This window comes from Lactococcus sp. KTH0-1S (genome assembly GCF_052544945.1).
Genome location: NZ_CP195165.1, coordinates 230,686 through 346,028 on the forward strand (window position 1 = coordinate 230,686; position 115,343 = coordinate 346,028).

Here is a 115,343-nt window from a genome sequence, read left to right on the forward strand (position 1 = left end):
ACAAAAAATATTCACTAAAAGGAGGTTTTACATTGGAAAATCAGAAAAAGCACTTTCAAATGAAGTCATCAAGTAAATTTTGGTTACTTAGCACTGGGATTCTTTTGAGTTTGTTAGTGACTAGTCAGCCTTTAGCAGTAAAGGCTGATGAAAATTCGGCTGTTACCCCACCAAGCCAAACTGAAGCTGTCACCAATCCAACTGTAAATTCTTCTCTTGCCGTGTCTGATTTGACAACCGAAGGAAATACAGAAAGTTCACAGGCAGAAATGCAAACTAAAGCGGCAACCTTAATAGTTTCACAGGCAAGCACCGCTCCAAATGCCAGTTCAGTTTCATCATCTTCAACCAGTTCGGCTCAGACTTCAAATGTAGAAACAAGCTCTAATTCTTCAGATATTTCAGCTTCATTGAGCTCAAAGACCTCAACTTCAAAAGCCCCAAGTGTTCCCCTTGATTCATCAAAAGCAAACGTCACAATGGCTTCAAGTCTTTCGACAAGTGGGATAGTTACCAATGCTACCCTAACAAATGGTTCAATTGCCAGCCAAGCCAATGGTCAAGACCCTGTAATCAGCACTATTGAAGCAACCGGTTCAGTCGCCAATGACATTACAGGACCAGCCACGCTAGATGGTATCAATATTACAATCAAGGCTAACAACCTTGTGCCCAATAACTTTTTAACGCCTGATGGTCTTCATTGGTCGGCAAATACGCAGGTTATTCCAATCACAGGTCAAACAACAGGTCAAATCAGTACTGAAAACTTTGGACAAACGGATGGCCCGACCATACCTGCGACCACTTATACTATGAATGCAGGAGATTCTGGACGAATTACTAATGTTGGAAGGACCCTAGCCGGAACCAATCTAGATTTGATCTACAAAGTCATTTCAACAGATGAATCAAACTGGCAAGCCCCCGCAGAAAGTACGTCTGACTGTCCGATTGGATTGGCTTTTACAGGCGAGCAAAACATCGCTAACTCCGACGGAAACTCGATTGTCACCCTCTACTACGGGGCAAATAATGTCACCCTCAATTATCAAATTGTCGCCCATAACACGAATTTTCAAATCCCTGTTCTTGCCTCATTTATCACAACGGATATTGATATGGCACAAGGAGTCAAAACCAATCTTGCCAACCTTTTAACGGTCATTCCAAAGACCACTAACCTTGCGACCAATTCAAGTGGTGTTATTTATGATACGACAAGCCCTGATACCGACTTGAACGGTCAAGCTAGTCTCCCTTATGGCGGTTATCTGGGTGTTGGTTTTCTGTCAAATTTTGACTATGATTTTTACAGCCCAGCACCAGCTCGTAGTGAAAATTCTTATCAATATTCGCAAGGGGTTCGCTATGACCTCTTTGGTTCAGCGCTTCAAGCGCATTTAACCACCCAAGTCAGAGATATTGTTTATCTTAACTACTATGATGCGGACGAAAACAATCAGCTTATCGTTCCCCAACATCAATTTATCTGGTTTCCAAATGTTTCTTGGAATGTTCCAGCCAGTAAATTCCCACATTATGCTTATGGACAAGAAAGTCAGCACAGAAATGGGAACACAATAATAGTTGGTGATTATTATCATATCCAAAGTACCGTCACTTATGATTATTATGGTACGGACGGTATTTATCTAGGACAACAATCAATCACGGGGCTTTATAACAAGCCATATTCGGTCAATGTCCCTTATAACTTTGGTAATTACTACATCGAAGGAAGCACCACAGAGTCAGGACTTTATCCGAAAACTGATGAAACGTTAGATGTTTACTACAAATATGTTCCACCGATTGTTTATTACAACACGAGCAATCCCTATGCGACGACTTATTATGCCAATGGTTATGAATATGTACCGAATTATATTCCGCCTGTGGTTTATTATGTGCCAACTTATGATAGTTATGGTTATGGTGGAGGCTACTATTACTCTGGAGGTTATGCTTATTCATCAGGTGGATATAGTAGTTCTAGCGGAGCCTACTATCCAAATTATGTCCCACAATCTGCTTATTATTCTAAAGAAGCTCAACTTGTATCAGAAGAAAATTATTATAGTGGAGCCAGTACATACTCACTGCCAAAAACCGGGAATAAGGGTGCAGCTTGGGCACCAGCACTAGGTTTTGGACTATTTACAGCCGAAGATGCGGGAGAAAGTATAGAAGTGCCACCTGTAGCGATTGGACTTGGAGTCGTTGCTCTGGTATCTTTGGTAGTTGCAGGAGGAATTTGGTTATTTAGTGAGCATACTAAGAATGCTCGACCATCAACAAAAAATAAACATGAAAATCCAAGACCAGGGCGAGATAGCACGAAAAATCGCTCGAAGAAGGATTTTAAATCTCGATCTAATAAGAGGAGAAAATAAAATGAATAATAGACTTGAAGAAATATATACGCAAAGTAACAGTAACGATAAATCTTTTTATGTTGGAAAATTCTTAAAAGAAAATTCAATGTTTTCTATTTTTGAATTAGTTGATTCACAGGGACGTTATGAAAGTATCACATTTATAAAAACAACTTCAATTATTAAAAGAATACCAAGTTCAGATTACTTAGATTATATTAGTAGTTTTAGCAATCTTTTGGGGAATAATTATGATTCATTTCATCTTTCTAAGCTTCAAGATATGAAAGAATGGGGAGGGAAATTGACAGTATTACAGTTTTCGGATAGTGATTTTTTAGATTTATATGAAATTTTAAGCGTAAATTCTGAAACTATAAAATTAAAAGGGCTTAAGACTCCACTCTTCTCCACAAATGATGGTGTAATAGAAACCTCAATAAAAAAAATATTAGCTATGGAATTTAATTCATTGGAATTGAAATTGTTGAAAGAAAAATTAGACAAGGAAAGTAATAATTCATAATTAACTGTCCGTTAGTTGTTTGCATTTTATATAATGAGAAATACAATTAAAGTTAGTGATTATTATCATATCCAAAGTACCGTCACTTATGATTACTATGGTACGGACGGTACCTATCTAGGACAACAATCAACCACGGGGCTTTATAACAAGCCATATTCGGTCAATGCCCCTTATAACTTTGGTAATTACTACATCGAAGGAAGCACAACGCAGTCAGGGCCTTATCCAAAACATGATGAAATACTTGATGTGTACTACAAATACGTTCCACCGATTGTTTATTACAACACGAGCAATCCCTATGCGACGACTTATTATGCCAATGGTTATGAATATGTGCCAAATTATATTCCACCTGTGGTTTATTATGTGCCAACTTATGATAGTTATGGTTATGGTGGAGGCTACTCTTACTCTGGTGGTTATGGTTATTCATCAGGAGGAGGATATAGTAATTCTAACGGAACTTGCCATCCAAATTATGTACCACAATCTGCTTATTATACAAAAGAAGCTCAACTTGTGGCGGAGGAAAGAGGAGATGGCGGAGAACTTCCAGGCGGAGAAGATAGTGACAATTGGCTAGAAGGTGAGCTAGGGAGCCAATCAATCGGGATTAGCGGAGCTATCGGCTGGGCTAAATATGGTCCTGAATTAGCAGGAGCCTCTGATTTCGCCGGAGGTATCGGAGGAGGATTTTTAACCGCAGGAGTAGAACTAGCGACTGGGCATGATGCGAATGATGCTATGGCGAAAGGTTTTGCCAATGCGGGAATCACTTTGGCCGTTGGCACATTAATTACTGGGGGACTTCTTGCAGTAGCTGCACCTGCATTAGTAGCCATTGGAGTGGGACTTGTGATTTCTTCAGCTCTATCTTTTGGTTATGATTGGCTATACGACCATAGAAAGGGTAAAAAATGAGAACAATACACTCCGATGAAGTGATAGTTGATATTGGTGGAAACATGGATAACAGATATGGCTATAACTTTAAAAACAAAGAGCTGTTTATAAAGAGTAATAAAAAAACGACAGGCATGAGTATGATACCTGTTCTGGTAATAGCAGTAGCATTTCCAGCATCTGCGATGAATTTTGCAGAGCAGCATTCTATCACTATTTCTCCTGTAAGATGGATGATTTTGACAACAGTTGCCTGTTTGCTTTTATCTTTTGTAGTAGCGATAATTTTATTATTTCTTTCGGAAAACTTTTTTAATTACAGAAACTTTGAAAAATTAGAAGATAGTAAAAAGGTAGAAAAACTGTATCAAATGCAGGATAGTAAAACAGGGGGAATCATTCTGATAGTTTTTGTTGTGATTTGTGGAAGTGTGGGGATAACGTTAGCCGGTCTTTACATCAACTCAGGTGATGTAGGGATTTGGTTAATCTATATTACTGATTTAATTCTTGTGAATTTACTTGTGTATATCTACTGGATTTACATCAAAAGGGCACGAAAATTTAGAACTTTAGCTCTCATGGAATTAAAAAAAGAACAGGAAATTGAAAAATGAAAGAAGAGATTGACGAAAATAAAGAAAAAGAAGTGATTCAAAAAGCTTATAAATACAATGGATTGTTAGGAATCTGGATTATCGCTGTATTCATCATTTTTTTGCTACAAATAACAAAAATTATTACAGACCAATATTTAACTTTAGGTTTTGGTTTAATTATTTTAATTTATGCGATTGCTCTTCATACCCAAAATCATAAATTAAAAATAAAAAGTATTGCTTCGATTTTAGTATATAGTCTTAATGTTTTGAGCGTGATTGGTGTTGTTTTGATTATTTTAGCAAATCAGGCGCATAATCTTTTGGAGTTAGCGGTAGGGGTCTTATTGGGATTGGTGACGCTTATCTTACAAGTTTTAGCTGCTATTTTTGCACTATTGTCAGCGAGAAAATTGCGAAAACTCTATCCTGATATTATTGATAACAGAAAAAAGAAAATATAATAATTTTTTCCTCTTTATAAATTTCGTCTTTAAAAGTTACTTTATCTGTCAGTAAATTTTGTTAAAATAGAGGATAGAGGGGGATAAGATGACTAAGATTAAACATATTTTTTCTGACCTAGACGGGACTTTACTTGATGACCAAGGTAAAATTTCCAAAAAGACTCAAGAAGTGATTGAAAACTCTAATCTTCCGTTTTCTTTGGTTTCAGCAAGAGCGCCTCAAGCGATGGAGAGACTAATTAATCAATTGAATTTAAAAAGCTCACAAGTTGCATTTAATGGTGGGCTTATTTTTGCTAAAAAAGAAGTCATTAAAGCAAATCCAATGGTTCATGCTAGCGCTCAAGAATTGATTAAGACAATCAAAAAAGATTATCCTGAAATAAATCTATCCCTGTACAGTTTAAGCGATTGGTACGTTGAAAAGATTGATAAAGACATCGAACAAGAAATGCAATTTACTCCACAGGTTCCTAAGTTAGTAGATTTGGAAGCATTGATAACTGAGCGACCAAGACTAGAAATATTTAAAATTCTTTTGATTACACCAAATGAAAGTAAGTTAGAAGAAATTAAAAAACATTTAGAAAAGCTAAATTTTCCTGATATAATCATTCAAAAAACTTGGGAAACGTATCTTGAGATTACACATCTTGAAGCTCAAAAAGCTAAAGCAGTCCAATTTATTGCCCAAAGAGAACAGTTAGAGCAAAGCGAACTTGCAGCATTTGGCGATAATGAAAATGATTTAAGTATGTTAAAAGCTGTTGGGTTACCAATTGTCATGGCAAATGCTTCTGATGACTTAAAAAAAATAGGAAAAGTGATTACGAAAAGCAATACAGAAGATGGTGTCGCTTATGGAATTCAAAAATATATTACTGACAGCCCTTTTTAAATTCATTTTAAAAAAATAAAAAATCTGTCAGTAAAAATCTTTTAAAAGTAACCCTTTACAAGCTAAAAGTAAAATTCTCAAAGCCAAATTATTCGAATTTGTGATATAATTAACCTATCGATTTGAATTGAATCAGCATGGTGCTTTTTCAATCTCAACAAAAATATCTTATAAGGAGAATTTTTCCAAATGGCAAAATTGACTGTAAAAGACGTTGAACTTAAAGGCAAAAAAGTCCTCGTACGTGTTGACTTTAATGTTCCAATTAAAGATGGCGTAATCACAAATGATAACCGTATCACTGCTGCGCTTCCAACAATTAAATACATCCTTGAACAAGGTGGACGTGCAGTCCTCTTCTCTCACTTGGGACGTGTTAAAGAAGAAGCTGACAAAGCTGGTAAATCACTTGCACCAGTAGCTAAAGCTCTTTCTGAAAAACTTGGTCAAGATGTTGTTTTCCCAGGAACTACTCGTGGAGCAGAACTTGAAGCAGCAATCAACGAACTTAAAGATGGAGAAATCCTTCTCGTTGAAAACACTCGTTTTGAAGACATCGACGGTAAAAAAGAATCTAAAAACGACCCAGAACTTGGTAAATACTGGGCTTCACTTGGCGACGGAATCTTCGTTAATGACGCATTTGGTACAGCACACCGTGCTCACGCATCAAACGTTGGTATCTCAGCAAACGTTGATAAAGCCGTTGCTGGTTTCCTTCTTGAAAACGAAATTGCTTATATCCAAGAAGCAGTTGAAGCTCCAGAACGTCCATTCGTAGCAATCCTTGGTGGTTCAAAAGTTTCAGATAAAATCGGTGTTATCGAAAACCTTCTTTCAAAAGCTGATAAAGTTATCATCGGTGGTGGGATGGCTTACACATTCTTGAAAGCTCAAGGTTACGAAATCGGAACTTCACTCGTTGAAGATGACAAACTTGATCTTGCTAAAGAATTGCTTGAAAAAGCAGCTGGAAAATTGATTTTGCCACTTGACCACAAAGTTGCTAACGCATTTGCTGGTTACACAGAAGTTAAAGAAACTGCTGACCAAAATATTCCTGCAGGCTTCATGGGACTTGACGTAGCAAGCAAGACAATTGCTGACTACAACACACAACTTGAAGGTGCTAAAACAGTTGTTTGGAATGGTCCAGTTGGTGTATTTGAAAACCCAGATTTCCAAGCAGGTACTGTTGGATTGATGGAAGCTATCGTTAAACAACCAGGTGTTAAATCAATCATCGGTGGTGGTGACTCAGCAGCAGCAGCAATCAACCTTGGTTATGCAGATAAATTCTCATGGATTTCAACTGGTGGTGGAGCTTCAATGGAACTCCTCGAAGGTAAAGTACTTCCAGGACTTGCAGCTTTGACTGAAAAATAATCTAAAAGCTAATAAATAAAAAGAGTTTGATTTTTTAAATCAAGCTCTTTTTGTATCTGTGCTATAATTTGGTTATATGAAATTCTATACTTCAACAAATGAAATTCCAGAGGAAATGTTAAAAGGGATTGATTTGACTTACCCTCAGTTGACTTATCTACCAGAAACTGGAATTCTCTATGATAATACATATAATGAAAAAACAGTTCCAATTATTTCAGGTGGAGGAAGTGGTCATGAACCGGCCCATGTAGGTTACGTTGGTTCTGGAATGCTTGCGGCAGCTGTGACTGGTCCCCTATTTATACCACCAAAGTCTAAAAATATTTTAAAAGCTATTCGCCAAGTTAACTCAGGCAAAGGCGTTTTTGTGATTATTAAAAACTTTGAAGCTGACTTAAAGGAATTTAATGAGGCAATAAAAGAAGCGAGAAATGAAGGAATTGATGTAAGGTATATTGTCAGTCATGATGATATTTCGGTAAATGCTTACAATTTTCATAAAAGACATCGAGGGGTTGCTGGAACAATTTTACTTCATAAAATTCTCGGTGCTTTTGCTAAAGAAGGCGGGAGTATTGATGAAATTGAACAATTGGCTCTGTCACTCTCCCCAGAAATTTATACTTTGGGCGTTGCCTTAGCACCCGTTCATTTTCCTCATCAAAAGACTTCATTTGTTCTAACTGAAGATGAAGTTTCTTTTGGAATTGGAATACACGGAGAACCCGGTTATCGTGTTGAAAAATTTGAAGACTCAGAGCGTATTGCCGTAGAATTAGTAAATAAGTTAAAAGCAGAAATTAACTGGCAAAAAAAAGCAAATAAAAATTATATTTTGCTTGTAAATGGTTTGGGTTCAACAACATTAATGGAACTTTACAGTTTTCAATATGATGTGATGCGCCTTTTAGAACTTGAAGGCTTATCTATTAAGTTTTGCAAAGTTGGGAACCTAATGACAAGTTGTGATATGTCAGGAATTTCATTAACACTTTGTTCTGTTAAAGATCCTAAATGGTTGGACTATCTGAATGCTCCAACGGGAGCTTTTGCATGGTAATCAGCTTTCAAAAATTTTAATTTGAGCAAGTAAAAGATTTACAATCTGAGAATAAAGCTTTTCTAAAGAATTTCCTCTAATGATTGATTCTTGAGTTATTGCACAAATTGCTGCAGCATTATAACGACATATAAATGATTTTTCTAAGTCTGACCAATGATAGTCAGACTTTTTTTTTTGGTCGAAAATAACCTTATCAAGCAAGTTTTCCCATTGAATAAGGAAAAAGTGTTCAAAATTTTTATCTATAACAAATATTTTTTGATAAAAAATTTGATTTTCATCTAAGTAGCGTAATAAGAGTAAGAGTTCATTTTGCCAGCCATAATAATCCAGATTATCATTAATTAATTCGGCAAAATCATTCTCAAAAATCCAAGATAAAAGCTCTTCTTGGTTCTGAAAATAATTATAAAAAGTTTGCCTTCTAATTTTTGCAGTTTGCATAATATCACTGACAGAAATCTGGTGATAAGCATTACTTTGCATCAGGTCTTTAAAAGCTTTAGCAATAATTTTTTGTGTAATGATTGATTTTTTCATATTTTAAAAGAAAGCGGACACATTTTGCGATTTGTCCCTTATTTTTATGGACTTTATATTTTATACTAAGTATAACATAAGAAACTCAGGAGGATGAGCGATGAAAAAAATTATTAATCAACCACAAGATGTAGTCTCAGAAATGTTAGCCGGATTAATCTATGCTTACGGGGATTTGATTGAAAAAGTTTCAGATTTTGAAATTATTCAACGTAAAAGTCCTAAAAGTGGAAAAGTTGCCTTAGTATCAGGCGGGGGTTCTGGACACGAACCGGCTCATGCTGGCTTTGTTGGGGAAGGAATGCTGTCAGCAGCTGTTTGTGGAGCTATTTTCACATCACCAACGCCTGATCAAATTTATGAGGCAATCAAATCTGCTGACGAAGGTGCTGGAGTACTCTTAATTATCAAAAATTATTCAGGTGATGTGATGAATTTTGAAATGGCACGAGAAATGGCTGAGATGGAAGAGATTAAGGTTGAGCAAATTATTGTTGACGATGATATTGCCGTTGAAAATTCGCTCTATACTCAAGGAAGACGAGGAGTTGCTGGAACAGTTCTTGTTCATAAAATATTAGGCGCAGCTGCCCATCAAGGGGCTTCTTTAGATGAAATCAAAGATTTGGCTGATAAGGTCGTCAAGAATATCAAGACTATTGGCTTAGCTTTGTCAGCTGCAACAGTTCCAGAAGTTGGAAAACCTGGTTTTCTTCTTGATGATAATGAAATTGAATATGGCGTAGGAATTCATAGTGAACCAGGATACCGTCGGGAAAAAATGAAAACTTCTTATGAGTTAGCAACAGAACTGGTTGGAAAGTTGAAAGAAGAATTCAAATTTGAAGCTGGTCAAAAATATGGAATTCTTGTAAATGGTATGGGAGCGACGCCACTAATGGAGCAATTCATTTTTATGAATGATGTTGCAAAATTACTGACAGAAGAAAATATAGAAATTCTTTTTAAAAAAGTTGGAAATTATATGACTTCAATTGATATGGCAGGCTTGTCACTTACAATGATTAAGTTGGAAGATGACCAATGGCTCAAAAATCTTAATGAAGATGTGAAAACTATTTCTTGGGGATAAGGAGAGAGAATGTTAACAATAGATACAACAATTGAATGGTTAGGAAAATTCAACGAAAAAATACAAGAAAATAAAGCTTATCTAAGCGAACTAGACGGACCGATTGGTGACGGGGACCATGGTGCAAATATGGCTCGTGGGATGTCTGAAACAATGAAAGCATTGGAAGGTTCAAACTTTGAAAGTGTCTCAGAAATCTTTAAGAAAGTGGCCATGACCCTAATGTCAAAAGTAGGAGGAGCTTCTGGTCCTTTGTATGGTTCAGCCTTTCTAGCCATGAGTATGACTGCCGCAAAAACTTTGGATACAAGTGAATTAATTTATGCTGGACTAGAAGCTATTCAAAAAAGAGGAAAAGCTCAAGTCGGTGAAAAAACGATGGTTGATATCTGGTCAGCATTTTTAAATGACTTACAAACTGATTCAGCTTCCAAAGATAATTTAGAAAAAGTTGTTAAAGCAAGTGCAGAACTTTTAGCTACAAAAGGACGAGCTTCTTATCTTGGGGAACGCTCAATTGGGCACATTGACCCTGGAACACAATCAAGTGCTTATTTATTTGAAACACTTTTGGAGGTAGTAGCATGACTTATGGAATTGTAATTGTTTCTCATTCCCCTGAGATTGCCTCAGGACTAAAAAAATTAATTCGTGAAGTCGCTAAAAATATTTCGCTAACCGCTATAGGTGGTTTAGAAAATGGCGAAATAGGCACCTCATTTGACCGAGTAATGGCAGCAGTTGAGGAAAATGAGGCAGACAATCTCTTAACATTTTTTGATTTAGGAAGTGCTCGAATGAATTTGGATTTGGTTTCTGAAATGACAGACAAAGAATTAACCATTTTTAATGTCCCGCTCATTGAGGGAGCTTATACAGCGAGTGCTCTCTTAGAAGCAGGAGCAACTTTTGAAGCAATAAAAGAGCAGTTAGAAAAAATGCTGATAGAAAAATAAGGTAAAGCAATGACATTACAAATATTGGGAGAATTTCTGGGCACTTTCATCCTTGTATTATTAGGAAATGCGGGTGTCGCAGCAAATGTTTTAGGTAAAACAAAATCGGAAAATGCAGGTTGAGTGACTATTGCAATTGGTTGGGGCTTAGCCGTTGCTGTCGCCGTCTGGGTAGTTGGCTTCTTTTCGCCCGCTTATCTCAATCCAGCCTTGGTCATTGGTTTTCTTGTCTTAGGGAAAATAAAGATTGGCTTAGCATTTGCTTTTATTGTAGCCGAATTTTTAGGTGCTATGTTAGGTGCTGTCGCCGTTTGGTTACATTATTATCCTCATTGGGAAGAAACAAAAGATTCTTCTCTAATCTTGGCAAGTTTTGCCACAGCACCCGCTATTCGTCATTCTTGGTCCGATTTTTTAGGGGAAGCTTTTGATGGGGCGCTACTCATGATACTGATTATGGCAATGGGCCATTATCGTCTGGAAGGTGGTTTTGGTCCAATTATTGTCGGTTTTCTTATTATGGCAGTTGGTTTTTCTTTAGGACCAACAACTGGCTACGCGATGAATCCAGCACGTGACCTAGGTCCGAGAATAATGCACGCACTTTTACCAATCAAAAATAAAGGAACTTCCGACTGGAGCTATGCTTGGATTCCCGCAACTGGTCCAATTGTTGGTGCTGTAATTGCTGGACTACTTTATCAATGAATGTTGACGCTTCATTGATAGTATCTAAAAAATACGGATAACCATCCGTATTTTTTAATCATTAAAATCAAAGCGAAGTTTCATGTGATTAGAACCAGAAATAACCATTTTACCAAGAAGTTCAGTTTGAGCAGTCAGAGCAATCTGTGCAAGTTTTTCGTTCACTGCTTCAAGTGATTGGTCACTTCCTTTGTCGGTTTCGTTTTGTAAGGCTCTTAATTTTGCCATTGTGTTTAGGTCAAAATTGTCTCTTTTATCGACATAGCCTTGGAAATTACTGTCTCCTAGGACAGCGGTCATTGTAGTCAACCAATACATTTTGGTTGGGTCAAAGTCGGCTTTTGTATCGCGATAACAAGTAGGGGTATCACTTACTCTAGCATAAAATGGAACAAGGCTATTGAAACTGTTAGGTCCAAAAGCAAGCCAATGAATGCCAGCAAGCTCCTTGTCTATATTATCTCGAATTTGTAAAACATGAAGTTCCAAATTACGATTGAGTCCAATTGGTCGAATCAATTTTTGTTCTGCGACACTTGAAGTTGTACTGTAAGGGTCATAAGCTGTATTTTCATAATGACTTGACATGACAAACTTAATTTCTTCAATGGAAATTTTGCGATTGGCATGGCAGATGAAAGGTAACTCTTGGTTAAATGGATCATCATTTCCTGTGGTTTCTGGAGAAAAATAGTTTTGCACATACCAAGCGCGTGGATTGTTGTAGCGCGTGTCTTTAATGGTACTTGAACCAAAAATATGACGAAGGTTATAACCATCAAAGTCTGGATTAAGCTTGTTCTTATCAATAAATTCTTTCAAACCAGTTGAATAAATCGTGTCAGAACTTTCAAAATCATACCAATCGATATTAAGACGATTAGGAGCAATAACATAAGCGTCGTCGGGGATACGAATAGCTGCCCATTGATGTCCACCTAGTGTTTCTAACCACCAAATTTCATCTTTATCAGAAAAAGCCATCCCATTTGATTCATAGGTTCCATATTTTTCTAAGAGTTGTCCCATCCGTTCAACACCCTCACGCGCACTCTGGATATAAGGGAGGGTAATTGTTGTGAAGTCTTCTTCACCAAGGCCACTTTCAACATAAGGGTCCAATCCCAAAATACGACTATTTGTTGTTGAGGTTTCTGTCGCAGTCATGGTAACATTCTCACTATTAATTCCAGCCGCTGCCCAAATACCATAGGTTGAATCCGCGTCAGGTGTGGAAGTATATGACAGAGGATTTTCTGGTAAGTCAAATTCACAAGCTGTGGCGATAGAGCGATAGTGCTTGGGTTGATTTTCAGGGTTGATGACAACAAAACGTTGGGGATTAGGTTTATCTCCACCATCTTCGTTTCGTGCAATTAAAGTTGTGCCATCTAATGAGGCTTTTTTACCGACGAGAAATGTTGTACAGGCCATATGAACTCCTTTATAAAGATATAAGTGATTTGTGCTAAGTTTCTCAAAACTTAAAGTTCTTATCATTATACTACAAAATAACTTTTATATGCAGTTTCTAAAGGGTAAAATGATTTGAGGTTCAAAAATGAAGTGTTACAATTAGTTTAACATTAAATCTAAAGAAAGTTTATGCCATTAAAGGAGAATAATATGAAATCACTGATTGCTATTAATGATATTAGTGTGAAATTTGGCGATAAGGCAATATTAGACCATTTATCCTATGAATTTGAAAGTGGAAAAATTATTTGTTTAATTGGACCTTCTGGAGCTGGGAAGTCAACCTTTATCAAAGCCATTGTTGGAATGCAAAAATTGGATTCTGGCAATGTTGAGGTTCTTGAAAGAAAAATTCCTGACAGAGAAGTATTAGGGAAATTAGGCTATATGGCGCAAGAAGACGCTTTATTTAAGGAATTGACCGGCAAACAAAATTTAGAATTTTTTGGTTCTTTGCAAGGAATCAAAAAAAAGGATTTACAAGGCAAACTGGATAAGGCAGCTGCTACAGTAAATCTGACTAAGCAGTTAAATCAATCAATTTCCAATTATTCAGGAGGAATGCAAAGGCGCTTATCACTCGCTATTGCTCTGCAAACGGATGCTCCGATTTTACTTTTAGATGAACCAACTGTTGGGATTGATCCAGAATTACGTCAAGAAATTTGGGAAGAGCTGCGAAATCAAGCAAATCAAGGGAAAACAATTTTGATTACGACACATGTCATGGATGAAGCTGAACGTTGTGATATCGTACTGATGCTTAGAAATGGTAAATTTATAGCAGAAGGTTCGCCAAATGAAATTAAGGGAAAGTATCAAGTTGACTCGGTTGAGGAAGCCTTTATTGTTGCGGGAAAAAATTTAGAGTTAGAAAATAAGGGGGCAGCGAAATGAGAACACTTGCTATCTTTAAACGAATTATGCTTCAACGGCGTGGTGACCCTAGGACGCTGGCAATGATGTTTTTAGCTCCAATCTTTATTTTGACGCTCATGTACTTTCTCTTTCAAGTACCGTCAAATACTGCTTACAGAGTGGGTTTGAAGTCTGATAATACAGAATTAACAAGAGCTTTGAAGGATATGCCAAATGATAAAGCACATCTGAAAGTGATTAGTGTTTCTGAAAATAATCGCTCAACAATGAATGAGAAAGATTTGAGTGCAATTGTTAGTATTTCGGGAAAAAATATTGATGTTAGTTATGCTAATCAGTCAAATGGAACAAGTTCTGCGATTAAGCTACTTTTAACACAAGTCATTCAAGAAAGCCAAGTTAAGGCAACTAAAGAGGAGACTAAGCAGGCTCTGCAAGATTTGATAAGTAAGTTACCTCAAACATCAGGTCAAAGTTTTTCAACAAATTTCAGGGTTGATACAAAGCAGTATAAAGTAACGAGCCACTATTTGTACGGAGATCCTAGTAGTACAAATGCTACTTTTGATGATTTAGCACCGATTTTAGTTGGAGCCTTTGCTTTCTTCTTGGTGCTTCTAATTTCAGGTATTTCATTAGTGAACGAGCGAACCTCAGGGACGCTGGGGAGAATGTTAGTCACTCCTGTGAAACGAACTGAAATCGTGACGGGCTATACTTTGAGTTATGGAATTCTTGCAATGATTCAAACAGCACTCATGGTTGTTTTTACTTATTGGATTTTAGGGGTTCATCATAACGGGAATATTGGTTGGGTCTTTGTCATTAATTTCTTTATCGCCATCATCGCTTTATTGTTTGGATTACTTTTATCCACATTAGCAAAAACAGAATTTCAATTTGTACAGATGATTCCTTTAGCGATTGTTCCCCAATTTTTGTTTTCTGGTTTGATTCCTGTGGATACGATGCCTGTCATTCTTCAAGCAATCGCTCATTGTATTCCGGTTTATTATGGAATTTCTGCCATGCAAGAGGTAGTTAAAAGAGGAGTAGGCTTCTCTGGAATCTGGTTTGATTTGCTCGTTATGCTCCTTTTTGCGGCTCTGCTCTATCTTTTGAATGTTTTAGCTTTGAAAAATGTTCGTCGGACTTAAAAATATGTTTTTGATTATATAACTACTGGATCGTCTATCTGGTGGTTATTTTGGTTTTTAAAAGAAAAAGAAAGTACTTTTTTGTTATAATTAAAGCATGAAAAAAATTACAGTACGGACAAAAGCAGCAAAGAAATTGCGGGCTGGTTATCCACTTTTGGTGGCAGAAGATTTAAATTCACCCTTCTTAGAGGATGATTTTGCACAATTTTTTGATGAAAAAGGGCAAGCGCTTGGAACAGGTTATCTTTCAAAACAAAATAAAGGAGTGGGTTGGCTTTTAGATTCTTCGTCAGTAAAAATTGACCATCATTTTTATGTTGAAAAATTTGTCAATGCACGCGCTTTACGGGCCAACTTCTATCAAGATGAATTGACGAACGCCTTTCGTCTTTTTAATGGTGAAGGGGATGGATTAGGCGGCTTAACCATTGATTTTTATAATGGTTTTGCAGTCTTTTCTTGGTACAATCAATTTATATATAGTCAAAAAAAAGCGATTATTAAAGCTTTTCAAGTCGTGTTCCCAGATATTAAAGGGGCTTATGAAAAACTTCGTTTTTCTGAGGCTGCTTTAGAAAGTCAACATATTTTTGGCCAAGAAGCGGCTGAACCTTTGTTGGTCATGGAAAATGGCGTGACTTATGCGACTTATCTAAATGAAGGATTAATGACAGGAATTTTTCTTGACCAAAAAAATGTTCGCGGGGCACTTGTGGGCGGTCTTTCAACTGGTAAAACTTTACTAAATATGTTTAGTTATACAGGCGCTTTTTCAGTTGCAGCAGCTTTTGGAGGAAGCAGTCAAACAACGTCAGTCGATTTGGCGAAACGTTCGCTTGATAAAACGAGAGAACAATTTTTGGTCAATGGAATTGAACCAGAGAGTCAAAAAATCTATGTGATGGATGTTTTTGGTTATTTTAATTATGCTAAGAAAAAAGAATTGACTTATGACATGATTGTCCTCGACCCTCCTTCATTTGCCAGAAATGGTAAAAAAACATTCTCAGTAGCTAAAAATTATGGCGACCTTGTTAAAGAAGCTGTTGAAATTTTAGAAAATAATGGGACATTAATTGCATCAACAAATGCAGCAAATGTTTCTGATAAAAAATTCCGTCAAATGATTGAAGAAGCGCTCAAAAATAAGGGAGTAAAATTTACCGTTTTCCAAGAAGAAAAATTACCAGCTGATTTTCATATTGCTGACAGCTTTCCAGAAGGAAATTATCTTAAAGTATTATTTATTAAAATCAAAAAATAGTCTGTCATTACTGACAGATTTTTTTGTCAGTAAAAATTTTACTGACAGAAATAATGATTAATTACAAATGTGAGCGCTTTACTATCTGCTTTCTATATGATAAAATGCAAGAATAAGTCTAATAATTCCCGACTTTTTTAGATAGAAAGCAGAGTGTGAATGAGGGATCGAAACCTCATTTACTTTTATTATGGATAAAAAATATTATCAATTACTAAAAAAACAGTTTTCGTCAAAGGAAGCAGTACTGACAGAAATTATTAATTTGAGTGCTATTTGTGAACTACCAAAAGCAACAGAGCATTTTATGAGTGATGTGCATGGTGAATATGATGCTTTTAATCATGTTTTGAGAAATGGTTCTGGCAGTATCAAAGAAAAACTTAGAGATTGTTTTCCAGGATTTTCTGCAACAGAAATATCATCACTTGCAACCTTGATTTATTATCCACAAGAAAAACTAGATTCTGAGTGTCAATTAAAAGAGACAGAAGAATTTGAGAACTATTGTCGAATCAATTTAGTTTATCTTTTAAAGACTGTAAAATTTGTCGGTCAAAAATATACTCGTTCAAAAGTCCGAAAAGCTTTTCCAGAAAAATTTCGATATATCTTAGAAGAGTTAATCAATGAAGTGGATTCGACGACTGATAAAAGAGATTATTTTGATTCAATCCTTTCACAATTGCAAAATTTGGGTGAATTTACTCGTTTAATTGTTGCACTTGCAGATACGATTCGCAGATTGACGGTTGACCACCTTCATGTGGTGGGAGATATTTATGATCGAGGACCTTATCCAGATAAAATCATTGACCGCTTAATAAAAATGCCCTCAGTTGATGTTCAATGGGGCAATCATGATATTGTATGGATGGCAGCTTTTAGTGGTTCACCTTTAGCCATGATGAATGTAATTAGAATCTGTGCCCGCTATGGAAATCTCGATATTCTTGAAGAATCTTATGGGATTAATTTACGGATGATTTTAGAGTATGCTGAACGTTATTATGAGCCAAGTGAGGCTTTTCAACCACGTTTGGTCGACGGGGTTCGTTTGTCAGATGATGAAAAGGCACTCCTTAATAAATTACAAGAAGCCACAGCCATTTTACAATTTAAGTTAGAGAGTCAGTTGATAAAACGCCGACCTGATTTTCAACTTGAACATCGTGACGTCCTTCATTTCATTGATTTTTCCGAAAAAACAATAAAATTGGGAACTGAAGTTTATGAATTAACTGATTTTCAAGCGCCCACAGTAAATCCTGAGCAGCCTGAAAGTTTGACCGCTGAAGAAGAAAAAATAATCAGTCATTTATTAAATAATTTTAGAAGTTCTGATAAACTTAAACGTCATGTTGAATTTTTACAAGAGAAGGGAGCCATGTATCTTTCTTACAATGGAAACTTGTTGATTCATGGCTGTCTTCCCTTACATGAAAATGGTGATTTTAAATCATTTACGGTTAACAAAGAGGCTCATGCTGGCCGTGATTTGCTTGATTTCTTTGACCAAGAGGTTAGAAAATGTCTCGCTCATCCAGAAAACTCGACGGATTTAGCTACAGATTTGATGTGGTATCTTTGGGTGGGAGAATGCTCTTCATTATTTGGTAAAACGGCAATGACAACCTTTGAACGCTATTATATCAAGGATAAGAATACGCATGTGGAAAAGAAAAATCCTTATTATCAATTGCGTGAGGAAGCTGAAATTATCAGGAAAATTTTAGAAAACTTTGGTTTAGATGAAGAGGGACATTTGGTGAATGGCCACACTCCTATCAAAGAAAAAAATGGTGAAAATCCAATCAAGGCAGATGGAAAGTTGATTGTGATAGATGGTGGTTTTGCAAAAGCTTATCAAAAGGAAACAGGAATTGCAGGGTATACTCTTCTTTATAATAGTTTTGGCATTCAACTGGTTGCGCATCAACCCTTTTCAACCGTTAAAGAAGCAGTTGAAAAAGGGACGGATATTATTAGCCTGAAACGCCTGGTAGCCGAAGTTGACCAAAGAAAACGAGTCAAGGATACAAATGTTGGCCAAACTTTGTTAAGTGAAATAGCAGATTTAGAAGTCCTTTTTGAACATTATGAGGAATTTTAAAAGTACCAGTGTTGGTACTTTTTATTTATTTTCTAAAAAAAGACAATAAAAAAACTCAGCCTTAGCCGAGTTCCTATTAGTGCGGTGGGCGGGACTTGAACCCGCACCAAGAAAATTCCCGACAGGATCCTTAATCCTGCGCGTCTGCCAATTCCGCCACCACCGCAAAACAGTACTTTAATATAGTACCATTTCTATAAAGAATGTGCAAGTCTGAGCTAGGGCTGACTTATTGTTGAAAATAAGATGCGATTTGAGCAGCGTGTTTTCCAGCAACAAAACCTGTCACAAAGGCGCAGGTAATATTATAACCGCCAGTGTATCCATTAATATCTAAAAGTTCACCGGTCATGAATAAACCTTGGGTTTGTTTACTTTCCATACTTTTTGGATTGATTTCTTTGAGAGAAACACCGCCACCGGTTACAAAAGATTTCTCAATTGGTAAAGTTTTGCTAATTGTGATTTGCCAATTTTTGAAAAGACTTGCGATTTTATCAATTTGCTGTTCAGATAGCGTCTTGGCAGAAAGACTAGGGTCAATTCCAGCTTTTTCAAGGATAAATAGGAGCATACGTTCTTGGGTCAATCCTGAGAAGGCATTTTTAATTGATTTATCTGTTTTGGAAAGGCTAGTCAGTTCATTTTTCAAAGAGCCCAACTTTTTTTCGGGGAATTGGTCTAAGCTGACTGTGACCATTTTTTCACCTTTAGCAAGAAGTTGGTTAATGAAACTTGAACAACGCAGAGCAGCTGGACCAGAAATTCCGAAATGCGTAAATAATAAATCATGCTGATGAGAGATGATTGCTTTTCCCTTAGAATTGAGTACTGAGAGTTTGATTTCGCGTAGGGAAATGCCTTGAAGACTTTTGTCTAAAATGAATGGTTCGTCAGAAATCAGGGCAGATTCAGTGGCATAAAGTTGTGAAATACTATGCCCTGCTGAGCGTGCTAAACGATAGCCATCACCAGTTGAACCTGTGGAAGGATAAGCGCGTCCGCCTGTTGAGAGGATAATTGTAGGGCTTAAAAAGCTCTCACTATCCGTTTCAAGACCAATTACCGCTCCGTTTTCAATGAGGAGCTTATCCACTGCTTGGCTTGGGAAATAAGAAACATGGAGACTCAAAATTTTATTAAAGAGGGCATCAACAATTGTTTTTGATTTGTCGGTTATAGGGAACATGCGCCCGTGGTCTTCTTCTTTTAATTTAACTCCATTGCTTTCAAAAAATTCGATAATATCAAGGTTTGAAAATTGAGAAAAGGCTGAATGAAGAAAACGACCATTTCCAGGAACATTTGTTAATATTTCGTCAACAGAACGGGCATTTGTCACATTACAGCGTCCGCCACCTGTCATTAATAATTTTTTTCCGACTTTTTTATTTTTATCAATAAGAGCAACTTTTGCTCCGTTTTGCGCGGCTGAGATGGCAGCCATCATTCCAGAAGGGCCTGCGCCAACAACGATAACGTCAAATGTTTTAGCTGATTTTGTCATGCTTTAATTTTAACATGATGTGAGCAGAAATAGGGGAAAGAGTATTGAAAAATAGTAAATTTTAAATTCAGCGAGCGATAAGGCTTTTAAATATCGATATTGGATATTGGAAATCGGTATGAAATGCGGTAAAATAGCATTATGATTGAACTGACTGATGAAATTTTAGCAAAAGTAATTAAAAAACGTAAAAAAGCTTCTTACAAAGGAACTTATGGTCGCTTATTAGTGATTGGCGGTAATCGTCAATATGGTGGTGCGGCTATTTTGGCGACGACAAGTGCAGTTTATTCAGGTGCTGGCTTAGTTTCTGTGGCACTGGCTAAAGAAAATCATAGTGCTTTACAGGCAAGACTTCCAGAAGCATTGACTTTAGATTTTGATGATTTGATAAAGCTAAGAGAAGTAGCAAAAGCTGCTGATGTTATTGTTATTGGTCCAGGATTGGGCTTAGAAAGACTAGATTTACTGACGGAAGTTTTGAATTTACTGACAGAAAATCAAAAGTTAGTCATTGATGGTTCGGCACTGACCCTTTTTGCTAGAGAGCATTTAGACTTACCATTTCCTGAAAATACGGTGTTTACACCTCATGAAATGGAATTGGAACGACTTTCTGGTTTGAAAATTGGTCAACAAACCAAAGAAGAAGTTCAAGATTTTGTTAATCAACTCGGAACGATTGTCGTTGCTAAATCTTCAGAAACACGAATTTTTGCGCCAAATCAGGAGTCATTTATCTTGAAAATAGGGAGTCCGGCTCAGGCAACTGGGGGAATGGGGGACACTTTAGCCGGGATGGTTGGTGGCTTTTTAGCGCAGTTTCATGGAGAAACAGAGGAAGTCGTTGCTGCTGCAACTTACTTGCATAGTTTAATTGCAAGCGTCTTAGCTCGGAAATCATATGTGGTCTTGCCAAGTCGATTGATTGAAGAAATTCCATTATTTATGAAAAAATATGAATGCTGATTAATTCTGTCAGTTCAATGCGACCAAGAGGGGGATTGAAGTTGGGGATAAAAAAGTTACTGACGAAAATTTCAGTCCTCCGTCAGTAATTTTTTTCTTAAAATTTTTGTTATAATTAATCATCAAAATAAATGAAGATGAGGTCAAAAGATGAATGCAATTGAACTTGTGCAAGGCGCCATGAAAAAAGCAGAGAAAATTCGTCCAAAAGTAGGTGGTTTTCCATACTTGGCTGAATGTATGCGAGAAGCTGGAGTTTTAAAAAATGTTTGGACCCTTCCTGCCGGACAAAGCACGTTTTGGACTAGTGCTGGCGTAATTAGCGTGACCAATTCACCAATAGTGAGTGGTTTTCATGAGGTGCCAGTTTTTGACCAAGAAGCTTTGATTAAGGCCTTGCGGGCTGACCAAGCTGGACAAACGACTTTTCCGGAATTCTTGAGTGCCACTTGGGAAGCTGGTGTGATTTCTTATGAAGCTGATTTTTCAGAAAGAAAAGTCACTTATCTAGGAAGTCAAGGAGAGAGCTATGTTGAGGCCTATCCAGCGGTCGAAATTCATTAAAAAGTTACTGACAGAATGATTAAAATATTTGGTAAAATTATTTACTAAATTAATCATTCTGTCAGTAACTTTTCTGTTAAAAGTGCTATAATATTTGAATGCAAACTAAGAAAAATAAAGAAAAACTACTAAGAGTAGTTTCTGGAGAAAAGAGGAAATTATGCTAACGATTGGAAGGAGATATTTAAATTTTTGGCCTGTATTTTGGGCACTTTTTTTGTTAGTTATTCAAGTTGTGACTAATCTTTGGCTTCCAACGATTACAGCGGATATTATCAATAAAGGCATTGGTCAATCTGATATGAAATATATCTGGTTTATGGGTCTAATCATGCTTTTCGTTTCTCTGGCCAGTTGGCTTTCGGCAATTGGAAATGTTTATTTTGCTTCTAAACAATCTCAAGGATTGGGACTGAAATTACGCCATGATTTATTTAAGAAAGTTTTATTTATGGACGAGCGCAATTTTCAGGAATTTGGTGATGCAACTTTGATTACACGTACAACAAATGATGTGACTCAATTGCAAAATGTCTTTCAAACGATGTTACGAATGATGCTCATGGCGCCAATGATGCTCATTGGTTCTATTTTCATGGCTTGGAAATTATCACATGATTTACTGCTGGTTTTTTTGATTGCCTTGCCTATTTTAACTTTGGCTGTCATTATTAATATTGCTATTTCCATGCCACGATTTCGGTCAATGCAAACAAAAGTTGATAAAATTAATCTGATTTTTCAACAAGGCTTGACTGGTGTTCGGGTAATTCGTGCTTTTAGACGAGACCAATATGAAATTGATAAATTTGATGAGGCTAACCGTGATTTGACACATACCAGTCAAGTGGTTTTGACGACGATTGCGATGTTAATGCCAATTATGACAGTTATTCTTAGTTTTACAAATATTGGAATTGTTTGGTTTGGCGCTCATCTTATCAGTAAAAATATGATGGAAATGGGTTCATTAGTTGCCTTTTTGACCTATGCCACACAGATTTTGATGTCATTTATGCAATTATCAGCAGTTGCTGTCATGGTGCCACGAGCTCAGGTTTCAGCTGTTCGAGTTCGAGAAATTTTAGAAACTAAAGATAAAATTACTGATGAAAATTCGAGCATATCCGTAGAGGCGCTAAAGTGCCAACGGCTATCCTCTGACGGAAATGATAAGTTGTCTGAAAGTAATTCTGTCAGCAATGCTCTAGCTCTTAATCATGTGTCTTTCAAATTTGATGAAGCAAAAAGACAAGCGCTAAGTGACTTGTCAGTAAATGTAGCAGCTGGTCAGACCTTAGCAATTATTGGGGGGACTGGTTCTGGTAAATCAACGATTTTGAATTTGATTGCCAGATTAATTGACCCAACAAATGGAAGTGTCACAATTGATGGTACTGATATTCGCCAAATTTCACAGTATGACTTGCATGAAAAAGTTTCTTTTACGCAACAAAAAGCTCAACTTTTTTCGGGAACTGTCCGCTCGAATCTTCAATTTGGGAAAAGTGATGCAACAGATGAAGAAATGTGGCAAGCTTTGGAAATTGCACAAGCTGCTGATTTCGTTCGTGAACAGGGTGGACTTGAGTTGGCGGTCGAACAAAATGGCGCAAATTTCTCTGGTGGTCAAAAACAAAGAATTTCGATTGCTAGAACCTTGATTAAAGAGGCAGAAATTTATCTATTTGACGATTCATTTTCGGCCTTGGACTTTGCTACTGACAGACAATTACGAACAGCTATTAATCATTCGGTAAAACATAAAAATAAAATCAAGGTGATTGTGGCTCAAAGAATCGCAACCGTTATGTCAGCTGACCAAATCTTAGTTTTAGAAAATGGAATTGCCGTAGGACTTGGTACTCATGAAAGTTTGGCAAAATCATGTCCGCAATATCAAGAAACAATGCAATCTCAACTCTCGGATGATGATTTGGTCAAGATGGGTGTTTCAATTGCACATTTGACCGCCAGAGGAGGTGATGACCAATGATGAGAGGAAATTATCTCAATCGAGGTGGCAAAGGGGCTGGCCGTTTTCAAAAAGGTCGGCGAGCTCAAAATTTCTTTCCAACGATTATTCGACTGTTCAAATATATGCGCAGAGATTTATGGGGACTTCTTTTTTCAATTTTAATTGCTTCGCTGTCAGTCATTTTGTCGGTTCAGGCACCCAAAATTTTGGGAAATGCAACCACAGTGATATTTGATGGCGTAACAAAAAGTCTAAAAAATCATACCGCAATTCAAATTGACATGGCTAAGGTCGAATCTATTTTGCTTTATGTCATGGTCATTTATCTGATTTCATTTATCTCTGGGATTTTGCAACAAAGCATTATGACACGCATTTCGCAACGAACAGTTTATACTTTACGTCGTGAATTTAAAAACAAAATGAAAAAATTGCCAGTTTCATATTATGATAGCCATAGTCATGGGGATATCATGAGTCGAATGATAAATGATATGGATAATATTTCAGGGACTTTAAATCAAACTTTGATTCAGCTAATCACAAGTCTTTTGCAATTTGTTGGAACTATTTATTTCATGTTGACCATTTCTTGGCAGTTGGCACTCGTCGCCTTTATCACAGTTCCTTTGGCAATGATTACGGTAAGGATTGTCGCACCTTTATCGCAAAAATTCTTTGCTGAACAACAAAAAAATCTGGGATTATTGAATGACCAAATTGAAGAAAATTATGCAGGGCATACGGTCATTAAAACATTTAATCATGAAGCCTCAGCTGAAAAAGAATTTGCAAAAAGAAATGATAATTTTTATAAATCAGCTTGGAAAGCTCAATTTGTATCGACTTTGATTTATCCAACCATGCGATTTATCAATAATTTAGATTACTTAGCCATGGCCGTAATTGGTGGTCTTAAAGTTATTTCAGGGGCGGTTAATCTCGGAGATGTTCAAGCCATGTTGCAATATACCAATCAATTTGCACAGCCAATCACAAATATCTCGAATATGCTTAATACTATTCAGGCTACAGTTGCGTCAGCCGAACGAATTTTTGAAGTATTAGATGAAAAAGAAATGACTGACGGAATTCCTGTCAGTGAAAAAGTTGCTGACAAAAGTTCAAAAAATGCTGTCAGTAATTTAGAAGCGACTGACAAGACTGATTTCATCAATTTTGACCAAGTTGCATTTTCTTACAATGAGAATCAATCCTTAATGACAGACGTAAATTTTTCCGTTGAAGTTGGGCAAATGATTGCCATTGTGGGACCAACAGGAGCAGGAAAAACAACAATGATTAACTTGCTCGAACGATTTTACGATGTCACTTCGGGAAATATTTTACTTGAGGGAAAAGACATTCGCGAAATTGACCGTGAACAATTACGTGGACGGATGGCAATGGTTTTACAAGAAACCTGGTTGTTCTCAGGGACAATTATGGATAATTTACAGTATGGTCGTCTTGAAGCAACACAAGAAGAAGTGATTCAAGCAGCTAAAATGGCACATGCTGATGAATTTATCACCACTTTACCTCAAGGTTATCAAACTCTTTTGAATGAAGCCGCAAGCAATATTTCTCAGGGTCAAAGGCAGTTATTAACCATCGCCCGTGCCTTTTTAGCAAATCCAGAAATATTGATTTTGGATGAAGCCACCTCCAGTGTAGATACAAGAACGGAGCGCCTGATTCAATCAGCGATGAATCGTTTATTAAAAGGGCGGACAAGCTTTGTTGTTGCTCACCGCTTATCAACTATTCGTGATGCCAATCAGATTTTGGTTATGGAAAATGGAAATATTGTGGAAATGGGAAACCATGAAAGTCTCCTTAAAGAAAATGGATTATATGCCAGCCTTTATAATTCACAATTTGCAAAATAAGATATCAAAAAAAATCAGTCAAATTATTGATTGATTTTTTCGCGTATTAGGAGCCTATTTTGTTATAATGAGTTAAAAACAAGAGAGAAGGAGCGATAATGTTTAAAAAATCAGATAAGAAAATAAAAGAAAAAAATCAAGAAAGCAATGCAGCTTTTGAGGAGTTTTTTAATCAAGTGCTCAAAAAAATGCCTGCTCGTTCCGCAAAAATAATCAGTTCTTCTTTAACTGTTTCAAAAGCGAAAGCAGAACAGTTTTTAGCTAGCAATTCTCAGAAATTTGACCATCTCTTTGATGAATTTTTGGTTGGAGTTGACAGTCAAACGCGAAGAAAATGTCATGAAACCATTCATTTCGCTACCTTGACGGCGGCAATTGTTGGCTTTTCACCAATTCCCTTTTCAGATGCCGTCTTGCTTGTTCCGATTCAATTGACAATGATGATGCGACTTTATAAGATATTTGGGGCTTCTTGGTCAGAAGCATTGGCAAAAGGAATCACTAAGGAATTAGTTGTTGTTGGTTTAGGTCGAAGCCTTGTAGGGAATGTTTTAAAATTTGTTCCTGCGGTGGGAACAATTGCAGGTGGAGCAATTAATGCCACAGTGGCGACAACAATTACAGAAGCCTTAGGCTGGGTAACTGTCAAAATGCTTAATGATGGCGAAGATATTTTCAATAATGTCCTGACTTTTGAAGGTCAATTCAAAGGTTTGGTCAGTAAATTACAAAAAGCCAATAAGAAAAAATAGGCTGTCAGTAAAAAAAGACTTATCAGTTGATAAGTCTTTTTATTATTATTTAGAAAAACCATTTTCCAAGGTTTTAATGACAGCCAAAATTTGTTCATCTGAAACCAACTTGTCAGCTCCATTAATAATTGATTCATAAGCTGAATCATAAACTCTACCATAATCACCAGCAACCGTCGGAATATGTTTCACAATACGGTCACCATTTTGATTGAAATAGGTAAGCTGCCCAAAATCAGCCGGACTGTCTTGCCCAAAACCTTCATCACCTGGGAACATGCCAACTTTTAAATCATTTTCTTGTTGGTCAACATCCATTTTGATGAAAGTTCCTCTCGTACCATAAACAAGCCATTTTGGGTGTGGTAGAGCAGCGACTTCAGTAGCAGCAACAGTTGCTCGCAAGTTTGGATAAAGAAGATTGACAGAAAAATAATCATCGACACTGTCATAATCTCTTGTTGCTCGAATATCATATTGAACTTCTTTGGGAGCGCCAAAAAGTGAAACCATTTGGTCCACTAAATGGACACCGTGACCATACCAAGCGCCATCAAAATTTCCACCTTGACTGGCATCATTTGGTCTAAAGTGGTCCATATTGACAGTGATATCTACCAAATCACCCAAATAACCTTGCTCAATCACTTTTTTGACAGTTAAAAAGTCGCTGTCAAAGCGTCGATTTTGGAAAGGCATGAAGAAAAGATTTTTTTCTTTGGCAAGAGCTACCAATTCTTTAGCTTGTTCCAAGGTTTCGACTAATGGTTTATCACAGAGTACATTTTTTCCAGCTGAAAGGAGTTCCTTAGCATAGTCATAGTGAGCAAAAGCTGGAGTCACAATGACTACTAAATCAATTGAATCATCGTTAATAATATCGGCGATGTCAGTGGAGAACAAAGTTCCATTTGCTTCTAATTCTGCTTGTTCAGGACGTTTTCCTAAAGTCCGGTTGACAATTCGTTTAATCACAATATTCTCACGTTCTTTCACGTAAGGAATATGATAGCGATTTGTTGATTTACCAAAACCAACATAGGCAATATTAAGCTTTTTTGTCATTCTTTTTATTCTCCATTTTGGCACGGAGGGCTTCAATTTTAGCTTGAGTGGCATTCTTTGTATTAATGCCTTTTCCGCCTACCGTTGAGTTTTTTTCGTGAAATTTTCCGACAGATTTCTGTCCTTTATTATCAAGTTGATATTTTCCCATAAGATAAATTAGGTTTCAGTAAGCAAAGTGCCTACTGAATTCAGTTCCTTTCTAAGTGGATTTGACTGATAAAAGTCAAAAAGTTACTGACAGAGCTGTCAGTAAAAATTTGACCGATTAAATTCCTTACTAAAGGAAATGAAGTTGCACTTGTGATTTAAAAATACTGAGCTTTTTAGAGTAAACTTTAAATTACTTTACGTTCGTAAGGGTCAGTAGAAATTCCTTCAGAAAGAATTTTCTTAGACCATTCTTTAGCACCGAAAAGTGAGTGATTACGGTAATTTCCGCATTCTTTTTCAGCAACACCAGGGACATTATCCCAACCAAATTCGTCACTTGCAAGCTCTTCTAGAGAAGACTTAATTACTTTAGCAATTTCTTCTGAACTATGTTCACCCCACATAATCATGTGGAAACCAGTTTGACATCCAAAAGGCGAAAAGTCAATCATGCCATCAATTCTATCGCGAATTAAACTAGCCATGCTATGCTCAATAGTATGTAAAGCGGCCATTCCAATGGCATTCGCATTAGGTTGAACAAAACGAACGTCAAAATTAGTGATAACATCGCCTTTAGGCCCAGTTTCGCTACCGATTAAGCGGACATAAGGGGCAAGTACTTTTGTGTGGTCTAATTGAAAAGATTCTACTTCAGCCATAAGATATAGGATACAAAACTTAGCTGATAAAAGTCAGCCTTGTTAGTATCTCCTCCTTTATTTTAAATTCTAATTCTATTCTATCATTTTTTGAGCGAAATATTTTTTCATTTTAATTATAAAGTGGTAAAATGACTTTATAACGGTTTCAAAAGAAGCCTTATTGCTTAAAAAAGCAAGAAACATCATTGTCAACAAGAGTGAGGAGGGGAAGTGAACATCAGAGAAGTTGAAAAGTCATCTTTCTCCATCATTGGAAAAGAAGGCTTAGGTAAAGCACAAGAAGCTGACATTTGGATTCCACCACTCTGGCAAGAAGCAACCAACGCTTTTGAGGAAATTATTCATTTGATTAAGCAGCCACTCACAATTTGGGGGGCCATGTCTGATGAATCAGGGCAATTTAAACCATGGAATAATGGTGGACTCTATCTGGCAGGCGTTGAAGTTGAAAATTCAGAGGAAAAGCCTGAAAATTGGACTAAATGGACACTTCCAGGTTTTCGTTATTTCGTTGTTGAAACAACAACTTATGAAATGAACAAGACTTATTCAGACATGTGGAATTATTTAACTCAAAATGATTTAGAAATTGTTGGAGCAGTACAAGAACATCAATCAATTTCAGCAGAAAATCCTGAAGAGTTAGAACTATGGTTTCCAATTGAAAGAATATAAAAGTCCAAATAGTTTCATTGATGGCGAGTTGTTGTATTTTAAAAATTACTAAGGAGAAAAAATCATGACATTAACAGATACTTACACACTAAATAATGGCATTAAAATTCCAAAAGTTGGATTTGGAACTTGGCAATCTGCGAGCGGAGAAGAAGCTTATAATGCGGTAAAAGCAGCACTTGAAGCAGGATATCGTCATATTGATACAGCGGCAGTTTATAAAAATGAAGAATCAGTCGGTCAAGCAATTGCTGATTCAGGAATTCCCCGTGAAGAACTTTTCGTTACAACAAAACTTTGGGGCGTAGGAACAACAGAGGACGCTGCGAAAGCCTTGGATGAATCCTTAAAAAAATTGGGACTTGATTATGTTGATTTGTACCTCATTCATTGGCCAAATCCAAAAGCATTCCGCCCTGATTTTGAAACACGTAATCTTGCAGTTTGGAAAGCCATGGAAGCAGGCGTAAAAGCTGGTAAAATCCGTGCGATTGGTGTTTCAAACTTCCACCCACGTCACCTAAAACCATTGTTGAAATTTGCTGAAATTAAACCAGCAGTTAACCAAATTATGGTCAACCCAAGTGATCAACAAGAAGAAATTGTAAGTTTTAATGTTGACAACAATATCTTGACTGAGGCTTACAGCCCACTTGGAACAGGTAAAATCTTTGAAGTTCCAGAACTTGCAGACTTGGCAAGTAAATATAACAAGAGTATTGCTCAAGTGGTATTGCGTTGGTCTCTTCACAAAGGATATTTACCACTTCCTAAATCAGTAACCCCTGCAAGAATTAAAGAAAATGCAGAAATCTTTGATTTTGATTTAAGTATTGAAGATATTGCTTTTATTGATAGCCTTCATGGAAAAGCTGGTTTGGCTAAAAACCCTGATGAAGTTGATTTCTAAAGAATAATTATGTACATATTTTACTGACAGATTGTTTACATCTCTTAAAAGACAGCAGAGAATTTGGTCAGTAATTTAAAAAGGTCTGTCAGTAAAATTTTGCTGACAGGCTTTTTAGATTTTTGCTATAATTAAAGAAAAATGATCAAATATCAAGGAGAAATGATGAAAAAAGCACTTGTTTTAGTTGATTTTCAAAATGATTTTATTGATGGAAGTTTGGGCACAAAAGAAGCACAAGCCATTATCCCAAATGTTATTGAAAAACTCTCTCAATATTCTAAAGAAAATCGTCTAGCAACCCAAGACACCCATTTTGAAGATTATTTAACGACACAAGAAGGCAAAAATCTGCCAGTTATTCATTGTCAAAATGGTACTTTTGGTTGGGAAATTCGTAAAGAAGCTCAAGTTGGCTTTGCTAAAATTTTTGAAAAAACAACTTTTGGTTCAAGAACATTGGCAGAATTTATTCGAGATGAAAATTATGATGAAGTTGAACTTGTCGGAATTTGTACGGATATTTGTGTTGTTTCCAATGCCTTGCTAATCAAAGCCTATGCGCCAGAAGTAAAAATAAGTGTTGATGCTTCTTGCTGTGCTGGAGTTTCACCTGAAAAACATTTGGCAGCACTTGAAACAATGCGTTCTTGTCAAATAGAAATCACGAATGCCTAATTTTGGTAAAAAGTTACTGACAGGTCTGTCAGTAATTTCAACTTGACAAAATCCTTATGATAATTGATAATGGAGTGAGAAATAAGAAAAATTTTGAAGGTGAGTGCGAGGTATAAATTTGGATTATCATCAATTATTTTCCCGCTTGAACGAAAAACTTTCAGAAGAAAATTTGCAACTTCACTTACACTGTGTTGGTGGTTTCGTCCTTGAATACTATGGAATGAAGGCAACAGAGGATATAGATGCCTTTTATGAAAGTACCGAGAAAGTTGAAAAAATCATTCAAGAAATTGGTGAAGAATTTCATGTCGGAACCTCTAATGAACCTTGGTTGAGTCAAGCAGTCGGCGAAGTCATGTCTCATTCAAAAACAGATGAAACTATTATTTTTGTGGAAAGTCATTTGACTGTTGGTCTGTCATCACTTGAATCTATTCTTATCGATAAAATACAAGCTGGCCGAACCAAAGATGTTCCAGACATCGCAAAAATAATGAAAAAATTAAAAATTGAAAGCCCAGATCCTCTCTTAGAACGATTTAAACATACAGATGGTTCAGCAGACCCAGCGGTCATTTTGGAGGCTTTTAGTTTAGCTTATGGCGAAGATGCCTTAAAAAATTATTTACGAAAAAATCCAAAAATACTGAGGTTATTGCAATGACGTGGATTGAATATCTCCTGAATGCTGCTCAAAAGTCTAAATGGAATTTAGAACTTTGGGTCCGTTATTTAAATAAAGTGATTCAACGGGACAAAATTTTACTTTCAAAAACAGATATTGATTATTTAATGAGTTCTGAAGAATTAACTTCATTTCAACGCGTTTTTCTTGAACTCGCGCTTGAAAAAGAGACAACACCTTGGGAAATGACTGTTGGAATGTCTGAACCGACTCAATCGATTCATCTTCAGTCTGTTTTAAAAGAATTAAAAAAAGAATGAATTAACTTTCATTCTTTTTTATTTTATAAATTACAATTTATTTAATACGAAGATATTGACCAATTAAAATGGTATCACTTGATAAATGATTCCAAGCCTTAATTGAAGCAATTGGGCTACCAGATTTTTGTGAAAGCCCCCAAAGCGTATCTCCTTTAACAACCTTATGGATAGAGGTATTTGAAGCTGCAGAAGAGTTAGAAGTTGAACTTGTAGAGGCTGAGCTTGAACCTGCTGAAGAACTTGAAGAACCAGCAGATTGTGAAACGATCAAGTTTTGTCCAATATAAATTGTATCAGAATTCAAATGATTCCAACTCTTGAGTTGACCAATCGTCGTTTTATATTTGACAGAGAGTCCCCAGAGCGTATCGCCAGATTTAACCTTAATTGTCGTCTGTGAAGCTGGTTTAGCAGGAGTGACCGAAGTAGTGGGCGTTGTGCTTGCGGCAGAATTTCCTGAAGAATTTGAATTATTTGTATTAGACGAAGAAGTTGAAGTTGTCAATACAAGCTTTTGCCCAATATAGATGACTGTACTTTTAAGATTGTTTGCGCTTTGGATTTGAGCAACACTAATTCCATATTTTTGCGAAATCCCCCAAAGTGTATCGCCAGATTTAACCGTATAAGTGGTTGAGCTTGTATTTGAATTATTATTGGTATTTGTAGCTGTTGAACCACCGGAATTAGAAGTACCAGCAGAAGAAGCACCGTCAAAACGAGTCAAATTATATTGAGAAATAATTCGATTCAGGGAAGCACCATAATTAGGATCAGTTGCATATTTTCCTGTTAAAGCTGCGGTTGCAGCTTGATAAGTTGCTGCGTTTGCTCGCCAAGCTTTAGCATAATAAGGACCATTTCCAAAGTTTGTAGTTTTTAAAACATAAGCATTGTCTTGGAAACTTTGGTTAAAGGAAGGATAAACCCTAAATGGCATATCTTTTGTGACCCATTTACCATTGAGATATTCTTGAGTTTTAAAAACAACGCTTTTTCCTTGATAAGTTCCCTGAATACCGAATAAATTATAATAGGGGGCACGAGAAAGTTGGCTTGAACCCCAGTTACTTTCCAAAATAGCTTGGGCAATCATAACTGAAGGATAAAGACCATTACTATCGGCAACTGGTTTTGCTGATGCAGCAATACTTTCAATAAAAGCTTCTGTCGAATTGGTTGCGGCTTGAACCATTGGGCTTGTTTGTTGGAGCAAAAGCTCATGAGTGGTCGTCAAAGTTCCCGCGATGAGAACGGCGCCAGCAAATTTGGTCGCTGGTTTATAAAAAGCCAGTGGTTTTTTGGCTTTCTTTTTTAAATGTCTATTTTTTACTTTAATACGAGAAACTGGCATAAATAATTCCTTTCCTGAAAATACAGAATAAAATAAGTACTACCCTATTTTACCACGGTTAATGGAAGAAAAAGATGACAATTATGTGGCGGTTTGTAAACGTTTTTTATTTAATGTTTTATATTGGCTAAAAAATATGAGAATTTAGAGAAAAAGTCTGATTTAAGACACATTAATTACATTTTGAATACAAAGAGATTATATTTTACTTTGCGAAATTGAGAAAAGGGAATGAAAACAAGCAACACAAGATATTGTGTGTATTTACATAATTTAACCTATATATTGTGTCATTTCCGAGAATTTGATAAAATAGATGATGTAATTGAAGAGGATGGTTAATATGAAAAGTGAAGTAAAATATCAAGATGTAACACTAGAAGAAATTAATGTGATAAAGCGTGACGGACGCTCAGTGAAATTTAACAGTGAGAAAATTTTTGATGCTTTGACTAAAGCGGCTAAAAAAGTCGAACTGACAGATATGTCGGTTCTTTCAGAACTTACTGACAGAGTAGTCAGTGAAATCTTTACTCGTTTTTCTGAAAATGTCAAAATTTATGAAATTCAATCAATTGTTGAGCAAGAACTCCTTGAGTCTGGTGAAACTCAATTGGCTGAAGAATATATCTCTTATCGTGCTAACCGTGATTTGGCCCGTACCAAAGCAACGGATATCAATTTCACGATTGAAAAATTAATTAATCGCGACCAAACTGTCGTTAATGAAAATGCCAATAAAGATTCTAACGTTTTCAATACTCAACGTGATTTGACAGCTGGTGCGGTTTCCAAAGCAATTGGTTTGAAACTTCTTCCGCCACATGTGGCAAATGCTCACCAAAAAGGTGACATTCATTATCATGACCTTGATTATAGTCCATTTACTACAATGGCTAACTGTTGTTTGATTGACTTTAAAAATATGTTTGAAAATGGTTTTAAACTTGGCAATGCGCAAGTAGATTCGCCAAAATCAATTCAAACAGCAACTGCGCAAGCCAGTCAAATCATCGCTAACGTGGCTAGTTCACAATATGGTGGTTGTTCATTTGACCGTGCCGATGAAGTATTGGCGCCTTACGCAAAATTAAATTATAAAAAACATTTAAAAGATGCCCAAAAATGGATTGAGGGTGCTGAAAAACAAGAAGCTTATGCTCGTGAAAAAACAGCCAAAGATATCTATGATGCAATGCAATCTTTAGAATATGAAATTAATACTTTGTTTACTTCAAATGGTCAAACGCCTTTTGTGACGGTTGGTTTTGGTCTTGGAGATGATTGGTATGCGCGTGAAATTCAAAAAGCGATTTTGAAAGTACGGATTGGTGGTTTAGGTTCAGAACACCGTACTGCCATTTTCCCTAAATTAATTTTCACACTCAAACGTGGACTTAACCTTGAAGTAGGGACACCAAACTATGACATCAAAGAACTTGCACTTGAATGTTCAACAAAACGGATGTACCCTGATATTTTGAGCTATGATAAAATTGTTGAATTAACAGGTTCATTTAAAGCTTCAATGGGTTGTCGTTCATTCTTACAAGGCTGGAAAGATGAAAATGGGAATGACGTGACTGCTGGACGTAATAATCTTGGAGTTGTTACAGTTAACCTTCCACGTATTGCTCTTGAAGCCGCTGGAAATAAAGAAAAATTTTGGGAAATCTTCAATGAAAGAATTGAAATTGCTCATGATGCGCTTGCCTTTCGTGTTGAACGTGCTAAAGAAGCACAACCTAAAAATGCACCTATTCTCTTTATGAATGGTGCATTGGGACGTCTTGATGCCGAAGGTTCAGTTGATGAATTGTACAATAAAGAACGTGCAACTGTAAGTTTAGGTTACATTGGACTTTATGAAGTGGCGACTACATTTTATGGCCCAACTTGGGAAAATAATCCTGAAGCTAAAGCTTTTACAATTGAAATTGTGAAACGAATGCATGAAGATTGTGAAGATTGGTCTAAAGCCTCTGGTTATCATTATTCTGTTTACTCAACACCGTCAGAAAGTTTAACTGACCGTTTCTGCCGAATGGATAAAGAAAAATTCGGTTCAGTTGCAGATATTACTGACAAAGATTACTATACTAATTCTTTCCACTATGATGTGCGTAAAAATCCAACTCCATTTGAAAAATTAGAGTTTGAAAAAGACTATCCTGTTTATGCCAATGGTGGATTCATTCATTACTGTGAATATCCTGTTCTTCAACAAAATCCGAAAGCTCTTGAAGCAGTCTGGGACTTTGCCTACGATCGCATTGGATATCTTGGAACAAATGCACCAATTGACCACTGCTATGCTTGTGGCTTTGAAGGAGATTTTGCGGCAACGGAACGTGGATTTAAATGTCCACAATGTGGCAATGATGATCCTAAAACCTGTGACGTTGTCAAAAGAACTTGTGGATATCTTGGAAATCCGCAAGCACGTCCAATGGTTCATGGTCGTCACAAAGAAATTTCATCACGTGTAAAACATATGAATGGTTCTGTCGGAGCTTTGAACGATGGAAATTTGATTGATTCAGTCGAAGTTGACGAAGCAAAATCAAAATATTTTGCGGAGAAATAAGTATGAAAGAGAAAAAAGTTGCCAAAGTATTGGGTGTATCTGAATTAAAGAATCTGTCAATAGATAAATTTGGGAATATATTAAGCCTGATTAATAAAAAGAAAATAGATCCAGAACTTGCTAAGCAGATTATGGAAAACTCTCCTGAAATGTTTTCAGCCATCAAAGAATATGTAAATAAAACTGTGCCAGACCTTTTAAAAAATATTATAGATACAAGTAAAGAAGAGTCAATGCAAAAGGTAGAAATAATTGGGGAAATCCAAAAAACACTTTCACAAAGTATAGCTAAAGAAGATATTGAACAAGATGAGAGAATGTTTCTTTACGACAAGTTGATAGAATTGGCTAAAATGTTGCAAGATATGGATAAAGAAGATAAAAGATTTTTGGAAAAACACTCTGCCGCTATCGTAAGTCTTGCTACTGGTATTGTTGCTGTCGGAGCTACAATTTTGATTAGTGCAGTTGGAGGGCAGGACGAAGATTGAAAAATTTAAAAGTAATCTACTAGCATAAAAGAATTAGAGAAAGTATGAACAATCCAAAACCAGGAGAATGGAGAGCTGATGAACTCTCACAAAATTATATTGCAGATTATAAACCCTTCAATTTCGTTGATGGTGAAGGGGTACGCTGTTCGCTTTATGTGAGCGGTTGTATGTTTCATTGCGAGGGCTGCTATAATCAAGCCACTTGGTCATTTCGTTATGGAACGCCCTATACTAAAGAGCTTGAAGATAAAATTATGGCTGACCTTGCTCAGCCTTATGTCCAAGGTCTGACGCTTCTTGGTGGGGAACCTTTCTTGAATACGACATTTTTGATTCCTTTGCTCAAACGGATTCGTCGTGAGTTACCGGATAAAGATATTTGGTCATGGACAGGTTATACATGGGAAGAGATGCTACTTGAAACAGATGACAAATTAGAAATGCTTGATTTGTTAGATATTTTAGTTGACGGTCGTTTTGAATTATCAAAGAAAAACTTAATGCTCCAATTCCGTGGGTCATCAAATCAGCGGATTATCGATGTACCAAAATCTCGAAAACAAGGACAAGTTGTCATTTGGGAAAAACTCAATGATGGTGAAAAAACTTTTGAACAAATTCATAAAGAAAAATTAATTTAAAAGTTACTGATGGACATTTGAGTATATCCGTAAGCGCTAAAGTGCCAACGGCTATCTTCTGACAGAAATTCTGTCACTAAAAATAAGCACTGACAAATGCGCCAGCGCTTATTTTTTAAATAATTTTGTAAAATCTGGTTCGTCGTCAGTAATTTTGAAATCTTTTAGCGCCGATTTGAGAGGGAGATGCTTCTTTTTTCCTTTTAAATAATTTTGACTTTCTTTGCTTTGGGCACTTTCGGCTAAAGAATTTTGCTTTTGCAGAACTCTATTTTGATTTTTCCTTTTGCTTTTCTTATTTTGGTCGGTGCTTTCAAAAGATTCATCTGGAAAAGTTTGAGAAAGTTGCTTGATAATGGTTTCTAAACCAAAATTACTACTAATCCAAAAAGGTGTATCGGTTGCTTTACAAGCTTCTTTAGCAAATTGAACTGAATGATGAGCCACATTTCGGTTTCTCATAACGACGAAATCAGCTTTGGCAACAAGTTGGTCAATCTCAAATCGATTAGGTTTTTTCTTATCAAAACCAAGAAAAGAAACGCCAACTTTTGCCAAGCCCTCTCTAAAATCATGCCAATATTTAACTTCACATAGAACAAGTAGTGTTTTCATGTCATTCCTTACTGATGCTCTGTCTTTACTGACAGGAGCGAATTATAGTGATTATAACACAATTTTGCTTAATGATAAATGTATTTTTTAAAATATAAGTTTCAAAAATTTGACCTCATAAAAATAAAGTGGTAAATTAATAGTAGATGGGTATGGTGCACACCCGAAACCGTTTCAAGAAATAGCTTGAATCTAATGGCGCCTACAAAGCAAAGCCTTTTTTTGCCTTGTAGTCTGCCATTTTTTCTTTGACTTACAAGGCATTAAAGGCAAAGAAAAGGAGATTTATTATGACAGTCACAATCGAAAACATCCACGCAAGAGAAATTTTTGATTCTAGAGGAAATCCAACCGCTGAGGTAGATGTTAGATTAACAGATGGAACACTAGGACGCGCAGCAGTACCCTCAGGAGCATCAACCGGAGACCGTGAAGCAGTTGAATTAAGAGATGGTGGAGACCGTCTTCAAGGGAAAGGCGTTTCTAAAGCCGTCGCAAATGTCAATGGCGAAATTTATGAAGCCTTGAAAGGACAATCACCATTTAATCAAGCAAAATTAGATCATTTGATGATTGAGCTTGACGGGACAAAAAATAAATCTCGTTTAGGGGCTAATGCAATTTTAGGGGTTTCAATGGCCATATCTCGTGCGGCAGCGAATAGTGAAAAAATTCCACTCTATCGCTATCTTGGTGGAGTTGATTTGGAACTTCCACAACCATTTTTCAATGTCATTAATGGTGGAGTACATGCCGATTCAGGAATTGACGTTCAAGAATTTTTGATTACACCAGTCAAACGGGAAAGTTTTCGCGATGGTTTAGAAAAAATTGCAAATATCTACCATACTCTGAAGAAAATTTTAGCTGACAAAGGGCTAGAAACAGCCGTAGGTGATGAAGGTGGCTTTGCCCCTAAACTTGGTTCTACTGAAAATGCAATTGCTACACTTTATCAAGCAATTGAAAGTGCAGAATATGTTCCTGGTGAAGAAATTGCGATTGCCATTGACCCAGCTTCAAGCGAATTTTATGATGATAAAGAAAAAGTTTATCGTTTTGAAGGGCAAAAATTGACTTCTAAAGAACTATTGACTTACTATGAAAATTTAGTTGAAAAATATCCAGCACTTATTTCTATTGAAGATGGATTTTCTGAACATGACTGGGAGGGCTTTGCAGCTCAAACGAAAGCTCAAGGTCAAAAAATTCAATTAGTAGGTGATGATATTTTTGTGACAAATCCCGAAATTTTCAAAGAAGGAATTAAAAAAGGCGTAGCAAATGCTATTTTGATTAAACTTAATCAAATCGGAACAGTAACTGAAGCGATTGAAGCCATTAGTTTAGCGAGAAAAGCAGGCTATAAGACAATGATTTCTCACCGTTCAGGTGAAACGGTTGATAGCTACATTGCCGATTTTGCCGTAGCCATGCATGCCGGCCAAATAAAAACAGGTTCAATGGCTCGAAGTGAACGGGTTGAAAAATATAATCAATTCTTGCGAATTGAAGAAGAATTAGGAAAAGATGTAGCTCTTGCTAAATTTCCAGGATAGATAAAAATAAAAAACATTAATTATAAAAATTAATGTTTTTTATTTTTAAGAATATGAATTTTATAAAGGAGAAGAGGGGATTCGAACCCCCGATACGCTTGTGACGTATACACACTTTCCAGGCGTGCTCCTTCGGCCACTCGGACACTTCTCCGATTACCTTAATATTATAACAAAATCCCTTCTCGTTTAGCAATGACTTTTGAATGTTTTGTTTTGGCGATAAAGAATGTCATTTTTAGTAGAAATATAAAACTAAATGCTTAAAAGTGTCTAAAATTTGGTATAATAAGGGCTATGAATAAAATTCTCGAAGTAGAAAATTTAGTTTTTAAATATGAAAAAGAAAGCGATGTAAATCAGCTTAATGGGGTTTCCTTTTCGATTACAAAAGGAGAATGGGTTTCGATTATTGGCCAAAATGGTTCTGGTAAATCGACAACTGCTCGACTGATTGACGGTCTTTTTGAAGAATTTGAAGGAAAAGTCAAAATTGATGGAGAACTTTTGACTGCTGAAAATGTCTGGAATCTTCGTCGAAAGATTGGGATGGTTTTTCAAAATCCGGATAACCAATTTGTTGGGGCAACAGTTGAAGATGATGTCGCTTTTGGTATGGAAAATCAAGGAATTCCACGGGAAGAGATGATTAAACGGGTTGACGAAGCTTTGCTTGCTGTCAATATGCTTGATTTCAAAACCCGCGAACCCGCGAGACTTTCTGGTGGACAAAAGCAAAGGGTAGCTGTGGCCGGAATTATTGCTTTGCGACCTGAAATCATTATTCTTGATGAATCAACCTCAATGCTTGACCCGACCGGGCGTCAAGAAATTATGCGCGTGATTCATGAAATTAAAGAGAAATATCAACTGACCGTTTTATCTATTACTCATGACCTTGATGAAGCAGCAAGCTCTGACCGAATTTTAGTGATGAAAGCAGGAGAAATAATTAAGGAAGCGGCACCGTCTGAACTCTTTGCAACGAGTGAGGATATGGTTGAAATTGGACTAGATGTTCCCTTCTCTTCAAATTTAATGAAAGACCTGCGAAAAAATGGCTTTGATTTACCAGAAAAGTATCTGTCAGAAGACGAATTGGTAGAGCTTTTAGCTGATAAGTTGCGCTAAATTTACTGACAGAATTTCTGTCAGTAACAAAGGAGATTTGGTCATGAAAATTGAACTTGTAAAAGTGGAAAAAAGTCAATCAAACCATGTTTTGAAACTCTATCAGTTCATTTTTAGTCCCTATTTGAAAAAGTATCATGATGATGAGATTAACCCAGCAAACACTCCCATAACAAAAATTGACAGATGGTTTGATAAAGAATTTATGAGCTTATTTTTTATTAAATTTGACGAAAAAATTGTAGGTATTGTTCGTCTAGCTCATGTGACTTGGGATTTTGAAGGTCAAGATAAAATTCATATCGGAGACTTTGGCATTTTACCAGATTATCAAAATCTAGGTTTGGGTCAAATGACCATAAAAAAACTTGAACAGATGTACCATCCTAAAGATGGGTGGGAACTATCAACTATTTTGCAAGAAGCAGGCAACATCCATTTTTATGAAAAACTTGGTTATCAAGTTACTGGGAGTTTGACACATATTAATGAAAAAATGGATATTATTGGATTTGAGAAAAAAGAAAAATGATTAAATTTGAAAAAGTAAATTATACTTATCAGCCCAACAGTCCCTTTGCCAGTCGTGCCCTTTTTGACATTGATTTAGAAGTCAAAAAAGGAAGTTACACGGCTTTGATTGGGCATACTGGTTCTGGTAAATCGACACTTTTGCAACATCTGAATGGATTGTTGCAACCTACACAAGGGACGGTTAGAGTAGGTGATATTGTTGTCACTTCAACAAGTAAACAAAAAGAGATTAAACCTGTCCGCAAAAAAGTGGGTGTAGTCTTTCAATTTCCTGAAAGCCAACTTTTTGAAGAAACGGTTTTAAAAGATGTCGCTTTTGGACCACAAAACTTTGGAATTTCAAAAGAAGAAGCTGAGAAAATTGCTGCTGAAAAACTGGAAATGGTTGGCCTTTCAAAAGAATTTTGGGAAAAATCTCCTTTTGAACTTTCAGGAGGACAAATGCGTCGTGTGGCCATTGCTGGGATTCTCGCGATGGAACCAGAAGTTTTGGTACTTGATGAACCAACAGCAGGCCTAGACCCAAAAGCTAGAATTGAGATGATGCAACTTTTTGAGAGTATTCATCAAACGGGTCAAACCGTTGTTTTAGTCACTCATTTAATGGATGACGTGGCTGATTATGCTGACTATGTTTATCTTATTGAAAAAGGACATATTATCAGCTGCGGTACTCCGTCAGATGTTTTTCAAGAAGTTGATTTTTTGAAAGCACATGAATTGGGAGTGCCAAAAGCGACTCATTTTGCTGACCAACTTCAAAAAACAGGGGCCTATACTTTTGAAAAATTGCCAATCACACGAGCTGAACTTGTTAATTTACTAACAAGTCTGTCAGTAAAATCAGGAGGTGAAAACTGATGCAAAATATGCTGATGGGACGTTATATTCCAGGTGATAGTATCATTCACCGCATGGATCCGCGTTCAAAATTGTTGGTGATGATTGCTTTTGTTGTCATTATCTTTTTGGCTCACGATTGGTTAGGTTATCTTCTTTTAGTGCTTTACACTTTAGCCGGTGTTTTATTATCCAAGATTTCAGTTTCCTATTTTTTAAAAGGCCTACGGCCAATGATTGGTTTAATTCTATTCACAGTTATTTTCCAAATGCTTTTTACTAATGGTCAACATGTCATTTTTAGTCTATGGTTTATCAAAATTTCAACTGAATCTTTGATTAATGCCGTCTATATTTTCTTTCGTTTTGTCTTGATTATTTTTATGTCAACAATTTTGACGCTGACCACGCCACCATTGACCTTGGCTGATGGAATCGAAAAAGGCTTAGGACCTTTGAAAAAAATCAAAGTCCCTGTTCACGAATTAGGTTTGATGTTATCTATTTCTTTACGCTTTATTCCAACATTAATGGATGACACAACAATGATTATGAATGCTCAAAAAGCCAGAGGAATGGATTTTGGCGAAGGAAATTTACTTAAAAAAATCAAATCAGTCATTCCAATTTTAATTCCATTATTTGTCAGTTCTTTCCGCCGTGCGGATGACTTAGCAGTCGCAATGGAAAGCAGAGGCTATCAAGGGGGAGATGGACGTACAAAATACCGTCAACTCAAATGGAAAATGCGAGATAGCTTGCTCGTTGTATCTATTATCATAATGACAATTTTACTTATTTTATGGTCAAAAGTTTCCTAAATAAAAGCTCAAGAGGAGAAAAAATGATTACTTTAAACGTAAATAGCTTGGAAAATGCAGAAATTTTTTGGAAAGCATTAGGGTTGGAAGATGAAGTAGCACTTAATGAAACCTATGATCCAAATCCTGAAACTTTAGCAATTTCAGTAGAAACAATTGATGAAATTCGTGATAAAATCATTGAACTTGGACTTCCTGTAAGTCCAATTACGCCAGCTGTTGATGGAAGATTCATGTTTTCTTTTATTGCTCCCGAGGACAATACCTTTATTGTTATTGGTGAATGGGTCGAAAGACCTTACACTGGAGAAATGCGCACTGAATTTTTTGAAAATGTAAAAGGACTAATTCCACTTGCGCCAGAACGTCTGTCAGAGCTGACAGAAGGCCAATTTGTACTTTTTGGACGTGTCACTTGTCCTTGGACCAGAAGATTTGTTAAGGCTCTTCCCGACTATGCTGACCAGACGATTTATTACGTTGACACAGAAAATACAGACCTCAATCCAGAATTACAAGCGATTCGCAAAGCTCACGAAGTTGATACCGTTCCAACATTTATGAAAAGATCTGCTGACGGAACTTTTGTCAAATTTTCTAAAAACAAAGAAGCACTTTCTGACTTTATAAAATAAATGCTGACAGTTCTGTCAGTAAAAAAACAGTTTCGGCTGTTTTTTATTTAAGCAGAATTGAAAATTTTCCAAATATTCGATAATTTGCTATAATATAGAACAATAATATTGTAGGTAAAATGATTCTGTCAGTAAATTTTTTACTGACAAAATCATAAAAAGGCCTATAAAGTGTCATCAATAAATGAATGACCCTAGAATGGAGTAAAAATGGAAGCACAAAAACTATCAGCACAAGAAATAATTCAATTTATCGGGAACGCTGAGAAAAAAACACGTGTCAAGGTAACCTTATCAGGAATGCCTAGTTTTAAAGCAGCTGGTTTTCTTGCTGAAAATGGGCGTCCAAATTTTAAGGCACTAGCCAATAAAGGAATCCAAGTTCTGGGAGATTTTCACACACATTACAGCTTAAAAATTATCATTGGAGATTGGCAAGCAGTACGTCCATTGCTTTCTGGATTGACTGAGAATAAAGATTACACCCTAGAACTTGAAGGTCGAAATTCAGCTGTTCCTCTCCTTGATACCAGAGAAATCAATGCTCGAATTGAGCCAGGAGCAATTATTCGTGACCAAGTAACTATTGGCGATAGTGCGGTCATTATGATGGGGGCTATCATCAATATCGGAGCTGAAATTGGTGAAGGCACAATGATTGATATGGGGGCAATTTTGGGTGGTCGTGCGACGGTTGGTAAGAACTCTCATATTGGTGCTGGAGCTGTTTTGGCTGGTGTTATTGAGCCTGCAAGTGCTGAACCTGTTCGTGTTGGGGATAATGTCCTTGTGGGAGCTAATGCGGTTGTAATCGAAGGAGTACAAGTCGGTTCAGGTTCTGTTGTTGCAGCAGGGGCAATTGTTACCCAAGATGTTCCAGAAAACGTTGTTGTTGCTGGTGTTCCAGCTCGAATTATCAAAGAAATAGATGAAAAAACACAACAAAAAACGGCTTTAGAAGATGCCCTTAGAAATTTGTAAAATTAAAGAAATAGCTTATTTCTGAACTTTTGTTAATCTTAGCAAAAGTTTTTTTGCTAAAAAGAGCAATATACAGCCAAAAAAGAGTAAAATAAATAAAAAACTTTTGAAATTTAGCTTAGTAACGAGGAAAAAATATGATAAATTTAATCGAAATCAGACGGCAGCTTCACCAAATTCCTGAAATTGGTCTTGAAGAATACGAAACTCAAAAGTATTTACTAGCCATTATTCAAGAACTGACTCAAAATAAATCATTTATTCAAGTGAGAACATGGCAAACCGGTATTCTAGTTTATCTAGCAGGAAGTCAGGGTCAAAAAACAATTGGTTGGCGGACAGATATTGACGGTCTGCCTATTAAAGAATTAACTGATTTACCTTATGCTAGTAAAAATGGCCGAATGCACGCTTGTGGACACGATATTCACATGACCGTTGCTCTTGGTTTATTGGAAAAAATGAGTGAAAGTCAACCAAGAGATAATCTCCTCTTTCTCTTTCAACCTGCTGAAGAAAATGAAGCGGGCGGAAAATTAATGTATGATGCTGGAGCATTTGAAAATTGGCTTCCTGATGAATTTTATGGATTACATGTCAGACCAGATTTAAAAGTAGGAGATATCGCTACGAATCAGCATACGCTTTTTGCAGGGACTTGTGAAGTTGAATTATCCTTTATTGGAACAGGAGGACATGCTGCTTTTCCTCACACAGCAAATGATGCTTTGGTAGCAGCCGCTTATTTTATCACTCAGGTTCAGACGATTGTAAGCCGTAATGTGGATCCGTTAGCTTCAGCAGTGGTTACATTTGGAAAAATGGAGGCTGGGACAACGAATAATATTATCGCTGAACGTGCTTTTTTACATGGAACTATCCGGAGTCTGACCCAAGAAGTCAATGAATTGACCCAAAAACGTTTAAGAGAACTTGCAAATGGAATCGCGCAATCTTTTAACATGGAAATTGAGCTTAAACTTAAACAAGGCGGCTATCTTCCAGTTGAAAATCATCCTGAACTTGCTAAAGAACTGATGGATTTTTTCAAAAAAGAAACTAAGGCTAATCTTATTGACATCGCTCCAGCCATGACTGGTGAAGATTTTGGTTACCTTTTGAGCAAAATTCCTGGAGTCATGTTCTGGTTAGGAATTGATAGTGATGCTCCCCTTCATTCACAAAAAATGAATCCAGACGAGCATGTTCTCAATTTTGCTGTTGATACAATTAGCCAATTTTTACAATTTAAAGTGAATCGGTTATCAGAAGATGAAAAAACAATAAATTAATGGCTTTAATCTTAAGAATGGATATGTTAAGATAGGAGGATAGAGTTTTTAAATCATTCAGTAGTTAAATTGTTACAATTGAATTTTTTTGAAATGATAAAAGTTATTTAGGGAAGAATAATGAAACAAAGAAGATTAAAATCAAAAGGAGCAAAAAAAGCTTTTTGGAAGCTTACCTTGCTTATAGGTGCGTTATTAATAGTGGTAGCGGGAGTAGGAACCTATTATTATGATCAAGGAGTTCAAAAGCAAAAAATTGCTTATGAAAAACAAGTAGATGAGGCAAGAAATGCAAAAGACAAGGCCTATGATTCAAGAAAAGCAAACGATATTGAACAGGCTCATAAGTTAATTGATAAGCTTCATGTTAAAGATAAAACTTCTTTAGATAAATCCATGAGCCAATTGACAAACTATTTGTCAGAGATTGACAAAGTGAACCAGATTGTTGCAAAAGCCCATGAAAATATAAGTGAAGAAGGAATAAAAAGCTCTGAAGAGGCTTTAGAATTATTAAAGGCTCCATATGAGAAATCGGACAAAGAAGCATTGGCAAAACAAGTAAATGCTGACAAACAAATACTTATTGAACGTCAAAAAGAAGCGGAGCGTATTGCGAACGTTCAAAATCAATATGCAAATAAAAAATTGATTGCTTTGACCTTTGATGATGGACCAAACCCTAATACGACCCCTCAATTATTAAAAATTTTATCAGATGCACAAGTTCCAGCAACCTTTTTTGCTTTAGGAAAACAAGCCCAAGCCTGCACCCAAATTATTAAAGAAGAAGCTGATAGAGGAAATGAAGTCGCTTCGCATACATGGGACCATAAAGACTTGGTGACACTCTCACCAGACCAACAAAAGCAAGAAATTGAGAGTGCAAATCAGTTAATTAATAAAATTACAGGTAAAAACGTAACACTCTTCCGTCCACCTTATGGAAGTTATAATAAATCTGTTTTAAGTCAAACAAATTTAAGTGCAGTTAATTGGACTGTTGACACTAATGACTGGCGTTATCGTACAAGTGCTCCAGTTGTTCAAAATGTTTCGACTTACGCTCATGATGGAGCAATCATTTTGATGCATGATATTCACCAATGGTCAGTAGATGCGGTGCCACAGATTATTCAAAATTTGAAAGCGCAAGGTTATACCTTTGTAACGGTCAGCACTTTGCTAACAGTACAAGATGGGGGAGCTAAGGCTCAACAAGTTTATTTTGGTAGATAATAAAATAAGAAGAGGAGAAGTGATTCTACTCTTTTTATTCGTCTTTAACGAAGGTTTATTCTAAAAAATACAAATCCAATGAGTTTATTCTTGACAACTTATGGGAAACTTGATATACTAATATAGTCGTTTGAGAGAAACGCAGGCGTGGCTCAACTGGATAGAGTACCTGACTACGAATCAGGCGGTTGTAGGTTCGAATCCTACCGCTTGCATAAACAGAATATGGCGAAAGTCATTTTTTTGTTTGATACTGATATTTTAGATGAAATGAAAGAAGTATCGGTAAGAATTTAAAAATTCTAAAATAATATTTGGAACTTCGCAATAAGCACTTCATGTCCGGGAAGTAGCTCAACTTGGTAGAGCTCAAAGCATGCTTTGAGGTTGTGGATAGGAATTTGCGAAGCAAATTTACCTTACAAGTACTCTTATAAGTGGAGATACTGAACAAAGAAGTTTCAAAAATTTAATATTAGCTACGGGAAGTAGCTCAGCTTGGTAGAGTACTTGGTTTGGGACCAAGGTGTCGCAGGTTCGAATCCTGTCTTCCCGATTACCGACTAACCCTAACTCATCTTTCGTGGATGAGTTTTTTTGATGTCAAAATTAAATAATCTTCCATAATTCTTGAAAGTGTTATCAAGATATGATAAAATTCAAGTGATAATGTGAGTTTAGAAAATTACTAAAAGCGAGCATTAAATGAAAGGAGCCATCATGGCATATAAATCACATAAATTTGGTAAACGTAACGGTAAAAAACATTTCAACGCAGTAGGCGTAAGAACTGCACCAAAACCAGAAGCTAAAAAAGAAGAAAAATAATTTTTGTTTAGGAATTTTAGATTAATTAAAATTGAATCCTAATCTCTTGATTTTCTAACTCATCTCTTGCAGATGAGTTTTTTTATTTAAATCACTTGTTCTAATGTGAAAAATATTGACAAAATAAGGATTTTTGGTATAATAGAAAAGTTGAATATAGCAGTCAGCTAGAAAGCTCGTCAACATTTTGCTGTTATGTCAGGGAGCGTAAGCTATTATACTTCTTGTGTCAAGTAACTGAAGCTATAAGCGAAGGTAAAATGAACGAATTCGAGGCTGTCAATATTCTTCAAATAAAATATTTGGAGGACATAAATTATGTCACGTTACACTGGTCCATCATGGAAACAATCACGCCGTTACGGTATCTCACTTTCTGGTTCTGGTAAAGAAATCGCTCGTCGTAACTACGTACCTGGACAACACGGTCCAAACAACCGTTCAAAACTTTCTGAATACGGTCTTCAATTGGCTGAAAAACAAAAACTTCGTTTTTCATACGGTCTTTCTGAACGTCAATTCCGTAACTTGTACATTGCTGCAACTAAAGTTAAAGAAGGAACTGTTGGTTTCAACTTCATGACTTTGCTTGAACAACGTCTTGATAACGTTGTTTTCCGTCTTGGTCTTGCGACTACTCGTCGTCAAGCACGTCAATTCGTAAACCACGGACATATCCTTGTTGACGGAAATCGCGTTGATATCCCATCATTCCGCGTACAACCTGGTCAAGTGATCTCAGTTCGCGAAAAATCTATGAAAGTTCCTGCAATCCTTGAAGCTGTTGAAGCTACTAAAGGTCGCGCTAACTTCGTATCATTTGATGCTGATAAACTTGAAGGAACTCTTGTTCGTCTTCCTGAACGTGATGAAATCAACCCAGAAATCAATGAAGCATTGATCGTTGAATTCTATAACAAAATGATGTAATTTCTTATTTACATTTTGAAATCGCTCCTGTTTGGGAGCGATTTTTTTGTGACTTTTTTGGTAAAATGGAGGTAGGACATTGTCCTTTAAAATTGATGACAAAAACTAGTTAAGGATTATTTCTAAGTGAAAAATGTTAAAAAAATTGCTGAATTATTGAATATCAAAAATTCACAAGTTGAAAAAGTATTAGAATTGACGGCAGAGGGGAACACAGTTCCGTTTATTGCGCGTTATCGTAAAGAAGCAACAGGTTCACTTGACGAAGTTGAAATCAAAAAAATTATTGATGAAGATAATTTACTGACAAAATTATCAGAACGTAAAACGGCTGTTTTGTCAAAAATTGAAGAGCTTGGTAAGTTGACTGATTCGCTTAAAAAACAAATTTTAGCTGCTGAAAAACTGACAGAAGTTGAAGATTTATATTTGCCTTACAAAGAAAAACGTCGAACAAAAGCGACGATTGCAAAGGAAAATGGTTTATTTCCTTTGGCTCAATTGATTGTAAAAAATTCAGCGAATCTTGATGAAGAAGCTGAAAAATTTGTCAATGAGAATTTTACAAGCCCTCAAAAAGCTTTGGAAGGTGCCGTGGATATCTTGGCAGAAGCGATTTCTGAAGATGCACGTTTGCGTTCATGGCTGACCGGTGAAATCAAAAACAATAGTTTACTGACAAGTAGTTTGAAAAAAGATGCTCTTGATGAAAAGCAAGTTTTTCAAATGTATTATGAATTCTCAGAAAAAGTTTCAGAATTACCAAATTATCGTGTATTGGCTTTAAACCGTGGTGAAAAATTGGGGATTCTGTCAGTAAAATTTGAAAATAACGAAGACAAAATTTTACGTTATTTTGCCGCCCGTTTTGCCGCTCAAAATAATCCAATGATGCAAGTGGCGATTAAAGATGCTGTCAAGAAAAAATTGATTCCAGCTATGGAACGTAGTATTCGGACTGAACTGACAGAAAAAGCTGAAGCGTCTGCCATCGAAGTTTTTGGCGAAAATTTGAAAAATTTATTATTGGTGGCTCCACTTAAAGGCCGCGTAGTCATGGGATTTGACCCTGCTTACCGTACTGGAGCGAAACTTGCTATTGTTGATGAAACAGGTAAATTATTGATGACAACGGTCATTTATCCTGTGAAGCCAGCAAATGCAGGTCAAATTGCTCAAGCGAAAAAAGATTTAGCAAAATTCATTCGAGAATATGGTGTGAATATGATTGCGATTGGGAATGGAACTGCCAGTCGCGAATCTGAAAGTTTTGTTGCAGAAGTGCTCAAAGAAAATAATTTTTCTGATGTTTATTATGTGATTGTCAGTGAATCTGGAGCCTCTGTTTATTCAGCGAGTGAGTTGGCACGTGAAGAATTTCCAGAATTGACTGTTGAAAAACGTTCAGCAATTTCGATTGCACGCCGTTTGCAAGATCCATTGGCTGAACTTGTAAAAATTGAACCAAAAGCCATTGGTGTTGGTCAATATCAACATGATGTTTCTGAGAAAAAATTAACAGAAAATCTTGATTTTGTCGTGGAAACAGTAGTTAACCAAGTTGGTGTTAATGTCAATACAGCCAGTCCTAGTTTGCTTTCACACGTAGCTGGCCTTAATAAAAGTTTGGCACAGAATGTAGTAAAATATCGTGAAGAAAATGGCGCACTCAAAACAAGAGCGGAACTAAAAAAAGTCCCACGTTTGGGAGCTAAAGCATTTGAACAAGCGGCAGGTTTCTTAAGAATTCCAGAAGGTAAAAATTTCCTTGACAATACTGGTGTTCACCCAGAATCTTATGAAGTGACGGAACAACTTTTGGCGGAAATTTCCGCTGACAAACCTGTCAGTAACGAAGAATTGCTGTCCAAACTTTCGTCAGTAAATATTCCTGAAATGGCTGAAAAACTTGGTCTCGGTCAGGAAACATTGACTGATATTATCAATGATTTACAAAAACCAGGCCGTGATTTGCGTGATAGTTTTGATGCCCCAATTTTAAGACAAGATGTCTTGTCAGCTGGAGATTTACAAATTGGTCAGCAACTTGAAGGTGTGGTCCGTAATGTTGTCGATTTCGGTGCCTTTATTGATATCGGAATTAAAAATGATGGCTTGGCACACGTTTCTGATTTGAGTAAATCCTTTGTCAAAAATCCAAGTGATGTTGTCGCTGTAGGGCAAATTGTAACGGTTTGGGTTAAATCTCTCGATTTACAAAGAGGGAAAATTAATTTAACCTTAGTGAACCCACGAGAAAAATAATCTGTCAGTAAATATTTTTCAAATTTTAGTTTCGCTAGGTGAAGCTGTCAGTAAAATTTACTGACAGTCGTCTGTGCGAGCCTGTCAAAGGAGGAAAAGTGTTAACTAATCAAGAATTGACAGCAAAAGTAAAAGAAATATCACTCACATATTTTAAGCAATCCTTTGACCACGAAGCAAAATGGAATCAACGCTTACGGACGACTGGTGGTCGTTTCTTTCCCAAAGATTTACATCTTGATTTTAATCCTAAAATGGCTGAACTTAAAGATTTTGAAGGAGTGATACTTCATGAATTAACTCATTATCATCTGTTTCGGTCTAAAAGAGGTTATCAACATCGAGATGCTGATTTTAAAAGGCTTCTGTCACAAGTTGGTGGCTTAAGATATGCTCCTTCGGTGATTGATAAGAAGATAAAATATTATTATAGCTGTCAAAATTGCGGCCAACTTTATCCTCGACAAAGAAAAATTGATACAAAAAAGTATCGTTGTGGAAAATGTCGAGGGAAATTAATCTTAAAAACAAGTGGAAATTAAAAATTCCGCTTGTTTTTTATTAAGAATTAAGAAGTTTATCCACATTTTCTTCACTTTTTCCCCAAAAACTGTGAATAAGTTAAGATAAATTGGGGATAATTACAAAAAAAAGGCTTAATTGAGCCAAAAAAATCTTATCCACAAGATAAATTAAAAGTGTAAAGATGATAATTGCTTTTTCTCACAAAAAAGCGTAGAATAGTAAAAATACATTTTTGAAGGACTTCGAGCTATTTAGCTCGAAATCTTTTATATGATGTAGAATAATATTGGATGAAAAAGAAAAGGGAGAAACTCGTGCTTAAATCAGAAATTATTGCTCAAATGCCAAAAGTTGAACTTCATTGCCATCTTGATGGTTCGCTTAGCTTGTCAGTCATTAAAGAACTCGCTAAAAATGCTGGAATTCATATGACAATGTCCGATGAGGAAATTTTAGAAAAGGCACAAGCCCCAGAAAATACAAAAAATTTGCTAGAATACCTGCAACGTTTTGATTTCGTCTTACCACTTTTGCAAACTTATAAGAATTTAGAGTTAGCTGCTTATGATGTTGTCAGACAGGCAGCTGCTGATAATATTAAATATATTGAAATCCGTTTTGCTCCAAGTCAACATCTCTTAGAAAATCTAACCCTTGAAGAAGCAGTAGAGGCTGTCATTGCTGGACTTTCTCGTGCAGAAAATGATTTTGATATAAGAGCAAATGCACTTGTTTGTGGCTTAAAACAAGAACCAATTCAAAAATTACAAAAACTGCTGCCACTTTTTGATAAGATTCCTGATGAACATCTTGTCGGATTTGATATGGCGGGTGACGAATTAAATTATCCACAGGAAAAATTTGTAGATTTGATTCATGATGTGAAAATTAAGGGTGTCAATGTGACGCTTCATGCTGGAGAATGTCCAGCCTGTGAGCAAAATATTTTAGATTCAATCGCAATGGGGGCAAGTCGCATTGGGCATGGAATTATGACTAAAAATCTGTCCGAAGCCGAACAAAAAATGATGATTGAAAAACAAATTGTTTTAGAAATGGCTCCGACTAGCAATTTTCAAACAAAAGCGGTGACAGAGCTTGCGCAATATCCTTTTAAAGAACTTTATGACAAAGGAATACACGTGACATTAAATACCGATAATCGAATGGTTTCGGCTACAAATTTAAGCAAAGAATATGAGAAAATCTCAGCTTGGTACCCAGATTTTTCTCTTTCTGATTTTGAAAAAATAAATCATTACGCAATTGATGGCGCCTTTATTGGTCAAGAAGAAAAAGAAGAACTTCATCAAAGATTTACCAAAGAATACAAAAAAATCTCTGAATAATCAGAGGTTTTTTAGATTAGATGAATTATTATTATTTAATTTCTATCTTAGAAATGATTTGAGCAGCTTGTTCATCAAATGAAGTTGGAATAGCAAGCGTTTGGCTACTGTCCAATAGTTTTTGAGATTCTTCTTTTACCCAAGCAGAATCTTTAAGATATCTTTCGTCTTGGTAATGATTTGGGTCTTTATAAAAATTGATTGACCCATTATGATTAGAACTATAAGTAACAATAGTGGTTCCAGCCATTGTATTATCCGAACTAAAAGATAATGTTACTGTGTCCTGAGGAACAACTACAGAACCAGAAAAAGGAAAGACTTGGTGATTAGCTCCATTTTTAGTAACACTGATAGAAACAGGTTGATAATTATATTTGTAATAACTTAGAAGGGTTTCGGTTACGCGTGCATACTCAACCTGTTCAGCGCTATATCCGGATAAAGGCGAAGAACTTTTTTGTACTTTTTCAGAATTATTGGTATTTGCTTGACTGCTTGAAGCAGAAGGGCTCGTAGAATGAGTAGCAGAATTTTTACTATTGCTAGTTTTTGAACTTGAGGTAACTTTAGAACTAGAAGTAGTTTCTTTTTTGGTCTGATTTTCAGAACTTTTAGAATTTGAACAGGCAGCTAAGGCAAATAAACTCAAAAATGTAGCTGACCAAAGGATTGTTTTTTTCATAAGATTTATTCTCCATTTTTATTACTCTATAATAATAGCATTCAAATTTAATAAAGTAAAATTTAGCTATGATTACTATAATCTTAGAATATATTTCTACTTGGGTATAATCTATTGTTGGAATGAGCTTTATTTAGATATTTTTATTTCTAAGGTCTTGCTTTAGGACAATAAAAAAAGCTGAATCATTATATATTCAGCTTTTTTTTATTAATAAATATTATTTATCAGGTGTCATAATCATTGGAACAACAAGTGGTGAACGTTCAGTTTGTTTATAAAGGAATGGTGAGAGTGCTTCACGCATCGCACGAGCCACAGAAGCTTCATTTGCGTTTTCTTCATGCATCGCTTCACGAATGGCATTGAAAAGGACACGTTGACCACTACGAATCAAATCACCAGACTCACGCATATAGATAAATCCACGCGAAAGCATGTCAGGACCAGCAAGAACGGTTTTCTTTTCAAAGTCAACGGTTGCAACCGCAAGGACAATTCCGTCTTCTGAAAGTTCATGACGGTCGTGAAGAACAGCATTTCCGACATCACCAATTCCTGAACCATCAACGTAAGTGTCAGAGGCTGGAAAATGGTCGGCATATCTTGCGCTGTCAGCAGTTAATGCAAGGACGTCACCATTTTCTTGAATGAAACAATTTTCTTTAGGGACACCAGTATCTTGAGCAAGTCCCGCGTGAATTTTGAGCATTCGATATTCACCGTGAACAGGCATAAAGTATTTCGGTTTGATGAGACGTAACATGAGTTTTTGCTCTTGTTGCCCACCATGACCAGAGGTGTGAATGTTGTTCATTTTACCATAAATAACTTCAACGCCAGCTTCAGCAATTTTGTTAATCAATTGGTTAACACCGTGGGTATTCCCAGGAATAGCATTTGATGAGAAGACAACCGTATCGCCCATTTGTAAGGTAATATGACGGTGCATTCCGTTGGCAATTCTTGAAAGTGCAGCCATTGGCTCACCTTGCGAACCTGTACACATAATCAAAAGTTCATGTGAAGCGTATTGATTAACTTCATTTGGTTCAATGAAGGTTCCTTTAGGAGCTTTGATATAACCGAGTTCCAAACCATTCACGATTGCTTTTTCCATTGAACGACCGAAAACGACAATTTTGCGTCCAGTCTTAACTGCTCCGTCAACGGCTTGTTGCAAACGGAAAATATTTGAGGCAAATGAAGCGAAAATAATTCGACCTTCAATACGTTCAAAAATTTTCATGATGCTTGCACCAACGACTTTTTCAGAATGTGAAAAAGTTGGAATTTCAGCATTGGTTGAGTCAGAAAGAAGGAGTAAAACGCCTTCGCTTCCAAGTTCAGCCATTCGGTGAAGGTCAGCAGGTTCACCCACTGGTGTGAAGTCAAACTTGAAGTCACCAGTAGCCACAATTTTACCTTGAGGAGTATTCACAACAATCCCTAAAGGTTCTGGAATTGAGTGAGTCGTGCGGAAGAAGTCAAGACTTAAATGATTAAATTTAATGACTGAATCTGCATGAATTTCATAAAGTTTAGCATCACGTAAAAGCCCATGTTCTTCGAGTTTTCCACGAATGAGCGCAAGTGACAATGGTCCAGCATAAATTGGAATATTGGCCTGTTTCAAGAGGAATGGAATTCCTCCGATGTGGTCTTCGTGTCCGTGAGTGATGAAGAGACCTTTGATACGATCAATATTTTCAACGATGTAAGTATAATCAGGGATGACGTAGTCAACACCTAATAAATCATCTTCTGGGAATTTAATTCCGGCGTCAATAATGATAATTTCATCTTTATACTCAACGCCGTAAGTATTTTTACCGATTTCGCCCAGTCCGCCAATGGCGTAAACTGCGACTTCATCAGCTTTTATTTTAAGTTGCTTTGGCATGTTTCTCCTATTCTTTGGATTTTTTATTTTATTTTTTGACTGACAAGTTGGTCAGTTCGGTTTTTTAATGTAATATTTACTGACAGAATTTTAAAGGTACAAGAAAATCACTTTAGATTGCTGTCATTTTTGACAAAAATCTAAAGTGCTCTCCTTTATACTCCAGTCAGTCTTAGAAGCTTGTGATTTCAAATACGCCAGTTTCTTTTTCATATTCGACAGATTCATCAGAAAGTGAGTCAATAAACTCTACATGGTAGGCAGTATTTTTAGCAAGAAGTTCGCGTGCAAGGATAACTCCTTCTTCTTTAGTAGCAACATCAAGGTCGAGGTAAAGAGCCTCAGTAGTCTCACGACGTGGTGAGCGGGTATTATCTTTTTGGTAGAAAACTTTAAAAATCATTCTATAAATCACGAGCAAAAGCTCGTTCCTTTCTTAATAGTTCGTGTTTGCTGTTCTTTGCAATTATTATCATTTTAGCATATTTGCAAGGAAATGGAAAGTTGAGTTCATTAATTTTATAAATGAAGCGCTTCCTAAAAAATAATGGTGGAACTTGCAAGGCAAGCGTGGTAAAATATAAGGAAGTAGAACTGATGACAGAGAAGATAAAAATTATTTGTAGATAGGTCGCATTGGATAAGTGGCTGTCAGTAAAAGTCTATCAGTAATTAAAAAATAACATACTTTCAGAAATATTATAGGTAAAAAATGAAGATATTAGCATTTGATAGCTCATCAAAGGCTTTGTCAGTAGCTGTGGTTGCTGACGGAATATTACTTGGTGAAGTAACATTAAATTTGAAAAAAAATCACAGTACAACTTTGATGACAAGCATTGATTTTTTGATGGCTCAAGTTGGTCTTGAAGCCAAAGAACTTGACCGGATTGCAGTAGCACAAGGACCAGGTTCTTATACAGGTTTGCGACTTTCTGCGACAGTTGGAAAAACATTGGCTTTTAGCTTAAATAAAGAGCTTGTTGGTCTATCAAGTTTATTGGCAATTGCTAATCGTGTTCAAGACAAAAATGCTTACGTGCTTCCGATAATTGATGCAAGACGTGGAAATGCCTATGCAGCTCTTTATAAAAATGGGCAGCAAATAATTGCGGATCAACATTGCAATTTTAGTGAATTTTTGGCTGATTTATCAGAAAAAGTTTCTTCATTTGAACAAGTTATTTTCACAGGAGAAACTGATAATTTCGTTGAAGCAATTCAAAATGCTGGTTTCTCTGAAGAACAAATCATTTCTGACAGTTTAGAAAAGCTCCCGTCAGCCTATGAAATTGCTAAGATTGCCGAAAAATTAACTCCTGAAAATGTGCACGCTTTTGTGCCAAATTACCTCAAAAAAGTTGAGGCCGAAGAGAAATGGTTGGAAAGTCATGAAAAAGCTGAAAACACTCCTGACGACTACGTTCAAAGGGTTTAGTGGAAAAAAATTTAATCCTCGTCGTTATTTAGAAATGGCTGACATTGAACTTGAACATGATCGAGAAGGCGTCCACTATCGATTGGCAGACAGAGTTGATATTGTTGCTTTGCTTGCAATTGAACGAGATGTTTACAATGGAGATATTCCATGGACCTTCTCTCATTTTGAACATGAAATTGTCAAAAATGATGAAGCCTTTTTCATTGTGGCCGAAATTTCTGGCAGTGTCATTGGTTTTATTGGAACTAGAATCAATCACCATGGGCAAGATGCACATATCACTAATCTCGCAGTATTTAAAGCCTTTCAAGGACAACAAATTGCTTCAACTTTGATTGAACAACTGATTGTATTGATGAGTGCACTCGGAAAAAATGAGATGACTTTGGAAGTCCGTCGTGACAATACTAAGGCACAAGGACTTTATCGTAGGCAAGGTTTTGTCACTGACAAATTATTGCCAGAGTACTATGAAGATGGTGCTGATGCCATTTGGATGATTAAGAAATTGAAAAAATGAAACTAAAACATCTCTCTTACTTTGAAGAAAAATTAGAAGATAAAAAAAATTTTCCAACCATAGAAAACCTATCAGCTCAGATTTATGAACTTTTGTCACTTGCTTATGAAGAATCACCGTGGACACGAGCTTACATTTTAGCTGATATAATCAATGAAAATTCCGATTATTTCTTCCTAGAAGAAGAGGGGCAAATTGTTGGTCTTTTAGCAATTTCAACAATAATGGATGAATTAGAAATTACAAATATCGCTATTCATCCTGATTTTCAGGGGCAAGGACTAGCGAGTTTTTTACTGACAGAAGTGTCAACATTTAGTGGGACTTTATTTTTGGAAGTTCGGAAGTCCAATCTTGCCGCTCAAAAATGTTATGAAAAATTTGGTTTTAAGATTTATCATACAAGAAAAAATTATTATGACAAACCTCTTGAAGATGCTTTGTTAATGAGAAAAGAGCAATTTTAAAAATGAAAGATAATTATATATTAGCCTTTGAAACTTCATGTGATGAAACTTCAGTGGCAATTTTAAAGAATGGAAATGAATTATTATGTAATATCATTGCCAGTCAAATCAATAGTCATAAACGCTTTGGTGGAGTGGTGCCAGAAATTGCCAGCCGTCATCACGTCGAACAAATTACTGTTTGTATTGAAGCAGCCCTTGAAGAAGCAGAAATTTCGGCTGACCAACTGACGGCCGTTGCGGTGACCGAAGGTCCAGGCTTAAATGGTGCCTTGTTAGTTGGAATCATGGCAGCAAAAACTTTTGCATGGGCAAATCATCTTCCTTTGATTCCAGTTAATCACATGGCCGGTCATTTGATGGCTGCAAGTTTAGTGGATACCATTGAATATCCAGCTATGGCCCTTTTGGTTTCAGGTGGACATTCTGAACTTGTTTACGTAGAAAAAGAAGGAAGCTATAAAAAAGTTGGTGAAACTCGTGACGATGCTGCCGGTGAAGCTTATGATAAAGTTGGTCGAGTGATGGGCCTGACTTATCCGAGTGGAAAAGTCATTGATGAATTAGCACACAAAGGAGCTGATACTTACAATTTCCCACGAGCAATGATGAACACACATGAAGTAGAATTTAGCTTCTCAGGCTTAAAATCAGCCTTTATTAATCTCGTTCATAACGAAAATCAAAAAGGAAATGACGTGATTGCTGATGATTTAGAAAATTTAGCTGCTTCTTTTCAAGCTGCGGTCGTCGATGTCCTTATGGCCAAAACCAAATTAGCCATGGAAAAATATCCAGTAAAAACGCTAATAATTGGCGGTGGAGTATCAGCAAATCAAGGCTTACGCGAACGTTTGTCAGCAGAAATTACTGACGAAAAGTTAATTATTCCTCCTTTAAGACTCTGTGGTGACAATGCTGGAATGATTGCAGCAGCAGCATATATCGAATGGAAAAAAGCTTTAGAAAATGTTCAAGCAGGATTAGATTTAAATGCAAAACCTAGTCTCGTTTTTGAAGACATAGAAGAAGGAGAAGTTTAATGATGAAATTAATTGGAAAACTTCAAAATGGCATGACCTTTACTGAAGAATTTGACGGAGTCAACGATTTTCTAGCCCTTCAACAAAGTGATTATAATGCCATTGCTGATGAAATTGAAGTTGTTGAAGTAAAAATTGCTGACGAAGTCCTTGATTTTAAAGGCAATATGGGTCAACTTTATTATGAACTCATGAAATAAATAAAAAGTTACTGACAGTTCTGTCAGTAACTTTTTATTTAGAGTTGATTAATCATTAATATTTTTGTCTGTGGAAAAATTTCTTTAAGCTCTTTCAGATGAAGTTTGAGCTCTGGATAACAAAAGATATAGTCAATTATTCCATTTTTCTTCGTCAGTAATTCGGACAAATATATTTTTTGAAGTTGAATGTCATTGCCAACTATCTCTTGAGCTTTTTTTAACCAAAGTTTTTCCGTTTCTTTGTAAGCAAACATTTTTCCAATTGGTAATCCCGCGGGTGTTTCTAGCGATTTGTCATTGCCAAGAAGAAGAAAAGCAGTAGTCATGTAATCGCCTCCTTTTACTATATTATAACTCGACAAAAAAAGATTAGCAAGGGGAACTTCACAGATTGGGAGTCCTATTGGCGTCTTTTAATAAAAATTACTAGACCACAGATAATTCATGAATTGTCCGTCCTTCTTTATCGACCAATTGTAACCAGCTATTTGTTCCAGCGAAGTAAAGGAAATGTCCCACTTCATTGACTGATTTTAAGACAATATCCTCAGTAGTTGTGAATGTTTTAGCATCCCAATTGGCTTTTTGTTCTTCTCTTAAAGTCTGTGTAAAACGATAGGCTAAACCTGGTGTACCATCAGATTTCATTCCACCGCTTTCGGCAATTTTTGCTCCGGCTTTTATCACGAGTTGATTGGATTTTTCCCAAATAATGGTCGCTTTACTGTCGGAACGATTAACAAAAAATTCAACTTCAGAAAGTCCTTTTTTCCAGCGATGTTGTGCTTTAGGAGAAAAAGCTTTTTTCTTTTCTAATTTAATGCCAAAAGCAGTTAGAGCAGTCAAAAACTCGTCAGCAGAAGTGGCACAAGCTTTTTCGATATTGCTTGGAATTTTAATTGGCTCGGCTTTATCACGTAAAATAATGCCAGCTTCCTCAGCCAAATTAACTAAATATTGCGTTAGATATTCCAGCTCTAAATCATAGGCAGCCATATTTAAAATCACGACTTTATCAAATTCTAACTTAGGAATTAATTCTAAATCATTGGCAATCATTTTAATCTGCCCTTTTTTTAGTAAAAAGAAAAGCTCATCATTTTGCAAATCAAAATGTGCATTATTCTGATCAAAAATACGTAAAAAGGCAGTTGATGGAAGACGAATTTCTAAACCAAGGTCAGACATGCTGACCGTAAAAGTTAAATTTTTCATAACTTTATTATAGCAGAAAGTTTGACAGCCTTATCAAACAATACATCATCAAGCTAAAATTTGGTATATACAAACAATGTAAGCTGTTTTTTTGTATTTTATAAAAAATGAATCTATAAAAAAACAAAATAATGTAATTTTATAAAATAAAGTTCGGTATTTACGTACAATGGAAACTGTTAACAGAATATTTACAAAAAGGTCATTGTCAGATAAATTAAAATGGGTTAGAATTATTTTGTGAAGCATACCGATTCATCAACCGATTGATAAAAATCTTAAGGAGATTCATTTTTATAATGAAAAATACATCGAAGAAAGTCATTGGACTTACAGCAAGCGCACTAATTGCAGTATCATTACTTGCAGCTTGTGGAAATAGTAGCTCTGCATCAAAATCTGATAGCAAAACCATTTCAAATTTAAAGATTTCATTTATTCCATCCAAAAATCCGGATGATATTACCACAGCGACTAAACCAATCGCAAATATTTTGAAATCTGAATTAAAAAAACAAGGCTATACAGTAAAAAATATTGATACTAGTGTTGGTACGAATTATCAAGCGGTTGGTGAAGGACTCGATGCTGGTTCAGTTGACGTCGGTTATGGAATGTCAGCGACAACTTATGCCATGTATCAAGATGGTTCAACTCCACTCTTGATGGCAACACGTAAAGGACTTTCAAATGATGCCTCAGATTCTGCAAAATATTGGAATGAACATAAACCAACAACTAAAACCGATAAAGAAGTGACTTCTTACCGTTCGTTAATCATTGCTGGTAATTCTCCAATGGGCAAAAAGTTAGCTAAAGAAGCCAACGACGGAACTTTGACATGGAAAGATTTAAACGAAGCAAAATGGGGACTTGAATCAACCTCATCTGCGGCAGGCTATATGTATCCTTCGCAATGGTTAACTGAGAACTTTAAACATTCAATTCGTGATTTAAAAAATACAGTTACCATGGATTCTTATGATTCAGCAATGGCTCAACTTGCTTCAGGTCAAATTGATGTAATGCCAGAATATGCTGATGCTCGAATGGATGACGCTGCTAAGTGGACCACAACTTTCGGTGCAAAAGAAAGTATTTGGGATGATACAAATGTGATCGGTGTGACACCTGCCATTGCCAATGATGGAATCATGGTTTCAGAAAAATCAAAAATCATGACGGCTGACTTCAAAAAAGCACTCTCAGCAGCAATTAAAGATATGGCTAAAACTGATGAAGGAAAGAAAGTCATTGCCATTTATTCACATGATGGCTATGTTGATTCAACAAAAGCTGACTATAAAACAGCCATTAAAGTGGCAAATTCAATGAGTAAAGCCAACTAATGAACAAATAAATCATTTAATAAGGGTCTGGGTTACTCAATGAGTTCCAGACTCTTTTTATGGAAATTGACTAATATTAATTAAAAAGCCTTCATTAGTGAAGAAGGATGGAGAAGTAATGATAAAATTTGAAAATGTGTCAAAAATTTATCCAAATGGCACAAAAGGTTTGACGGATGTTAATTTACAAATCAATCAAGGAGAATTCGTAGCTATTATTGGAACATCGGGAGCAGGAAAATCAACTCTGATTCGTTGTGTTAATGGTTTAAATGATATTACTTCAGGCTCGTTAATTGTGAATGATACAGAAGTGTCAAAACTTAAAGGAAAAGAGTTAAGAAAATTTCGGAGACATGTGGGAATGATTTTTCAATCCTATAATTTAGTTCCTAGAGTGACGGTTTTGAAAAATGTAATGTTTGCTCGTGTACCAGATATGAGTTTATTTAAGGTCATTTTTGGTTTATTTTCAAAAGAAGATAAACTTGTTGCCTTAGATTCTCTAAATAAGGTAGGAATTTTAGATAAAGCTTATATCCGAGCAGATCAACTTTCAGGTGGACAACAGCAACGAGTATCACTCGCTCGTGCTCTTAGTCAAGAAAGTGAAATTTTACTCGCTGATGAACCTGTTTCAGCACTTGACCCAGTCACAGCTAAAGAAGTAATGGATGATTTTAAAAGAATTAATGAAGAATTCAATAAAACAATTTTACTGAATATTCACCATGTTGAACTTGCTTTAGAATACGCTTCGCGGATTATTGCTGTAAAAAAAGGGAAAATTGTTTATGATGGTCCTTCACAAGAGGTAACCAAAGAAATTTTGGATGAAGTTTATAGAAAAGAGGCCTAAATGTACGATAAAATTTTTAAGCCTAAAAAAATAAAACTTATTACAGGAGAAGTTGTTGAAGAGAAAGTCAGTCGAACTTGGTTGACTTGGTTAATTATCATCTTACTGATTGCTTTTTCTGTTATCCTTACAAATTTTGATTTTAGTGCGCTTAGCAGAAGTGGTCTCTTTTTTCAAAAATTAGCAAGTATGATTCCCCCAAATTGGGCTTACTTTCATAAAGTTCTTCCTCCATTACTAGATACGATTAAGATGAGCTTTTTTGCTTCCTTACTTGGAGCAATTTTGTCAGTTCCATTTGCGATATTAGCGGCAAATAACATCCTTAAAAATCGTTTTGTTAATGGCATCATTCGTTTGATTTTCATGCTAGCAAGAACTTTACCAACTTTGGTTTTGGCTTTAATTGCAACCTATATTTTTGGTCTAGGAACTTTTGCTGGAGTTGTTGCAATTTTTGTATTTACCTTTTCTTTCATAGGAAAACAATTGTTTGAGGTGATTGAAACCGTTGATATGGGACCTTTTGAAGCAGCAGAAGCTTTAGGGGTCAGTCCTTTAAAAGCCTTTTTCATTGCTGTTTTTCCACAAGTCTTACCTACTTACCTTTCAACTGCACTTTATGCATTTGAGGGAAATGTTCGTTATGCTGCAATTTTAGGATATGTTGGGGCTGGAGGGATAGGAAATATCTTAAATGACCGAGTGAATTTTCGCGACTTTTCCTCTGTTGGTATGATTTTAATTTCTATTCTAGCTACAGTCATGATTATTGATTCAATCAGCGCATTAATTCGTAAGAAAATTGCCTAGGAATGAGAGGAAAAATGAATTCACAAATTATTGAAGAATATAATCATAGACCTAAAAACTGGTTTTATTATCTTTTGATATTTATTGTTTTATTAGCAGTTTCGATTTGGTCGACTTCAGTCGTCCATTATCATGGCGTTTCAGAACATGGAGCTTTAATCGCCAAAAATATTTTCACAGGGATTTTTCATCCAGATACCAGTTTGATGTTTAACCTAACTGAAACTGGCTTACCCTATCTCTTGCTACAAACTTTTGCAATTGGTTTGCTTGGGACTTTGGTTGGTGCAATTGTTGCCATTCCACTCTCTTTTCTTGCAGCGACTAATTTGGTTCCGAATTGGTTAGCTTATCTGATTCGTTTTATCTTGATGGCGATTCGGACAATTCCTTCTTTTGTTTATGCCCTTTTATTTATTCCAGTCGTTGGTTTAGGTTCTTCAGCTGGGGTAATGGCGCTTGGTTTTGAGTCCATTGGGATGATTGCAAAACTATTTATTGAAGCTATTGAAGATTTGGATATGGGTGTTATTGAGGCTATGGACGCAGCTGGTGCAACAACATTTCAAAAAATTCGTTTTGGAGTTTTACCCCAATTATTACCAGATTTATATTCGATTTTACTTTACCGTTTAGATATGAATCTGCGTGATGCAGCTATTTTGGGATTAGTTGGTGCTGGTGGAATTGGTGCGCCATTGAGTTTTGCAATGTCTGGTTATAAATGGTCAGCCGTTGGTGCAATTTTGTTGGGGCTTTTAGTTTTAATTATCCTTGTTGAACTCATTTCATCAAGAATTCGGAAAAAATTAGCAAAGGGATAAATAATATGAAGATAAAAATTCTAGAAACGAGTGATTTACATGGTTTTGTTCTCCCAACAAACTTCACCGAAAGAGAAATGAATTTGCCTTTTTCAATGGCCAAAGCCAAATCTAAAATAGATGAACTGACAGCAGTGGCTCAAGAGCAGGGTGAAATTATTGTAAAAATTGAAAATGGTGATTTATTGCAAGGTTCACCCTTGGCTTATTATTTAGCTAAAAAATCAAGTCGCGGTATTAAAGACTTGGTCAATGTCACTAATTCCTTTGGTTATGATGTGGGATTGCTTGGTAATCATGAGTTTAATTATGGGATTGATTATTTAAAAAGTTATGTTAATCAGGTAAATTATCCTATTTTGGCTGCGAATGTATTGAATAATGAAGGTCAACCTGCTTTTGGCCCTGCTTATAAAATCATTGAAGCGCAGGGGGTGAAAATTGGAATTGTTGGTTTTTTGACACAATATATTCCACATTGGGAAAAACCGTCAATTATCAAAGATTTGACTTTCCAATCTATTCTGACAACTGCAAGAGATATTCTGCCCGATTTGCGCCAATCAGTTGACCTTTTGATTGTTGCATATCATGGAGGCTTTGAGCGAGATTTACAGACAGGTCTTCCGACAGAAAGTTTGACAGGAGAAAATGAGGCTTATCAGTTAGTTGAAGAGTATAAAGATTACATTGATGCCTTAGTGACTGGACACCAGCATCGTGAAATTGCTGACCATCTTTTTGGAGTTCCAGTTATTCAACCAGGCTATCGTGGTGCTTTTGTTGGCGAAATAGAACTTGAATTAGACAATCATAAAAAAGTTGTGGCTTCAAACGTTAGACTTCATAAAACGGAGAATTGCAAAGTCTCATCGGAGGTCAATCAGCTGATATCTGATGTCAGTACAGAAGCAGAGGATTGGTTAGACCAGCCAATGGGAGAAGTTCATGGAGAAATGATTATTCGTGATCCAATGACTGCTCGACTGATTGAACATCCTTATATTGAATTAATTAATAAAATACAAATGGAAGCGACAGGGACCGATATTTCCGGGACTGCACTTTTTAATAATGAAGCGAAGGGTTTTGCAAAAGAAATTACGATGAGATCGATTCTGACAAATTATATTTATCCCAACACTTTAGCTGTTTTAAGAGTGACAGGTGCAGATTTAAAGGCTGCCTTAGAGCGGACAGCGGAACATCTTGAACTTGACAAAAGTGGCGAAATTGTTTTTAGTCCACGCTTTATTGAACCAAAACCTGAATATTATAATTATGATATGTATGAAGGAATTGAATATGCGATCGATTTGCTAAAAGAAATTGGTCAGCGAATTGTACGTTTGGATTTCAAGGGACATCAGGTAAAGGATGACGAAATTTTAGAAATTGTCGTCAATCAATATCGCGCAGTTGGGGGTGGAAATTATCCAATGTTTTCTGCGGACAAGATTGTTAGAGAAATTACTGTTGATATGACCGAATTGATTGCTGATTATTTGAAAAAATATCCGATAATTGAAGCAAGTGTGAATCATAACTTCACAGTTCTAAAATAAATTTACTGACAGAAATTTTAGCAGAATAATAGGTGCTAAAAAAATCTGTCAGTAATTTTTTTATTAAGTTATACTTGAGAATGAGCTAAGTTTTTCTAAAGTTTTTACTGATATACTTTTATTTATCAAAAGGAGGAGCCTAGCATGAAACATACAGTAATAATTTCAAAAATCAATTATCAATTTGTGAAATCAGAAGATGACTCACTTTTACTTCCAAGTCCTTTAGAAAGTCAATATTTAACAGTAAAATATGAGCAATGAGAGCCAGATGAGTTGAGATTCTATGATAAAATGAAGTCATAAAGATTAACAAAGGAGCATTAATGACAATGAATATCACATCTCATGGTGAAAAAATAGCAACACTAAATCTGACAATAAGTGGTGATGCACCTGATTTTGAACTGACAGATTTAAAAGGAAATAAAATTAAATTATCAAAACTTGAAAAACCTGTTTTGATTAGTGTTTTTCCTGATATTAATACTAGAGTTTGTTCACTTCAAACCAAACATTTTAATCTTGAAGCAGCAAAACATTCTGAAATTGACTTTTTGAGTATTTCAAATAATACAGCAGATGAGCAAAAAAATTGGTGTGCAGCCGAAGGTGTCGACATGACAATTCTTGCTGATGATGGAACTTTTGGAAAGGCTTATGGTCTTATTTTAAATGGTGGTCCTCTTGAAGGACGTCTTGCCAGAAGCGTCTTTGTTGTGAAAAATGGTCAAATTGTCTATAGTGAAGTTTTGTCAGAGCTTTCTGATGAACCAAATTATGAAAAAGCACTAGCAGCTACTAAAGAGTTATAAATGACAAAATAGGGGATAATTGCAATTGATGCTTGTCTTCTATTTATAAGCTGTCAACAGGCAGCTTTTTTAGTAGTAAAAAGAATAGATGTAATTTTTCTTTGTACTCGAAATTTTCTATTCAATTTGATATAATTAGATTAATACTGAATATTTAGGAGAAAACATGGCTGTAAAACGTTTAATTGAAACTTTTGTTCCGGAAAATTATAAGATTTTCCTTGATATTGACCGTAAAACCAAGAAAATAAAAGGTCAAGTGGCAATTACTGGGGAAGCAAAAGATAGTGTTATTGCCTTTCATGCCAAAGGTTTACACTTTAATAAAGTTCGTGCTTTTAGTGTCGATACAAACTTCATTGAAAATGAAGAAGATGAAGAAATCGTTGTTAAAATTGGTGAAACAGGGCGCGTGACTGTTTCATTTGAATATGAAGCTGAATTGACTGACAACATGATGGGAATTTACCCTTCATATTATGAAGTCAATGGCGAAAAGAAAATGCTCATTGGTACACAATTTGAAAGCCATTTTGCTCGCCAAGCCTTTCCTTCTATTGATGAACCAGAAGCAAAAGCAACCTTCGATTTGTCAGTAAAATTTGATGAAGAAGAAGGCGACATCATTGTTTCAAACATGCCAGAACTCTTGAATATTAATGGGATTCACGTTTTTGAACGTACTGTCAAAATGAGTTCTTATCTTTTGGCTTTTGTATTCGGTGAACTTCAATTTAAAAAAGGAAAAACAAAATCTGGTGTTGAAGTAGGTGCTTTTGCAACGAAAGCTCATAGTGAAGCTGCGCTTGATTTCCCGCTTGATATTGCTATTCGTTCAATTGAATTTTATGAAGATTACTATAAAACGCCATATCCACTCCCACACAGTTGGCACATTGCTTTGCCTGACTTTTCAGCAGGAGCAATGGAAAACTGGGGATGTATCACTTATCGTGAAGTCTGCATGCTTGTTGACCCTGAAAATGCAACCATTCAAAGCAAACAATATGTAGCAACCGTTATTGCACACGAATTGGCACATCAATGGTTCGGTGACCTTGTAACAATGCAATGGTGGGATGATTTGTGGCTCAATGAATCATTTGCCAACAACATGGAATATGTTTGTATGGATGCTTTGGAACCAAGTTGGAACGTTTGGGAATCATTCTCAATCTCAGAAGCCAATATGGCACTGAATCGTGATGCAACTGATGGAGTTCAATCTGTCCACGTTGAAGTGACTCACCCAGATGAAATTGGAACGCTCTTTGACCCAGCAATCGTCTATGCCAAAGGTTCACGTTTGATGGTTATGCTTCGTAAATGGCTTGGAGATGAAGATTTTGCTGCTGGTTTAGCTCTTTACTTCAAACGCCACCAATATGGAAATACAGTCGGAGATAATCTTTGGGATGCCTTGGCTGAAGTCTCTGGAAAAGATGTGGCAGCTTTCATGCATTCATGGGTTAACCAACCAGGTTACCCTGTCGTTACTGCCGAAGTCATTGATGATACTTTAGTCTTGAGTCAAAAACAATTCTTCGTTGGTGAGGGTGCTGATAAAGGACGTTTGTGGAATGTTCCTTTGAATACAAATTGGTCAGGATTGCCAGACTTACTTTCTTCTGAAAAAGTTGAAATTCCTGGTTTTGCTGCTTTGAAAGCAAAAAATGATGGTAAGGCCCTCTTTTTGAATGATGCAAATATGGCACATTACATTATTGATTACAAAGGACAATTGTTGACAGACCTCCTCTCAGAAGTTGAGACTTTGGAGAATGTCACTAAATTCCAAATCTTGCAAGATCGTAAACTATTGGCTAAAGCAGGTGTAATTTCTTATGCTGATGTCGTAAATATCTTGCCAGCATTTACCAATGAAGAATCTTACCTTGTCAATACTGGTTTGAGTCAACTCATTAGCGAATTAGAACTTTTTGTTGATGAAGATTCAGAAACTGAAAAAGCTTTCCAAAGTTTGGTAGGAAAACTTTTCGCTAGAAACTATGCTCGCTTAGGTTGGGATAAAGTTGCTGGTGAATCTGCTGGTGATGAGAGTCTTCGTGGAATTGTTTTGAGTAAGACTTTGTATGCTGAGAATGCAGATGCCAAAGCAAAAGCCAGTCAAATCTTTGCAGCACATAAAGAAAATCTAGCAGGAATTCCGGCTGATATTCGTCCAATTGTTTTAAATAATGAAATTAAGACGACAAATTCTGCTGAATTGGTTAAAACTTATCGTGAAACTTATGTTAAAACTAGCTTGCAAGAATTTAAACGTGAGCTTGAAGGGGCTGTCGCATTAATCAAGGATGAAAAAGTCATTGCTGAATTGCTTGAAAGCTTCAAAAATGCTGATATTGTTAAGCCACAAGATATTGCTTTCTCTTGGTTCTACCTTTTGCGCAATGATTTCTCACAAGATGCTGCTTGGGCTTGGGAAAAAGCAAACTGGGCATTCCTTGAAGAAAAATTGGGTGGAGATATGAGTTATGATAAATTTGTTATCTATCCAGGAAATACTTTTAAAACTGCTGATAAATTAGCAGAATATAAAGCTTTCTTTGAGCCAAAATTAGAAAATCAAGGTTTGAAACGTTCAATCGAAATGGCAATCAAGCAAATCACAGCACGTGTTGCTTTGATTGATAGCCAAAAGGCTGACGTTGATAAATCAATCAAAGAAATTTCTGAAAAATTATAATAAATAAAAATCACCTTTTTGAGGTGATTTTTTTATTCATTCTTGGTCTGACTTTGTTTTTGATAGCACAAGTAGAGCGATAATTAGAAAGATAAATCCCATGAGTGCTGGAGCGAAATGACCAAGGCTAATATAGATTTGTCCGCCAATTAAAGGGCCCATCACGCGAGTAAGTGCTTGAAGTGCTTGACTTCCACCTTGAAGTTTACCTTGTTCGGAAGAAGTCGCTGATTTTGAAAGTTTACCGTTAAAGGCAGTTCCAAAAATACTATCTCCAAAAGCAAAGATAAACATTGCCAGAATGAAGAAGGGCCACATTTTAGAAAAAGCAGAAAGTGCGAAAAGAAGGTAAGCAATTATTTCGCAGACTAGTGCCAAACGGATGAGTTTATCTTCATTAGCTAATTTTAGAAGTCTTGGCATGATAAAGATTTGAGTCAAGATATCCATTAAACCCATGATGGATATGGCTAGACCAATTAATACAGGCGTCCAAGCAAAAGAATCTAATGAAAATTGACTAATAATTGCTTGGAGTGCACCATTTGGTAGCCAAAGTAAGATACCGGCAAAGAGGAGACGATTGAGATTTTTCATGCGTAAGAGCTGAAAAAGTTGAGTGAAAGGATTGAGTTGTTTAAGGGAAAAATTACGTGTGCGATGAGTTTCAGGCAAGCTCTCGTTCATTACGAATGCACCGTAAAGAAGATTGGCGATTGAGATTAGGGCGCCGAAGTAAAAGGGAACTGAATTGCCAAAATGAGCTAGAAGTCCTCCAACTGTTGGGCCAGAAATTGTTCCAACGCCAACAGCGGCGGCTGTCCAACCAAAAACTTTAGTTCGATTTTCTTCATCAGTAATATCAGCGAAGTAAGCAAAAAGGATCACGATATTTCCACCAGTTAAACCATCAATGATTCGTCCGAGAAAAAGCATCCAGAGACTACCAGCTAAGCCAAAGATAAGATAACCGAGAGCAGAGCCAGCTAAAGAAATCAGTAAGATAGGTTTACGACCAAAGCGGTCTGATAAAGAACCGAGAGCAGGAGCTGCAAAGAAAGTACAGAGGGCATAGATTGCCATTAAACTAGTGACAATGAGAGCTTGGTCATGAGCATTAGCAAAGGGTGCAACCATAAAAGGAACGACTGGTGAGATAATTGTAAAACCAAGTCCTGTCAGGAAAGTGGTGATAAGCCCAAAAATGAGGGCGTGTTTATTAATTTTCATAGGTAAAACCTCCATAAGATATGAGCCCGACTGTGTTGAAGTGATGAAATTTATAAAAATTGGTGGTTCTACCCAACAGGCAGGTTCCCAATTTTGTCTAATTTCATTCACTTCAAGGAGGGCGAACTCAATTACAATAATTGATGATGATTTCTTAGGAAGTTTTTTGCGCAGACTTGCGTCTGCTAAAGTGAAATCTATAGACTTGTGATTTCACTTTTCTACACAGTTTCCCTGGAAACAAAAATAGTATATCATAACATTGTTTCCGTGTCAACAAAAAACAAACAAAAAAAACTGTCAGTAAAAATTAATTTACTGACAGAATTATTTTTCAATATTATTCCGAATAGCAGAATCAAGATGATTATTGTATTTATTGAGAAATTCTAAAATATTGCTGACAGACTCATCAGTTAATTCATCGAAGATAACTTGATCCTTTTCTGAAAATTTTTGGTGCAAACTTTCGTGACGGTCATTAATTTCTTGACCCTCTTTTGTTAAGCGAAAATAGATTTCCTTTTTATTTTGAGGAATTTGATAAGATTCAACGAGATTTTTTTTGAGCAGTTTTTTAGCGATTTTACTGGCAGCACCACGTGTCATGTAGAGATGATGAGCTAATTTGGTCACATTTGGATAAGGGGTTTTAGCAATAAATTCAATCGTTTCAATTTCTGATAACGAAATATTTGAGAATTCAGCCTCCATTTGTGGCTTGTAATAGGCATCAATCTTATTAAATAAATCAGTTAAAGAAGTCATGATTTGTTCCTGATTTTGCTGAAGATTGGTCATAATCACTTTTCCTCTCTTTTTAAAGTTGTCTGTCTATAAATACAGCGCCAATAGTCATTGCGCCGCCAGATACTTGTAACCACAAAATTTTGTTCATTTTTCCAGTAATCATAAGTTAAAATAAATGTTTTCTTGCTGACTTGTGAACTACTATAGTGATTTATTGCTAATGGAATTACTGACAGACTTGTCAATGAATTTTTAGAGTCATTATTTTTACTGACAGAATTTTCGTCAGTAATTTTTGCAAAATCTTTCAATTTATCAGAAGCACTGATGATTTTTCCATCAGCAAGAATTTCTTTAAAAGTGCTGTCAGTTAATTTGTCCAAATTTTCCAGATTTAAAAACTGTTCTTCTTTTGCCAAAAGTTCAAGTGAGCGACTGGCGTAATGTTCCTCTTCAGGTAAGGCAGCAGGTTCAACGTGGACATCGACATCATAAACACCATAATTGTCAATTAACATTTTCTCAATGAACTCGGTCGCTTCATGACTCTCGAAAACACTTAAATCAGGAGACATTTCAACCACTACATCAAGGAAAATATTACTTCCATAAGAACGCCCTCGGACAAGCTTAACCCCTTTTACCTTTGGAACCAAGCAAATCGCTTCGCGATATTCTTCGACAAGATTTTCATCAAAACCATCAGAGAGACTAAAAACAGATTCATGGAAAATATCATAGGCAGTCTTTAAAATGAAACCACAAATAACTATAGCCATCGCAGTATCAAGCCACTCCCAACCTACACTACTTGCTAAAATAGCAACCACTGTTCCAATAGAAGTCACCGCATCAGAGAGATTGTCCTTACTTGCTGCTGACAGTGCTTGTGAGTTCGTTTTTTTTGCCAATGCCCGATTATAAAGATAAACGCCCAGCATGACGAAAGCTGAGAATAAACCAACAAGAGCTCCCAGTGGGTCTATGGCTTCTTCTTTACCAGAAAGAAGTGTCATAACTGTTTCTCTTAAAACCTCAAAACCAACGAAAAACATGATAAAACTAGAAATTAAGCTAGCGATTGATTCAATTTTCCAGTGACCATAAACATGATCACTATCTGCTGGAATTCGAGCAAGTCGAAGACCAATCAAAATTGCAATATTTCCCATAATATCAGTCACATTGTTAAAACCATTAGCTTGAAGAGCACTAGAATGCACAATTGCTGCAAAAGCAATTTGTCCAATGGATAAAACAATATAAGCGATAATAGAAACCCAAACTCCTTTTTCAGCGAGTTTCAGATTGTTTGTACTTGAAGCTGCCATATGAATCCTCCCAAACTTACATCATTCCATTATAACAAAATTTTGAATGAAAGTTTGTATCTATTGGCAAAAAATGCTTTTATAATAAGGGCTCACGAAATATAAATAAAAAAGAAGGGTTGGCTAATTTATATAAAAATGCCCACTTTCTACTATATTAATGTAATCGAAAGCAGTCAAAAATAAAAAAATTATATAAAAAGTTCAAGTACCTTGACTTACATAGTAATGTGAAGTATAATATACTTTGTTTAAAATGATAGAAAGGAAAAAGAATGGCAGAAATACCAAAGGAAATGTTACGCGCCCAAACCAATGTCATTTTGCTCAATGTCTTAAAACAAGGGGATAATTATGTTTATGGCATTATCAAGCAAGTCAAGGAAGCATCAAATGGAGAAATGGAGCTTAATGAAGCCACGCTCTATACAATCTTTAAACGACTTGAAAAGGATGGGATTATCAGTTCTTATTGGGGAGACGAAAGCCAAGGGGGCCGTCGTAAATATTACCGCTTGACAGAAATTGGTCATGAAAATATGCGACTTGCTTTTGAATCTTGGTCTAGAGTCGATGAAATTATTGAAAATTTAGAAGCAAATAAAAAAGATGAATCTAATAAATAATTTCCAATTAAAATTTAAGTTACTAAATAAGGGATGAAGGTAAAAAATATTCGTCGCAAATTGTTGACTTAAACTTTGAAAAGCGTTACAATATTTTTGTTAGTTTATCTTTTTTGAAACTAACTATTGTAATATTTAACAGCATTAACAATTAATGCTTGTTTACTAAAAAAAATAATGTTATAATTATTTTCTCAAAAAATTTATTGAAATCATTTTGAAGTAAAATGAAATTGAAAATTCAATTTAATGTAAACTTATTTACATTATTACTCTAGAAAGGAATTTTATGATTTTCAAATCAATCATGAAGCATAAATGGGTTGCCTTATTCTCAATCTTTTCAACCTTTGTTTATGCAGGAGTACAGCTTTACCAGCCCCAAATCATGAAACGAATTATGACCGTAATGTCATCAACAACTTATAGCCGTCATCAAATGGCTGACAAGGTTTCAGGATATGGAGTTGAGCTTTTAATTGTTGCTGGGATAGGAATAATTTTTGCCATCTTTAGTACACTTTCAGCCGCACGAATTGCCCAAGAAATTGGAGCAGACGTTCGTGAAGCGACTTACAAAAAAATCAATACATTTTCTTATGAAAATGTTGAAAAGTTCAATGCAGGAAACCTTGTTGTTCGGATGACAAATGACGTCACACAAGTTCAAAACTTGATGATGATGGTTTTCCAAATTTTGATGCGGATTCCAGTCCTTTTGATTGGTGCGGTTGTTCTTTCTATCACAACTCTTCCAAGATTATGGTGGATTACAGTTCTTTTAATTGTTTTAATCGTATTAGTCACAGCCGTTTTAATGGGACGCATGGGTCCTCACTTTATGGCTTTCCAAAAATTGATGGACCGTATTAATGCCATTGCTAAACAAAACTTGCGTGGTTCACGTGTCGTTAAATCATTCGTTCAAGAAAAAAATCAAATTAAAGATTTTGATGAAACTTCTGATGAACTTTACGATCATAACTGGGCAGTAGGAAAACTCTTCTCAGCAATGATTCCACTCTTTACTGTAATTGCTCAAGGAGCAATTTGGCTTGCTATTTACTTTGTTTCAACTTTTGTAACAGAGTCAACAACAGTTGCCCAAGATAGTATTGGTGGGATTGCTACATTCATGACTTATATGGGAATGATTATGTTTGCCATTATCATGGGTGGTATGATTTCAATGTTTGCTTCACGTGGTATGGTATCAATTGGACGTATTAATGAAGTGTTAAATACTGATCCAGCCATGAAATTTGATGAAAATGCTAAAGACGAAGTTCTTTCAGGTTCTGTCAAATTTGACCATGTGTCATTCTCTTATCCTAATGATGAAGAACCAACGCTTAAAGATATTAGCTTTGAAGTAGAACCTGGTCAAATGGTTGGGATTGTCGGAGCGACTGGTGCTGGTAAATCTACATTGGCACAATTGATTCCAAGACTCTTTGACCCAACAGAAGGTACCGTTTCAGTTGGTGGAAAAGATCTTAAAACAGTTAGTCGTGGAACATTGAAGAAAAATATTTCTATTGTTCTTCAAAAGGCCATTCTCTTCTCAGGAACAATTGCTGGAAATATTAAACAGGGGAAAGCCGATGCAACTGATGAAGAAATGACTCGTGCTGCACGCATTTCCCAAGCCGCAGAATTTATTACAACTAAAGATGGTCAATATGATTCTGAAGTTGAAGAACGCGGAAATAACTTCTCAGGTGGTCAAAAGCAAAGACTTTCAATCACACGTGGAGTTGTTAAAAATCCAAATGTCTTAATTTTAGATGACTCAACATCAGCCCTTGATGCTAAATCTGAAAAACTTGTTCAAGAAGCTTTGAATAAAGACCTTAAAGACACAACCACAATTATTATTGCTCAAAAGATTTCATCAGTGGTTCATGCAGATAATATTTTGGTTCTTGACCAAGGAAAACTTGTTGGTCAAGGAACTCACCAAGAATTAGTTGCTGAGAATAAAATTTACCAAGAAATCTACAACACACAGAAAGCACAGGAGGACTAAGACATGGAAAATACCAAATCACCAAGAAAAATGTCTGACACCACACGTGCCATCCGATTTTTTTACCTCTATCTGAAAAGATATAAACTCCAATTTGCTGTAATTATGATTTTCATCATTTTAGCAACTTGGTTACAGGTTGTTTCTCCATCACTTTTGGGGGATGCCATCACTAATTTGACTAAATATGTGACTGACTTCTTTACACATCAACATGCTGGTCAATCCCAAGATGCACTACAACAAATTGCTCAACAATTAAGCCAACAAATGCACCAAACAGTAGATTGGCACAATGTTCCTGAAGTTGTGAAATCTTTGCCACAAGCAGCACAAGACCAAATCACTGCTAATCTTCCTAAAGGAACAACTTTAGAAACACTTAAAACAGTGGCAACTTCACATGCAGCCAGCACTTCTACATTCATGAAAGGAATGTGGCAATTGCTTGCAGTCTATGTAGCAACAGGTGTATCAATGTTGATTTATACCTTGCTCTTTAGCCGTATCGTTGCTCATTCAACAAATCGCATGCGTAAAGGTTTGTTTGGTAAACTTGAACGTTTGACAATTTCATATTTTGACCGTCATCAAGATGGTGATATCCTTGCTCGTTTCACATCTGACTTGGATAACATTCAAAATACTTTAAACCAAGCACTCGTTTCAGTAATTTCAAATGCTGCGGTCTTTGTGGGTGTCATTATCCAGATTTTCAATAAAGATGTGACATTTGCTTGGTTGACAGTTGCCGCTTCTCCAGTTGCCATTTTATCTGCTGTTATTATCATTCGTCAATCGAAAAAAGCAACAGACAAACAACAAGAAGAAGTCTCACAACTTAACGCCTATATGGATGAAAAAATCTCTGGGCAAAAAGCAATTATCGTTGAAGGTTTACAAGAAGATTCTATTAATGGATTCTTGGAACATAACGAAAATGTTAAAAAACGTACCTTTGCTGCTCAAGCATGGTCTGGTATGATTTTCCCATTGATGAATGGTTTCCAACTTTTATCAATTGCCATTGTTATCTTTGGTGGAACGGCCTATGTTCTTAACGATGATAGCATGTCAATTGCCACAGGTTTAGGGCTTTTGGTTGCCTTTGTTCAATACGTTCAAAGTTACTACAACCCAATCATGCAAATTTCATCAAACTTTGGTCAGCTTCAACTTGCCATCACAGGGGCAACTCGTCTGAATGTCATGTTTGATGAACCAGAAGAAGTTCGTCCTGAAAATGGTAAGAAATTTGATACGATTAAAGACGGAATTCAAATCGAAAATCTTGATTTTGAATATCTTCCAGGAAAACCAGTCCTCAAAAAAGTTAATATTGATGTTAAAAAAGGACAAATGGTTGCCCTCGTTGGTCCGACTGGTTCAGGTAAAACAACAGTTATGAACTTGATGAACCGTTTCTACGATGTTAATGGTGGAGCGATTAAATTCGATGGAACTGATATTCGTGAATTTGATTTAGATAGCTTACGTTCCAATGTCGGAATTGTTTTGCAAGAGTCTGTTCTCTTTGATGGAACGATTGCTGATAATATCAAGTTTGGTAAACCAAATGCTACTCAAGAAGAAATTGAAACAGTGGCTAAGACAACTCACATTCATGATTTCATTGATAGCTTGCCTGACAAGTACGAAACACATGTTTCGGATGATGAATCAGTCTTCTCAGTTGGTCAAAAACAACAAATTTCTATCGCACGTACCATTTTGACAAATCCAGAACTTTTGATTTTGGATGAAGCAACTTCAAATGTGGATACAGTAACTGAACAACAAATTCAATGGGCGATGGAAGCTGCTATTGCTGGTCGTACTTCATTCGTTATTGCTCACCGTTTGAAAACAATTCTTAATGCAGATAAGATTGTTGTTCTTAAAGATGGTGAAGTTATCGAAGAAGGAAATCACCATGAACTCGTTGCTCAAGGTGGCTTCTACTCTGAACTTTATCACAATCAATTTGTTTTTGAATAAGAGATTATTCAGTTAAGCAATGGAAAATAAAATCACAGTTAAAATTTTAGCTGTGATTTTTTATTTAGATAAAAAAGTCTATGAAAAACTACTATAAAATGTTAAAATAGAGAGCGGTTCTTAAAAATATAATTTTTTTAAGACAATAAAAATGTGAAAAGTGATTTTGAAATAATATGAAAAAAATAGTAATTAATGGTGGGAAGCGTATTTCAGGAACCATCCCAATTTCTGGCGCAAAAAATTCAGTAGTCGCTTTGATTCCAGCAACTATCTTAGCTAACGATGTTGTAACGCTTGAAGGAGTTCCAGATATTTCTGATGTCGCAAGTTTAGTCGAAATCATGGAAATCATGGGAGCAAAAATTGAACGAAATCTTGAAGAAGGACGACTTGTGATTGATACACGCAGTGTTGTTTCTCGTCCCCTTCCTTATGGAAAAATCAACTCTTTACGTGCTTCTTATTATTTCAATGGGGCACTTTTGGGACGTTTTGGTCAGGCAACAGTAGGCTTGCCTGGTGGCTGTGATTTAGGCCCTCGTCCAACGGATTTACATGATAAAGCCTTTAAAGCTCTAGGGGCTAAGAAGATTCAAGAAGAAGAAGCTGAGCACTTAGAAGTAATTGGTGATTCATTAGTTGGAACAACCATTTATATGGATGTTGTTTCCGTTGGGGCAACAATTAATACAATGCTTGCTGCTAGTCGTGCAAAAGGTTTAACTATCATTGAAAATGCTGCCCGTGAACCTGAGATTATTGATGTGGCGACACTTCTAAATAATATGGGCGCACAAGTTCGAGGAGCTGGAACTGACATTATCCGCATTACTGGAGTGGATGAAATGCATGGAGCTCAACATACAGTGATTCCTGACCGTATTGAAGCAGGAACTTATCTTGCCTTAGCTGCTGCTATGGGAGATGGTGTCATCATTGAAAATGTTATTTATGAACACTTGGAATCTTTCATTGCTAAACTTGAAGAAATGGGTGTAGGTTTGACCATTCGTGAAGATAGTATTGAAGTTCATAAATCAGAAAATCTAAAGTCAGTCAATATTACTTCTGTTCCTTACCCAGGGTTTGCGACGGATTTGCAACAACCAATTACACCACTTTTATTGAAAGCAAAAGGTCGTGGTTCAATTGTTGATACGATTTATCAAAAACGTGTCAATCATGTCCCTGAATTAGCTCGTATGGGTGCTAATATTTCTGTTTTAGACGATCGAATTATTTATGACGCTCCTAATGAATTAACTGGTAGTTGTGTTCAAGCAACTGACTTACGTGCTGGTGCGGCTTTGGTTACTGCTGGAATTATTGCCAGTGGAACTACAAAAATCTCTAATATTGAGTTTATCCTACGTGGTTATGACCACATCATTGAAAAATTGACTGCTGTTGGTGTAGATATTCAATTGATTGAAGAGTGACAAAAGTGATTTATTTTCGTATAGACTAATGAGAAAGGAAATAAGATGGCTGATAAATTAAAATTTGAAATCATTGAAGAATTGATTGTTCTCTCTGAAAATGCAAAAGGTTGGCGTAAAGAATTAAATCGTGTTTCTTGGAATGATGCTGAACCTAAATATGACATTCGTACTTGGTCACCTGACCATGAAAAAATGGGTAAAGGAATTACTTTATCTGAAGAAGAATTTGGTGTTCTCTTAAAAGAATTAGGAAATAAATAAAAGCCCTGAGATTTCAGGGCTTTTTTTTAATGGGTAAATGTTATCACAATAAGGATAAGATAAATAATCAAAGTAATAAAGAAGGTCAAGCGCCACCAGAGTTTTAAAAAGCGACGATAGGTAAATTGTTTATAATAAAGCAAATCAAGCAACAACAAAACAAGCGCTAAGCCAGAAATGATTAGCAGGTAGTATGGAATGATGCTGATACTTGTAACATTTTTAGAAAAAATTTGCATCCCTAAGATGAGAAATATTGTAAAAACATCTGGAATTTTTAGTTTGCGATTGGTTAAGTGACGAAGTCTAAAAAACTTGAAAATGAAAACCAATGCAATAAAGACAATAAGGGGATAAAGCGCCATAAGTACTTTTATAAACATAGACTAATTGTATCGGTTTTGCCTTAGTTTGTAAAGTATTTATTTGTGTGAGAAAGTGCACGAATAAGTGCTAAGCCAAAGAGAGTGACAAGGACAGCTTTAATAATTTCAACAATGACAAATGGTGTGAATCCAAGCTTTAAGGCCAATGACCAGTCGACATTGATAAAAAATTTGAGCCACAATGTTCCGATAACTAACATAAGCAGGTGTCCTACAATATTTATGATAAAAGCAGGGATGGTCTTATAATTAATTTGATGAAGGCCAAAAGAAATAAGGGTTCCCATTATTAAAAAGGCAATTAGAAAACCACCTGTTGGACCAAAAAGAACCGCAATTCCTGATGTCCCTCCAGTGAATACGGGAATTCCAATAAATCCTAACAGGAGATAGAGTAAGATAGCAAAAAAAGTTTCACGCGCTTTTAGTACTGTGGCAACAAGTCCTACGGCAAGTGTTTGTAAGGTGACGGGCACAATACCAATTGGGATAGACAGAGGAGATAGAACCGCAATAATTGCTGCACCAAGAGCAATTAGGGTTAAAGAATATAATTTTGTATTTTGCATTAAGAATCCTTTGTTTTATGTATAAAATAAAATATACTAAAAAAGAAGAATTTTTGCAAACTCTTGCTCTAATAAACAAAAAATTACTGACAGAAATTCTGTCAGTAATTTTATTCTCTAATTTCGACAAATTGAGCATGAACAAAGTCAGCAAGGACTTTAGGAGCGATTTTTATGCTACGCCCAACTTCGCCAGCTGAACAAACGATAAAGTCGTGCTCTAAGGCAATAGAATCAATAAAAATTGGGAATTTTTTATTTTGCCAAATCCCCACAGGATTATTTGCACCGTGAATATAACCTGTCGTTTTTTGCAAGTCTTTTTGAGGAATCATGCTTACTTTTTTATTGCCCGAAACTTTGGCCAATTTTTTTTCTGATAAATGCTCTGTCAGTGGAAGAATGCCAATGACAGGGCCAGTTTTATCGCCGATTAGTGCTAGTGTTTTATAAATATCACTGCGACTGATATCCTCAGGGAGGCTATTACTTTCTAAAGCGTTAATAGCAAGTCCAGTATGCTCAATTTTTGCCTTATCAAGAATTTGTTCTACAAGTGTTTTCTTTAATTTTTGCTTTTTAGACATAGCTTTATTATAGAAGAATTTGTGCTGACTGACAAGATAAAGTAATTTTACTGACAGATTTTATTTTTTGTAAAAGTTACTGACAGATTTTATTAGTAATTGCTATAAATGAAAAGTTTAGGGAATTTTTTGACGAAAATGATCAAAATGACAAATGCAGCAATAGCCGTTAAGATTCCGCTGATTCCATTGACGGCAAGAGAATAAGCCACGGCTCCCCAACCTTTCCAAGCGTATTGGCTCCAGAAAATGATTCCGGCAATAAAATGGAAGAAGTATTTAAGAAGAACAGCAACAAAAGTTCCCAAAAGAACTGGTGCAAGTTTTAGAGGGGCTGTTTTTTGGCGGAAAAGTCCAGCAATTCCAAGTGAAACAGGGGCGATGAGATATTCAAGAAAAGCTTGAGACAAGGTTAAAATATAAGCGTGTCCAGTAATCATTGACAGAATTCCCCAGATTAATCCACCGACAAGTCCAGCTGTTAGGCCGCGACGAAAACTGAGAATAAGAATTGGGATACAGGCGATTTCAACAATAATCCAGCCATAAACAGTATTTGGAATAAGACTAATGATGAAGGCGAGGGCCGCCATGAAGGCAATTTCCGTTAACAAACGGACATTGAACTTAGAATTAGACATAAAAAAACTCCTTTTTGATGCGCACAAAAGGAGGGTTAGAAATTAGACATTTGTCTTAACACATTCCTACGCTGGCATTACCCAGATCAGGTCAGATGGTATTTCTCGCTACTGACAGTTTTGTCAATAGACCCATTGTGCAAATATTTATTTTTACTCATTAAGTTTAGCACATTTTAAGTTGAAAAGCATTTTTTTAAGATTGTTAATCTATTTTATAAATTAAACTTAAAAAATATTTAAGGCAACATAAAAAATCAATAATTCAAAAAAAACGAAAGTCTGTTAGAATAAGTCTATACACAAATTCGGACAAAATAAAAGCGGTCGAGTAAGTAATTGTGAAGGTCAGCACAGAGAGCTTGTAGCGGTGAGAGCAAGCCTGAGTGAAGCAATGAAAATGGCTTGATAAGCGTAGCAAGAGTGAGGTTTAACTAAGCTCTTGACGGAATGGTTCTCGTTATTGAACTTGAAAGTTGCCTTTGGGACCTGAAAATTTTCAGTGAACTAAAAAGTGCTTAAATCAAGAATGGTACCACGATATAGCTCGTTTCTTTATATGAAATGAGCTATTTTTATTTAGCATGAGCGCTTTATCTTGAAGAATTTGTTTAGATTTAGAAAAATTAACAGGTGCACGGTTAATTTTTCTAATAGATGTAAAAAGTTTATCAAAAGGGGAATAATTGATTTTGAAAAATAAATCAATTAGAAAAAAGGGAGAAGAAATGAATCCAAGAAACAGAAATATTTTAATTGTCGTTATTGTTGTTGTAATTGTTGCTATCGCTGCATTTTTCGGTTTTAATCATAAATCTGGTGGAAGTAAAACGGCAAATAAAACTGTGAATATTGGAATAATGACAGGAACAAAAGAAGATGATGCCATTTGGTCAACTGTTTCTAAAACAGCTAAAGATAAATATGGAATTACTTTAAAATTCACTCATTTTACAGATTATACACAACCAAATACAGCTTTGAAAAACGGCGATATTGATTTGAATGCCTTCCAACATTATGCTTTCTTGAATGCTTGGAATAAAGCTAATGACGGTGATTTGAAAGCAATTGGTAATACAACAATTTCACCCATTCGCCTTTATTCTAAAAAAATTACTTCATTGAGCCAAATTAAATCAGGAGATACAATTGCAGTACCTAATGACGCTTCAAATGAAAGTCGCGCACTTTATGTCTTGAAGAATGCTGGTTTGATTGGCCTTTCTGTCTCAGGTGACACACTTGCAACGGTTAAAGATATTAATTCAAATCCAAAAAATTTGGTCATTAAAGAATTAGATGCGGCACAAACACCGCGTGCGCTTGATTCAATTACAGCGGCAGTAATTAATGACGATTTTGCAACAACAGCAAAATTAACGGTTGAAGAGTCTATTTATACTGAACCTGTAAACAAAGATAGCGAGCAGTGGATTAATATTATCGTTGCAAATAAAAAAGATGCTAATAACAAAATTTATAAAGAAGTTGTCAAAGCCTACCAAACTGAAGCAACGAAAAAAGCAATTGAGAAAGCTTATCCTGATAAGAGAAAAATTGCTGCTTGGGGATTAAAACTCGACTAAGTAATTTCGTTAAAAAGTAACGGTTAGGTGAAAACTTTGGAAATTTCTACTTTAGAAATTTCTGCCTTAGGGCTAATAAATTTTACTGACAGAAGACTCAAACTGATTACGAACGGTTTGGTCAGTAGAAATTGGAGAAGATTATGAATCCTAGAAATCGTAATATAATTATTGGAATAATTGTTGTTGTTATTGTAGCTATTGCTGCATTTATCGGCTTTGGTCAAAAATCTCAAGCAAATAAAACGGTAAATAAAACAGTGAAAATTGGGATAATGACAGGAACAAAAGAAGATGACAGCATTTGGCAAACGGTATCTAAAACTGCTAAAGATAAATATGGAATTACTTTGAAATTTACACACTTTACGGATTATACTCAGCCAAATACAGCATTGAAAAATGGCGATATTGACTTAAATGCCTTTCAACATTATGCTTTTTTAAAAGCATGGAATAAAGCAAATAATGGCAATTTAGTGGCGATTGGGGATACAGTGATTTCGCCAATCAGTGTTTACTCAAAACAACTCAAAAATATTTCAGATATCAAAGAGGGTGGGACCATTGCGGTACCAAATGATGCTTCTAACGAAAGTCGTGCCCTTTATGTCTTGAAGTCTGCGGGATTAATTAAATTGGATGTTTCTGGTCAAACACTGGCGACGGTCAAAGATATCACATCAAATCCAAAAAATTTGGTCATTAAAGAACTTGATGCTTCACAAACTGCGCGTGCTTTAGATTCAGTCGATGCAGCAGTTATCAATAATAATTATGCCGTTACTGCTGGTTTAAAGAAATCTGATGCCATTTTTACAGAACCAGTTAATAAAGATAGCCAACAATGGATTAATATTATTGTTGCTAATAAAAAAGATGAAAACAACACTGTTTATAAAGATGTTGTCAAAGCTTATGAAACAGAAGCAACCAAAAAAACTATTGCTAAAGCTTATCCGGACAAGAGTACAATTCCTGCGTGGGGCTTGAAATTAAAATAATTGTTTTTAATACTCAAATAAGTCTCTCTTCATTGAGAGGCTTATCGTTCAAAGAAGGTCTGAACACTTGTGAAATAGAATATTTTATAAGTATTCAGTAGAATTTGGGGGAAAATTTGAATCCGAAAAATAGAAATATTATTGTTGCACTTGCAGTGATTATCGTTGTTGCTTTGGTTGCTTTCTTTAGTTTAAATCATCAAGCAAGTAAAAAATCAACCGCTCAAAAAACAGTTAAGGTTGGAATCATGAGTGGGGACAAGCAAGATCAAGAGGTCTGGAAATCAGTAGCTAAAACCGCCAAAGAAAAATATGATTTAAAGCTAAAATTTGTTTATTTTTCTGATTATAATCAACCTAATGAAGCACTTCTTTCGGGAGATATTGATGTCAATGCCTTTCAATCTTATAATTATGTGAAAACTTGGAATAAAGCACATAAGAGTGATATTGTGGCAGTAGGAAATACTTATATTACACCAATGCACATTTATTCAAAAGAAGTCAGCAAATTGACAGATTTAAAAGAAGGGTCAACCGTTGCAATACCAAATGATGCTTCAAATGAAAGTCGGGCATTGTTCGTGCTCCAAAGTGCAGGTTTGATTAAATTGACAACAAGTGATTCTAGCAAATTAGTTGGTCTGCCAGATATCACAGAAAATCCGCATCAATTGAAATTCAAAGAAGTGGATGCAAGCCAAACACCGCGTGCGCTTGATTCTGTTGCTTTGTCAGTGGTTAACTATAATTATGCAACAGCAGCTAGCTTGCCAAATTCTGAGTCTGTCTATATGGAACCTCTCAACAAAACTTCTGCTCAGTATATTAATTTTATTGCTGTGACAAGTAAAGAAAAAAATAATAAAGTTTACAAAGAAGTTGCCAAGGCTTATGCTTCAAAAGCGACAGAAAAAGCAATCCAAGAACAATATCCAGATGGCGGAGAATTGCCAGCTTGGAACTTGAAACTTTGAAAATGAAAGGTTTTATTTATGAATCCAAGAAATCGAAAAATTCTTTTTGGAAGTTTGCTTTTGCTGGTTATTATCGTGGGTCTAATCACTTTTACTTTAAGACAGGGAAAGAGCAAATCTACTTCTGTCAGTAAAATCGTAAAAATAGGTTTGATGCCTGGTGGAAAACAAGAAGATGCCATTTGGAAACAAGTTCAAAAAAATGCTAAAGACCAATTTGGGATTACTTTAAAATTTGTCAATTTTACTGACGGAGATCAGCCCAATAAAGCTTTGGCTAACCATGAAGTGGACCTCAATGCCTTTCAACATTACGCTTACTTGAAATCATGGAATAAAGCTAATAATGGAAATATCGTATCAATTGGTGATACAATTATTACGCCGATTCATTTGTATTCGACAAAGTATAAAAATGTAACGGAAATTCCTGATAAAAGTACGATTGCTATCCCAAATGATGTTACCAATGAAAGTCGTGCCCTTTATGTTTTAAAAAATGCAGGACTCATTAAACTTGATACTTCTAGAGGAGCATTAGCAACGGTTAAAGATATCAGAGATAATCCTAAAGGCTTAATTATCAAAGAAATTGATGCAAGTCAAACCCCACGTGCGCTTGATTCTGTTGCTGCAGCAGTTATTAATTATAATTTTGCTATTTCAGCAAAAATTTCTGAGAAAGAATCAATCTATCAAGAACCTTTAAATGAAGATTCAGCTCAATGGATTAATTTTATTGCGGCAAATCAGTCTGATAAAAATAATAAAGTTTATAAAGAAGTGGTCAAGGCTTATGAGCAAAAAAATATCGCTGATACCATTAAAAAAGAATATCCAGATGGTGGAGAACTCCCCGCTTGGAATTTAAAATTGTAACTAAGAAAACTCGTCAGAGACGAGATTTTCTGTCAGTACTGACAAAAGAGAAAATAACTTTGTCAGTACTGACAGAGAATGAAAAAAGATAAAGGAAAACAAGATGACAGCAATTATTGAATTAAATAATCTTTCTGTACAATTTCATCAGAAAGGACGATTAGTCACAGCAGTAAAAGATGCTACTTTACACATTGAAAAAGGGGATATTTATGGAGTAATTGGTTATTCTGGAGCTGGTAAATCAACTTTGGTCAGAACCATTAATCTCCTTCAAAAACCGACCAAAGGTCAAATTGTGATTAATGGTGAGAAGATTTTTGATAGTGAAAATCCTGTAAAATTTACTGGCGCGAAATTACGTGAGTTTCGTCAAAAGATTGGGATGATTTTTCAACATTTTAATCTTTTAAGTGAAAAAACCGTTTTTAATAACGTGGCTTTTGCTTTACAACATAGCCAAATTGAAGATAAAAACGGGAAAAAACGTTATCTTACAAAAAAGGAAAAAACGGATAAAGTGACCGAATTATTAAAATTGGTTGATTTAGAAGAGCTTTCTGATAAGTATCCAGCTCAGCTTTCTGGGGGACAAAAACAAAGAGTTGCTATTGCGCGTGCGCTTGCTAATGACCCTGAGATTTTGATTTCAGATGAAGGAACATCAGCACTTGATCCAAAAACAACCAATCAAATCTTAGATTTACTTAAATCTCTTCATGAAAAATTAGGAATCACAGTTGTTTTAATTACACATGAGATGCAAGTGGTTAAGGAAATTGCTAATAAAGTAGCTGTTATGCAAAATGGTGAAATCATTGAACAAAATTCATTGATTGATATTTTTGCACAACCTAAAGAAGCTTTAACGAAACAATTTATTGAAACAACAAGTTCGGTCAATCGTTTTATTGCCAGTCTTTCTAGAACAGAACTTCTGGCACAATTAGCAGATGACGAAGAATTAATTCACTTAGATTATTCAGGATCAGAGCTTGAAGACCCTGTGGTTTCTGATATTACGAAAAAATTTGATGTAACAACTAACATTTTCTATGGTAATGTTGAGTTACTTCAAGGACAACCTTTTGGTTCATTAGTTTTGACCTTAAAAGGTTCAAGTGAACATCGGGCTGCCGCAAAGGCATATTTTGTTGAAAGACATTTAAAATTTGAAGTTTTAGGTAAAATTGAAAGGACGGTAGACTAATGGCAGAATGGTTTGCACATACATTTCCTAATGTGGTTTATTTAGGATGGACAGGTGAAACGGGGTGGTGGACAGCAATTGTTCAAACGCTTTATATGACATTTATTTCAGCACTTATTGGTGGTTTATTGGGATTGATATTTGGAATTGGTGTTGTCGTGACTGCTGAAGATGGAATTACACCTAATCGACCATTATTTTGGATTTTAGATAAAATTGTTTCTATCGGACGGGCTTTTCCCTTTATTATCTTATTAGCAGCAATTGCTCCCTTGACTAAAATTTTGGTGGGGACGCAGATTGGTGTTACTGCGGCTTTAGTTCCATTGGCTCTAGGAGTGGCTCCTTTTTATGCCAGACAAGTTCAAGCTTCGCTTGAGTCTGTTGACCATGGAAAAGTTGAAGCGGCTCAAACGGTGGGAGCTGATTTTCTCGATATTGTTTTCACGGTCTATCTTCGAGAAGAATTAGCTAGTTTAATTCGTGTTTCAACCGTTACTTTAATTTCCTTGATTGGTTTGACTGCAATGGCTGGTGCGATTGGAGCTGGTGGACTAGGAAATACGGCTATTTCTTATGGTTATAATCGCTTTGCCAATGATGTGACTTGGTTTGCAACCATTTTAATCTTGATTTTTGTATTATTGGTTCAGCTTGTTGGTGATTTCTTAGCTAGACGGGTTTCACATCGATAATTTATCAAATAATTTTAGATAAAAATATTTTCTAAAAAGGAGAAACAATGAAAAATAACTCTGTAAAAATTGTTGTTGCCACTGGGATTGGGGCTGCTTTGTTTGTGATTATTGGTTGGCTAATTAATATTCCTACACCGATTCCAAATACAAGTATTCAATTGCAATATGCGGTCCTTGCTCTATTTTCAGCCTTATTTGGCCCTTTAGCTGGTTTCTTGATTGGTTTTATTGGTCATGCCCTTAAAGATTCATTTCTCTATGGTGCGCCTTGGTGGACTTGGGTTTTAGGCTCAGGTTTGATGGGCTTATTTCTAGCTTTTGGAGTCAAAAGAGAAACTTTGACTCAAGGAATTTTTGGAAATAAAGAAATCATTCGTTTTAATATTGTTCAATTTTTAGCCAATGTCGTAGTTTGGGGAATTATTGCTCCAATTGGGGATGTTTTAGTTTATAGTGAACCGGCAAATAAGGTCTTCACACAAGGAATTGTTGCTGGTTTAGTAAATGCATTGACTATTGCCGTAGCAGGAACTTTACTACTCAAACTCTATGCTGCTACCAGAACCAAATCTGGCTCACTCGATAAAGAATAAAAAGCTCCAGATATGCTAAAATAAAAGCAGCAAATATTTGCTGCTTTTACGCTTGTATCGGTTTATTAAAGCACAAAAAATAAAGTATCTCTAAAAAGAAGGATAAAAATGGAAGCCTTAATTTCGTTCAAAGATTTTACATTTAAATATGATTTACAAAAAAATCCAACTTTAAAAAAGATTAATTTGGAAATATTTCCTGGGGAAAAAGTACTGATTGTCGGTCCTTCTGGTTCAGGTAAATCAACGATTGGTTCTTGTCTTAATGGGATTTTGCCTCATTTACATAAAGGAGAAGCAAGTGGGGAACTCTCAATTGCCGGTTTGCCTTTTGGGACTTCAATTGCTGAATTATCTGAAAAGGTGTCGACGATTTTGCAAGATACTGATGGCCAGTTTATTGGTTTGAGCGTTGCTGAGGATATTGCTTTTGCTTTGGAAAATGATGGTCTGATTCATGATGAACTGGTCAGTAAAGTGGCCTATTGGTCAGACAAAACAGAAACAAATAAACTCTTGAATCATCGCCCCCAAGATTTGTCGGGAGGACAAAAGCAGCGGGTTTCTTTAGCTGGTGTTTTGATTGATGAATCGCCAATTTTGCTTTTTGATGAACCTTTAGCCAATTTGGACCCGCAAACTTGCTTAGAAACAATGGCTTTGATTAAGGATATTCATGAAAACAATGAAGTTACTACGATTATCATCGAACACAGAATTGAAGAAGTTTTACCGCTTGGCATTGATAAAATTGTCGTGGTCAATGACGGCGAAATTGTTGCAATTGGAAGTCCTGCTGAATTATTAAAAACAGAAATTTTTAATGAAAATTCATTACGCGAGCCTCTCTATCTCTCAGCGTTGAAAGCTGCAAATGCTACAGAATTACTGACAGATTTTTCTGACCTAAAAAGTTTGGAAGTTCTGTTAGCAAAAAATTTACTGACCGATTTTTTAGACACTTATAAATTTACTGACAAAGCTGTCAGCAAAAATAATATTCTGTCAGTAAAAAAATTATCAGTAAATTTTGCTCAACATGAAGTTCTAAAAGGTATTAATTTAGAAGTTCAAGAAGGAGAAAAAATTTCAATTGTCGGGAAAAATGGAGTTGGTAAGTCAACCTTTGCCAATGCACTCTGTCATTTTGTTGAAGCGAGTGGCGAAATTTTATACCGAGGGCAATCGATTATTGCTGATTCTATTTCTGAACGTGCGGCAAAAATTGGTTATATTATGCAAAATCCAAATCTGATGATTTCGCAAAATATTGTCAGTGATGAGGTAGCAGCTGGTTTACGACTCCGTCATGTTGATGAAAAAATGATTCAAGATAAAGTTGAAGAAATCTTGAAAGTTTGTGGGCTTTATCCTTTTAGAAATTGGCCAATTTCTTCCTTGAGTTATGGTCAGAAAAAAAGAGTAACGATTGCTAGTATTTTAATACTAGAACCTGAAATTTTAATCCTTGACGAGCCAACAGCTGCTCAGGATTTACAATCTTATCGGGAAATCATGGATTTTCTTGACGAACTTAACCGCCGTCTTCATTTAACAATGATTATGATTACACACGATATGTATTTAATTACAGAATATAGTGACCGGACCCTTGTTTTTGCTGACGGGAAAATTATTGCTGACAGCAGTCCTTATCAAATTTTAGAAAATGAAGATTTTGTAAAAATGGGCAATTTAAGTCAACCAAGCCTTTATCAACTTGCCAGACAAACGGATACCAATCCCGTTTTACTGACAAAAGCTTTCATCAATTTTCAGAATCAGGAGAGATTAAAGCATGAATAATCAACTTAGTGTTCTAGGCTATCAAGCTGGAAATTCTTTTATTTACCAACTGAATGCAACAGCAAAACTCCTTTTCTTTCTATTAATTTCTATCAGCAGTATGGTGACTTATGATACGAGATATTTGGCTTTTGTTGCTTTATTTTCGGTAATTTTATTCTATTTTTCTAAAATTCCTTTTTCATCAGTAAAAAGGGTTGCCCAATTTGCAGCAATTTTTGCGATTTTAAATCTGCTTTTTGTATTTATTTTTGACCCTGGATATGGTGCGCGACTTTATGATTCAAAAACAATCCTTTGGGGACCTCTTACTTTAGAAGAACTTTTTTACCTTTTTAATCTCGTCTTGAAGTATTTTTCAACCATTCCGCTCGCTTTACTCTTTATCTTAACTACTAATCCGAGTCAATTTGCCAGTAGTTTAAATAAAATTGGTCTGCCTTATCGTTCCTCATATTCGGTTTCCTTAGCACTGCGCTATATTCCTGATATGCAAGAAAAATTTTTAGCAATCCGTAATGCTGGACAGGCCAGAGGAATGGATTTATCAAAAAAAGTAGGACTTTTTTCGCGAATAAAATTAAATGTTCAATTGTTACTCCCTTTAATTTTTTCCAGCTTGGAACAAATTGATACTATTTCTACAGCTATGGAGCTTAGACGATTTGGTAAAAAGAAGAAAAGAAGTTGGTATTCTTATCAACCTTTGAATGTTAAAGATTACTTGGTTATCTTGCTTGCGCTTTTAGGAGTGGCGATTGTTATTCTTCTCTTCTTTGTAAATCAGGGCCGATTTTTTAATCCATTTCATTAAGAAAAAAGCAGGTTTTCTGCTTTTTTCTTATCTTGCAAAAATGGGTGGAAAATGGCATAATAGGACTTGTAAAAAACTTTTGACAAGCCAATTGTTTGCAAAAGCTAGTAAAATTTGAATTAAATCTTAAAAAAGAACTTCCAAAAGAATTAGAAGGGAAAAACATGGAAAATAAAATACGTGAATTGCGCCGATTATCTCATCTTTCACAAGAGGATGTCGCACATATCGCTCACGTCTCGCGTCAGACAATTAATGCGATTGAAAATGACAAATACGACCCAGAGTTAACGCTTGCTTTCAAACTTGCAGAAACCCTAGGGACAACCGTTGATGAGCTTTTTAACTATCAACCAACCGTTGTGAAAAGGAAAGAAAACGATGTATTTTGGTGCGAAAAATATCAATGTGTCTTATGGAAAAGAGCAGGTATTGAAAAACGTAACGCTGTCGATTGAAAAAGGAAAAACGACAGCTATTATTGGAGTCAATGGTTCTGGAAAATCAACGATTTTAAAGGCGCTTGGACGTTTAATTAAATCGGATGGACAGGTTATCTTTGATAATCAACCTTTAAGTCAACATTCTAATCGTGAAATAGCTAGAATTTTAGCGCTCTTGCCTCAATCAATTACTGCCCCAGCTGATATTACAGTCTATGAACTTGTCAGTTTAGGACGTTTCCCACATCAAAAATTAATGCAACAACGTCTCTCAAAAGAAGATATTTTGTTCATAGAAGAATTGATGAGAGAAACAAAGATTTGGGACATTCGAGAAAGTAAGATATCAGAACTTTCTGGCGGACAAAAACAAAGAGTTTTTATCACGATGATTTTAGCTCAAGATAGTGAGATTATTTTATTAGATGAACCAACGACTTATCTAGATTTAGCTCATCAGTTAGATATTTTATGTTTATTAAAAGATTTGGCGACAAAGAGAAATAAAACCATTGTTTACGTCATTCACGATTTGAACCATGCCGCTCGTTTTGCTGACAATCTAGTCCTTGTTAAAGACGGAGAAGTGGTTGAAGAAGGAACTGTTGATGAGTTATTTACTCAAAAAACGCTGAAAGAATGTTTTGGATTAGATGTCACTTTAGGATGTGATACCTTTACCAAAAAATTAATGATTACTGGGGTGAAAGATGCCTAAAAAACATTTTCTGACAATCTTTTTTGCCCTAGTTTTTTCTTTGCTTTTTTTGTCAGTAATATACCTGATGCTTGGAAATAAAAATGTTCCTCTGACAGAACTTTTAGTAAATAAAATGGTCTTACAATTAAGATTTCCACGATTAATAAGTCTATATCTCACAGGATTTCTCTTATCTGTCAGTGGATTTATTGTTCAAATTATGACTAGAAACCCAATTGCTGAAATGGCAACTTTAGGGATTTCTGGCGGTTCTAGTTTGGCTTTATCACTCATTTTAACTTTGGGCTGGTCAACAAATGATGGGATTTCAGTTCTGGTTTCATCACTAGGAGCATTTATTGCTTTAGCCGTCGTCATGCTTTTGACTGCGAGAACGCACTTTCAGCCATTAAAAGTTGTGCTAGTTGGAACGTCAGTTGGACTTTTTGCAACTAGTTTGGCCAGCTCCTTGACTTTTGCCAGTCATGATACACAGGCCTATTTTCGCTGGATTGTGGGTTCTTTTTCAGGAATAACTAATACTAAAGTTCTTTTAATGGCAGTAGTAAGTCTTATTTTTCTTATCCTCTTGCTTTTATTCTCAAAACAAATTTATTTATTGAATTTTGGTGATGAGCTTGCTCAATCTTTTGGGATTTCTGTCAATTTTGTTCGTTTAGTCATTATGTTTTTAGTTGCGCTGGCTTCTGGTGTAACTGTTGCCTCAGTTGGGGTGGTCAGCTTTGTCGGTTTGATTGCTCCACATATTGCCAAGAAGCTTGTCAGAGCTAATTTTTGGCAAAATGTAATTCTGTCAGTACTGACAGGAATGTTATTGCTTGTTTTAGCTGATTTGATAGCCAGAAATTTATTTAAACCTTACGAATTTCCAGCAGGAAGTCTAACCATGCTTTTAGGCGCTCCCTTCTTTCTTTGGGTTATTACAAAGGAGGCGAAATAAAATGAAAAGAAAATTCACTTTACTTTTTGTCCTGCTTTTGGTTTTGATAGTGGTTGATTTAACGCAATTTTCAACAAATCCTCAAATTCTATCAATCCTAATTCCTAATTTTCGTCTTCCTCGTTTGATAACAATCCTGTCAGCTGGAATTGCTCTTTCCTTATCAGGCTTTATTATCCAAAATATTACAGAAAATCCTTTAGCTGATAGCGGAACAATTGGAATAACCTCTGGTGCTTCGGCAGGAAGTGTTGCTTTTTTACTGATTGCTGACCATTTTAAGCTGACAGGCCTTTGGAATTTTTCCTATCCTATTTTTGCTTTAATAGGTGCTCTTCTTTCATTTGTCTTAATTTATTTTTTTGCCTTAAGAAAGCAAGTTTCTTCTGTCAGGGTTTTACTGACAGGAATTGCAATTACCGCTTTTTTCCAAGCATTAATCACTATTGGTCAACTTTCAGTCAATGCCTTTGACTTTCAGAAAGTTGCAGTTTGGCTGTCAGGAGATATCTGGCAAACGGGAAGCACTTATTTGTTCATTTGTGTTCTCTTGTTAGTAATTGGCTTGATTATTTTGCCATTTTTCTTAAGAAAACTTGAAATCCTCTCACTAGGCGAAGAAATGGCAACTACTTTAGGATTAGAAGTTCAAAAAACGAAAATCTATCTTTACTTGTTAGCGCTCCTTTTTGCAGCTGTCGGTGTTTTATTGGTTGGAGGATTAGCATTTGTTGGTTTAATTGCCCCTCATATTGCTCGTGAAATCGTTGGTTTTAAATCACGAAAAAGTTTAATCGCCACCGCGCTTTCTGGTATGATTATTTTATCTTTTGCTGATATTATTTCACAAACAATCATTGCGCCATCAAGTTTACCTTTAGGTTTTGTAGTTGCCTTTATTGGCGCTCCATACTATATTTATCTTATTCAAAAAGTTTAAGAAATTAATTTACTTTTAGTAAATTTCTTATAAAAAAATATCGGCTTATTTTTAAAAATAGCCTAAAAATAGAGGAGAATCTTTTGAAAAAAGTACTCACAACCCTAATCGCTGCAGGAGCTTTACTTACTTTAGCTGCCTGTTCATCAAATTCATCATCAAAAAAAGCGACATCAAGCGATGATAAAGTGACCTTTCATGCTTTAAATGGGGACGTCAAAGTTCCTAAAAATCCTAAACGTATTGCTGTTCAAAATTATCCAGATGAAGTTGCTTCATTAGGTGCAAATGTTGTTGGAACAGATTCATGGGCCTTCCCAAATACCTTCTTATCAAAAGACCAAAAGAAGAATATGGTTGATTTAGGAGCACCAAAATTCAATATGGAAAAATTGATTGCTCAAAATCCTGATTTGATTATCACAGTTGATAAAGACCAAGTGGCAGACTATCAAAAAGTAGCCCCTACTGTTCTTGTCAATTATAAAGACCTCTCAGGAATGAATAAATCATTGGATTACTTCGCTAAACTCCTTAATCGCGAAGATGAAAAAGCAAGTTTCCTTAAAAGCTTTAAAAAAGAAGCCGATAAACAAAAAGAAAAATTGGCAAAGGTTGATGTTAAACCAGCTAAAAATACAATTTCACTTCTTGAACTTCAAGGAGATAAGGTTTATGCCTTCGGTGACAATTTTGCTCGTGGCGGTCAAGCCTTAACGACTGGTTTAGGTTTTAAAGAATCAAGCAAAATGGCTGAACTCTCAAAAGGCGTAGGTTATGCTGAAGTAAATACTGAAAGCTTAGGCGAATTTGATGCAGACTATATCTTTATTGACTTTGCAGAGAAAGATAAAGAACAATATGCCGCATTAAAAAATAATCCAGCTTGGCAAAACCTCAAAGCAGTTAAAGAAGGACATGTGATTACGATGGACTACGACAAAGTTTACTTCTTTGGCGGGCCAACAGCGGCTAAAAAAGAGCTGTCACTCTACACTGACGCTATCATTAAAGCTACAAAATAAAAAGAAAAAGTGTATAATCAACTTATACACTTTTTTGTAAAAAATTAAGGACTTTATGACATGAATATTAAACAATTACGGTACGTCGTCGCCATTGCTAATAGTGGAACTTTTCGTGAGGCTTCAGAGCAACTCTTTGTTAGTCAACCCTCAATGTCGATTGCGGTTAAAGACTTGGAGCAAGAACTCGGTTTTCAAATCTTTGAGAGAACAAATACAGGTGCGACTTTAACTATTGAAGGCGAACGTTTTTATGAACAAGCACAAACTGTTTTACGTAATTTTGAAACTTTTGAATCAAAATATTCTAAGCCAAAAGAGTCTGATAAGACTTTCTCAGTTGCCAGTCAACATTATGATTTTCTAGCACCAGTTGCAGTGGAATTTGCAAAGAAAAATCCTGAAATCAAAAATTTTAGAATTTTTGAGTCAACCACTTATAATATTTTGCAAGAAGTGGCGCAAGGGCACAGTGAACTCGGAGTGGTTTATCTCAATAAACAAAATCGCTCAGGGATTTTAAGAATGCTCAATAAACTTGAATTAGATTACGAAGAAATTTTCTTATCGCAAACGCATATCTATATTCGCAAAGGCCATCCCTTAGCTCAACGTGAAAGAATTTCAGATGATGACTTAAAACCACTAGATCGTGTGCGATTTACACAAGAAAATGAACAGTTTCTTTACTATTCCGAAGATTTGGTTGAGACTTTTGAAAATACCTTGATTTATAACGTCACTGACCGTGCAAGTTTAAATGGAATTTTAGAACGGACAGATGCCTACGCAACAGGTCTTGGTTTTATTGATAAAGAGAGCGTCCATAATGTAACAGTTGTCCCTATGGAGGGAGACAATGGAAATAGTTTGATTTTAGTCAAGCATCGTGGACATTTATTATCAAATGCGGCGACTTCTTATAAACGTAGTCTTGAAGTTTACTTTGAAAACTATGAATTTTAAACAATAGCTAAAATAAATACTCTCTGAATAATTTTCAGAGAGTATTTTTATAACTTATTATAATTTACTTGCTTGGTCTTTTTGAGCCAAACGAATGAGGAACATTGCAAGGAGAATGATAATGATTCCCCCAAGTGGAGTAAAGCCAACACTTGAGCCTCTAGAAATTTGTCCTCCAACAAATGAGCCTAAAGTAATTCCAACATTGAAAGCTGCAATGTTAAAAGCTGAAACTAAAGTAATATCTTTTGGCGTAAATTTCTCTGCCAATTGAACAACATATAGCTGTAAACCAGGGACATTCATAAAGGCAAACAAGCCCAAAAGTAAAGTTGCAATCAATCCCAAAGGTTGCGAAGCTAAACTTGCACTGATAAAAAGAAAAAGTAAACTCAAAGCTAATGCTGCAAACATTTTTTGAAGGGCAGGTAGGATATTTTTATTTGCTAGATGTCCACCTAGTGAATTACCAATGGCAACCATCACACCATAAGCAACCAGAATAATCACTACTGTACTTGCTGAAAATCTAAAAGTTCCTTCAAGGATTGGTGTAAGATAAGTATAAGCCGCGAAAGTTCCTCCATAACCAAAAGCGGTAATAAAAAGAGACATTAAAATTGATTTATTAGTAAAAATTCTAGCAAGCCCACTTAAATTAATTTTTCCGGGAATTGGAAGCCCTTTTGGAACAAGAATACTAGTAGCAATCAGTCCAATTAAGCCAATGACAACAATGAAAACAAATGACATATGCCAGTTAGAGTGCTGACCAATGAAAGTCCCTAAAGGAACACCAATGACAGTAGCAACGGTTAGTCCTGTAAACATGAGGGCGATTGCTGAGGCCCTTTTCTCAGGTCGAACAACATCAGCAGCAATGACTGTGGAAATTGACATGAAAATACCATGAGCAAGTGAGGCAAGAACCCGTCCTACTAAAAGTAAAAGGAAAGTTGGAGCGAAAGCTGACAGTAAATTACCAAGAATAAAGAGACCCATAATCGAAACCATCAAAGTTTTTCGATTCCAAGTTCCTGTAAGAATAGTTAATAAGGGAGCACCAACCGTTACCCCTAAAGCATAAAGAGAAACGGTTAAACCTGCTCGAGATAAACTAATATTAAAGGTGTTGACAATCATTGGCATTAAACCAACACTGATAAATTCGGTTGAACCGATAGCAAAAGCATTAATTGCTAGAGCTAGAAGAGTGAGACTGGGAGATATTTTTTTCATTATACTTCTTTCTTAAAAATTAAAATGTTCTGGATTTGGACCGACACGAAGTTCTTCATTGAGTGAGTTGATAGCTTTCATATCTTCAGAGTCAAGTGAAAAATCAAAAATTTGACGATTAGCTATCATTCGTTCACTTTTAATAGATTTTACATTTACTAAAATATCTTGTTGAATATCCCAACGAAGAATAATTTGAGCCACAGATTTTCCATGTTTATTAGCAATTTTTTTGAGGACTTCATTGTCTAATAATTGACCTTGCATCAAAGGTGACCAAGCTTGAACCTTGATATCATGAAGTTCTAAGAAATTACGAAGTTCTTCTTGTGGTAGTTTTGGATGGAGTTCAATTTGATTTAAAACAGGGGTGATTTCAGCATAGCTAAGAAGTTCTTCTAAATTTGATTTTTGAAAGTTACTGACCCCAATCGCTTTTATTTTGCCTGCTTTATATAAATCTTCCATTGCTTTCCAAGCTTTTTTGTAAGCATAATGTGTGCCTGGCCAGTGGATAAGATATAAATCTAGATAATCTAAATTCAATTTTTTCAAACTTTCTTCAAAGTTTTGAATTGTTTCTTCATAAGAATGATTATCTCCCCAAAGTTTTGAAGTGATGAAAAGATCGTCACGAGAAAGTCCTGTCAAGGCCAAGCCTTCTTTAATTCCTTGGCCAGTTCCTTCTTCATTTTCATAAATTTTAGCTGTATCAATTAAACGGTATCCGTTAACAATTCCATTCTTTGTAACATCAGCAGTTTTTTCATTTGGAATTTGAAAAAGACCTAAACCAAGTTCTGGAATTTCAATCTGATTATTAAGTTTCACTTTTTGCTCCTCATATAATTTATTTTGGCAGAAAATTAGTATATAATAAATAAAACCTCTTGAACAGTACCTACTTTTTTGTGTCATACATACTAAAAAGTAATAATTGGATAAAATAAGGGATTAGAAAGGGAATTAATTTTGAAAAAAATTTATAATATTGGTGTTGAAGCGACAATGGATGTTATTGGTGGAAAATGGAAGCCAATTATTTTGTGTAATTTAAGACATAATCCAAGTCGTCCAGGAGAATTGAGACGCCAAATTCCAGGAATCAGTCAAAAAATGCTGACTCAGCAATTAAGAGAATTAGAAATTGATAATATTATCGTCCGTAAGGTTTATAATCAAGTTCCGCCGAAGGTTGAATATTCTCTAAGCCCTTATGGTGAAACTTTAAATGGTTTATTAGATATTCTTTGCTCATGGGGTGAAGGTCATGTCCAAACTTTAAAAAGTATGGGTGAAGAAGTTCAAATTTTAGAATAAGAGAACTTAGAAGAGGAGCCGCAAGATGTACCAACCAGCTTTCAATAAAATTCATCACATCGCTATCATTGCCGCAGATTATGAAAAATCTCGTCAGTTCTACGTTGACATTTTAGGATTTTCAATCATTCGAGAAAATCACCGCCCAGAAAAAGGAGATATCAAGCTTGATTTAAAGATGAATGAAGAAACAGAAATTGAATTATTTATCAAATCTGATGCCCCTAAACGCCTAACTTATCCAGAAGCAAAAGGCTATCGCCACTTAGCTATTAAAACGACAAATATTGAAGAAGATAGAAATTATTTAATAAGTCAAGGAGTCACAGTGGAGGAAATCCGTCAGGACGAAATTACTGACAGAAAAATGCTCTTTTTCTATGATCCAGATGACTTACCAATAGAACTACATGAGTAATTTTTAAAAAATGGAAATGAAGAAAAGGTTTTTAGGTTAGCCAAAGCTTCTGTCAGTAAATAAAAGGGCTTACAGAAAATAAAAGCTAGAAAAAAAAGGAAAAATGTAGTAAAATTAACTTTGTAAATGAACGAACTAAATTTCGTTCAAGTAAAAATAAACGGAGAATACACAAAATGCCAAAATTAGTATTTGCACGTCACGGTGAATCTGAATGGAATCTTGCTAACCTTTTCACAGGTTGGGCTGACGTTGACCTTTCTGAAAACGGAACTAAACAAGCGATTGAAGCTGGTAAATTGATTAAAGAAGCTGGAATCGAATTTGATATTGCTTACACTTCAGTATTGAAACGTGCTATCAAAACAACTAACCTTGCTCTTGAATATTCAGACCAACTTTGGGTACCAGTTGTTAAATCATGGCGCTTGAACGAACGTCACTACGGTGGTTTGACAGGTTTGAACAAAGCTGACGCTGCTGCAAAACATGGTGATGAACAAGTTCACATCTGGCGTCGTTCATATGATGTATTGCCACCAGCAATGGATCATGATGATAAATATACAGCTCACGGAGACCGTCGTTACGCTGGTCTTGAAGATTCATTGATTCCTGATGCTGAAAACCTCAAAGTTACTTTGGAACGTGCTCTTCCATTCTGGGAAGACCAAATCGCTCCAGCTTTGAAAGAAGGAAAAAATGTCTTCGTTGGTGCTCACGGTAACTCAATCCGTGCACTCGTTAAACAAATCAAAAAACTTTCTGATGACGAAATTATGGATGTTGAAATCCCTAACTTCCCACCACTTGTTTTCGAATTTGATGACAACTTGAACGTTCAAAACGAATACTACTTGGCTCCTAAAAAAGCATAATATTTGAATGAAAATACTCTAAGTCCTAATAGATACTTATCTATTTAGGACTTAGAGTATTTTTTTGTAATCAATGCAATAGTTTGTAAGTTTTTGAACAAATTAATTGATTCTTCATTTTATTCTTGAGATAATTTAATAGTAAAGCTTTAAAGAAGAAAAAGGAGAATCTTATGTCATTAGTAGGTAAAAAAATAGAAGAATTTTCAACAGATGCTTATCTTGGTGGGAAATTTATTAAAGTTTCCGATAAAGACTTTTATGGAAAATGGTCTGTGCTTTGTTTCTATCCAGCAGACTTTTCATTCGTTTGTCCGACAGAGTTAGAAGATTTAGAAGAAACTTATCCAACCTTGAAATCGCTTGGTGTAGAAGTTTACTCAGCTTCAACTGACACCCATTTTGTCCATGCTGCTTGGCATGAACATAGTGATGCTATTTCAAAAATTACTTATCCAATGCTTGCAGACCCTTCACAAAAAATTTCACGTGCTTTTGATGTTCTTGATGAAGAAGCAGGATTGGCTCAACGTGGAACATTTATTATTGACCCAGACGGTGTGATTCAAGCGCTTGAAATTACGGCTGATGGCATAGGACGTGATGCAAGTCAATTGGTTGATAAGATTAAAGCTGCTCAATATGTGCGTAATCATCCAGGGGAAGTTTGTCCCGCTAAGTGGAAAGAGGACGGAGCAAGTCTTCACGTTGGTATTGACCTTGTAGGTAAAATATAGAATAAAAAAGTGAGTCTTGGCTCACTTTATTTGTCTTTAGAAACTTAATGACAGAAAGGTTTAATATGATTTTAGATGAAACTCTTCGTGCTCAGTTGATGCCTTATATGGATTTGTTGGAAAATCCAATTATTTTAAAAGTTGATGCAGATTTAGAGAGCGAAAATGGGAAAAAAATAGCAGAATTTACAGATGAACTTGCAAGTTTGTCTGAAATGATTTCAAAAGAAACAGGAAAACTCAACCGAAAAACAGCTTTTTCTATTGAAAGAGAAGGTGTTTCTGGAGTCCTTTTTTCAGGGCTACCATTAGGTCATGAGTTGAATTCATTGGTCTTGGCGCTTGTCCAAGTAAGTGGACGCCCTCCACGGATTGAACAAGAATTAGTTGAGCGAATTCAAGCGATTCAAAATCCACTTCACTTTGAAACCTATGTGAGTTTAACTTGTCATAACTGTCCAGATGTTGTCCAAGCATTAAACACAATGAGTATTCTCAACCCCAATATTAGTCACACAATGATTGAGGGAGGAATGTTCCAAGAAGAAGTGGAAGCAAAAGGGATTATGGCGGTTCCAACTGTTTTCAAAAATGGTGAAGAATTTCATAATGGACGAGCTAGTCTTGAAGAATTACTAGAAAAAATTACTGGTCCAGAGAGTTCTGAAGCTTTTTCTGATAAAGAACCTTATGATATTTTAGTTGTTGGTGGAGGCCCTGCTGGCGCAAGTGCAGCTATTTATGCTGCGCGTAAAGGGATTCGGACAGGTTTAATCGCTGAACGCTTTGGCGGTCAACCACTAGAAACTTTAGGAATTGAAAACCTCATTGGAACGCCTTATGTTGAAGGGGTTCAACTTGGTCGTCAGCTCGAAGAACATGTGAAAAAATACCCTGTCGATTTGATGAACTTGCAAAAAGCAGTTAAGCTAGAGAAAAAAGACTTGATTGAGGTGAGTCTTGAAAATGGGGCACTTCTAAAAAGTAAGTCAGTTATTATTTCAACGGGCGCTCGTTGGCGAGATTTGGGAATTCCAGGAGAGCAAGAATTTAAAACCAAAGGAGTCGCTTATTGTCCACATTGTGATGGTCCTTTGTTTGCAGGAAAAGATGTAGCGGTTATCGGTGGCGGAAATTCAGGAATCGAAGCAGCTATTGATTTAGCTGGTTTGGTTAGACATGTTACTGTTCTAGAATTTTTACCTGAACTTAAAGCAGACAAAATTTTACAAGAAAAACTTGCGACCCTAAATAATGTTACTGTTCTCACCAATGTGGAAACAAAAGAAATTTTAGGAGATGACAAGGTTAGGGGCTTGAATTATCAAGTTCGTGGCTCTAAAGAAATTGTTCAATTAGAGCTTGCTGGTGTCTTTGTTTTAATTGGTTTAGTTCCGAATACCCAGTGGTTGGAGGGAACAATTGACTTATCCGCACGTGGAGAAATTTTGACTGATAAAGTTGGAGCAACAAATCTTCCGGGTATTTTTGCAGCGGGAGATTGTACGGATAGTGTTTATAAGCAAATTATTATTTCAATGGGGACTGGGGCGACCGCTTCTCTAGGAGCTTTTGATTATTTGATAAGGAACTAAAATTTTAGATGACAAAAAAGAAAACGTATTTGAGTTTTCTTTTTTTATTTGATTAAATTGATAGGAATCAAAATTGTAAGGAAAAGTTTTCATAAATGTGGTAAAATGTTTAAGTACAAATTTTGAATGTAAAAACTATTTATAAAACTCATTCTTGGAGTCGAAATGTCAGATAATAAAAGAAAAAATGATAAGCGCAAGCAATACGATAAGTCTAAAAAATCACATAAAGAAGTAAAAATTTTAAAAGATCCAACTAAATTAATTCCAAAACGAGTGAACCTCTTATTTTTTGTTATCTTTGTTTTGTTTATGATTTTAATTGGAAAGCTCTTCAATATGCAGGTATTGAATTCACATTTCTACGCCGAAAAATCAATTAGTGCAGGCGGAGATGTTCAAATTATTGAAGGTGCGCCTCGCGGAAATATTTATGATGCAACAGGAAAAGCTTTGGCATCTACAGTTGCGGTTCAGGCTGTTGAATTTACAAGAAGTCAAAATGCTACTGCTGATGAAATGTATCAGGTAGCCAATAAGTTAGCAACTATTTTATCTAGTAACATTGATGTTGCTGATTTGACAACGCGTGATAAGAAAGACTATTTCTTGGCTAATTCTAAAAATCTAGAAAAAATAGCTAATAGTTTATCTGAAAAGGAAAAGAAAGATAAACAGGGTAATGATTTAACTGGTTCACAGATTTATGATGTCGAATTAAGTAAAGTTAAAGATAGTGACTTGAATTTTACAGCAGAACAAACTTTTGCCGCAAAATTATTCAAAGAAATGAATAGTACCACTACTTTTAACACTACTAAAATTGCTACTGGAAGTATTACAGCAGAGCAGCAAGCGACAATTGCTGAACAAGAAGGTGATTTACCAGGAATTACAATTGGGACTTCTTGGGATCGTTCATATGCTCAAAATTCTTTGACACCACTTATGGGAACCATTACTTCACAAAAATCCGGAATTCCAGCAGAGGATTTGGATGCCTATCTTAAAAAAGGTTATCAACGTAATGACCGTGTGGGAACTGGGCTTCTTGAGAAGGGATACGAAAGTGAGCTTCAAGGAACGCATAGTATTAGTAAGGTTAAATTTGACAAAAATGGTGATGTTTCTGGAACAAAAACAATCCAAAAAGGAAAACGTGGGGATGATTTAAAATTAACTATTAACCTAGATTTCCAAAACGGGGTTAATAATATCGTTAAAACACAATTAGATCAACTGATTGCCCAAGGCTATGGTCAGTATAATAGAGGGGCTTATGCTGTTGTGTTAAATGTTAAAACGGGGGCAGTCTTAGCTTTATCTGGCTATCAACGAGATCCTAATACAGGAACAATTACGGAAAATACTTTAGGAACTTTCCAAAGCGTCTTCACACCGGGGTCTGTTGTCAAAATGGGAACATTGACTGCTGCTTGGAATGCTGGTGTAATTTCTGGAAATGACACTTTAACGGCGCAGTCTATTCAATTTAAAGGTTCTAATCCTATCAATGACTGGTGGGGGGATGCTTCGCCAATGGCTTTAACAGCTGTTGAAGCTTTGCAATATTCATCAAATACTTACATGATGCAATTGGCAATGAGAATGTTAGGTGCTCCCTATACGGCAGCGGGGCAATATCTCAATGATAGTAACCGAGTAAAAGTTTATGAGCAGTTTCGTAAGGCTTTTGCTTCTTATGGTTTAGGAGCATCAACTGGTTTTGATATTCCTGGAGAATCAACAGGATATCTCCCTTCAGCTAAATCTGAGGCAGCTTCTGGGGTCAATGTATTGTATGAATCATTTGGTCAGTATGATAACTATACGCCGCTTCAGTTGGCGGTTTATGCGGCAACTTTAGGAAATAACGGAACTCGTTTGTCACCACACATTGTCCAAGGAATTTATGAAGGTGGAACTGACGGACAGCCTGGCACGCTTATCAAAAATATTACTCCTAAAATCATGGATAAGGTAAATATCACTCCTGATAATATGGATGTTCTTCATCAAGGGATGTATGCTGTTGTTCATGGGGCTGGTGGATTGACTACTGGTCGTTCAATGGATTCATCAAAGGTTTCTATCTCTGGTAAAACAGGGACTTCCGAAAGTACAAAAGTATTGGCAGATGGTAGTCAAGTTATTGTAACAGCTAATAATGCAGTGGCCTTTGCTCCTTCCGACAATCCAGAAATTGCTATTGCGGTTGTACTTCCAGATAATACTGAAAGTAATGCTTCAAGTGGAACAAAAGCAAACCAAAGTATTGTAACGGGAATTACTGATTTGTATTATTCAAATGAAGCTTTTCGTAAAAATTAAAAAAAGTTCTCTCTGATAGGAGAGGCTTTTTATTTATAAGTGATTGAGAATTCTATCACCTTTCCTTTTCATTTTCAGTCTTTTATAGTAAAATTAATAAATTGAATAAAATATTTACAAGTGAAGAATTGGTGAAATATGTATTATCCTGAACCTATTGCTCGCCTGATTGAGTCGTTCTCAAAATTACCAGGGATTGGTCAAAAAACAGCGACTCGATTGGCTTTTTATACGATTGGCATGGAAGATCAAGATGTCAATGAATTTGCAAAAAATCTTCTGTCAGCAAAACGGGATTTGAGTTTTTGCTCGATTTGCGGGAATTTAACAGAAAGTGATCCTTGTACCATTTGTACCGATCCAACGCGTGATCGAACAACTATATTGGTCGTTGAAGAATCTAAAGATGTTCTTGCTATGGAAAAAATCCGGGAATATCGAGGACTTTATCATGTTTTGCATGGTACGATTAGTCCAATGAATGGAATTTCTCCTGATGAAATTAATGTTAAAACATTGATTACAAGATTAATGGATTCAGAGGTTAAAGAAGTGATTATCGCAACTAATGCCACTTCTGACGGAGAAGCAACCGCCATGTATCTGGCTCGAATGATTAAGCCTGCAGGAATTAAAGTCACTCGCTTGGCTCGTGGATTAGCTGTAGGGTCTGATATAGAATACGCAGATGAAATTACTTTATCAAAAGCAGTAGAGAATCGGTTGGAAATTTGATTTTTTCTGTGGTAAAATAAAAAAGACATTACTGACAGAATTATATTGTAAAAATATCGCATGCTGTCAGTAAAAAGAAGTGTCTGACAAAGCTGTCAGTAAAAAAAGGAAGAAATATGTCAAAAGAAACATTAATTTTGTTGTATGGTGGTCGTTCTGCTGAGCGAGAAGTATCAGTTTTATCAGCAGAATCGGTGATGAGAGCTGTTAATTATTCTCGTTTTGTTGTAAAAACTTACTTTATCACTAAGAGTGGTGAATTCATAAAAACACAAGAATTCACTGACAAACCTGCTGAAGAAGAAAAACTACTGACAAATGATTTGGCAGAATCTTATCCAAAGATTTCACCAGCAGAAATATACGAAAAAGATGCCGTTGTATTCCCAGTTTTACATGGACCAATGGGTGAAGATGGCTCGATTCAAGGATTTTTAGAAATTTTACGTTTGGCATATGTTGGTCCAAATATTTTATCTGCGTCAAGCACAATGGATAAATTATTGGCAAAACACGTTTTTGAAGCGGTTGGTGTACCCCAAGTTCCTTATGTTGCGGCTTTTGCTGATGAAAATCAAGGAGAAATTGCTCAAGAAGTAGTCGAAAAATTAGAATTTCCAGTTTTTGTTAAACCTGCTAATATGGGGTCTAGTGTTGGAATTTCAAAAGTTGATGATTTAGCAGATCTTCAACCTGCGCTAAGTGAAGCCTATAAATATGATAACCGTGTTGTCATTGAACAAGGTGTGGATGCGCGTGAAATCGAATGTGCTGTTTTGGGAAATAATAGTGACGTTGCTGCAACGCTTCCAGGTGAAGTTGTGAAAGATGTTGAGTTTTATGATTACAACTCAAAATATATTGATAATAAAATTCAAATGGACATTCCAGCAAAAGTTCCTGCTGATTTAGCTCAAAAAATGCAAGAATATGCTGTAAAAGCATACAAAGCAGTCAATGGGACAGGCTTGTCACGTTGCGATTTCTTTGTGACTAAGGATGGAAATGTTTATCTCAACGAAATTAATGCCATTCCAGGATTCACACAATGGTCAATGTATCCATTGCTTTGGGAAAATATGGGCTTATCTTATTCTGATTTAATTGAAAAGTTAGTTGATTTAGCTAAAGAAACTTTTGAAACACTTGAAAATCATCTTTTATAAAAAATACAAATCTGTCAGTAAATCGATTGCTGACAGATTTTTTTGTCAGTAAAAAGTGTTATAATGGAGTCACTATGAAACTCACAATTCACGAAATCGCCCAAGTCGTTGGCGCAAAAAATGATTGGTCGCAACTGGCAGATTTGTCAGTCAATAAAATTGAATTTGACAGCCGCTTGATTGAAAAAGGGGATATCTTTTTGCCACTTAAGGGGGCACGAGATGGTCATGATTTCATCGAAATCGCTTTTGATAATGGAGCAATAATCAGCTTTTCAGAAAAAGAAGTCGAACAAGCTCATCTCTTGGTTGATGATAATCTGCTTGCTTTCCAAAAATTAGCAAAATATTATCTTGAAAAGACAAAAGTTCCAGTCATTGCGGTGACAGGTTCAAATGGAAAAACAACAACCAAAGACATGATTGCTGCTGTTTTGTCTAAGAAATTTAAAACATACAAAACACAAGGGAATCACAATAATGAAATCGGCTTACCCTACACCATTTTACATATGCCGGATGATACTGAAAAATTAATTTTGGAAATGGGAATGGATCACCCTGGTGATATTGATTTTTTATCAGAGCTTGCTAAGCCTGAACTTGCTGTCATTACCTTAATTGGTGAAGCACATCTTGAATTTATGGGAAGTCGTGAAAATATTGCTAAAGGGAAAATGGGGATTACGGCTGGTTTGCATGGTGAGCTTATTGCCCCTGCTGACCCAATTATTAATGCTTTTATCCCAGACAATCAAAAAATTAGTCGCTTTGGTTTACCCGGTGAAGATTTATTTATTACAAAATTAGTCGAGCACAAAGAAAAATTAACTTTTGAAACTAATTTTTTAGATGAATCAATTACTATTCCAGTTCCTGGTAAATATAATGCGACGAATGCTATGTTAGCTGCTTATGTTGGCTTACATTATGGACTTTCAGAAGCCGAAATAAAAAAAGCTTTGAAGGAAGTAGAGCTGACCAGAAATCGGACAGAGTGGAAAAAAGCAAAAAATGGTGCAGACCTTTTGAGTGATGTTTATAATGCCAATCCGACAGCGATGCGTTTGATTTTGGAAACTTTCCAAGCCATTCCTAAAAATGAGAATGGTCGAAAGATTGCAGTTCTTGCTGATATGTTAGAACTTGGACCCAGTGCAGCCCAACTCCATAAAGATATATTGAAATCTATTGATTTCAATAAAATTGATAAAGTCTATCTTTATGGTGAAATGATGAAAAACTTGGCAGAAATTTCGACTGACAAAGCGGTCAGCCATTTTACAGATTTAGATTTACTGACAGAAAGTCTGTCAGCAGATTTGAAACCAACTGACCAAGTGTTATTCAAAGGTTCAAATAGCATGAAACTTTCAGAGGTTGTTGAAAAATTATAATGATAAAAAATACTGACAGAAAGTTAGTATTTTTTTATTTTCATTAAATTATCAGAAAAATACAACAATATTCTTGACAATGTATTTTTGAAAAAGTATAATAAGTCCACATTTAATTTTCAGAATAATATGAAAATTAAATAGTATCTTTACGATTTGGAGAAAGCAGATGAAACAAGGAAAAATTATTGGACTCACCAGCCTTATTGCCCTGTCAGGAATTATTTTAGTGGCCTGTGGCACAAAAACAAGTGAGCAAAAAAACATCAAATTTTCAATTCCCACAGATGTGGCATCACTTGATACCACAATTTTAACTGACCAGTATTCTTATGATGTTGCTGGAAATGTGGAAGAAGGATTGACACGCGTTGACTCTAAAGGAAATGCTGCCTTAGCACTTGCAAAATCAATTGACGTTTCAAAAGACGGCTTGACCTACACGGTTACTCTTAGAGATAATTTGAAATGGTCAAACGGTGACAAGTTGACTGCTAAAGATTTTGTTTATTCATGGAAAAGAGCAGTGGACCCTAAAACTGGTTCAGAATATGCCTATTTGATGGGGGCAGTTTCTGGGGCTAATGATATTATTTCTGGTAAATCATCACTCGATAGTCTAGGAATTAAAGCCGAGTCAGATACAGAATTTACAGTCACATTGGCACAACCAACACCATATTTTAAATTTCTCTTGTCAGAACCTGTTTATTACCCCCTTGACCAAAAAGTTGTTGATAAATATGGCAAACAATATGGAACATCCTCAGATAAAACCGTTTATAATGGACCATTCATGTTCAAATCTGATAAAGGTTGGACAGGAACCAATAAAACTTTTTCAATTTACGCCAATCCAAACTACTATGATAAATCAGCAGTCAAATCTAAACAAATTGATTTCCAAGTCATTTCAAATGCGAACACAGGAGCACAGCTTTATAAACAAGGAAAACTTGATTTTACGCTCCTTTCAACAACTGATTTGATTAATGCCAATAAAAAGACGAAAGGTTATACTGTCTTTAAACAAGCACGGACAGACTATATTGAATACAATCAATCTGGTAAAAATGCCTCAAGTCCAGACGCTCAAAAAGCACTAGCCAATCAAAATATTCGTGAAGCCTTAAATTTGGCAACTAACAGAGCAGGAGTCGTCAAAACAGCCCTACCAGGTTCGACCGTTGCGACAAGCTTTACACCAGTGGGAATGAGCAAGACCTCAACAGGAGAAGATTTTGCAACTTATGCAAAACAAGATTATCGCTATGATCCGACAAAAGCAAAAGAGCTCTGGGAAAAAGGATTAAAAGAGCTTGGCTTAACCAAACTCAGCCTTAGCCTTGAAGCTGCTGGTGATTTAGCACCGTCAGAAGCAACAGCCAACTTTTTACAAACAGCCTATCAACAAAATCTACCAGGCTTGACTGTCAATTTAAAACTTGTTCCATTCAAACAAAGATTGAATGATGCTCAAAATGGAAATTTTGATATGGTTCTCTCAGGTTGGGGTGGAGATTACGCTGAACCTTCAACTTTCTTGCAACTCTTTACGACAGGCCAATCATATAATGACGGTAAATTTTCTAGTAAAACTTATGATGATGCCTTTAAAGCAGCAACAACAACGCCAGACGTTCTTGACCCAGCCAAAGTAGATGAACACTACAAAGCGGCAGAAACAGCCCTCTATCAAGGGTCATACATCAATCCAGTTGATTTCCAAGCCAATCCAGCTTTAATGAATCCTAAAATTACAGGTCTAGAATTTCATTCAACCGGTTTAGCTTACGACCTAAAATCGGCTTATGTTAAATAAAAAATACAAAAAGATAAATTTTCTGAAAATTTATCTTTTTTATTGAATATTCTTTCTACAAAAATAAAACACGAACCCGTCAGAGCCCAATTAAATGAAAGGGTTTTAAATAAAAGTGTAGTATAAAAATATTTTTCAAAAGTTTGTGAAAACTTTCCGCTATTTAAAAATTAAATGTTAATTTTCAGAAAACATAACCATTATACTTTACAATTCAGGTTGAATTAAGTATAATACCAATATAATAAATTTTCTGACAATAATAAAAATTGCGAAGTCAGACACAATTCATGAAAGAGGGAAATTACATGAAGACTTGGAAAAAAGTTACCTTAGCTACAGTTGCACTTGGTTCGGCAGCTTTGCTTGCAGCATGCGGCAATAGCGGTTCTAGCTCATCGTCATCATCAAAAGACATTCAATGGAATTTGACATCACCGATTCAAACGTTGGATTCATCACTCGCGACAGATACATATTCAAATATCATTATTGGTAATACCAATGCTGGTTTGACCCGTGTGGACAAAGATGGTAAAGCACAGCCAGAATTGGCAAAATCAGTTGATGTATCAAAAGATGGCTTGACATATACTTTCCATCTTCGTGATGGCTTGAAATGGTCAAACGGTGATGCTTTGACAGCTAAAGACTTCGTTTATTCTTGGCAACGTGCGGTTGATCCAGCGACTGCCTCAGAATACGGATACCTCCTTGGCCCAGTTAAAAACGCCAACGAGATTAATGGTGGTAAAGCTGATAAATCAACACTCGGTGTTAAAGCAACTGATGACAAAACATTCGTTGTTACCCTTGCACAACCAACACCATACTTTGAATTCTTGACAGCTAACTCTGTTTACTATCCACTCAACCAAAAAGTGGTTGAAAAATACGGAAAACAATACGGAACATCTTCAGAAAAAATGGTTTACTCAGGACCATATAAATTTGAAAAATCAAAAGGTTGGAACGGTTCAAACCAAACATTCTCAATCGTGAAGAATGACGATTATTGGGATAAGAGCGCAGTTAAAACTAAAGAAATCGACTTCCAAGTCGTTCAAGACCCTAAAACTTCGTTTAACCTTTATAAACAAGGTAAGATTGTCCAAGCAAGCATTGGTGACCCAGACCTTTTCAAAGCAAATAAAAATAATAAAGATGTCGTATCTTTGGATGAAGCAACAACAGCTTACATTCAATATAATCAATCTGGAAAAAATAAAGCTCTTGCTAACAAGAACATTCGTGAAGCCTTCAACCTTGCTACTGACCGCCAACAATATGTTGATACAGTAACGCCTGCTTCGAATCCTGCGACAGGCTTAACACCAGCGGGTATGGCTAAAACAAATACTGGTGAAGACTTCGCTAAGTATGCAGCACAACCATACAAATACGATGCTACAGCAGCTAAAGCAGCTTGGGCTAAAGGATTGAGCGAAATTGGCGAAACTAAACTTACGTTGACTTTGACCACTGATGATACATCAGCTTCTAAAGACTCAGCAACTTTCCTTAAACAAGCATGGGAAAAACAACTTCCAGGATTGACACTTAATATCAAGTCAGTACCATTTAAACAACGTTTGAATGACTCAACAACTGGTAACTTTGATATGGTCATCTCGCTTTGGGGTGGTGACTATGCTGAACCATCAACTTTCCTTGATTTATTTGTAAAAGATGGACCAAATAACAATGGTAAAATCGACAACGTTACTTATGATAAAGCTATTAAAGCTGCTGAAGTAACAGATGCTCTTGATCCTGAAAAGCATTACGCAGACTATAAAGCTGCTGAAGAAGCACTTTATACAGAATCAAATCTCAATCCGCTGTACTTCCGTACAACTCCAGTCCTCCGTAATCCTAACCTTAAGGACGTACACTTTGGTTCAACTGGTTTAATGTATGACTTCAAAACAGCTTACCTCAAATAATAATAGAGTTTTAGAGCAAGAAAGTTAGGATTGGCAGATTGCCAACCCTATCTTTTGCTTAGATTAGGAAATTTTTATGGTTAAATATATTCTTAAACGTTTGGGGCTTTTGCTTCTGACTTTGTTCCTGATTGTGACATTGACTTTCTTTATGATGCAAGTCATGCCCGGAACACCTTTCTCAAATCCCAAACTAACGCCAGATCAACTGGAAATTTTAAAACATGCTTATGGTTTAGACAAACCGCTTTGGCAACAATACTTTATCTATGTAGGACACATGTTCACAGGTAATTTTGGGACATCATTTGTTTATACAAATCAACCTGTCATTACAATGATCGCTCAACGTTTACCAGTTTCAATGCAACTTGGAGTTCAAGCACTTATTCTTGGGACAATTCTTGGTGCTTTTATGGGTAAAGCTTCCGCTCGTCGTAAAAATGGATTGCTTGATGGAATCTTTGGTTTTGTTTCAGTTCTTGGGATTTCAGTTCCTTCATTCGTAATTGGTACCTTAATCCTTCTTTACTTAGGATTTAATTTGAATCTTTTCCCAATTTCTGGTTGGGGAACCTTCTCACAAACAATTATGCCAACAATCGCTCTTTCTTTTGCGCCAATGGCTGTGGTAACACGTTTTGTTCGTTCTGAAATGATTGAGTCTCTATCTTCAGACTACATCTTGTTAGCTCGTGCTAAGGGACTTTCTGAAAAAGAAGTGGTCAATAAACATGCATTACGTAATTCATTGATTCCAATGTTGACTTTGATTGGACCAATGGCTGCCAATCTTTTGACAGGTTCGGTCTTGATTGAAAAAATCTTTTCAATTCCCGGGATTGGTTCACAATTTGTTGATTCAATTCCAGCCAAAGACTTTCCAGTTATTATGGCAACAACAATTGTTTATGCGGTAATCTTGATGGTATTTATCTTGGTTACAGATATTCTGACCGCGATTGTCGATCCACGAGTTCGTCTCTAGAAAGGGTTTGTCGAAATGGAAAATTTAAATAAAGACTTCACCCTTGTTGGTTCAAAGGGTTCAGATTCAACAGAAAAAATTGCGAAACCTGCCTTGAGTTTTTTCCAAGATGCTTGGCGTCGTTTTAAGAAAAATAAAGTAGCTTTGGTTGCCATGTGGATTATTGCGATTACATTGGTTTTCTCAGTAATCTCAGCATTTGTTGTACCACAATCAAAGGCAAATTACTTTGATCCAAATAAATCACAAGTTTATGGAAATCTTCCACCAAAACTATCAGGTGATTTACCATTTTGGAATGGTGAATTTAAAGCACCGGGTTCTACTGAAAGAACAGATGTCTATAAATCACAAGATGTTCCAAGCAAAGACAAATATGTCTTCGGGACTGATAAATATGGTCGCTCATTAGCTAAACGAACAATTGTTGGTTTGCGTATTTCATTGATTATTGCCCTTGCTGCCGCCTTGATTGACTTAGTAATCGGGGTGACCTATGGGATTATTTCCGGCTGGATGGGCGGAAAAGTCGATATGGTCATGCAACGGATTATTGAAATCATCCAATCTGTACCTAACTTAGTTGTAGTAACAATGCTTGCCCTACTTTTGGGACAAGGGATTTCATCAATTATTATTGCGATTGGTCTATTTGCATGGACCGGGATGGCCAGGCAGGTACGGAACATGGTTCTCTCCTATAAGGAGCGTGACTTCGTCTTGGCCTCAAAAACTTTAGGACAATCTACTTGGAAAATTGCAGTAAAACATTTGTTGCCAAACGTTTCAGGGGTTATTGTTGTCCAAATCATGTTTGATATTCCAAGTATGATTATGTATGAGGCTGTTTTATCAGCGATTAACCTTGGGGTTAAACCGCCAACGTCTTCTTTGGGGACTTTGATTAATGATGGGATTGCAAGCTTGCAATTCTATCCATTCCAATTGATTATTCCAGCAGTAGTATTGTCTGTGCTTTCACTCACATTTATCTTCTTTGGAGATGGTTTGCGTGATGCATTTGACCCTAGAGCAAGTGAGGATTAGAAATGGCAGAAGAAAAAGTATTAGAAGTTAAAAATTTGCATGTCAATTTCCACACCTATGCTGGAGATGTTAAAGCGATTCGTGATGTATCTTTTGATTTAGAAAAAGGACAGACCCTAGCGATTGTTGGGGAGTCTGGCTCTGGTAAATCAGTAACAACAAAAACTTTGATGGGCTTGAATGCGAAAAATGCGGTAATACCACAAGGTGAATTATTATTTAAAGGGCGTAACCTTCTTGATTTAAAAGAAGAAGAGTGGCAAAAAATTCGTGGAAATGAAATTTCAATGATTTTCCAAGACCCAATGACTTCTCTTGACCCAACAATGCGTATTGGAAAACAAATTGCTGAACCTTTGTTGAAACACAACAAAGGAATGAGCAAAGCCGATGCCATGAAACGAGCACTGGAATTGATGCAACAAGTCGGAATTCCTGATGCAGAAGTGCATATTAATGATTATCCACACCAATGGTCAGGCGGGATGCGTCAACGTGCAGTTATTGCGATTGCCTTGGCTGCTGACCCTGAAATCTTGATTGCAGATGAACCAACAACTGCGCTTGATGTTACAATTCAAGCACAAATTATGCATATGATGGCTGAATTGCAAGAAAGAATTAATTCATCTATTGTCTTCATTACCCATGACTTGGGAGTTGTTGCTGGTTTTGCGCATAAAGTGGCGGTAATGTATGCGGGTGAAATTGTTGAATACGGAACAGTTGAAGAAATTTTCTATAACCCGCAACATCCATATACTTGGGGACTCTTAGATTCAATGCCAACGGTTGATTCAAGTGTGGACCGATTGGTTTCAATTCCAGGAACTCCACCGGATTTATTGAATCCACCAAAAGGGGATGCCTTTGCAGCACGTAATAAATTTGCCTTGGCAATTGATTTTGAAGAAGAACCTCCATACTTTGAAGTATCTCCAACACATTTTGCCAAAACTTGGCTTTTAGACCCACGAGCACCAAAAGTAACGCCTTCCGATAATATCTTGGCACGCTGGAAACGCTGGGAAGAATTGAAAGGGGATAAATGATGACAGAACCTAAAAAAGTAATTGAAATGAAAAACCTTGATTTGACTTTTAATAAAGGAAAAAAAGGGGCTAATAAGGCAATTAATAATGTTTCTTTAGATATTTATGAAGGAGAAACATTTGGTCTCGTTGGAGAATCTGGTTCTGGTAAAACGACGATTGGTCGAGCAATTCTTAAACTTTATGATAATTTCATTACTGGTGGAGAAATTCTCTTTGAAGGTAAAGATGTTCGTAATTTAAAAGGTTCAGAGTTGCGTGAGTATCGTTCAGAAGCACAAATGATTTTCCAAGATCCACAAGCTTCATTGAATGGACGGATGCGCGTTAAAGATATCGTTGCTGAAGGACTTGATGCTAATGGTTTAGTAAAAACAAAGGCTGAACGTGATGCTCGTGTGTTGGAACTCTTACGTTTGGTTGGATTGAATGATGACCATTTGACACGTTATCCGCATGAGTTTTCTGGTGGACAGCGTCAACGGATTGGGATTGCACGTGCACTTGCCGTAAAACCTAAATTTGTCGTAGCTGATGAGCCTATCTCAGCACTTGATGTTTCAATTCAAGCTCAGGTTGTTAACTTGATGAGAGATATTCAAGCAAAAGAAAACTTGACTTACTTGTTTATTGCTCATGATTTGTCAATGGTTAAATATATTTCTGACCGAATTGGTGTCATGCACTGGGGGAAAATTTTGGAAGTTGGAACTTCTGATCAAGTTTACAATCATCCAATTCATCCTTATACTAAGAGTTTGCTAAGTTCAATTCCGTCACCAGATCCTATTTCTGAGCGTGAACGGACTCCAATTGTTTATGACCCAACGGCTGAATTGGATGGACAAGAACGTGAAATGCGGGAAATTACTCCAGGACATTTTGTCTTCTCAACAGAAGCAGAGGCAGAAATTTACAAGAAAAACGCTACTGTATAAATAAAAAATTTAATGATAAAACAATTAGTTTTGCTGATTGTTTTTTCTTTTGTTTAATTACCAATCGAATTAATTTTTTAACTCTTTAGTTTGTTGGTAAGATTTATAAAAATCAACTATAAAATCAGGGCAAATTTTGATATAATTAAAAGAACTATTTTTTGAGGTTTAACCAATGTAAAATAAATTAAAAATATAAATGAATAATTAAAGAAAAAGAGAGTATAAATGACTTTACAAGAAGAAATAAAAAAACGCCGGACTTTTGCCATCATCAGTCACCCGGATGCTGGTAAGACGACGATTACAGAACAATTATTGAAATTTGGGGGAGCCATTCGGGAAGCGGGGACTGTAAAAGCTCGTAAAACGGGTAATTTTGCTAAGTCAGACTGGATGGATATTGAAAAAGAACGTGGAATTTCTGTAACAAGTTCTGTCATGCAATTTGATTATGCAGGCAAACGTGTTAATATCTTGGACACGCCTGGTCACGAAGATTTCTCAGAAGATACTTACCGAACATTGATGGCAGTTGATGCTGCGGTCATGGTTATCGACAGTGCTAAAGGGATTGAAGCACAAACGAAAAAACTTTTCCAAGTTGTAAAACGCAGAGGGATTCCGGTTTTCACTTTCATTAATAAACTGGACCGTGATGGACGTGAACCGCTTGATTTACTTTCTGAATTGGAAGAAATTCTTGGAATTGCTAGTGTACCAATGAATTGGCCAATCGGAATGGGAAAAAATTTCCAAGGTCTTTATGATTTTACGCATGGTCGTGTGGAAGTTTATCAACCTGAGGATGGTAAACGTTTTGTTGAATTTGATGAAAATGGGGAAGTGCCGGCTAGTCATCCTTTGACAAAAAATCCATTCTTTACTCAAGCTTTAGAAGATGCTGAATTACTTTTGGATGCTGGGAATCAATTTTCTGAGGAAGAAGTTGTTGCAGGACAATTGACACCAGTTTTCTTTGGTTCAGCTTTAACAAGTTTTGGGGTAGAAACTTTCCTTGAAACATTTTTAGAATATGCACCAGAGCCTCATTCACACAAAACGGTGGA

General features: G+C 36.0%; 110 protein-coding genes, 4 tRNA genes, 2 pseudogenes and 2 riboswitches (1 of these 118 running past the window's edge). Of the genes and pseudogenes, 92 read left to right on the plus strand and 24 right to left on the minus strand.

From position 1 onward, the window contains the following. Positions 1 to 32: 32 nt before the first annotated feature. From ACRYLU_RS01180 to dhaQ, 8 genes and pseudogenes are all read left to right on the plus strand, one after another. Positions 33 to 2,396: a cell wall anchor protein gene (locus ACRYLU_RS01180; RefSeq protein WP_445081087.1), complete on the plus strand. Its 2,364-nt coding sequence runs from the start codon at positions 33 to 35 to the stop codon at positions 2,394 to 2,396. A 1-nt stretch (position 2,397) separates the two neighbouring features. After that, entirely contained in the window at positions 2,398 to 2,904 is a 507-nt protein-coding gene (locus ACRYLU_RS01185; protein ID WP_058205420.1) for a hypothetical protein, read from the plus strand. Between the two features lie 39 nt (positions 2,905 to 2,943). Continuing rightward, positions 2,944 to 3,831, plus strand: a pseudogene (locus tag ACRYLU_RS01190) (cell wall anchor protein); the annotation flags it as partial. Then, positions 3,828 to 4,430: a hypothetical protein gene (locus tag ACRYLU_RS01195; protein ID WP_230315074.1), complete on the plus strand. Its 603-nt coding sequence runs from the start codon at positions 3,828 to 3,830 to the stop codon at positions 4,428 to 4,430. The pseudogene ACRYLU_RS01190 and the gene ACRYLU_RS01195, both read left to right, overlap by 4 nt. After that, entirely contained in the window at positions 4,427 to 4,876 is a 450-nt protein-coding gene (locus ACRYLU_RS01200) for a hypothetical protein (RefSeq protein WP_195927628.1), read from the plus strand. The genes ACRYLU_RS01195 and ACRYLU_RS01200 overlap by 4 nt, the downstream gene beginning before the upstream one ends. A gap of 88 nt (positions 4,877 to 4,964) precedes the next feature. Continuing rightward, the gene (locus ACRYLU_RS01205) at positions 4,965 to 5,777 is read left to right on the plus strand and encodes an HAD family hydrolase (protein ID WP_445081088.1); all 813 of its coding nucleotides are present in this window, start codon (positions 4,965 to 4,967) and stop codon (positions 5,775 to 5,777) included. Between the two features lie 189 nt (positions 5,778 to 5,966). Further along, positions 5,967 to 7,163: a phosphoglycerate kinase gene (locus ACRYLU_RS01210; protein WP_012897069.1), complete on the plus strand. Its 1,197-nt coding sequence runs from the start codon at positions 5,967 to 5,969 to the stop codon at positions 7,161 to 7,163. 76 nt (positions 7,164 to 7,239) lie between these two features. Continuing rightward, positions 7,240 to 8,226 (plus strand): DhaKLM operon coactivator DhaQ, encoded by a 987-nt coding sequence (gene dhaQ / locus ACRYLU_RS01215; protein WP_038598829.1) that lies wholly within the window; start codon positions 7,240 to 7,242, stop codon positions 8,224 to 8,226. Here the strand turns inward: dhaQ and dhaS are convergent, their stop codons facing one another. Further along, the gene (dhaS, locus tag ACRYLU_RS01220) at positions 8,227 to 8,769 is read right to left on the minus strand and encodes a dihydroxyacetone kinase transcriptional activator DhaS (protein WP_445081089.1); all 543 of its coding nucleotides are present in this window, start codon (positions 8,767 to 8,769) and stop codon (positions 8,227 to 8,229) included. A 100-nt stretch (positions 8,770 to 8,869) separates the two neighbouring features. Here dhaS and dhaK point away from each other — a divergent pair, with 100 nt between their 5' ends. The 4 genes and pseudogenes from dhaK to ACRYLU_RS01240 all read left to right on the plus strand — a co-directional run bounded on the left by dhaK (position 8,870) and on the right by ACRYLU_RS01240 (position 11,526). Beyond that, on the plus strand, positions 8,870 to 9,862 hold the full coding sequence (gene dhaK, locus ACRYLU_RS01225) for a dihydroxyacetone kinase subunit DhaK (protein ID WP_118263514.1): 993 nt from the start codon (positions 8,870 to 8,872) through the stop codon (positions 9,860 to 9,862). 9 nt (positions 9,863 to 9,871) lie between these two features. Then, positions 9,872 to 10,450: a dihydroxyacetone kinase subunit DhaL gene (gene dhaL, locus ACRYLU_RS01230; protein ID WP_038598838.1), complete on the plus strand. Its 579-nt coding sequence runs from the start codon at positions 9,872 to 9,874 to the stop codon at positions 10,448 to 10,450. Continuing rightward, a complete protein-coding gene (gene dhaM, locus ACRYLU_RS01235) occupies positions 10,447 to 10,818 on the plus strand; it encodes a dihydroxyacetone kinase phosphoryl donor subunit DhaM (protein ID WP_038598841.1) in 372 nt (123 codons plus the stop codon). Before dhaL ends, dhaM begins: the two co-directional genes overlap by 4 nt. Positions 10,819 to 10,827: 9 nt before the next feature. Further along, positions 10,828 to 11,526, plus strand: a pseudogene (locus tag ACRYLU_RS01240) (MIP/aquaporin family protein). Between the two features lie 54 nt (positions 11,527 to 11,580). Here the strand turns inward: ACRYLU_RS01240 and ACRYLU_RS01245 are convergent. Then, positions 11,581 to 12,960: a C69 family dipeptidase gene (locus tag ACRYLU_RS01245; protein ID WP_445081090.1), complete on the minus strand. Its 1,380-nt coding sequence runs from the start codon at positions 12,958 to 12,960 to the stop codon at positions 11,581 to 11,583. 192 nt (positions 12,961 to 13,152) lie between these two features. Here ACRYLU_RS01245 and ACRYLU_RS01250 point away from each other — a divergent pair, with 192 nt between their 5' ends. The 4 genes from ACRYLU_RS01250 to ACRYLU_RS01265 all read left to right on the plus strand — a co-directional run bounded on the left by ACRYLU_RS01250 (position 13,153) and on the right by ACRYLU_RS01265 (position 18,418). Then, the gene (locus ACRYLU_RS01250) at positions 13,153 to 13,899 is read left to right on the plus strand and encodes an ABC transporter ATP-binding protein (RefSeq protein ID WP_445081091.1); all 747 of its coding nucleotides are present in this window, start codon (positions 13,153 to 13,155) and stop codon (positions 13,897 to 13,899) included. Continuing rightward, on the plus strand, positions 13,896 to 15,038 hold the full coding sequence (locus ACRYLU_RS01255; protein WP_058204972.1) for an ABC transporter permease: 1,143 nt from the start codon (positions 13,896 to 13,898) through the stop codon (positions 15,036 to 15,038). The genes ACRYLU_RS01250 and ACRYLU_RS01255 overlap by 4 nt, the downstream gene beginning before the upstream one ends. A 97-nt stretch (positions 15,039 to 15,135) precedes the next feature. Beyond that, positions 15,136 to 16,305 (plus strand): class I SAM-dependent rRNA methyltransferase, encoded by a 1,170-nt coding sequence (locus tag ACRYLU_RS01260; protein ID WP_445081092.1) that lies wholly within the window; start codon positions 15,136 to 15,138, stop codon positions 16,303 to 16,305. A gap of 190 nt (positions 16,306 to 16,495) precedes the next feature. Beyond that, positions 16,496 to 18,418 (plus strand): fructose-1,6-bisphosphatase, encoded by a 1,923-nt coding sequence (locus ACRYLU_RS01265; protein WP_195362999.1) that lies wholly within the window; start codon positions 16,496 to 16,498, stop codon positions 18,416 to 18,418. A gap of 80 nt (positions 18,419 to 18,498) precedes the next feature. Here ACRYLU_RS01265 and ACRYLU_RS01270 read toward each other — a convergent pair. Both ACRYLU_RS01270 and ACRYLU_RS01275 read right to left on the minus strand, forming a co-directional pair. Next, positions 18,499 to 18,584: transfer RNA gene (locus tag ACRYLU_RS01270), tRNA-Leu, on the minus strand. 63 nt (positions 18,585 to 18,647) lie between these two features. Beyond that, complete coding sequence (locus tag ACRYLU_RS01275) at positions 18,648 to 19,925, minus strand: NAD(P)/FAD-dependent oxidoreductase (RefSeq protein WP_003131173.1); 1,278 nt, start codon at positions 19,923 to 19,925, stop codon at positions 18,648 to 18,650. Positions 19,926 to 20,066: 141 nt separating this feature from the next. On the opposite strand from ACRYLU_RS01275, the gene ACRYLU_RS01280 reads away from it, so the two are divergent. The 5 genes from ACRYLU_RS01280 (at position 20,067) to ACRYLU_RS01300 (ending at position 26,080) form a co-directional block, all read left to right on the plus strand. Further along, positions 20,067 to 20,894 (plus strand): NAD(P)H-hydrate dehydratase, encoded by an 828-nt coding sequence (locus tag ACRYLU_RS01280; protein ID WP_445081093.1) that lies wholly within the window; start codon positions 20,067 to 20,069, stop codon positions 20,892 to 20,894. A 150-nt stretch (positions 20,895 to 21,044) separates the two neighbouring features. After that, complete coding sequence (locus ACRYLU_RS01285) at positions 21,045 to 21,458, plus strand: DUF1398 domain-containing protein (RefSeq protein WP_038598863.1); 414 nt, start codon at positions 21,045 to 21,047, stop codon at positions 21,456 to 21,458. A 160-nt stretch (positions 21,459 to 21,618) separates the two neighbouring features. Then, complete coding sequence (locus ACRYLU_RS01290; protein WP_445081094.1) at positions 21,619 to 23,454, plus strand: ABC transporter ATP-binding protein; 1,836 nt, start codon at positions 21,619 to 21,621, stop codon at positions 23,452 to 23,454. Next, positions 23,451 to 25,328 (plus strand): ABC transporter ATP-binding protein, encoded by a 1,878-nt coding sequence (locus tag ACRYLU_RS01295; protein WP_445081095.1) that lies wholly within the window; start codon positions 23,451 to 23,453, stop codon positions 25,326 to 25,328. Before ACRYLU_RS01290 ends, ACRYLU_RS01295 begins: the two co-directional genes overlap by 4 nt. A gap of 98 nt (positions 25,329 to 25,426) precedes the next feature. Further along, positions 25,427 to 26,080, plus strand: a complete 654-nt coding sequence (locus tag ACRYLU_RS01300) for a YcjF family protein (protein ID WP_038598871.1) — start codon at positions 25,427 to 25,429, stop codon at positions 26,078 to 26,080. A 45-nt stretch (positions 26,081 to 26,125) separates the two neighbouring features. Here the strand turns inward: ACRYLU_RS01300 and ACRYLU_RS01305 are convergent, their stop codons facing one another. From ACRYLU_RS01305 to ACRYLU_RS01315, 3 genes are all read right to left on the minus strand, one after another. Beyond that, a complete protein-coding gene (locus ACRYLU_RS01305; RefSeq protein ID WP_017864067.1) occupies positions 26,126 to 27,145 on the minus strand; it encodes a Gfo/Idh/MocA family oxidoreductase in 1,020 nt (339 codons plus the stop codon). After that, positions 27,129 to 27,296, minus strand: a complete 168-nt coding sequence (locus ACRYLU_RS01310) for a hypothetical protein (RefSeq protein WP_003131184.1) — start codon at positions 27,294 to 27,296, stop codon at positions 27,129 to 27,131. Before ACRYLU_RS01310 ends, ACRYLU_RS01305 begins: the two co-directional genes overlap by 17 nt. A gap of 187 nt (positions 27,297 to 27,483) precedes the next feature. Beyond that, positions 27,484 to 27,960, minus strand: coding sequence for an S-ribosylhomocysteine lyase (locus tag ACRYLU_RS01315; RefSeq protein WP_003131187.1), 477 nt, complete (start codon positions 27,958 to 27,960; stop codon positions 27,484 to 27,486). A gap of 213 nt (positions 27,961 to 28,173) precedes the next feature. Here ACRYLU_RS01315 and ACRYLU_RS01320 point away from each other — a divergent pair, with 213 nt between their 5' ends. The 5 genes from ACRYLU_RS01320 to ACRYLU_RS01340 all read left to right on the plus strand — a co-directional run bounded on the left by ACRYLU_RS01320 (position 28,174) and on the right by ACRYLU_RS01340 (position 31,174). Next, entirely contained in the window at positions 28,174 to 28,638 is a 465-nt protein-coding gene (locus tag ACRYLU_RS01320; RefSeq protein ID WP_445081096.1) for a GyrI-like domain-containing protein, read from the plus strand. Between the two features lie 64 nt (positions 28,639 to 28,702). Beyond that, a complete protein-coding gene (locus tag ACRYLU_RS01325; protein WP_003131189.1) occupies positions 28,703 to 29,548 on the plus strand; it encodes an aldo/keto reductase in 846 nt (281 codons plus the stop codon). 165 nt (positions 29,549 to 29,713) lie between these two features. Then, on the plus strand, positions 29,714 to 30,226 hold the full coding sequence (locus ACRYLU_RS01330) for a cysteine hydrolase family protein (RefSeq protein WP_023189990.1): 513 nt from the start codon (positions 29,714 to 29,716) through the stop codon (positions 30,224 to 30,226). Positions 30,227 to 30,344: 118 nt separating this feature from the next. Beyond that, positions 30,345 to 30,893, plus strand: a complete 549-nt coding sequence (locus tag ACRYLU_RS01335) for a DUF6036 family nucleotidyltransferase (RefSeq protein WP_033900392.1) — start codon at positions 30,345 to 30,347, stop codon at positions 30,891 to 30,893. Next, the gene (locus tag ACRYLU_RS01340) at positions 30,890 to 31,174 is read left to right on the plus strand and encodes a hypothetical protein (RefSeq protein ID WP_003131192.1); all 285 of its coding nucleotides are present in this window, start codon (positions 30,890 to 30,892) and stop codon (positions 31,172 to 31,174) included. Before ACRYLU_RS01335 ends, ACRYLU_RS01340 begins: the two co-directional genes overlap by 4 nt. Before the next feature lie 37 nt (positions 31,175 to 31,211). Here ACRYLU_RS01340 and ACRYLU_RS01345 read toward each other — a convergent pair whose 3' ends face one another. Beyond that, the gene (locus ACRYLU_RS01345) at positions 31,212 to 32,531 is read right to left on the minus strand and encodes a LysM peptidoglycan-binding domain-containing protein (RefSeq protein ID WP_445081097.1); all 1,320 of its coding nucleotides are present in this window, start codon (positions 32,529 to 32,531) and stop codon (positions 31,212 to 31,214) included. 343 nt (positions 32,532 to 32,874) lie between these two features. Between ACRYLU_RS01345 and nrdD the strand changes: the two genes are divergently transcribed. The 3 genes from nrdD to nrdG are packed head-to-tail and all read left to right on the plus strand — an operon-like array spanning position 32,875 to position 36,253. Continuing rightward, positions 32,875 to 35,118: an anaerobic ribonucleoside-triphosphate reductase gene (gene nrdD, locus ACRYLU_RS01350; protein WP_038598895.1), complete on the plus strand. Its 2,244-nt coding sequence runs from the start codon at positions 32,875 to 32,877 to the stop codon at positions 35,116 to 35,118. A 2-nt stretch (positions 35,119 to 35,120) separates the two neighbouring features. Further along, complete coding sequence (locus ACRYLU_RS01355) at positions 35,121 to 35,609, plus strand: hypothetical protein (RefSeq protein WP_146978359.1); 489 nt, start codon at positions 35,121 to 35,123, stop codon at positions 35,607 to 35,609. A gap of 44 nt (positions 35,610 to 35,653) precedes the next feature. Beyond that, positions 35,654 to 36,253: an anaerobic ribonucleoside-triphosphate reductase activating protein gene (gene nrdG / locus ACRYLU_RS01360; protein ID WP_003131196.1), complete on the plus strand. Its 600-nt coding sequence runs from the start codon at positions 35,654 to 35,656 to the stop codon at positions 36,251 to 36,253. A gap of 108 nt (positions 36,254 to 36,361) precedes the next feature. Here the strand turns inward: nrdG and ACRYLU_RS01365 are convergent, their stop codons facing one another. Further along, positions 36,362 to 36,868 carry a DUF2325 domain-containing protein gene (locus ACRYLU_RS01365; RefSeq protein WP_038598900.1) on the minus strand — a complete coding sequence of 169 codons (507 nt, stop codon included), beginning with the start codon at positions 36,866 to 36,868 and terminating at the stop codon, positions 36,362 to 36,364. A gap of 139 nt (positions 36,869 to 37,007) precedes the next feature. Beyond that, positions 37,008 to 37,080, plus strand: a riboswitch (Fluoride riboswitch). A gap of 78 nt (positions 37,081 to 37,158) precedes the next feature. Here ACRYLU_RS01365 and eno point away from each other — a divergent pair. Further along, positions 37,159 to 38,427: a phosphopyruvate hydratase gene (eno, locus tag ACRYLU_RS01370; protein WP_445081098.1), complete on the plus strand. Its 1,269-nt coding sequence runs from the start codon at positions 37,159 to 37,161 to the stop codon at positions 38,425 to 38,427. Between the two features lie 66 nt (positions 38,428 to 38,493). Here eno and ACRYLU_RS01375 read toward each other — a convergent pair. After that, positions 38,494 to 38,581 (minus strand) — tRNA-Ser (locus ACRYLU_RS01375). A 143-nt stretch (positions 38,582 to 38,724) separates the two neighbouring features. On the opposite strand from ACRYLU_RS01375, the gene ACRYLU_RS01380 reads away from it, so the two are divergent. From ACRYLU_RS01380 to add, 14 genes are all read left to right on the plus strand, one after another. After that, positions 38,725 to 39,558 (plus strand): energy-coupling factor ABC transporter ATP-binding protein, encoded by an 834-nt coding sequence (locus ACRYLU_RS01380; RefSeq protein WP_004255784.1) that lies wholly within the window; start codon positions 38,725 to 38,727, stop codon positions 39,556 to 39,558. 43 nt (positions 39,559 to 39,601) lie between these two features. Beyond that, entirely contained in the window at positions 39,602 to 40,090 is a 489-nt protein-coding gene (locus tag ACRYLU_RS01385) for a GNAT family N-acetyltransferase (protein WP_058204962.1), read from the plus strand. Then, the gene (locus ACRYLU_RS01390) at positions 40,087 to 40,953 is read left to right on the plus strand and encodes an energy-coupling factor ABC transporter ATP-binding protein (RefSeq protein ID WP_058204961.1); all 867 of its coding nucleotides are present in this window, start codon (positions 40,087 to 40,089) and stop codon (positions 40,951 to 40,953) included. Before ACRYLU_RS01385 ends, ACRYLU_RS01390 begins: the two co-directional genes overlap by 4 nt. Further along, the gene (locus ACRYLU_RS01395; RefSeq protein WP_004255779.1) at positions 40,953 to 41,753 is read left to right on the plus strand and encodes an energy-coupling factor transporter transmembrane component T family protein; all 801 of its coding nucleotides are present in this window, start codon (positions 40,953 to 40,955) and stop codon (positions 41,751 to 41,753) included. Before ACRYLU_RS01390 ends, ACRYLU_RS01395 begins: the two co-directional genes overlap by 1 nt. A 23-nt stretch (positions 41,754 to 41,776) precedes the next feature. Beyond that, on the plus strand, positions 41,777 to 42,388 hold the full coding sequence (locus tag ACRYLU_RS01400) for a hypothetical protein (protein WP_058204960.1): 612 nt from the start codon (positions 41,777 to 41,779) through the stop codon (positions 42,386 to 42,388). A 210-nt stretch (positions 42,389 to 42,598) separates the two neighbouring features. Then, positions 42,599 to 43,369: a 2,3,4,5-tetrahydropyridine-2,6-dicarboxylate N-acetyltransferase gene (gene dapD / locus ACRYLU_RS01405; protein ID WP_010905260.1), complete on the plus strand. Its 771-nt coding sequence runs from the start codon at positions 42,599 to 42,601 to the stop codon at positions 43,367 to 43,369. 137 nt (positions 43,370 to 43,506) lie between these two features. Then, the gene (locus ACRYLU_RS01410; RefSeq protein WP_445081099.1) at positions 43,507 to 44,661 is read left to right on the plus strand and encodes an N-acetyldiaminopimelate deacetylase; all 1,155 of its coding nucleotides are present in this window, start codon (positions 43,507 to 43,509) and stop codon (positions 44,659 to 44,661) included. A gap of 120 nt (positions 44,662 to 44,781) precedes the next feature. Next, entirely contained in the window at positions 44,782 to 45,900 is a 1,119-nt protein-coding gene (locus ACRYLU_RS01415; protein ID WP_445081100.1) for a polysaccharide deacetylase family protein, read from the plus strand. Between the two features lie 141 nt (positions 45,901 to 46,041). Further along, positions 46,042 to 46,115: transfer RNA gene (locus ACRYLU_RS01420), tRNA-Arg, on the plus strand. A gap of 267 nt (positions 46,116 to 46,382) precedes the next feature. Then, a tRNA-Pro gene (locus tag ACRYLU_RS01425) sits at positions 46,383 to 46,456 on the plus strand. A 590-nt stretch (positions 46,457 to 47,046) separates the two neighbouring features. Continuing rightward, on the plus strand, positions 47,047 to 47,658 hold the full coding sequence (gene rpsD / locus ACRYLU_RS01430; protein WP_015425755.1) for a 30S ribosomal protein S4: 612 nt from the start codon (positions 47,047 to 47,049) through the stop codon (positions 47,656 to 47,658). A gap of 126 nt (positions 47,659 to 47,784) precedes the next feature. Then, a complete protein-coding gene (locus ACRYLU_RS01435) occupies positions 47,785 to 49,923 on the plus strand; it encodes a Tex family protein (protein WP_445081101.1) in 2,139 nt (712 codons plus the stop codon). 98 nt (positions 49,924 to 50,021) lie between these two features. Next, positions 50,022 to 50,465, plus strand: coding sequence for a SprT family protein (locus ACRYLU_RS01440; RefSeq protein ID WP_445081102.1), 444 nt, complete (start codon positions 50,022 to 50,024; stop codon positions 50,463 to 50,465). Positions 50,466 to 50,738: 273 nt separating this feature from the next. Then, the gene (gene add, locus ACRYLU_RS01445; protein WP_080739819.1) at positions 50,739 to 51,797 is read left to right on the plus strand and encodes an adenosine deaminase; all 1,059 of its coding nucleotides are present in this window, start codon (positions 50,739 to 50,741) and stop codon (positions 51,795 to 51,797) included. A gap of 31 nt (positions 51,798 to 51,828) precedes the next feature. On the opposite strand, the gene ACRYLU_RS01450 is transcribed toward add, so the two are convergent. From ACRYLU_RS01450 to ACRYLU_RS01460, 3 genes are all read right to left on the minus strand, one after another. Continuing rightward, a complete protein-coding gene (locus ACRYLU_RS01450; protein ID WP_179884587.1) occupies positions 51,829 to 52,482 on the minus strand; it encodes a hypothetical protein in 654 nt (217 codons plus the stop codon). A gap of 220 nt (positions 52,483 to 52,702) precedes the next feature. After that, positions 52,703 to 54,385: a ribonuclease J1 gene (rnjA, locus tag ACRYLU_RS01455; RefSeq protein ID WP_038598985.1), complete on the minus strand. Its 1,683-nt coding sequence runs from the start codon at positions 54,383 to 54,385 to the stop codon at positions 52,703 to 52,705. A gap of 172 nt (positions 54,386 to 54,557) precedes the next feature. Then, positions 54,558 to 54,788 carry an RNA polymerase epsilon subunit gene (locus ACRYLU_RS01460; protein WP_003131711.1) on the minus strand — a complete coding sequence of 77 codons (231 nt, stop codon included), beginning with the start codon at positions 54,786 to 54,788 and terminating at the stop codon, positions 54,558 to 54,560. Positions 54,789 to 55,097: 309 nt separating this feature from the next. Here ACRYLU_RS01460 and tsaB point away from each other — a divergent pair, with 309 nt between their 5' ends. Genes tsaB through ACRYLU_RS01485 form a run of 5 tightly spaced genes read left to right on the plus strand, consistent with a single transcriptional unit; the run spans position 55,098 to position 58,056 of the window. Further along, positions 55,098 to 55,823 (plus strand): tRNA (adenosine(37)-N6)-threonylcarbamoyltransferase complex dimerization subunit type 1 TsaB, encoded by a 726-nt coding sequence (gene tsaB / locus ACRYLU_RS01465; RefSeq protein WP_058204957.1) that lies wholly within the window; start codon positions 55,098 to 55,100, stop codon positions 55,821 to 55,823. Then, positions 55,777 to 56,346: a ribosomal protein S18-alanine N-acetyltransferase gene (rimI, locus tag ACRYLU_RS01470; protein WP_010905268.1), complete on the plus strand. Its 570-nt coding sequence runs from the start codon at positions 55,777 to 55,779 to the stop codon at positions 56,344 to 56,346. The genes tsaB and rimI (ACRYLU_RS01470) overlap by 47 nt, the downstream gene beginning before the upstream one ends. Next, positions 56,343 to 56,813 (plus strand): ribosomal protein S18-alanine N-acetyltransferase, encoded by a 471-nt coding sequence (gene rimI, locus ACRYLU_RS01475; protein WP_029344793.1) that lies wholly within the window; start codon positions 56,343 to 56,345, stop codon positions 56,811 to 56,813. The genes rimI (ACRYLU_RS01470) and rimI (ACRYLU_RS01475) overlap by 4 nt, the downstream gene beginning before the upstream one ends. A 2-nt stretch (positions 56,814 to 56,815) precedes the next feature. Further along, positions 56,816 to 57,856 (plus strand): tRNA (adenosine(37)-N6)-threonylcarbamoyltransferase complex transferase subunit TsaD, encoded by a 1,041-nt coding sequence (tsaD, locus tag ACRYLU_RS01480; RefSeq protein ID WP_038598994.1) that lies wholly within the window; start codon positions 56,816 to 56,818, stop codon positions 57,854 to 57,856. Beyond that, on the plus strand, positions 57,856 to 58,056 hold the full coding sequence (locus ACRYLU_RS01485; protein ID WP_003131704.1) for a DUF4649 family protein: 201 nt from the start codon (positions 57,856 to 57,858) through the stop codon (positions 58,054 to 58,056). The genes tsaD and ACRYLU_RS01485 overlap by 1 nt, the downstream gene beginning before the upstream one ends. Positions 58,057 to 58,094: 38 nt before the next feature. Here ACRYLU_RS01485 and ACRYLU_RS01490 read toward each other — a convergent pair whose 3' ends face one another. Both ACRYLU_RS01490 and ACRYLU_RS01495 read right to left on the minus strand, forming a co-directional pair. Further along, on the minus strand, positions 58,095 to 58,385 hold the full coding sequence (locus ACRYLU_RS01490; protein WP_179884582.1) for a hypothetical protein: 291 nt from the start codon (positions 58,383 to 58,385) through the stop codon (positions 58,095 to 58,097). Positions 58,386 to 58,485: 100 nt separating this feature from the next. Then, positions 58,486 to 59,274, minus strand: a complete 789-nt coding sequence (locus tag ACRYLU_RS01495) for a hypothetical protein (protein WP_445081103.1) — start codon at positions 59,272 to 59,274, stop codon at positions 58,486 to 58,488. Between the two features lie 299 nt (positions 59,275 to 59,573). Between ACRYLU_RS01495 and ACRYLU_RS01500 the strand changes: the two genes are divergently transcribed. The 7 genes from ACRYLU_RS01500 to ACRYLU_RS01530 all read left to right on the plus strand — a co-directional run bounded on the left by ACRYLU_RS01500 (position 59,574) and on the right by ACRYLU_RS01530 (position 68,206). Next, entirely contained in the window at positions 59,574 to 60,623 is a 1,050-nt protein-coding gene (locus tag ACRYLU_RS01500) for a phosphate/phosphite/phosphonate ABC transporter substrate-binding protein (RefSeq protein WP_270219998.1), read from the plus strand. 118 nt (positions 60,624 to 60,741) lie between these two features. Next, entirely contained in the window at positions 60,742 to 61,482 is a 741-nt protein-coding gene (gene phnC / locus ACRYLU_RS01505; protein ID WP_010905272.1) for a phosphonate ABC transporter ATP-binding protein, read from the plus strand. Beyond that, complete coding sequence (gene phnE, locus ACRYLU_RS01510) at positions 61,483 to 62,295, plus strand: phosphonate ABC transporter, permease protein PhnE (RefSeq protein ID WP_012897159.1); 813 nt, start codon at positions 61,483 to 61,485, stop codon at positions 62,293 to 62,295. It abuts the gene before it with no gap. 14 nt (positions 62,296 to 62,309) lie between these two features. Further along, positions 62,310 to 63,119, plus strand: coding sequence for a phosphonate ABC transporter, permease protein PhnE (gene phnE / locus ACRYLU_RS01515; RefSeq protein ID WP_038602665.1), 810 nt, complete (start codon positions 62,310 to 62,312; stop codon positions 63,117 to 63,119). Between the two features lie 5 nt (positions 63,120 to 63,124). Then, a complete protein-coding gene (locus ACRYLU_RS01520) occupies positions 63,125 to 64,684 on the plus strand; it encodes a bifunctional metallophosphatase/5'-nucleotidase (protein WP_445081104.1) in 1,560 nt (519 codons plus the stop codon). A 326-nt stretch (positions 64,685 to 65,010) separates the two neighbouring features. Beyond that, positions 65,011 to 65,499, plus strand: a complete 489-nt coding sequence (locus tag ACRYLU_RS01525; protein WP_445081105.1) for a thiol peroxidase — start codon at positions 65,011 to 65,013, stop codon at positions 65,497 to 65,499. Between the two features lie 166 nt (positions 65,500 to 65,665). Beyond that, positions 65,666 to 68,206, plus strand: a complete 2,541-nt coding sequence (locus tag ACRYLU_RS01530) for a M1 family metallopeptidase (RefSeq protein ID WP_038599020.1) — start codon at positions 65,666 to 65,668, stop codon at positions 68,204 to 68,206. A gap of 36 nt (positions 68,207 to 68,242) precedes the next feature. On the opposite strand, the gene ACRYLU_RS01535 is transcribed toward ACRYLU_RS01530, so the two are convergent. From ACRYLU_RS01535 to ACRYLU_RS01545, 3 genes are all read right to left on the minus strand, one after another. After that, a complete protein-coding gene (locus tag ACRYLU_RS01535; RefSeq protein ID WP_098393149.1) occupies positions 68,243 to 69,436 on the minus strand; it encodes an MFS transporter in 1,194 nt (397 codons plus the stop codon). A gap of 327 nt (positions 69,437 to 69,763) precedes the next feature. Further along, positions 69,764 to 70,237 carry a MarR family transcriptional regulator gene (locus tag ACRYLU_RS01540; RefSeq protein ID WP_003131690.1) on the minus strand — a complete coding sequence of 158 codons (474 nt, stop codon included), beginning with the start codon at positions 70,235 to 70,237 and terminating at the stop codon, positions 69,764 to 69,766. A 2-nt stretch (positions 70,238 to 70,239) separates the two neighbouring features. Continuing rightward, a complete protein-coding gene (locus tag ACRYLU_RS01545; protein WP_038599032.1) occupies positions 70,240 to 71,517 on the minus strand; it encodes a cation diffusion facilitator family transporter in 1,278 nt (425 codons plus the stop codon). Positions 71,518 to 71,792: 275 nt separating this feature from the next. On the opposite strand from ACRYLU_RS01545, the gene ACRYLU_RS01550 reads away from it, so the two are divergent. From ACRYLU_RS01550 to ACRYLU_RS01570, 5 genes are all read left to right on the plus strand, one after another. Beyond that, positions 71,793 to 72,143: a PadR family transcriptional regulator gene (locus tag ACRYLU_RS01550; protein ID WP_003131688.1), complete on the plus strand. Its 351-nt coding sequence runs from the start codon at positions 71,793 to 71,795 to the stop codon at positions 72,141 to 72,143. A 307-nt stretch (positions 72,144 to 72,450) separates the two neighbouring features. Then, positions 72,451 to 74,172, plus strand: coding sequence for a multidrug efflux ABC transporter LmrCD subunit C (gene lmrC, locus ACRYLU_RS01555; RefSeq protein WP_445081362.1), 1,722 nt, complete (start codon positions 72,451 to 72,453; stop codon positions 74,170 to 74,172). 3 nt (positions 74,173 to 74,175) lie between these two features. Continuing rightward, positions 74,176 to 76,170: a multidrug efflux ABC transporter LmrCD subunit D gene (lmrD, locus tag ACRYLU_RS01560; RefSeq protein WP_081043177.1), complete on the plus strand. Its 1,995-nt coding sequence runs from the start codon at positions 74,176 to 74,178 to the stop codon at positions 76,168 to 76,170. Positions 76,171 to 76,346: 176 nt separating this feature from the next. Next, positions 76,347 to 77,612: a UDP-N-acetylglucosamine 1-carboxyvinyltransferase gene (locus ACRYLU_RS01565; RefSeq protein WP_012897169.1), complete on the plus strand. Its 1,266-nt coding sequence runs from the start codon at positions 76,347 to 76,349 to the stop codon at positions 77,610 to 77,612. 45 nt (positions 77,613 to 77,657) lie between these two features. Further along, the gene (locus tag ACRYLU_RS01570) at positions 77,658 to 77,876 is read left to right on the plus strand and encodes a YdbC family protein (protein WP_003131683.1); all 219 of its coding nucleotides are present in this window, start codon (positions 77,658 to 77,660) and stop codon (positions 77,874 to 77,876) included. 26 nt (positions 77,877 to 77,902) lie between these two features. Here ACRYLU_RS01570 and ACRYLU_RS01575 read toward each other — a convergent pair whose 3' ends face one another. The 4 genes from ACRYLU_RS01575 to thiT all read right to left on the minus strand — a co-directional run bounded on the left by ACRYLU_RS01575 (position 77,903) and on the right by thiT (position 80,059). Then, positions 77,903 to 78,259, minus strand: coding sequence for a DUF3397 domain-containing protein (locus ACRYLU_RS01575; RefSeq protein WP_015425786.1), 357 nt, complete (start codon positions 78,257 to 78,259; stop codon positions 77,903 to 77,905). 23 nt (positions 78,260 to 78,282) lie between these two features. Beyond that, positions 78,283 to 78,831 (minus strand): biotin transporter BioY, encoded by a 549-nt coding sequence (locus tag ACRYLU_RS01580; RefSeq protein ID WP_269888126.1) that lies wholly within the window; start codon positions 78,829 to 78,831, stop codon positions 78,283 to 78,285. Between the two features lie 110 nt (positions 78,832 to 78,941). After that, positions 78,942 to 79,418, minus strand: coding sequence for an aminoacyl-tRNA deacylase (locus tag ACRYLU_RS01585; RefSeq protein ID WP_015425787.1), 477 nt, complete (start codon positions 79,416 to 79,418; stop codon positions 78,942 to 78,944). Between the two features lie 92 nt (positions 79,419 to 79,510). Further along, positions 79,511 to 80,059: an energy-coupled thiamine transporter ThiT gene (gene thiT, locus ACRYLU_RS01590; RefSeq protein WP_038599042.1), complete on the minus strand. Its 549-nt coding sequence runs from the start codon at positions 80,057 to 80,059 to the stop codon at positions 79,511 to 79,513. A 46-nt stretch (positions 80,060 to 80,105) separates the two neighbouring features. After that, positions 80,106 to 80,205: riboswitch (TPP riboswitch) on the minus strand. 582 nt (positions 80,206 to 80,787) lie between these two features. Here thiT and ACRYLU_RS01595 point away from each other — a divergent pair. The 15 genes from ACRYLU_RS01595 to ACRYLU_RS01665 all read left to right on the plus strand — a co-directional run bounded on the left by ACRYLU_RS01595 (position 80,788) and on the right by ACRYLU_RS01665 (position 94,664). Next, positions 80,788 to 81,648 carry a MetQ/NlpA family ABC transporter substrate-binding protein gene (locus ACRYLU_RS01595; protein ID WP_021722387.1) on the plus strand — a complete coding sequence of 287 codons (861 nt, stop codon included), beginning with the start codon at positions 80,788 to 80,790 and terminating at the stop codon, positions 81,646 to 81,648. 143 nt (positions 81,649 to 81,791) lie between these two features. Further along, on the plus strand, positions 81,792 to 82,652 hold the full coding sequence (locus tag ACRYLU_RS01600; RefSeq protein ID WP_003131676.1) for a MetQ/NlpA family ABC transporter substrate-binding protein: 861 nt from the start codon (positions 81,792 to 81,794) through the stop codon (positions 82,650 to 82,652). A 116-nt stretch (positions 82,653 to 82,768) separates the two neighbouring features. Further along, the gene (locus ACRYLU_RS01605) at positions 82,769 to 83,629 is read left to right on the plus strand and encodes a MetQ/NlpA family ABC transporter substrate-binding protein (RefSeq protein WP_195362603.1); all 861 of its coding nucleotides are present in this window, start codon (positions 82,769 to 82,771) and stop codon (positions 83,627 to 83,629) included. 18 nt (positions 83,630 to 83,647) lie between these two features. Beyond that, positions 83,648 to 84,508 (plus strand): MetQ/NlpA family ABC transporter substrate-binding protein, encoded by an 861-nt coding sequence (locus tag ACRYLU_RS01610; RefSeq protein ID WP_003131672.1) that lies wholly within the window; start codon positions 83,648 to 83,650, stop codon positions 84,506 to 84,508. Positions 84,509 to 84,611: 103 nt separating this feature from the next. Further along, entirely contained in the window at positions 84,612 to 85,718 is a 1,107-nt protein-coding gene (locus ACRYLU_RS01615; protein ID WP_003131670.1) for a methionine ABC transporter ATP-binding protein, read from the plus strand. After that, a complete protein-coding gene (locus ACRYLU_RS01620) occupies positions 85,718 to 86,413 on the plus strand; it encodes a methionine ABC transporter permease (RefSeq protein WP_003131669.1) in 696 nt (231 codons plus the stop codon). The genes ACRYLU_RS01615 and ACRYLU_RS01620 overlap by 1 nt, the downstream gene beginning before the upstream one ends. Positions 86,414 to 86,460: 47 nt before the next feature. After that, on the plus strand, positions 86,461 to 87,009 hold the full coding sequence (locus ACRYLU_RS01625) for an ECF-type riboflavin transporter substrate-binding protein (RefSeq protein ID WP_012897180.1): 549 nt from the start codon (positions 86,461 to 86,463) through the stop codon (positions 87,007 to 87,009). A 108-nt stretch (positions 87,010 to 87,117) separates the two neighbouring features. Continuing rightward, positions 87,118 to 88,815: an ABC transporter ATP-binding protein gene (locus ACRYLU_RS01630; RefSeq protein ID WP_445081106.1), complete on the plus strand. Its 1,698-nt coding sequence runs from the start codon at positions 87,118 to 87,120 to the stop codon at positions 88,813 to 88,815. Beyond that, positions 88,808 to 89,629, plus strand: a complete 822-nt coding sequence (locus ACRYLU_RS01635) for an energy-coupling factor transporter transmembrane component T family protein (RefSeq protein ID WP_029344812.1) — start codon at positions 88,808 to 88,810, stop codon at positions 89,627 to 89,629. The genes ACRYLU_RS01630 and ACRYLU_RS01635 overlap by 8 nt, the downstream gene beginning before the upstream one ends. A 164-nt stretch (positions 89,630 to 89,793) precedes the next feature. Beyond that, positions 89,794 to 90,087 (plus strand): helix-turn-helix transcriptional regulator, encoded by a 294-nt coding sequence (locus tag ACRYLU_RS01640; RefSeq protein ID WP_010905285.1) that lies wholly within the window; start codon positions 89,794 to 89,796, stop codon positions 90,085 to 90,087. Next, a complete protein-coding gene (locus tag ACRYLU_RS01645) occupies positions 90,011 to 90,790 on the plus strand; it encodes an ABC transporter ATP-binding protein (protein WP_014570376.1) in 780 nt (259 codons plus the stop codon). Before ACRYLU_RS01640 ends, ACRYLU_RS01645 begins: the two co-directional genes overlap by 77 nt. Next, positions 90,783 to 91,733 carry an iron ABC transporter permease gene (locus ACRYLU_RS01650; RefSeq protein WP_058204942.1) on the plus strand — a complete coding sequence of 317 codons (951 nt, stop codon included), beginning with the start codon at positions 90,783 to 90,785 and terminating at the stop codon, positions 91,731 to 91,733. The genes ACRYLU_RS01645 and ACRYLU_RS01650 overlap by 8 nt, the downstream gene beginning before the upstream one ends. Before the next feature lies 1 nt (position 91,734). Continuing rightward, complete coding sequence (locus ACRYLU_RS01655; RefSeq protein ID WP_012897185.1) at positions 91,735 to 92,673, plus strand: FecCD family ABC transporter permease; 939 nt, start codon at positions 91,735 to 91,737, stop codon at positions 92,671 to 92,673. An 83-nt stretch (positions 92,674 to 92,756) separates the two neighbouring features. Then, a complete protein-coding gene (locus tag ACRYLU_RS01660; protein ID WP_038599064.1) occupies positions 92,757 to 93,698 on the plus strand; it encodes an iron-hydroxamate ABC transporter substrate-binding protein in 942 nt (313 codons plus the stop codon). 60 nt (positions 93,699 to 93,758) lie between these two features. Next, positions 93,759 to 94,664: a LysR family transcriptional regulator gene (locus ACRYLU_RS01665; protein WP_038599066.1), complete on the plus strand. Its 906-nt coding sequence runs from the start codon at positions 93,759 to 93,761 to the stop codon at positions 94,662 to 94,664. Between the two features lie 57 nt (positions 94,665 to 94,721). Here ACRYLU_RS01665 and ACRYLU_RS01670 read toward each other — a convergent pair whose 3' ends face one another. Next, entirely contained in the window at positions 94,722 to 95,903 is a 1,182-nt protein-coding gene (locus ACRYLU_RS01670; protein ID WP_445081107.1) for an MFS transporter, read from the minus strand. A 12-nt stretch (positions 95,904 to 95,915) separates the two neighbouring features. Further along, positions 95,916 to 96,734, minus strand: a complete 819-nt coding sequence (locus ACRYLU_RS01675; protein ID WP_445081108.1) for an aldo/keto reductase — start codon at positions 96,732 to 96,734, stop codon at positions 95,916 to 95,918. Positions 96,735 to 96,875: 141 nt separating this feature from the next. On the opposite strand from ACRYLU_RS01675, the gene ACRYLU_RS01680 reads away from it, so the two are divergent. The 16 genes from ACRYLU_RS01680 to ACRYLU_RS01755 form a co-directional block, all read left to right on the plus strand. Continuing rightward, positions 96,876 to 97,223, plus strand: coding sequence for a winged helix-turn-helix transcriptional regulator (locus ACRYLU_RS01680; RefSeq protein WP_003131654.1), 348 nt, complete (start codon positions 96,876 to 96,878; stop codon positions 97,221 to 97,223). A 25-nt stretch (positions 97,224 to 97,248) separates the two neighbouring features. Further along, the gene (gloA2, locus tag ACRYLU_RS01685; RefSeq protein ID WP_038599077.1) at positions 97,249 to 97,641 is read left to right on the plus strand and encodes an SMU1112c/YaeR family gloxylase I-like metalloprotein; all 393 of its coding nucleotides are present in this window, start codon (positions 97,249 to 97,251) and stop codon (positions 97,639 to 97,641) included. A gap of 176 nt (positions 97,642 to 97,817) precedes the next feature. Next, positions 97,818 to 98,519, plus strand: a complete 702-nt coding sequence (locus ACRYLU_RS01690; RefSeq protein ID WP_003131652.1) for a phosphoglycerate mutase — start codon at positions 97,818 to 97,820, stop codon at positions 98,517 to 98,519. A gap of 173 nt (positions 98,520 to 98,692) precedes the next feature. After that, positions 98,693 to 99,256 (plus strand): alkyl hydroperoxide reductase subunit C, encoded by a 564-nt coding sequence (ahpC, locus tag ACRYLU_RS01695; protein ID WP_003131651.1) that lies wholly within the window; start codon positions 98,693 to 98,695, stop codon positions 99,254 to 99,256. Positions 99,257 to 99,321: 65 nt separating this feature from the next. Next, on the plus strand, positions 99,322 to 100,851 hold the full coding sequence (gene ahpF, locus ACRYLU_RS01700; RefSeq protein WP_445081109.1) for an alkyl hydroperoxide reductase subunit F: 1,530 nt from the start codon (positions 99,322 to 99,324) through the stop codon (positions 100,849 to 100,851). Between the two features lie 165 nt (positions 100,852 to 101,016). Further along, complete coding sequence (locus ACRYLU_RS01705) at positions 101,017 to 103,182, plus strand: penicillin-binding transpeptidase domain-containing protein (RefSeq protein ID WP_098393160.1); 2,166 nt, start codon at positions 101,017 to 101,019, stop codon at positions 103,180 to 103,182. A 138-nt stretch (positions 103,183 to 103,320) separates the two neighbouring features. Further along, positions 103,321 to 103,917 carry a recombination mediator RecR gene (recR, locus tag ACRYLU_RS01710; protein ID WP_038599083.1) on the plus strand — a complete coding sequence of 199 codons (597 nt, stop codon included), beginning with the start codon at positions 103,321 to 103,323 and terminating at the stop codon, positions 103,915 to 103,917. Between the two features lie 116 nt (positions 103,918 to 104,033). After that, complete coding sequence (locus ACRYLU_RS01715) at positions 104,034 to 105,083, plus strand: D-alanine--D-alanine ligase (protein ID WP_445081110.1); 1,050 nt, start codon at positions 104,034 to 104,036, stop codon at positions 105,081 to 105,083. 74 nt (positions 105,084 to 105,157) lie between these two features. Continuing rightward, complete coding sequence (locus tag ACRYLU_RS01720; protein ID WP_445081111.1) at positions 105,158 to 106,480, plus strand: UDP-N-acetylmuramoyl-tripeptide--D-alanyl-D-alanine ligase; 1,323 nt, start codon at positions 105,158 to 105,160, stop codon at positions 106,478 to 106,480. A 169-nt stretch (positions 106,481 to 106,649) separates the two neighbouring features. Continuing rightward, on the plus strand, positions 106,650 to 108,302 hold the full coding sequence (locus tag ACRYLU_RS01725; protein ID WP_445081112.1) for a peptide ABC transporter substrate-binding protein: 1,653 nt from the start codon (positions 106,650 to 106,652) through the stop codon (positions 108,300 to 108,302). A 308-nt stretch (positions 108,303 to 108,610) separates the two neighbouring features. Then, positions 108,611 to 110,248 (plus strand): peptide ABC transporter substrate-binding protein, encoded by a 1,638-nt coding sequence (locus ACRYLU_RS01730; protein WP_445081363.1) that lies wholly within the window; start codon positions 108,611 to 108,613, stop codon positions 110,246 to 110,248. A 76-nt stretch (positions 110,249 to 110,324) separates the two neighbouring features. Next, complete coding sequence (locus tag ACRYLU_RS01735) at positions 110,325 to 111,236, plus strand: ABC transporter permease (protein WP_033900442.1); 912 nt, start codon at positions 110,325 to 110,327, stop codon at positions 111,234 to 111,236. Between the two features lie 15 nt (positions 111,237 to 111,251). Next, the gene (locus tag ACRYLU_RS01740; protein ID WP_003131638.1) at positions 111,252 to 112,283 is read left to right on the plus strand and encodes an ABC transporter permease; all 1,032 of its coding nucleotides are present in this window, start codon (positions 111,252 to 111,254) and stop codon (positions 112,281 to 112,283) included. Between the two features lie 2 nt (positions 112,284 to 112,285). After that, entirely contained in the window at positions 112,286 to 113,335 is a 1,050-nt protein-coding gene (locus ACRYLU_RS01745; RefSeq protein WP_003131637.1) for an ABC transporter ATP-binding protein, read from the plus strand. After that, entirely contained in the window at positions 113,332 to 114,273 is a 942-nt protein-coding gene (locus ACRYLU_RS01750; RefSeq protein ID WP_015425809.1) for an ABC transporter ATP-binding protein, read from the plus strand. Before ACRYLU_RS01745 ends, ACRYLU_RS01750 begins: the two co-directional genes overlap by 4 nt. 228 nt (positions 114,274 to 114,501) lie before the next feature. Continuing rightward, a protein-coding gene (locus tag ACRYLU_RS01755) for a peptide chain release factor 3 (RefSeq protein WP_015425810.1) crosses the window boundary here: on the plus strand, positions 114,502 to 115,343 show its 5' portion. The gene runs 730 nt beyond the window's last position; only the first 842 of its 1,572 coding nucleotides appear in the window; the start codon lies at positions 114,502 to 114,504; its stop codon lies beyond the right edge, outside the window.

Excerpts from the sequence above, each read along its gene's own strand:
- ACRYLU_RS01185 (WP_058205420.1), top strand. The coding sequence starts at position 2,398 with ATGAATAATAGACTTGAAGAAATATATACGCAAAGTAACAGTAACGAT.
- ACRYLU_RS01195 (WP_230315074.1), top strand. The coding sequence starts at position 3,828 with ATGAGAACAATACACTCCGATGAAGTGATAGTTGATATTGGTGGAAAC.
- ACRYLU_RS01200 (WP_195927628.1), top strand. The coding sequence starts at position 4,427 with ATGAAAGAAGAGATTGACGAAAATAAAGAAAAAGAAGTGATTCAAAAA.
- ACRYLU_RS01205 (WP_445081088.1), top strand. The coding sequence starts at position 4,965 with ATGACTAAGATTAAACATATTTTTTCTGACCTAGACGGGACTTTACTT.
- ACRYLU_RS01210 (WP_012897069.1), top strand. The coding sequence starts at position 5,967 with ATGGCAAAATTGACTGTAAAAGACGTTGAACTTAAAGGCAAAAAAGTC.
- dhaQ (WP_038598829.1), top strand. The coding sequence starts at position 7,240 with ATGAAATTCTATACTTCAACAAATGAAATTCCAGAGGAAATGTTAAAA.
- dhaS (WP_445081089.1), bottom strand. The coding sequence starts at position 8,769 with ATGAAAAAATCAATCATTACACAAAAAATTATTGCTAAAGCTTTTAAA.
- dhaK (WP_118263514.1), top strand. The coding sequence starts at position 8,870 with ATGAAAAAAATTATTAATCAACCACAAGATGTAGTCTCAGAAATGTTA.
- dhaL (WP_038598838.1), top strand. The coding sequence starts at position 9,872 with ATGTTAACAATAGATACAACAATTGAATGGTTAGGAAAATTCAACGAA.
- dhaM (WP_038598841.1), top strand. The coding sequence starts at position 10,447 with ATGACTTATGGAATTGTAATTGTTTCTCATTCCCCTGAGATTGCCTCA.
- ACRYLU_RS01245 (WP_445081090.1), bottom strand. The coding sequence starts at position 12,960 with ATGGCCTGTACAACATTTCTCGTCGGTAAAAAAGCCTCATTAGATGGC.
- ACRYLU_RS01250 (WP_445081091.1), top strand. The coding sequence starts at position 13,153 with ATGAAATCACTGATTGCTATTAATGATATTAGTGTGAAATTTGGCGAT.
- ACRYLU_RS01255 (WP_058204972.1), top strand. The coding sequence starts at position 13,896 with ATGAGAACACTTGCTATCTTTAAACGAATTATGCTTCAACGGCGTGGT.
- ACRYLU_RS01260 (WP_445081092.1), top strand. The coding sequence starts at position 15,136 with ATGAAAAAAATTACAGTACGGACAAAAGCAGCAAAGAAATTGCGGGCT.
- ACRYLU_RS01265 (WP_195362999.1), top strand. The coding sequence starts at position 16,496 with ATGGATAAAAAATATTATCAATTACTAAAAAAACAGTTTTCGTCAAAG.
- ACRYLU_RS01275 (WP_003131173.1), bottom strand. The coding sequence starts at position 19,925 with ATGACAAAATCAGCTAAAACATTTGACGTTATCGTTGTTGGCGCAGGC.
- ACRYLU_RS01280 (WP_445081093.1), top strand. The coding sequence starts at position 20,067 with ATGATTGAACTGACTGATGAAATTTTAGCAAAAGTAATTAAAAAACGT.
- ACRYLU_RS01285 (WP_038598863.1), top strand. The coding sequence starts at position 21,045 with ATGAATGCAATTGAACTTGTGCAAGGCGCCATGAAAAAAGCAGAGAAA.
- ACRYLU_RS01290 (WP_445081094.1), top strand. The coding sequence starts at position 21,619 with ATGCTAACGATTGGAAGGAGATATTTAAATTTTTGGCCTGTATTTTGG.
- ACRYLU_RS01295 (WP_445081095.1), top strand. The coding sequence starts at position 23,451 with ATGATGAGAGGAAATTATCTCAATCGAGGTGGCAAAGGGGCTGGCCGT.
- ACRYLU_RS01300 (WP_038598871.1), top strand. The coding sequence starts at position 25,427 with ATGTTTAAAAAATCAGATAAGAAAATAAAAGAAAAAAATCAAGAAAGC.
- ACRYLU_RS01305 (WP_017864067.1), bottom strand. The coding sequence starts at position 27,145 with ATGACAAAAAAGCTTAATATTGCCTATGTTGGTTTTGGTAAATCAACA.
- ACRYLU_RS01310 (WP_003131184.1), bottom strand. The coding sequence starts at position 27,296 with ATGGGAAAATATCAACTTGATAATAAAGGACAGAAATCTGTCGGAAAA.
- ACRYLU_RS01315 (WP_003131187.1), bottom strand. The coding sequence starts at position 27,960 with ATGGCTGAAGTAGAATCTTTTCAATTAGACCACACAAAAGTACTTGCC.
- ACRYLU_RS01325 (WP_003131189.1), top strand. The coding sequence starts at position 28,703 with ATGACATTAACAGATACTTACACACTAAATAATGGCATTAAAATTCCA.
- ACRYLU_RS01330 (WP_023189990.1), top strand. The coding sequence starts at position 29,714 with ATGAAAAAAGCACTTGTTTTAGTTGATTTTCAAAATGATTTTATTGAT.
- ACRYLU_RS01340 (WP_003131192.1), top strand. The coding sequence starts at position 30,890 with ATGACGTGGATTGAATATCTCCTGAATGCTGCTCAAAAGTCTAAATGG.
- ACRYLU_RS01345 (WP_445081097.1), bottom strand. The coding sequence starts at position 32,531 with ATGCCAGTTTCTCGTATTAAAGTAAAAAATAGACATTTAAAAAAGAAA.
- nrdD (WP_038598895.1), top strand. The coding sequence starts at position 32,875 with ATGAAAAGTGAAGTAAAATATCAAGATGTAACACTAGAAGAAATTAAT.
- ACRYLU_RS01355 (WP_146978359.1), top strand. The coding sequence starts at position 35,121 with ATGAAAGAGAAAAAAGTTGCCAAAGTATTGGGTGTATCTGAATTAAAG.
- nrdG (WP_003131196.1), top strand. The coding sequence starts at position 35,654 with ATGAACAATCCAAAACCAGGAGAATGGAGAGCTGATGAACTCTCACAA.
- ACRYLU_RS01365 (WP_038598900.1), bottom strand. The coding sequence starts at position 36,868 with ATGAAAACACTACTTGTTCTATGTGAAGTTAAATATTGGCATGATTTT.
- eno (WP_445081098.1), top strand. The coding sequence starts at position 37,159 with ATGACAGTCACAATCGAAAACATCCACGCAAGAGAAATTTTTGATTCT.
- ACRYLU_RS01380 (WP_004255784.1), top strand. The coding sequence starts at position 38,725 with ATGAATAAAATTCTCGAAGTAGAAAATTTAGTTTTTAAATATGAAAAA.
- ACRYLU_RS01385 (WP_058204962.1), top strand. The coding sequence starts at position 39,602 with ATGAAAATTGAACTTGTAAAAGTGGAAAAAAGTCAATCAAACCATGTT.
- ACRYLU_RS01390 (WP_058204961.1), top strand. The coding sequence starts at position 40,087 with ATGATTAAATTTGAAAAAGTAAATTATACTTATCAGCCCAACAGTCCC.
- ACRYLU_RS01395 (WP_004255779.1), top strand. The coding sequence starts at position 40,953 with ATGCAAAATATGCTGATGGGACGTTATATTCCAGGTGATAGTATCATT.
- ACRYLU_RS01400 (WP_058204960.1), top strand. The coding sequence starts at position 41,777 with ATGATTACTTTAAACGTAAATAGCTTGGAAAATGCAGAAATTTTTTGG.
- dapD (WP_010905260.1), top strand. The coding sequence starts at position 42,599 with ATGGAAGCACAAAAACTATCAGCACAAGAAATAATTCAATTTATCGGG.
- ACRYLU_RS01410 (WP_445081099.1), top strand. The coding sequence starts at position 43,507 with ATGATAAATTTAATCGAAATCAGACGGCAGCTTCACCAAATTCCTGAA.
- ACRYLU_RS01415 (WP_445081100.1), top strand. The coding sequence starts at position 44,782 with ATGAAACAAAGAAGATTAAAATCAAAAGGAGCAAAAAAAGCTTTTTGG.
- rpsD (WP_015425755.1), top strand. The coding sequence starts at position 47,047 with ATGTCACGTTACACTGGTCCATCATGGAAACAATCACGCCGTTACGGT.
- add (WP_080739819.1), top strand. The coding sequence starts at position 50,739 with ATGAAAAAGAAAAGGGAGAAACTCGTGCTTAAATCAGAAATTATTGCT.
- ACRYLU_RS01450 (WP_179884587.1), bottom strand. The coding sequence starts at position 52,482 with ATGAAAAAAACAATCCTTTGGTCAGCTACATTTTTGAGTTTATTTGCC.
- rnjA (WP_038598985.1), bottom strand. The coding sequence starts at position 54,385 with ATGCCAAAGCAACTTAAAATAAAAGCTGATGAAGTCGCAGTTTACGCC.
- ACRYLU_RS01460 (WP_003131711.1), bottom strand. The coding sequence starts at position 54,788 with ATGATTTTTAAAGTTTTCTACCAAAAAGATAATACCCGCTCACCACGT.
- tsaB (WP_058204957.1), top strand. The coding sequence starts at position 55,098 with ATGAAGATATTAGCATTTGATAGCTCATCAAAGGCTTTGTCAGTAGCT.
- rimI (WP_010905268.1), top strand. The coding sequence starts at position 55,777 with ATGAAAAAGCTGAAAACACTCCTGACGACTACGTTCAAAGGGTTTAGT.
- rimI (WP_029344793.1), top strand. The coding sequence starts at position 56,343 with ATGAAACTAAAACATCTCTCTTACTTTGAAGAAAAATTAGAAGATAAA.
- tsaD (WP_038598994.1), top strand. The coding sequence starts at position 56,816 with ATGAAAGATAATTATATATTAGCCTTTGAAACTTCATGTGATGAAACT.
- ACRYLU_RS01485 (WP_003131704.1), top strand. The coding sequence starts at position 57,856 with ATGATGAAATTAATTGGAAAACTTCAAAATGGCATGACCTTTACTGAA.
- ACRYLU_RS01490 (WP_179884582.1), bottom strand. The coding sequence starts at position 58,385 with ATGACTACTGCTTTTCTTCTTCTTGGCAATGACAAATCGCTAGAAACA.
- ACRYLU_RS01495 (WP_445081103.1), bottom strand. The coding sequence starts at position 59,274 with ATGAAAAATTTAACTTTTACGGTCAGCATGTCTGACCTTGGTTTAGAA.
- ACRYLU_RS01500 (WP_270219998.1), top strand. The coding sequence starts at position 59,574 with ATGAAAAATACATCGAAGAAAGTCATTGGACTTACAGCAAGCGCACTA.
- phnC (WP_010905272.1), top strand. The coding sequence starts at position 60,742 with ATGATAAAATTTGAAAATGTGTCAAAAATTTATCCAAATGGCACAAAA.
- phnE (WP_012897159.1), top strand. The coding sequence starts at position 61,483 with ATGTACGATAAAATTTTTAAGCCTAAAAAAATAAAACTTATTACAGGA.
- phnE (WP_038602665.1), top strand. The coding sequence starts at position 62,310 with ATGAATTCACAAATTATTGAAGAATATAATCATAGACCTAAAAACTGG.
- ACRYLU_RS01520 (WP_445081104.1), top strand. The coding sequence starts at position 63,125 with ATGAAGATAAAAATTCTAGAAACGAGTGATTTACATGGTTTTGTTCTC.
- ACRYLU_RS01525 (WP_445081105.1), top strand. The coding sequence starts at position 65,011 with ATGACAATGAATATCACATCTCATGGTGAAAAAATAGCAACACTAAAT.
- ACRYLU_RS01530 (WP_038599020.1), top strand. The coding sequence starts at position 65,666 with ATGGCTGTAAAACGTTTAATTGAAACTTTTGTTCCGGAAAATTATAAG.
- ACRYLU_RS01535 (WP_098393149.1), bottom strand. The coding sequence starts at position 69,436 with ATGAAAATTAATAAACACGCCCTCATTTTTGGGCTTATCACCACTTTC.
- ACRYLU_RS01540 (WP_003131690.1), bottom strand. The coding sequence starts at position 70,237 with ATGACCAATCTTCAGCAAAATCAGGAACAAATCATGACTTCTTTAACT.
- ACRYLU_RS01545 (WP_038599032.1), bottom strand. The coding sequence starts at position 71,517 with ATGGCAGCTTCAAGTACAAACAATCTGAAACTCGCTGAAAAAGGAGTT.
- ACRYLU_RS01550 (WP_003131688.1), top strand. The coding sequence starts at position 71,793 with ATGGCAGAAATACCAAAGGAAATGTTACGCGCCCAAACCAATGTCATT.
- lmrC (WP_445081362.1), top strand. The coding sequence starts at position 72,451 with ATGAAGCATAAATGGGTTGCCTTATTCTCAATCTTTTCAACCTTTGTT.
- lmrD (WP_081043177.1), top strand. The coding sequence starts at position 74,176 with ATGGAAAATACCAAATCACCAAGAAAAATGTCTGACACCACACGTGCC.
- ACRYLU_RS01565 (WP_012897169.1), top strand. The coding sequence starts at position 76,347 with ATGAAAAAAATAGTAATTAATGGTGGGAAGCGTATTTCAGGAACCATC.
- ACRYLU_RS01570 (WP_003131683.1), top strand. The coding sequence starts at position 77,658 with ATGGCTGATAAATTAAAATTTGAAATCATTGAAGAATTGATTGTTCTC.
- ACRYLU_RS01575 (WP_015425786.1), bottom strand. The coding sequence starts at position 78,259 with ATGTTTATAAAAGTACTTATGGCGCTTTATCCCCTTATTGTCTTTATT.
- ACRYLU_RS01580 (WP_269888126.1), bottom strand. The coding sequence starts at position 78,831 with ATGCAAAATACAAAATTATATTCTTTAACCCTAATTGCTCTTGGTGCA.
- ACRYLU_RS01585 (WP_015425787.1), bottom strand. The coding sequence starts at position 79,418 with ATGTCTAAAAAGCAAAAATTAAAGAAAACACTTGTAGAACAAATTCTT.
- thiT (WP_038599042.1), bottom strand. The coding sequence starts at position 80,059 with ATGTCTAATTCTAAGTTCAATGTCCGTTTGTTAACGGAAATTGCCTTC.
- ACRYLU_RS01595 (WP_021722387.1), top strand. The coding sequence starts at position 80,788 with ATGAATCCAAGAAACAGAAATATTTTAATTGTCGTTATTGTTGTTGTA.
- ACRYLU_RS01600 (WP_003131676.1), top strand. The coding sequence starts at position 81,792 with ATGAATCCTAGAAATCGTAATATAATTATTGGAATAATTGTTGTTGTT.
- ACRYLU_RS01610 (WP_003131672.1), top strand. The coding sequence starts at position 83,648 with ATGAATCCAAGAAATCGAAAAATTCTTTTTGGAAGTTTGCTTTTGCTG.
- ACRYLU_RS01615 (WP_003131670.1), top strand. The coding sequence starts at position 84,612 with ATGACAGCAATTATTGAATTAAATAATCTTTCTGTACAATTTCATCAG.
- ACRYLU_RS01620 (WP_003131669.1), top strand. The coding sequence starts at position 85,718 with ATGGCAGAATGGTTTGCACATACATTTCCTAATGTGGTTTATTTAGGA.
- ACRYLU_RS01625 (WP_012897180.1), top strand. The coding sequence starts at position 86,461 with ATGAAAAATAACTCTGTAAAAATTGTTGTTGCCACTGGGATTGGGGCT.
- ACRYLU_RS01630 (WP_445081106.1), top strand. The coding sequence starts at position 87,118 with ATGGAAGCCTTAATTTCGTTCAAAGATTTTACATTTAAATATGATTTA.
- ACRYLU_RS01635 (WP_029344812.1), top strand. The coding sequence starts at position 88,808 with ATGAATAATCAACTTAGTGTTCTAGGCTATCAAGCTGGAAATTCTTTT.
- ACRYLU_RS01640 (WP_010905285.1), top strand. The coding sequence starts at position 89,794 with ATGGAAAATAAAATACGTGAATTGCGCCGATTATCTCATCTTTCACAA.
- ACRYLU_RS01645 (WP_014570376.1), top strand. The coding sequence starts at position 90,011 with ATGTATTTTGGTGCGAAAAATATCAATGTGTCTTATGGAAAAGAGCAG.
- ACRYLU_RS01650 (WP_058204942.1), top strand. The coding sequence starts at position 90,783 with ATGCCTAAAAAACATTTTCTGACAATCTTTTTTGCCCTAGTTTTTTCT.
- ACRYLU_RS01655 (WP_012897185.1), top strand. The coding sequence starts at position 91,735 with ATGAAAAGAAAATTCACTTTACTTTTTGTCCTGCTTTTGGTTTTGATA.
- ACRYLU_RS01665 (WP_038599066.1), top strand. The coding sequence starts at position 93,759 with ATGAATATTAAACAATTACGGTACGTCGTCGCCATTGCTAATAGTGGA.
- ACRYLU_RS01670 (WP_445081107.1), bottom strand. The coding sequence starts at position 95,903 with ATGAAAAAAATATCTCCCAGTCTCACTCTTCTAGCTCTAGCAATTAAT.
- gloA2 (WP_038599077.1), top strand. The coding sequence starts at position 97,249 with ATGTACCAACCAGCTTTCAATAAAATTCATCACATCGCTATCATTGCC.
- ACRYLU_RS01690 (WP_003131652.1), top strand. The coding sequence starts at position 97,818 with ATGCCAAAATTAGTATTTGCACGTCACGGTGAATCTGAATGGAATCTT.
- ahpC (WP_003131651.1), top strand. The coding sequence starts at position 98,693 with ATGTCATTAGTAGGTAAAAAAATAGAAGAATTTTCAACAGATGCTTAT.
- ahpF (WP_445081109.1), top strand. The coding sequence starts at position 99,322 with ATGATTTTAGATGAAACTCTTCGTGCTCAGTTGATGCCTTATATGGAT.
- ACRYLU_RS01705 (WP_098393160.1), top strand. The coding sequence starts at position 101,017 with ATGTCAGATAATAAAAGAAAAAATGATAAGCGCAAGCAATACGATAAG.
- recR (WP_038599083.1), top strand. The coding sequence starts at position 103,321 with ATGTATTATCCTGAACCTATTGCTCGCCTGATTGAGTCGTTCTCAAAA.
- ACRYLU_RS01715 (WP_445081110.1), top strand. The coding sequence starts at position 104,034 with ATGTCAAAAGAAACATTAATTTTGTTGTATGGTGGTCGTTCTGCTGAG.
- ACRYLU_RS01720 (WP_445081111.1), top strand. The coding sequence starts at position 105,158 with ATGAAACTCACAATTCACGAAATCGCCCAAGTCGTTGGCGCAAAAAAT.
- ACRYLU_RS01725 (WP_445081112.1), top strand. The coding sequence starts at position 106,650 with ATGAAACAAGGAAAAATTATTGGACTCACCAGCCTTATTGCCCTGTCA.
- ACRYLU_RS01730 (WP_445081363.1), top strand. The coding sequence starts at position 108,611 with ATGAAGACTTGGAAAAAAGTTACCTTAGCTACAGTTGCACTTGGTTCG.
- ACRYLU_RS01735 (WP_033900442.1), top strand. The coding sequence starts at position 110,325 with ATGGTTAAATATATTCTTAAACGTTTGGGGCTTTTGCTTCTGACTTTG.
- ACRYLU_RS01740 (WP_003131638.1), top strand. The coding sequence starts at position 111,252 with ATGGAAAATTTAAATAAAGACTTCACCCTTGTTGGTTCAAAGGGTTCA.
- ACRYLU_RS01745 (WP_003131637.1), top strand. The coding sequence starts at position 112,286 with ATGGCAGAAGAAAAAGTATTAGAAGTTAAAAATTTGCATGTCAATTTC.
- ACRYLU_RS01750 (WP_015425809.1), top strand. The coding sequence starts at position 113,332 with ATGATGACAGAACCTAAAAAAGTAATTGAAATGAAAAACCTTGATTTG.